The following is an 86,384-nucleotide window of genomic DNA, read 5'->3' on the forward strand; positions in this document are numbered from 1 at the left end:
CGGTTTCCCAGTGGTGTCCGCAGTCTTCACGGCATCCAGTGTCACCGGCATATCCAGCTCATTCCTGCCAAGCAGACCGCCTGGCGTGTCGAGCCGGATACACCGTTAATTCCACAGTCCCACACATCAGCGGCGACAATCTTCATGGCTGGCTTTCGGGTTGGAGTTGGCAGGACCTGTGGGAATCATGTGCCCGGCGGGGGTCAGCGCTGGGTGCTGCCCCTGGCGGCATCGAGCAGGGCAAGTTCATCGGGACGGGGCAGCCCTTCCCAGTCGCCGCGGGTGCTGACTGCGAAGGCGCCGGCAAGGATGCCGCGGTGCAGGCGTTCGGGAACTTCTGCACCGCCGAGCAGAGCCGAAAGGTAGCCGGCGGTGAATGCGTCGCCGGCCCCGACGGTGTCCAGGCAGGTCACGGCGAGGGCGGGCGCTTCGAGAAGGCCCTCGGCTGTATAGACGGCGGCGCCCGCGGCGCCCCGCTTTACCACCACTTCCCGGACTCCGGCCTCCAGCAACCCCCTAGCTGCACAAGCCTCTACGTCGGCAGTGGCTTCGTCGCTGGCGCCGGTATCGCCCGGACGCCCTGCCGCGCCGCTCCCCGCCTGGGGTGGGGCAATCAGGTCCAGTTCGTCGTCGGACGCCACAACGATGGTGGCGTGCCGCGCCAGGGGTCCCAGCACCGCCCGTGCCTGGTCCCGGGACCAGAGCTTGCTGCGGTAATTGACATCGAGGGAGACCACCATCCCTTCGCTGGCAGCTCGTCCCGCGGCGTACTCCACGGCGTCCCGCGCCTCGGCACTAAGTGCAGGCGTGATGCCGGTCAGGTGCAGGATCCGGGCGCCCTGGTCCAGCGCGGCGGCCACATGATGACGTGAAATGGTGGCCCCCGCCGAACCGGCACGGTAGTAGAAGGCCCTGCTGAGGTCGGCGGTGCGCTGTTCCAGGAACATCACCCCGGTGCTGCGCTCCGCATGGACGCCGTGGTGCAGCCGGACGCCCTCGCCCCGTAACTGCTTCACGATGAATTCGCCGTGCGGATCAGCGCCGACAGACCCGGCCCAGGCGGAAGTGTGGCCAAGGCGTGCGACGCCAATGGCAACGTTCGATTCCGCCCCGGCCACCTGCATGTTCAGCGTGCCGCCGTTGGCCAGGGGGCCTGTTGACCGGAGCGAAACCATGGATTCGCCGAAGGTCAGCAGGTCCACCGGAGCGGGGCGGTCCGGGGCGGATTCGGTACCAGCAGTCATGAGCCGGTACCGGTCCTGGCTGCGAATTCGGCGGCAAGGCCCAGGAAGCTGCGCGCGCGGTCCCGCATTTCCGTCAGGTCCCCACCTGACGCTGACGTGCCGAACAGGGGCCCGCCCAGTCCAACGGCGATGGCGCCGGCTTCCCAGTAACCGGTGGCTTCACTGAGCCCCACCCCTCCCACTGCGATGAACGGGATGTCCGGGAAGGGATCCCGCACGGCCTTCAGGTAGCCTGGCCCGCCGATGGACGCCGGGAACAGCTTGATGGCGGTGGCGCCGCGTTCCATCGCCTCATAGGCCTCGCTGGGCGTCAGCGCCCCGGCCAGGACCGGGATGCCGGCGGCAGCGGCCTCACTGATCGAGGGTGCCAGGGAGGGCGTAACGATGAACTGGCCGCCGGCTGCGGTGACACGTTCGACGTCGGCCTCGCTGAGTACGGTGCCGGCGCCCACCAGGCAGCCGGCCGGGGCAGCCGCGCGGACCTCACGGATGGCCTCCAGCGCGTTGGGCGTGGTGAGGGCAATCTCCACGTACTGGAAACCCTCCTCCATTGCCGCCAGCGCGGCCTTGGCGGCAGCACCGCCGTCGTTCCCGCGGACAATGCCGACAAGGCGGGCCTGCCGGATGCCGGCCAGCAGGCTGGCAGGGGTAACGGCTGGATTCTGGGATGTCATAGGGTTCACCATTCTGCGAAGGATCCGTCGGGGTGGCGCCACACCGGACCGCGCCAGGCGTGGCCGCGCTTGTCCGCTGCCCGGACCACGGCTTCATCGATTTCGATGCCCAACCCGGGTCCGGTGAGCCGTTCGATGTGGCCGTTCACGAACTTGAAGGGGGTCTTGTCCACCACGTAGTCGAGGACTTCGGCGCCCTGGTTGTAGTGGATGCCGATGCTTTGCTCCTGGATGAGGAAGTTGGGCGTGGCAAAACCGACCTGGAGGCAGGCGGCGAGCGCCAGAGGTCCAAGCGGGCAATGCGGTGCCAGCTGGACTTCGTAGACCTCGGCCAGGGCGGCGATCTTGCGGACCTCGGTGATGCCGCCGGCGTGCGAGAGGTCCGGCTGCGCCACGGCAATACCGGCCTGCAGGGCGGGCAGGAACTCCTGCCGGTTGTACAGCCGCTCCCCTGTGGACACCGGCGTGGTGGTGGAGGAGGTGAATTCCCGCAGCAGGTGGGTGTTCTCCGGGACCACCGGCTCTTCGAGGAAGAAGGGCCGGAAAGGCTCCAGCAGGGGTGCCACCCGTTTGGCGTTGGCCAGGCTGAAGCGGCCGTGGAAGTCCACGGCCACGTCCCGGTGGTCGCCCAGGACTTGGCGGGCCGCGGCAACACGGCGGATGACGCCGTCGATCTCCGCCACCGAGGCCACCGGGCTCATCCGGCCGCTGGCGTTCATTTTCACGGCCGTGAGGCCCACCTCCAGCTGGGCGCTGATCTGGTCGGCCACCTCATTCGGTTCGTCACCGCCCACCCAGCCGTACATCCGGATCCGGTCGCGGACGTGGCCGCCCAGGAGCTGGTGCACGGGGGTGTTGAAGTGCTTGCCGGCGATGTCCCAGAGGGCCTGGTCCAGGCCGGAAACGGCGCTGGCCAGGATGGGTCCGCCCCGATAGAAGGACCCCTTGGTCATCACCTGCCAGTGGTCTTCGATCCGGAGGGCGTCCCTGCCAATGAGCAGTTCCGAGAGTTGCTCGACGGCGGTGCGCACAGTTTCGCTGCGGCCCTCGCAGGTTGCCTCGCCCCACCCCACGATGCCGCTTTCGGTCTCCACCCGGACAAAGAGCCAGCGGGGCGGGACCAGGAATGTTTCGATCCGGCTGATGACGGTCACGCGGCGGTTCCTAACCCTTGGTTGCGCCGGCCGTCAGGCCGGAGACGATGTACTTCTGCGTGAAGAGCGCGATGATCATGATGGGGATGGTCACGACTGTCGCTGCGGCCATCAGCCCGCCCCAGTCGATGCTGGCGTAGGAGACGAAGTCGAAGATCGCCACCGGCAGCGTCTTGGTCTTGGCACCGGAGAGCACCAGCGCGAACATGAAGTTGTTCCACGAGAAGATGAAGGACAAGATGCCGGCGGTGGCGATGCCGGACACCGCCAGCGGAAGCGTGATCAGCCGGAACGCCCCGATCGGCGTAAGGCCGTCCACCTCTGCCGACTCCTCCAGCTCAAGCGGCAGCGAGTCGAAGTAGCTCATCATGATGTACACGATCAGCGGGAGGGCCACGAACATGTGGCTGAGGATCAGCACCTCGAACTTGCCCACCATACGCAGGTTGGAGAAGACGTAGTACCAGGGAACCAGGAGTGAGACGCCCGGGATGACGCGGGCCATCAGGACCACCAGCGCGGAGCGGTGCATGGTGAACCGGCTCATCGCGTAGGCAGCCGGGACGCCCAGGACGATCGACAGCGCAGTGGAGACGAAAGCCACCCAGAAGCTGTTGACCACAAAGACGAAGTAGTTATTGCGCTGCAGCACGTTGGCGTAGTTCTCGAAAGTGGGCGAGAAGATGAAGGCCTTGGCGGTGTCGTAGATGTCCACGTTGGTCTTCAGCGACGCCAGGAGCATCCAGAACAGCGGGGCCAGCAGGAACAGCACCACCAGGACCAGCGCCACCACGCGGAACACTTTGTAGGCGCGGGTGCCCAGGGGCTTGCGGCGGCGGCGGGGCCGGTTGTCCGCGGTGGTGGCGGCGGAGTCTGTCATGACGGTCATTTGCTTACCGCTTTCTTGCGCATGGTGAGCAGCCACATGGAACCGATGATGATCATGAAGAACAGGATCAGCACCGCCGAGGAGAGCCCGTACTGGTTGTAGTCGAAGCTCAGTCCGTAGGCGTAGACGTTCAGCGTTTCCACTTCGTGGAACGAGCCGCCGCCCTTGCCCTTGGTGGCGTAAAGGATGTCGAAGGTCTTCAGGGCATCGATGCCGCGCAGCAGGATGGCCACGATCACGGTGGGCATCATGAGGGGCAGGGTGATGTAGAAGAAGCGCTGGAAGGCGTTGGCACCGTCCACGCGGGCGGCCTCGTCCGGTTCGTCGGACAGCGAGGTCAGGCCGGCCAGCAGGATCAGGACCACCATGGGGGTCCACTGCCAGACGTCCATGAAGATGGTGGTGCCCAGGGCAGTGTCCTGGCCGGACAGCCACGGCTGGGGCGGGATGCCCACCATCCCCAGGAGCTGGTTTACGAAGCCGATGTTGGGGTCGAAGATCAGCCGCCACATCATGCCGACGGCCACAGGGGTTGCCACCAGCGGCAACAGGATGGCCACGCGGACCCACTTTTCACCCCGGAACGGCCGCCAGAGGAGCAACGCGACGCCCATGCCCAGCACCACTTCAAAGGCCAGGGCTACGCCGGTGAAGGCCAGGGTGCGGCCCACCGCGGGCCAGAAACGCTCGGTGTCGCTGAGGACCGTGAGGTAGTTCTGCAGCCCGATGAACTCGGTGGCGGCCCGGACGGAGCCTTGGGAGTCGGTAAGGCTGAGGTAAAGGGTCCAGGCAAGCGGAAAAATGATCAGCACACCGACGAAGATCATGGCCGGGGCCGCGAAGAGCCATTTGCGGTGCCGGTTGGCCCAGGCGGAGAAGTTCCCCCCGGCGCCTGCGGGGCCACCGGCCCGGCGTGTGCGGGCACTGCGGGGAGGGTTCAAAACAGACATGGTTCACCTAAGAGTTTGAGGGTGAAGTTGGTCCGCGCCGGGACGGCCATTGAGAGCCGTCCCGGCGCGATGGTGTGGGGCGCTTCTGCGCCCGGCGTCCTACTTCTTTTCGCTGTCCAGGAAGGTCTGGAAAGCAGTCTGGGCGTCGTTGGCCGCGGCTGCGGTGTCTGCGCCGGTAATGGTGGCGACGATCGGCGCACCCACGATTTCACGTGCCTTGCCTACCGTGACAACCTCCGGCCGGTCGTGGCCCACGCCGTTCTTGGCGCTGGCGGCGATCGCGTCAGCCAGGTCCTTGGGGTAGGTGGAGGTTCCGTCAGGGTTGGACCAGACGGACGTGCGGGGACCGGGGACGCCGGCCTTCTGGGCTGCCAGGGTGCGCTCCTTGCTGGTGGCCCACTGGATGAACTTCCAGGCGTTGTCCTGGTTGCTGGAGTTCTGGTTCACGCCCAGCGCCCAGGAGGGGATGTTGTAGGGCTTGGAACCGGCGGGGCCGGCGGGCAGCGCAGCGAAGCCAACTTTGTCCGCAACCTTGGACTTGGCGGGATCGGTGGCGTTCTTGTAGAGCGAATCGGCCTCGGTGTAGAAGGCGGCGCCGCCCTGGGTGAAGATGGCCATCGCCTCAGGCCAGCTCATGTCCGTGCTGACGTTGGCGGGACCGTAGTTCTTGATCAGGCCGCCGTAGTAGGCGTAGGCCTTCTTGGCTGCGTCGGTGTTGACGGAGGCCTTGCCGTTGGAGTCCATAAAGTCTCCGCCGAAGCTGTACAGGAAGCTGGAGAACTGGGTGACCGCGGCGGACTTGCCTGTGCGGGCCACGAAGCCGGCGGTGTCAGGGGAGGAAGCCTTGATGGCCTTGGCCGCCGCTTCCAGTTCCTCCATGGTCTTGGGGACTTGGAGCCCGGCAGCCTGGAGCAGGTCCTTGCGGTAGTACAGGACTTCGCGTTCGGTGATGATCGGAACGCCAACCACCTTGCCGTCAACGGTGGTGGCCTTGACGGGACCCTCCTGGTAGTCCTTCCAGTCCCAGCCCGAGTCCGAGGAGACGTTCTTGGTCAGGTCCGCCAGGTAGCCGTTCTTGGAGAACGCCTTGCCTTCCTGCAGCGGCCGGTACATCATCACGTCGATCTCGTCGCTGCCTGCGTTGAGCTTGACGTTGTACTGGTCCGAGAGCTGGTCCTCGCCGAGCTGCGTGAGCTCGACCTTGAGCCCGCTGGACTTCTCGAACTCCGGAATGGCGGCCTTGATGCCTTCAGTCCATACGTGGTTGGCCAAGGTGACCCGCACCGTGCCGGACTCCTTGGCCTGGTCGCTGCCACCTCCGCCACCGCTGCAGGCTGTCAGCCCCAGCGACATCGCTGCGGCAACTGCCGCGTACTTCACAATTGAACGTCGCTTCATTACGACTCCCTTTGCCTCCAGGGCCCGCAACTCCGCGGACCGTTTACAAACGCCTCGTTACGTCTGTTGTGTTCAGCGAGCATAAACAAATAAGGCAGACATATACAAGAGCTTGCTGTGTCCCCATATGATTTATTCATGACCATCCCAAAGGCGGCGTTGTCCCCGGACCTGCATTCATCGCTGGTCGAGAACCTGGGGCTCGCCATCGCGGAGGGAACACTGGCACCGAATTCCATCCTGCGGCTGGATGAGCTGGAGGCGCAGCACAAGGTGTCCCGCTCCGTGATTCGGGAGGCCACCCGCGTCCTGTCCTCCATGGGCATGCTTGAGTCCCGGCGGCGCTTGGGAACGGTGGTCCAGCCGGAGGCCAGCTGGAACCTTTACGACCCGCAGGTGATCCGGTGGCGGCTGGCGTCGGCCAAGCGGCTGGAACAGCTGCGGGCTTTGAATGAATTGCGCGGCGCCATCGAACCGCAGGCTGCCCGCTTGGCTGCCGAACGCGCGTCCCTGGATGAGGCAAGCGATCTTGTTTCCATGGCGGCGCGCCTGTGGGCTGCCGGACAGCGCGGGAACCAGGAGGAGTTTTTGCGCCTGGACATTGAGTTCCACGCTGCGGTCCTCAATGCCTCCGGCAATCTGATGTTTTCGCAGTTGCATAAACTCGTTGCTGAAGTGCTGGCGGGGCGCACCCAGCACGGCCTGATGCCCCATCTTCCGGACCATGAGGCGCTGCAGATGCATGTGGACGTAGCCAGCGCCATCCAACGCCGCGACGCAGGCGCAGCCCACGCGGCCATGAGCAGGATCGTGGAACAGTCCACGGAGGAAATGGGCGATATCTGGTCCAGCCACCACGCGAAGGGGGAACGTCCCCGGACGGAGTGAGCCGCTGTTCGGTGGTGGGCTGAAGTACGCGGGCCACCGCGCAGATGCCAGTGCTCAGTACTGGCCCTTGACCACAAAGTAGGAGCCGCGGATGGTGCCGGCGAGCTTGGATTTCTGGCGGGCAAACTTGAAGCTGGATGCCAGTTCCTCGGGGACCTCCATGCCGTCGGAGAGCTTGAACCCGACCGCCCGCTTTGAACCCTCCTCGATTCCGTACATGACGTTGATGGAAAGGCCGGATTCGTAGAAGACGTACGTCATCCGCAGGCCGTCCACCTCGAACCTGGAGACCTCAAGGGGCTTGGACCCGATCACCAGGTTCCGCTCTGTGGCCAGGATGTTGTTCACGTAGTCCACCAGTTCCGGTGCATCAGCTGCCGGAGTCACAGTGAAGTCGTGGCCATACTTGTTCTTGTAGTAGCGAGCCTCGTTCGCCCGCAGCCCGGCCAGCGCCTCCGCTACCGGTGACGATTCCAGTCCGACGGTCGATACGTCCTTGAAATCAACGGTGTTGGGCAATGGGTCCTCCTGGAAGTGATGTTTCGACTCATCCTCGCAGACCCAAGCCGTGGTCAACCGCCCTGCGAGCCCGTATGCCGGCCGGTGAGCTTGTCCAGGATCCGATCCACCATCCCCACGCCCGGCCCCACGGTCTTGTGGAACAACTCGGAATGCGGTGCACTCGGGTGCGGCCGGGTGGGTGCCAGCTTCTTCGCCTTCTCCACCTTTTCGCCAATCTCGATGAGTTTCTCGCGTGGAATGTGCTGGCGGAGCTTGGGAAACTGTTCGGTCTCCTCGTCGTTGGCGTGGTGGCTCAGCTGTGCCTCAAGCTCATGGACCAGCTCCATGAAGGACTGGCCAGACGGTTCCTCTTTTTCCAGCCGCTTCATCAGCTTGACGATCTCTGCGTGCTCCTTCTTGTCGTGCTCCACTTCGCCCTTGCCGTCGGGCACATGGTCTTCAACGGCCGGGTACACGTACATTTCCTCGGCGACGGCATGCCGCATCACCTCGGCAATCAAAGTGTCCGCGAGGTCCCTGCGCTCACTTTCACCGGGCGCGCCCTTGATCTGCCCGATCAAAGCAATCATGTCCTGGTGGTCGCTGGTCAGGATGTCCACGACGTCGACGTTGGTTCCTGCGGAATTGGTATCACTCATGAGCCGGCCCTCCTCCTGGATCGCTTCGCGTAAGCGACGCGAGACGGTCAAACTACCACGGGCCAGCAAAGCGATCCATGGCAAAAAGCCCTAAACAGGGCCCCATCTGGAAGTCAGGTAGGGCACCCAAGAGCACGGCTTCACTCAGCTGATGGTTCCCGGATCACCAGCACCGGGCAGTGGGCGTGGTGTATGGTCTGGTGGGACACGGAGCCGAGCAGCATTCCGGTAAACCCGCCGTGACCGCGGGAACCGAGGGCCACGAGGTCAGCGTCCCGGGAAGCGTCAATAAGCGCCGACGCCGGGTTGCCCTCCACGATCTTTCCCGTGACGGATACGCCCCGGTCCTTGACGCGTTCGAGCTCCGCTTCAAGGATGGCCTGGGCGTCCTTCTCGAAGATCTCATAGTCCCAGGCTGTTCCCATGGCATCACTGACGTAGGGGAAGCTCCACGCCGTCAACGCCTGGACCTCACCATTGCGCAGCCGCCCTTCCTCAATTGCCGCCTTGGACTGGTCGGAACCGTCCACCCCCACAATGATCCTGAAGCTTCCGTTACCGGGCACGACTCCCCTTTTCCTGTTGGACGGTTACCGGCGGGACTAACCCTGGTCCGTCGTCGCGCCCTGCGCCGGCACAGCCACCGTGGAATGCTCCGGCTTGGCGGCCTTGTGTGGATTTCCCGCTTCCCTGGCACAGTGGAGGCAACAGTAGATACCGGATTCGCTCTCAACCGGATGGCCCAGGATGCGGCAGCCGCAGTGCTCGCACGCGGGAGCCATCATGTGGATGGCGCATTCGAAGCTGTCAAACGTGCCGGACTGGTTTCCCATGCTGACGGTGAACATCCGGCCCTCGCTGCTGCCGCAGACATCACATGCGCCCATGGTCCATGCCTCCTGTTGTTAACCCCTGCTCCAGACACTCAGGTTGGCTGCTTGCCCATGTGCTTGCCTAGGGGCAAAGGTCCTTCGGACGCCGGCAGCGGCGCGGCAGAAGGAATTTCGCGGCGCACCCATCCTCCGGCCAGCACATGCCGAATTCCGGATGTAGTAGTTCAAGCAAAGCTAGGACGGGACTATGGAAGCCGTGGACCAGCGGGCCCTGACCGGTGCCGTTATCAAGGAGCACCGGCTGGACCTGGCACAGCTGTGGCTGGAATTCGTTGGACTGGGCGGGGATGCCTCCGAACAGCTCATCCGGGATTACTGTGCAGGCGAAGCCACCCTTTCGCCCAAGGAGCGCGACGCACTGGCGCAGGCAGTCAACGAGCACTGCGCTGCCGAGGGACTGCCGCTGCGGGCCCCCTTCAGCAACTCCGCACTGTTCCTTCCGCAGCCGGAGCAGCACGGTCCGGAACCGCGTAACCCTGGACGGCACGACCCGGAACGGAAAGACCCTTACTCGTCGAAGTAGGTGAAGGTACCGGCCGCCCCTGCCACCGACTCGACGACGGAGGCCGCAACTTCGCGGAGCTTCATGTTGCGGGTGTTGGATGCGTCCTTCAGCAGCTTGAAGGCGGCGGCCTGGCTGCACCTGTTCTGCGCCATAATGGCGCCCGTGGCCAGGTCGATCACTGTGCGGGTCTGCATGGCAGCGCTCATGCCGTCCCTGATCTCCTCCAGCTTCAGCATGCGCAGGGCGAGCTTCAGCCCCTTCGAGGCCTGCCGCACGAACGCTTCGGCTGCAAAAACTCCGTCGTTGTCGGCCGCGAGCGGCTGCGGGCAGTAAAACGTCACCACACCGCGCACATCCACGTCCAGGGCTGCCGGAACGCTCAGCACCGAAAGGAACCCGTGCCCCTGGACAGCCTTGGCGTATTCCGGCCAGCGCCGTTCGCGCCGCAGGTCGGCCACCAGGACAGTTTCGGCGGTCCGCATGGCCAGCAGGCCGGGGCCGTCCCCATGCCTGGACTCCAGCTGGGTGATCGGCGCCAGGCCGGGGTGGCTGCCTGCACTCGCGACGGGTTTCTTTGGCCGCAACACTGTTATGTCGCAGGAGCATTCGTGGCCTGAAGACCCAAGCCTGGAGGCCGCATAGGCCGCCAGGTCCTTGAGGAAAGCCTCAACCTCCGGGTTTTGCAGGAATGATTCCTGGAGGTGCAGGGCAACGTCTGCGAAGTCCTCGCCTTCAGGGACGCCGGCCTTGAGCACGGGTCATACCTCCCGAACAGTAGTTAAAAGCCACACCATGTGGGCGCCCACTGCCGAACGGTTATGCCAGCCTACCTGCGCCACGCCGTAATCTGTCACCATGACGTGCTTGTCCACCCCCTCCGGCTCGGTCCGCGGCAGCTCCGTGGAAAGTGAGGGGATCACCATCCAACGGTTCCTGGGCATGCCGTACGCGGAGCCACCGTCGGGTGCCAACCGCTTCCGGCCGCCGGTCCCGCTGGTGGGGTGGCAGGGAGTGCGGGACTGCACCGCTCCTGGCCCCGCCGCGCCCCAGAACCCCGAATCCCCCGCTCCCCCGGGGACCAAGCCACGCAGTTGGAGCGAAGACGGATGCCTCAACCTGAACATCTGGACGCGGGGGACGGATGGCCCGGCCAGGCCGGTGATGGTGTGGATCCATGGCGGCGCGTACCTTTTTGGCGCCAACAGTGATGCGATGTACGACGGCGGCAGGCTCGCCGCTGCATCGGGCGCTGTGCTGGTGTCCATCAATTACCGCCTGGGTGCCCTGGGCTTCCTGCACCTGGCGGAGCTGCTGGGTCCCGGCTACGAGGACTCCTCCAACCTTGCCCTGCTGGACCAGTTGGAGGCCCTCCGCTGGATCCGCACGAACATCCGCGCCTTCGGGGGCGACCCGTCCAACGTGACCGTTTTCGGGGAATCGGCAGGCGCTGCAGCCGTCGGCGCCCTGCTGGGCATGCCGGCATCGGAAGGACTCTTCCGCCGGGCCATCATGCAGAGCGGCACGGCGGAACGGTACCGCCAGCCGGAGGAATCGGCGCGCATCAGTTCCGCCTTCCTTGAACTGTGCGGCTTGGACCGGTCCTCAGCCACACAGCTGCTGGCCCTCCCGGTGGGGAGGCTGCTCGAGGCCCAGGCAGCCCTGGAACAGCGGGTTGCCGCCGAATCTTTTGCTGTCCCGCTGCCGTTCCAGCCCACAGTGGGCACTCCATCGCTGCCGGTGCCGCCGCTTGAAAGTGTCCGCAACGGCGTCAACCGCGGGGTTGACCTGCTGGTCGGAACAAACCTCAACGAGGGATCCTTTGCCGTGGAAACGCGTCCACCCGCTTCGGATGACCCGGGCTATCCGGACCGTGCCGCCGCGGTGCTGGCCGGAGCGGGAGTCCCGGCGGAAGAGGCGCCGGGCTACACGGAGGCGCTCACCAGGGTGCTGTCCCGCGAGCCGGCGGGAAAGGAACTGCTCGAGGCCGCCATCGCAGATTCCATGTACCGCCAGCCGAGCAACCGGCTGCTCGACGCGAGGCTGCCGGGCGCTGCCCGTCCGGCAGCCGGCGGCAAGACCTTTGCCTACCTGTTTACCTGGCGCAGCCCGGCAATGGGCGGGAAGCTCGGCGCCTGCCACGCCCTGGACATCCCCTTCGTCTTCCGGCACCTGGACATTCCCGAGGCCGCCTTCCTCACCCGCGGCAAGGCGCCGCAGCCCCTCAGCGATGCCATGAGCGGCGCCTGGGCGTCCTTTGCGCAGACGGGAACGCCGCGCATAGCCGGACTTGGCTGGCCGGAGTACGGGCAAGAGCGCAACACCATGGTGCTCGACGCCGAACCAGGCCTCGAAGCCGACCCGCGGCGGGAAATCAGGGAATTCTTCGAAGCGGTCAGTCCGCTGCCATCGCGTTGAGGGTGTCCCGGATCCCGCTGAGGGCCGGGTCCCGCAGGGAATTGAAGGCCGGCTTCAGGAGCGGCTGGATGATCTTGGCCGGGCCGTTGATGCTGAACTCGGCCGTATATGTCACCACCGAACCGGTGCCGTTGGGGCGAACGTCCACCGAGTCGAAGGCCGTGACGGTCTTGTTCTCGCCGCGCAGCTTGATGTGGTTGTCCGTCAGCTCGATGACCTCATAGACCAGGGTTTGGCGCTTCCCCCGGAACTCGGACTCGGCATGGTACTTGTGCCCCACAGCCACCGGCCCGGGGGTGAGCTTGTCCATGACAGGGGTGTTGGGGTCCCACTTGCTGGTGTTCTCGAACTCACTCATGAAGGCAAAGGCCTTCTCCGCGGACAGGTTGGTTTCCACACTTCCGGTGACTGTGATCATCGTCCCAGTCTAGGGTGCCGCATCTGGCCCAACCCCGTCCCACCTGCCCATTTGGGAATCCCAGCGCCCTCCCGCCCGTTAACTTACTGAGCGGTAAACAGCCGCAGCGCTTAACGAGGGATGGTATGACCGCAAAGTTTGTGTCAGTTGAGGACGACGCCGGGAAGGTCACCCGGTATGCCCGCCATGACAACGGCGGCGGGCTCATCGCTCCGGGAGCCAGGGTGGCGGACAGCGCCCGCGTCGGCCCCATGACGTACGTGGAACATGGCGCCCAGGTGGGTCCCGGCTGCCGTATTGGGCACGGCAGCTGGATCGATCGTGACGCCACCATCGGGGACCGGACGGTGATCGGCGACGGGGTGCGGATCGGCCGGGGCACGGTGATCGGCAACCGCGTGCACATTGGCAGCCATTCACGGATCGGCTCCAGCGTTCTGATTGAGCACGGTGTCCACCTGGACACCGACAGCACCGTGCCCGATGGCAGCGAGGTCCTCGCCGGCGCGCACTCCCGCCTGGCACCGGCAAAGCACCGGCAGCACCGCAAGCACAAGAGCGGGATGGCTGCCTGAGCCGGGCCGGTTTTCAGGGGCCTGAAGTGCGGCGGCAGGAACTCCGGTAGATCAGCAGGCAGTGCTTCCGCGCACCACCAGTTCCGCGGGATAGATGACCGGTTCCAGCTGCTCCCCCGGGTTCTCAACGGCGCGGATCAATAGTTGGCCTGCTTGCTTGGCAATCTCCATCATCGGATGGGCCACCGTGGTGAGCCCAAGGCCGTTTGCTGCCTCGATGTCGTGGTTGTCGAAGCCCACAACCGCTACATCCTCCGGCACCCGTCGCCCTGCGGCGCGAAGAGTGTCCACGACGCCAAGCGCCATAAGATCGGATGCAGCGAAAACACCATCCAGCTCCGGCGCCTGGGCGAAGAGGTTGCGCGCCGCCTCGGCGCCGCCCGCCGTCGTGAAATCCCCGTGGACAACGGGTGCTGCCTGCAGCCCCGCTTCCTTGAGCCCCTGCAGCCACCCTTCCAGACGGTCGACGGCGGCTGTCATGTCCGTAGGTCCAGCAACGGTTGCGAGGTGGATGCGCCCTTTGCCGGCCAGGTGCCGCGCCGCCAGCCGTCCGCCTTCGAAGTTGTCGAGGTCCACGAAGGGAAGGCCGGAACCGGTATTCCAGGGCCTGCCGATGAAAACCGTGGGCAGGCCGATGGTTCCCAGGGTCTCAACCCAGTCGTCCGCTCGGTGGTGGGACACCACGATGGCGCCGTCCACGTGCCCGCCGCGCAGGTACCGCAGGGTCCGTGCCGAGTCATCCCCTGCCCTGGACATCAGCAGCACCAACTGCATGTCCGTATCGCGGAGCGCATCATTGACTCCGGTGATCACGGCTGCGAAGTACGGGTCCATCATGACCCGGGCGTCCGGCTCCGGAATGACCAGCGCCACCGACGCCGTGCGCCGCGTGACCAGGCTCCTTGCAGCCTGGTTGGGCGTGTACCCCAAAGCCACGATTGCGGCTTCAACGGCGGCTTTGGCTTCCGGGCTCACCTTCAAGCCGCCGTTGATTGCACGGGAGGCAGTGGAGCGCGATACTCCGGCGGCAGTGGCCAGATCCTCCAGCGTTGGACTTTGCCGCCCCGCCTTGGCAAGGACGGGGCGACTGGTCTTTTCGTTCATTACACAGACAATAACGACACCCGGCTCCGAAGATAACCCATCCAGGTTTTCAGCTGTTACCTCGTTGGAAGCGGCAACTTCGGAGTACCACAATGCGCTGGCTTTCGGTGTGCGCTCCTGGGTCTGGTAGTCCACCCGGACCAGCCCAAAACGCTGGTGGTAGCCGAAGGACCATTCAAAGTTGTCCAGCAGGGACCATGCCAAATAGCCGCGTACGTCCACGCCATCGGTGATGGCCCCATGCACTGCCTGCAGGTGGGCGGCGAAGAATGCGAGCCGGTCCTGGTCGTCCACGTAACCCGCCGCATTCGGCACATCATCGTAGGCCGCCCCGTTCTCAGTGATGTAGACCGGAACTCGCGCCGGGCCGGTGTACTCCGCCTGCAGCCGGTTCAGCAGCCGGCGCAGCCCTTCCGGCTGGACCTCCCAGCCCATCCCCGTGACGGGAAGGCCGCGCGGCACCGAGCGTGCACCATCGGCGGCCACGAACGGCGAGGACGTGGGCCTGGCGGGCGCCGCCGGCTTCTGCCCTTCCTGCAGCACCGCCTCTTCAAGATCCTTGGTCACGGACTCCCCGTGGTAGTAATTCACGCCGAGCAGGTCCAAGGGAGCGGAGATGATGTCCAGGTCCCCCTCCCGCACCACGTCAGCGAGGCCAAGGTGGGCCACATCCGCCAAGAGATCCGCCGGGTACTCCGCCTTGAACAGCGGGTCAAGGAAGATCCGGTTGAACTGGCCATCGATCCGCCTGGCGCCGTCACGGTCACTGCCGCTGCCGGGATCCCGGGGATCTGCGACCGTCAGGTTCAGGGTGATGCCCAGGGAGGCGTCCGCATCCCTCCGGCGGAGCTCACGGGTTGCCAGCCCGTGGCCAAGCATCAGGTGGTGGGCCGCGGCAAGTGCGGCCCGGGGTTCCTGCCGTCCGGGAGCGTGGATGCCGGCCGCGTAGCCAAGGAATGCCGAGCACCACGGCTCGTTCAGCGTTGTCCAGAACCGGACCCGGTCCCCCAGCGCCTCGTGCATCACTGCGGCGTACTCGGCAAAGCGGTAGGCAGTGTCCCGGTTGGCCCAGCCGCCCTTGTCCTCGAGCGCCTGGGGCAGGTCCCAGTGGTAGAGGGTCAGCCAAGGGGTGATTCCTGCCGCGAGCAGTTCATCCACCAGGCGGGAGTAGAAGGCGATGCCTTCCGGGTTGGGGGTGACGCCGTCGGGCATGCATCGCGCCCATGAGGTGGAGAACCTGTAGGCCTTCATGTTCAGGTGCCGCATGAGCGCTACGTCCTGTTCGTAGCGCCGGTAGTGGTCACAGGCCACGTCGCCGTTGTGGCCGTCCGCCACGGCGCCGGGCACACGGGCGAAGGTGTCCCAGATCGAGTCCTTCCTGCCGCCGTCGTGGGCGGAGCCTTCGATCTGGTAGGCGGCCGTTGCCGCCCCCCAGAGGAAGCCTTGGGGAAACGGAAGTGCGGTGGAACTCATCCTTTTACTGCTCCTTGCATAATTCCTGATACGAGTTGCCGGCCTGCCGCGATGAACAGGAGCAAGAGTGGGACGGTAGCGAGGACCGCGCCGGCGAGAACCACTGAATAGTCAACGAAGTGGGCCGCCTGGAGCAGCTGCAGTGCCACCGGGAGGGTGGGGTTTGAGGGGTCGAGGACAATGAAGGGCCAGAAGAAGTTCGTCCAGGTGGCCACGAACGTAAACAGGGCAAGCATCGCCGCGGCGGGCCGCGCCGCGGGAAATCCGACGTGCCAGAAGGCCTGGATCATTGATGCGCCGTCCATGCGGACCGCCTCGATCAGCTCGTCCGGCAGGGCGTCGCGAAGGTACTGCGTCATCCAGAACACCCCGAAGGCCGTGACGAGGCCCGGAATGATGACGGCCCACAGCGAACCCGTCCAGCCGAGCTTGGACATCACGATGAACAGCGGGACAACGCCCAGCTGGGTGGGAACCGCCATGGTGGCGATCACGAAGACCAGCAGTGCCTTGTTGCCGCGGAAACGAAGCTTGGCGAAAGCGAATCCGGCAAGGGTGGAAAACACGACGACGGACGCTGCCGTGACAGCCGAGACGATCAGGCTGTTGCCCATCGCCTTCCAGAACGGGATGCTGTCAAAGACCTTCGCCGCGTTGGCCAGGAAGTTTCCACCGGGCAGCAGCGGGATGCCGCGGCTGAGGACGGTGTTGTCGTGGCTGCCCACCAGGAAGGACCAGTACAGCGGGAAGACCGAGGCAAGGAGGACTGCCCCCAGGAAACCGTAGGTGAGGAAGCCCGGCCGCCGGGCGCCGCCGAACCCGGCCCTGCCGTTCCCGCCCTTTCGGCGCCGGGCCGCCGCGCGGGCGGCACCCTTGCCGGCAGTCTGCTCGATCATGGGAATGGAGCTCACTTGCGCCCTCCCTGGCTGGCTATGCGCTTGGTGATGACGAAATTGAGCAGGGCAATCAGCACGATGATCAGAAAGAGCAGCCACGCCACGGCGGAGGCCCTGCCGAAGTTCCGCTGTCCCCAGCCGAGCTCCCAGATGTACATGGTGAGCGTCTGCCACTGCCGGTCCGCGCCGCCCAGGCCGGACTGGTCGAAGACCCTGGGCTCGTCGAAGATCTGGAGCCCGCCAATGGTGGAGGTGATCACGACGAAGATGACGGTGGGGCGAAGCATGGGCACGGTCACCGAGAAGAACTGCCGCAGCCGGCCGGCACCGTCGATCGTTGCCGCTTCGAACACATCGCGGGGGATCGCCTGCATGGCGGCCAGGAAAATCAGGGCGTTGTACCCCGTCCACCGGAAGTTGACCATCGTGGCAATGGCCGCATGGCTCGCCAGCGAGTCGGAGTGCCACCGGACCGGGTCAAGCCCTACTGCCTTCAGCATCTCGTTGATCAGCCCGAACTGGTCTGCAAAGAGGTTGTTGAAGATCAGCCCCACCGCCACCGGCGCGACGACGAACGGCACCAGGACCCCCCATCCGCCAGAACGTCCTGGCCCTCAGGTTCGCGTCCAGCACCGCCGCGATCACCAGTGCGAGGACAACCTGGGGAACCGAGGAAAGGACGAAGATGCTGAAGGTGTTGCCCACAGCGTTCCAGAAGAACGGCTGGGCTACGACGAAGGCGTAGTTGTCCAGCCCCGCGAACTTTCCCTGCCCGCCGATGAGGTTCCAGTTGTGGAGCGAAACCCATGCCGTGTATGCCAGCGGGAAGAGGCCCGTGACCGCAAACAGGAGGAAGAACGGGGAGATGTAGAGGTAGGGGGACAGCTTGACATCCCATTTGGAAACCCGCCGGGAGAGTGCGAGCCGCCGGACGTTCTTCCCGTCATTCCCGGCGTTGGGGCTGCGCCCGGCTGGGGGCGTTATGACCCGGTCGGTGACAGCCATGGTTAGAGCGACTTCACTGCGGTGACGAACTTCTCCCAGGAGGAAGCGGCGTCGTCCGTCTTGTCAACGTCCACACGGGTGAGGGCCTGCTGCATTGCATCGTTGATTGCGAAGAACTTGGTGCCCTTGAAGGGGGTCACTTCAACAGCCTTGGCGCGCTCCGCAAAGATCTCGCCTGTCGGTGCACCGTTGAAGAAGGCATTGGTCTGGCCCAGCAGTTCGCTGCTTTCAAGGGCCTGCTTCTGGCTGGGGAACGTGCCTTTCGCGGTAAACGCCTTGATCTGCTGCTCGGGGGCGGTCAGCCAGCCCGCCAGCTTCTTGGCCTCGGCCTGGTTCGCGCCCTGGGTGGGGACGGTCAGGTAGGACCCGCCCCAGTTTCCGCCGCCGCCCGGGAAGACGTTGGCGACATCCCAGCCGCTGACCCCCGCGGCGTTGCCTTCGATGACACCGAGCATCCAGCCCGGGCAGAGGGTGGTGGCGAAGGCGCTGGTCTGGAAACCGGCGGCCCAGTCGTCGCTCCACTGCTTGAGATGGGCGGACAGTCCGTCCTCGGTGGAAGCCTTCAGCACCTGGTTGTAGATGTCCTTGACCTTCTGGTTCCCGGTGGCGATGACGGCGCCGTCCTCCTCCTCATAGGCCTTCTCGAGCTGATTGCTCATGCCCTGGTAGATGGCACCGGCGGAATCGAACCATGCGGCCTTGGGGTTGGCGGCCTTGAACTTCAGGCCGGCATCGAAGTAGCTTTCCCAGGTGCCGCCGAGCATCTTGGCAACCTCACCGCGCTCCGTGGGCATCCCCGCTTTCTTCAACAACTCGGCGTTGTAGCAGACGGCCTCAGGGCCGGAATCGGTCCCGTAGCCCACGAGCTTGCCGTCGGCCGTGGTGGCGGCTTCGGTCTTCCAGTCCAGCCAGCGGCCCTCCACTGCGGGGTCGCTGAGGTCAGCAAACTGGTCTGGGTACTGAAGCAGTTCCGGAAGCCAGTCCACCTCGACGGCCTCGATGTCCGACAGTCCGGAACCTGCCGCCAGACGAGTGGTCAGGTTGTCGCGTGCCTCGTTGCTGGTAGCCGCCTTTTTGTGCTCGATGGTGACGTTCGGGTTCAGCTCCTCATATTCCTTAAAGTGCTTTTCGTAGCCAAATTCGTTGAAGGTACCCACCGTAAGAGTGACCGGCTTGGAACCGGTGGATCCGTCAACACCGCCCTTCTCTGAGGCGGATGTTCCGCAGGCTGACAGGGACAGTGCCAGGCACGCGGCAGCAGCCGAGAGCACTGAGAGTTTGCTGGGTTTTTTCACAGGGAAGACTCCTTTGTCAGAAAAAGGGTTCGCTCCGGACGCCCGGAAGACGCGGCGCACATTGCCCAGGACTGGGCAGAAGCAGGAACGAGGGGGAAGAGCTCTTGGTGGGAGCGCTCTCACCACATCGTGCTTTATCTCACATCCACTGTCAAGGGGTCGTGGGAGCGCTTCCAAAAACCTCTTGCCGAGGGGCGGGGGTGATGTTACGCTTCCCCGACGAGAGCGCTCCCACCCAGATCTTGCCTGCTCAAAGAGGGACCGCCGCCCCAGCCCAACAACGACAGGACCAGCAATGCCGCTAGCCCCACGCCCACATCCTCCTCGTTCCGCTGCCCGGTCCAGGGACCGCCACCGTTCCGGCCGCATCACTGGCGCCACTGCTCTCCTTATCGGGCTTGTCATCGCCAGTGGCGGTGCCGGAGCACAGGCTTCGCCGGGGGCTGTTCCCGAAACGTCACCGCAGCTGGTCCCGGCCGCACCACAAGCCCCATCGAAGGCAGGGCAACATCCGTTCGGCCCCAATGTCTACGTTTTCGACCCCAGCATGCCGGTGGCGCAGATCCAGTCCACGGTGGATTCCATTGCCGCGCAGCAGGTGGACGACGAAATGGGGACCAACCGGTACTCCCTGCTGTTCAAGCCGGGCACCTATGGCACCCCTGAGGAGCCGCTGATCGTGCAGGTGGGCTACTCCACGGAGGTAGCCGGCCTGGGTGCTGCCCCCACGGATGTCACCATCAACGGCCACGTGGACGTTTACAACCGCTGCCTGGCCGCCGATAACTGCATCGCACTGAACAACTTCTGGCGTTCGCTGTCCAACCTCACCATCAATGTCACCGGGCTTGAGGGCTGCCGCAGCTCTGCGAATTTCTGGGCCGCTTCGCAGGCTTCCCCGATGCGCCGGGTCAACATCACCGGCGGCAATCTCTCCCTGATGGACTACTGCACGGCAGGCCCGCAGTATGCCAGTGGCGGCTTCATAGCGGATTCCAAGGCGGGCGCAATCATCAACGGGTCACAGCAGCAGTACCTGGTCCGCGACAGCAGCATCGGAAGCTGGTCCAACGGGGTCTGGAACCAGGTGTTCTCAGGCGTGGCCGGGGCACCTGCGGATTCCTTCCCCACCCCGCCTTACACAACCTTGGCCAACACCCCCATCAGCCGGGAGAAGCCTTACCTCACGCTTGATTCGGAAGGCCAGTACAGCGTTTTCGTTCCTGCCGTCCGTCACGACTCTGCCGGGACCACATGGGAAAACGGTCCTACGGAGGGCCGCAGCATTCCCCTGGCCGACTTCTACATCGCCACCCCTGGCGATTCCGTCCAGGCCATCAATTCCCAACTGGCCCGTGGCAAGAACCTGCTCCTTACCCCCGGGGTTTACGACGTCGACCGCAGCATCGAGGTCAAACGGGCCAACACCGTTGTCCTCGGGCTGGGCATGACCACCCTGACGGCCGTGAACGGGGCAGTTCCCCTGACCGTGGCTGATGTCCCCGGAGTTGATATCGCTGCAGTGACCGTGGACGCCGGCGAGGTAAATTCCCCTGCCCTGATGCGCCTCGGCAAGGCTATCCCGGGCGAAGGGGGCGGACCGGCCAACTCTGGCATCCACAGCGATCCGGCCAACCCCACCACGCTCCATGATGTCTTCTTCCGCATCGGCGGCCCGCACGTGGGCAAGGCCTCGGTCAGCCTGGAAGTCAACAGCGACAATGTCCTCCTGGACCACATCTGGGCCTGGCGCGCGGACCACGGCAACGGTGTCGGCTGGACAACCAACACCGGCAGGAACGGCGTGATCGTCAACGGCAACAACGTCACTGCCACTGGCCTGTTCGTGGAGCACTACCAGCAGTACAACGTCATCTGGAACGGTGAAAACGGCAGAACCGTCTTCTTCCAGAACGAGCTGCCCTACGACGCCCCGAACCAGGCAGCATGGCAGCACGATGGCGTCCTGGGCTGGGCGGGCTATAAGGTGGCAGATTCCGTCAGGACCCACGAACTGTGGGGCGGCGGCAGCTACGTCTACAACAATGTGGACCCCACCATCCATGCCACCAGGGGCTTTGAAGCTCCGGTGACCCCGGGAGTGAAACTGCACAGCCTGCTGACGGTAAACCTCGGTGCCGGGACACTGGACCACGTGGTCAATGACACCGGAGCGCCGGTCTCGACGGACGCCGTCGGGGTCCCCAGCTACGTGGCAGATTTCGGCTAGGGAGGCTGGGTATCAGCCAGTAAGAGGCGGAGGGGCGCGGTGTTGGCCATCAGGGCCGGCACCGCGCCCCTATGTGTTGGTGGACTGCACGACTTTGTTCCGGGACCGCAACGAGACCAGTGACGCTCCGCCCCAGACGGCCAGCAGCAGCGCCACCAGCAGCAGGCCGGCGTCGCCCAGGTCGATCGATGAAAGCCATGCCGTCACCGGATCATGCAGGCCGAATGCGGCGTGAAAGAAGCCGGCCAAAGTGATTACGGCAATGAACAGGGCCGAGACGGCGGAGATGCCCGTCACCACAGCATTGAAGCCAAGCTTCCGCCGCGGGTCAGCCAGTGCCGAACGGTACATCCGCATCATCGCCATGCCGTTCACCGAATCACACAGCGTCATCGCGGCTGCGAAGGCGAGCGGGAGGGCGAGCAGGGCGAACGGGGGCACCCCGGCCAGGGACGCCGCCGTCGTCATCATCATCAGCCCGATGGTGGTGGCGGTATCGAAACCCAACCCAAAGAGGAAGCCGATCACGTAGATGTTCCGCGGCCGGCGCACCCTGGACAGCGGCCGCGAAAGCAGCCGCGCCACCAGTCCCTGCGGTTCCAGGTCCCGCGGATCGATGGCTACTCCGGTCCGGGAACGCCGGAAAGCAGCGGCCGAGCGGGTGAAAGCCGAGCCGTTGAACAGCCCCATGGCCAGCAGGAACAGCCCGGATACACCGCTGCCGATCAGCCCCAGCACCAGGTTACCGGCCGTACCGTCCGCCATCAGGCCGCCAACCAGGGATGCACCGGCGATCACCAGCACCCCGGCCAGGGTCACCACCGAACTATGGCCCAGGCTGAACGCGAAGCCCACGCTCACCGGATGCTGCCGCTGTGCCACGAACTTCCGGGTGGAGTTGTCGATGGCGGCAAGGTGATCCCAGTCGTAGCTGTGCTTTACGCCAGCCAGGTAGGCGGTGAGGACAAGTCCCCAGGAGAGCGCCCCGCCGCCCCCGGTCCGGGTTCCGGCAAGCAAAAGGACGACGGCGGCAGCGTGCAGCGCGGCCACGGCACCAAAGGTGAAGAGCGCCCGGGTCCGTAGCGGCAGCGAGTCCCGGTCCCGGTAGACAGCAGCGATGCCGGCCATCAATGCTTCCTCAGGTCCAGGGGCCCCTGGCCGAACCAGCGTTCCCGGAGGAGGTTGGCGCAGGCGCTGAGCAGCCGGTTGAGTTCTTCGGTGCTGTTCGACAGGCTGCGCAGCACCAGCCCGGTGGTTCCGCCGATGGTGCGGGTCAGCGAGAGGCCGGTCCGGGCGTCGAACGGCTGCGTCAACTGGTGCAGTTCGTCGGCGAGCGCCTGGTCCACCCGTGGATCCACCACCACCAGCGAGCCCAGGTGGCTGAAGCCCTCCATAAACCCCAGCCCGGCGACATCGCCCAGCGGCGGCCGGATCAGCAGGTTGTCCAGCGCCAGCAGTTCGGTACCGGTCCCAGTTTCGACCCGGATCTCATTCCGCAGCCGGACTTCCTCGTACCGGAAGACGGCACCGTCCGGCGACCAGCCCGGGGTCACCACCTCAGCCATGACAAGGCACGATGACGGCCGGAGGGTCACGGAGGTCCGTTGCCGGTAGCTGGCCTCCCGGTACGCGATGAGCTGGTCCGGCATCAGCTCCACCCGCGCCCCCTCCCCCAAACGCACAGCCAGCCGCTGCTCAGCAAAAGACCCGGGAGTCCGATAAACCTTGGTAGCGGACTGGGTAGTCAACAACAACGAAGCAGAGTCCCCCACCTCCACATCAAGAAGAAAGAGATCCGCCCCAAGATAAGCCCCGCCAGGATTCACGACGACGTAGCAGACCTGCCCAGAGTTATCGAGATAGTGCGGCCGCATAACCCGAAGCGCCCCTTGGTGAAACTGACGCGAGGCAACCGACCGCCGGCCCCGCAGACTGACGCCAAGCTCGAGCCGCCCCATCGGTGACTGTTCGTGGCTGGGTCCGGCGGCTTCGCCGGATTTGGGGCCGTGCCCGCTTCGCGGTGCCCGCCACGCCGCGGCCCCAAAATCCGGCCTCGCCGCCTCAGCGTGTACGTCACCTTCGTGCAGGTGGATTGACGCCATGTCTACTGCGCCAAATCAAGCATCAGTATGTCGTGGCGGATCCAGTCGATGACCTTGTCGAGCCCTTCGTCGGTTTTCAGGTTCGTGAAGCAGAACGGTTTGTTGCCGCGGAACTCCTGGGAATCGCGCTCCATGACGGCGAGGTCGGCTCCGACATGTGGTGCGAGGTCGGTCTTGTTGATGATGAAGAGGTCGGACTTGATCATGCCCTGGCCGGCTTTGCGGGGGATTTTTTCGCCCTGGGCCACGTCGATGATGTAGATGGAGAAGTCGACGAGTTCGGGGCTGAAGGTGGCGGAGAGGTTGTCGCCGCCGGATTCAACGAAGATGACCTGCAGGTCCGGGTGCCGGGCCTTGAGTTCCTCGATGGCGGCCGTGTTCATGGAGGTGTCTTCGCGGATGGCGGTGTGGGGGCAACCGCCGGTTTCCACGCCGATGATCCGGTCCAGGGGGAGGATGCCGTTGGCGGCGAGGATTTTGGCGTCCTCGATGGTGTAGATGTCGTTGGTGATGGCGGCCATGGAGATGCCGCCGCTCATGTGCCGGGTAAGCCGTTCCACGAGCTGGGTCTTGCCGGCGCCGACGGGTCCGCCGATGCCGATTTTGATGGGTTCAGTCATGGTGTTCCTCCTACTTTGAGCCAGTCAGCTCATGAACATCCGGGCACGCTGGCGTTCGTGCCGCATTTGTGAGATTTCCAGTCCGGGGCTGACGGCCCCAAAGTCGTCCGGCGTGAGGCGGGCGATCACTTCGATGGCGGCAGCGACGTCGTCGTGCGCTTTCCGCAGGACCCGCTGCCCGGCATTCTGGCCCAGGGGGATAGCACGGACGGCGTTCTGCGTCAGGGACGTGACGGTGGCGAAGAGGTAGGCGGCCAGCGCTTCCTCGAGCGGCACGCCCAGGGAGCGGACGACGACGGCGAACGCCAGCGGCTGGTGCCCCGCGGCCCGCCCAGTGGCCACCAGGTCCCGGTACAGTCCCAGCGCAGGTGAGGGAAACACCTCCCCGCCAATCTCGAGCAGCCGGGACCCCATCTTGAGGGAAGCCTCCCGAACCTGCCGAGGCAACAGGCAAGCAGAAAGAAGAGAATCCAGCTCCCCAAGTTCAGCCCCGTCATAAAACAGCCGAACAGCAAGCCCATCCGAATACGTCAGTTGCTGGCCGACGAAGGCATCGAGCCAGAGCCCGAAGGACCCCTCATCAAAAACGAGCTCCCGATCGATGTACGTCTCAAACCCAAAGGAGTGAGCAAAAGCCCCGGTAGGCAAGGCGGAATCAACCAGTTGCTGGAGGGCAAGCTGATACCCGCTCACGAAAGGCGCACCCAAGCCGAGGCAAGCAAGCGACGCCCGGGGATGGGGGCCGCGGCGTGGCGGGCACCGCGAAGCGGGCACGGCCCCCATCCCGGGGCGGCGCACCCACCCAAGGAATTGTTTGAAGCGCCTAGCGCTGAAGAGTTAGTGCGAGTGCTCAGCATGGCGGAAAGGTACAGGGAGGACGCGTTCCTGTCGGCTGTAGGGCACACCGGCGTGGATGAGGTAGTCCTCGACGGTGTGGTCGTAAGCGCACACCATGACTTCGGCCCCATACTCACTCTCCGCATCGAAGAACTGCGCCTGGAGGTGACGGTTGCCGAGGGAGTGTGCGGTGACGCCCATTTCGGTGATGGTGCGGGGCGCGATGACCAGGACGTCGGTGGGCAGGACGGACACCACGATCATGTTGGTTTCTTCGACGTGGAGGATGTCGCCGTCGCGGAGGTCGCCGGCGCCGGAGGGGAGGCGGATGCCGATTTCCTTGCCGTGGTCCGTGGTGGCGCGCTGTATGCGTTTGACCAGCTGGGCGCTGGGCAGGATGACCTTCTCGCGGTGCAGCCCGGCATAGGCGGCGAGGTCGGTTTCGGGCAAGTCATGGAGGTTGCCGAGGACTCGTTCGATGATCACGTGGTTTCTTTCAGGGGTGTGGAGTTCGCGGGACTAGAAGAGGAAGTACCGCTGCGCCATGGGGAGCACGTCGGACGGCTCGCAGGTGACGTCCTCGCCGTCGACAGTCACCTGGTAGGTTTCCGGGTCCACCTGGATGTCCGGGGTGGCGTCGTTGTATTTGAGGTCGGCCTTGGTGAGGTTCCGGATGCCGGAGACGGGCCGGATGACCTTTTCGAGGCCGAGCTCCTCGGGCACGCCGGCGGCGATCGCCGCCGTGGACAGGAAGGTGATGGAGGACTGCTGTACGGCTTTTCCGAAGGTGGCGAACATGGGCCGCATGGTGCGCGGCTGTGGGGTGGGGATGGAGGCGTTGGCGTCCCCCATCAGGGCGTAGGCGATTTGGCCGCCCTTGAGGACGAGCTCCGGTTTGACGCCGAAGAACGCCGGGTCCCAGAGCACCAGGTCAGCGAACTTGCCCACCTCCACGGAACCGACGGAGTCCGCGATGCCCTGGGCGATTGCCGAGTTGATGGTGTATTTGGCCACGTAGCGCTTGAGCCGGAAGTTGTCGCTGTCGGCACTGCCGTGCGTCCCGCCGTCGTGATCCTCCAACACCCCGCGCTGCTTCTTCATCTTGTCCGCCACCTGCCAGGTGCGGGTGATGACCTCACCCACCCGGCCCATGGCCTGTGAGTCGGAGGACGTGATGGAGAAGATGCCCAGGTCCTGCAGCACGTCCTCGGCGGCGATGGTCTCGGCCCGGATGCGGGAATCGGCGAAGGCCACATCCTCGGGAATGTCAGGGTTGAGGTGGTGGCAGACCATCAGCATGTCCAGGTGCTCTTCGATGGTGTTGCGCGTGTACGGCAGCGTGGGGTTGGTGGAGGCGGGCAGGACGTTGGGCATTCCCGCGATCTTGATGATGTCCGGGGCGTGCCCGCCGCCGGCACCTTCGGTATGGAAGGTGTGGATGACGCGGCCGTCGATGGCGCGGATGGTGTCCTCCACGAAGCCGCACTCGTTGAGGGTATCGGTGTGGATGGCCACCTGGACGTCGTACTCGTCAGCCACCTTCAGCGAGGTGTCGATCGATGAGGTGGTGGCGCCCCAGTCCTCGTGGACTTTCAGCCCGATGGCGCCGGCGCGGATCTGCTCGGCCAGGGGTTCGACGGCGGATGCGTGGCCTTTGCCGAACAGGCCGATGTTCATGGGGAACGCCTCGGCGGCCTGCAGCATCCGCTGGATGTGCCACTTGCCCGGCGTCACCGTGGTGGCCTTGGTGCCTTCGGCAGGGCCGGTGCCGCCACCGATCATGGTGGTCACGCCGCTGGCCAGGGCCGTGGGGATCTGGTCCGGGGAGATGAAGTGGATATGGGTGTCGATGCCGCCGGCGGTGAGGATTTTCCGTTCCCCGGCGATGATTTCGGTGCTGGCGCCGATGACGATGTCCACGCCGTCGGTGATCTGCGGGTTTCCGGCCTTGCCGATCCTGAAGACGTGGCCGTCCTTCAGTGCCACATCAGCCTTGTAAATGCCCGTGTAGTCCAGGACGACCGCGTTGGTAATCACGGTGTCCGGAACGTCCTCATCCCGGGTCGCCTGGCCGTTCTGGCCCATGCCGTCGCGGATCACCTTGCCGCCGCCGAACACCACTTCCTCGCCGTAGACGGTGAGGTCCTTCTCGATCTCGAGGAACAGCTCGGTGTCGGCCAGGCGGATTTTGTCCCCGGTGGTCGGTCCGTACAGGTCGGCGTACTGCCGGCGCGGAATCTCAAAGCTCACTTGCTGTCCCCTTCCGCGACCGGACCACCCTGGCGGATACCGCCGTCGAGCTTTCCGTTGACCGCGTTGCTGAGCCCGTAGACCTCGCGGCGGCCGGCCAGTTCGATGAGCCGGACCGTGCGTGAGTCTCCCGGCTCGAACCGGGCAGCCGTCCCCGCCGGGATGTCCAGGCGCCGGCCGTAGGCTGCCTCCCGGTCAAAGGCCAGGGCCGCATTGGCCTCGGCAAAATGGAAGTGGGAACCCACCTGCACGGGCCGGTCGCCGGTGTTGGTCACGGCAACCTCGATGGCCTCCCTGCCCGCATTCGCGGTCACGGGCTCTCGCCTGAGGACGTACTCGCCTGGAATCATTGCCGCACTCCTTACCGGATGGGGTTGTGGACGGTGACCAGTTTGGTGCCGTCGGGGAAGGTGGCCTCGATCTGGACGTCGTGGATCATCTCCGGCACGCCCTCCATCACGTCTTCGCGGCTGAGCAGCGTGGTGCCGTAGCTCATCAGGTCGGCAACGCTGCGGCCGTCGCGGGCGCCCTCAATCAGTTCGTAGCTGATGATGGCCACTGCTTCGGGGTAGTTGAGCCGGAGGCCGCGGGACTGCCTCCGGCGGGCGAGGTCGGCGGCCACCACGATCAGGAGCTTTTCCTGCTCACGCGGCATCAGATGCATGGGGTTCCCTTCGACGGCCTGGGGCGTGCTGCCAGCGTAAGCCCGGCAGGTTTCCACCAGGTTTCGGGAGTATCAGTACAGGCTGTTCGCCTGCCTACTTCGTTTCGCTGAGCCGGGCGAGGATCTCATCACTGGACTGGATGGGCTGGCGGTACGTGGCGGAAAGGATGCGGAGCATGTCGGCAGCGTCCTGGTCAGCCTCCGAGGCCATGGCATCCCTGGCGTAGGTAACCCGGATGTTGTGCGCGAAGGCGTCCGCGGCGGTCTGGGCGATGCAGTTGTGCGTGGAGACACCGGCGAGCACCACTTCCCCGGCGCCCCAGTTCCGCAACCGCGCCAGCAGGTTGGTGCCGATGAACGCACTGTCCCTCGTCTTGTTCAGCTGGGGCAGGTCCTCCTTGATGAGGCCCGGCACCGACTGGGCCTGCTCGCTGCCGCGGAAGATAAACCCCTGGTCGTCGTCAAGCATGCTGAGGGTCCACGTGGACTTGTCCCGCTCGTGTTCGGTGCCCACAAGGAGCGCACCATGTCCGGCCGCTTTGAACCCTTCCAGCAGCCGGTTGCATTCACTCACCACCCGCTCCTGCTGGGCTGCCAGTTCGGGTGTTTCGAAGAATGCGTTCTGCATGTCGATGACCAGGAGGGCAATCATGTGGGCACCTTTCCTCGTTGAGCCGGTTTTCCGGAAAGATACCCGTGCGCGGGGCACGTGAAACCCCCTTCTTTGAGGCGGCATGTGCCGTGCGGTTCAGTTAGGGAGCGGACTCCCGGACCTTCAGCTCGAACCCGGCCTCCACATGCACACCCTGTTCCGACGTCTCGCGGCCGGCGATCCGGTCCAGCAGCAGGTCGATGGAACGCTCGGCGATCTCGTCCATGCCCGGCGAGACGGTGGTCAGGGACGGGGACGCGAACCGGGCCTCGTCGATGTCGTCAAAGCCGGCCACCGCCACGTCCTGCGGCACCTTGACGCCGCGGATCAGCAGTTCGTGCATGGCACCGAGTGCCAGTACGTCATTCAGTCCAAAGACGGCGTCGAACTCCACACCGGACTCCAGGAGCCCGGCAACGGCGGCGGCACCGGTATCACGGCGCCACTCGGCGGGGGCGATCAGCGCGGCGTCGAACGGAACTCCCGCCTCCTCCAGCGCCTTCCGGTAGCCGTTCAGGCGCAGGCCCGAGGTCCCGGCAGACTCCCCGGTGTTGGCGCCGACCACGGCAATACGACGGCGGCCGCCACCCAGCAGGTGCCTGGTCAGCGCAGCCGCGGCTTCCTCGTTCTTCATGGTGACCAGGTCGAAGCGCGGGTCCATGATGTGCTCGCCGAGCATCACCAGCGGCTTCTTGCCTGCACGCTCGGCAATGGCATCTGCGTCCACCACCAGGGGCGTGAACAACAGCCCATCGGTGAGCTGGCGGAAGGTCCCCTGCAGGGCGCCCAGCTCAACCGACGGCTCGGCGTCGGACTGCTCCACCATCACCCGGTAGCCGTGGCGGGACGCGGCCTTCATCAGCTTGGACGCCAGCTCGGCGTAGTAGGGCGCGGAGAGGTCGGACAGGACCAGGCCCAGCATGGAGGTCTTGCCGGACCGGAGGCTGCGGGCGGTGAGGTTCGCCTCGTAGCCCAGTTCCGCGATGGCATCCTGCACGCGCTGCTTGGTGGCAGGCCGGATGAATTCGTAGTCGTTCAGGACGTTGGAAACGGTCTTGAGGGAAACACCTGCGGCCCTCGCAACGTCGTTCATGGTGACAGCCATTAACGCTCTTTTCCTGCCTTCGCCGCGGCCTTGGCCGCCTGCTTGCTGGCGCGGACCTTGGCCAGGGACTCCGGGTCCACAATGTCCGCTACGGAGAGGTAGGAGCCTTCCTCGCCGTAGTGGCCCGCTGCTTCCCGCCACCCCGGCGCCTCAAGGCCGCGTTGCTTGCCAAGCAGGGCCAAAAAGATCCTGGCCTTCTGCTCCCCGAAACCGGGCAGGGCCTTGAGCCGGCGCAGCACCTCGGCGCCGTCCGGCGATCCCTTGGTCCAGATGGCTGCGGCGTCGCCGTCCCACTCGCTCTGGACTGCCTCGGCGAGCGCCTGCACCCGCGCGGCCATGGAGCCGGGAAAGCGATGGACGGCGGGGCGCTCCTTGAACATCTCCACGAACGCAGCCGGATCATGTGCGGCAATGGCCCCGGGCTCCAGCGACCCGATGCGGGTCCGGATTTTCTCCGGCCCCGCGAAGGCGGATTCCATGGTGACCTGCTGGTCCAGCAACATGCCGGTCAGCAGGGCGAAGGCGTCCTCACTCAACAACTTGTCCGCGGCGGGATCCCCCGTGATGTGCAGTTCCATGCCGTCCATCCTCCCACCTGCGGCCCGCCGTCGTCATAAGGACGCCCCCGCCTTCCCAGCCGCCGTGTCAGGCGCCGACAGCCAACCGGATCATGGACCAGGACACGGCCGGAAGCTCGGCGGTGAGGCGGCCGCCGTCGACCTTTACTGTTCCGTTTTCGGAGGGCAGGACGGACGTGGAATCGTCGGCACTGGCCTGCCAGTAGGGATCCTTGTTGGCGTAGGTCACCGCCTCAACCACGCGGACGTTGCCCAGCGCGGCCACGGCAGCATCCAGGGTAAGCGCGGAGTCTGCCGAGCGGTTCACAGCGAACACCACCGCTTCGCCCTTGTCCGCGTCATACGTGGCGACGGCGGACAGCGCGGCGAAGTCTGCCGTCTTGCCGGCGCTGACAAGCGGGGATTCGACGGCGAGCTGCAGCACCGTGCCGGACGCGTGCCGGGAGGTCAGCGCGAAGGGGTGGAAGGTGGTCTGCTTCCAGGACCGCCCACCGGGCTCGGTCATGATGGGCGCGATGACGTTCACCAGCTGCGCCAGGCTGGCCGAGTGGACGCGGTCCGTGTTCCGGAGCAGCGTGACCAGCAGGTCCCCCACCACCACGGCGTCGGCCACCGTGTAGGTATCCTCCAGCAGCACGGGTGCCACCGGCCAGTCCTTGCCGGTGGGCACCTTGGATTCGTCCCGGCTCATGTGCCAGACATTCCACTCATCGAAGGAGATGTTCACCTGCTTGGTGGACTTCTTCACCGACTTCACGTGGTCGATGTGGCTCACGAGGTCCCGGATGAAGGCTTCCATCTTGTGCCCGGCAGCGAGGTGTTCCTGCAGGTCGCCGAAGTCCTCGAAGTACTGGTGCGCGGAGATCAGGTCCACCAGTTCATAGGTTTCGGACAGCACTACCCGCTCCCACTCACCGAACGTGGGCATGGTGGGCCCGGAGCTGCCACACGCAACCAGCTCCAGGTCCGGCTCCACCATGCGCATTGCCCGGGCGGTGTCCGCGGCGAGCCGGCCGTACTCCAGCGCGTTCTTGTGGCCGATTTGCCACGGGCCGTCCATTTCGTTGCCCAGGCACCACATCTTGATGCCGTAGCCGTCCGCCGCCCCGTTGGCGCGCCGCCGCTCCGAAAGGGCGGTGCCGCCGTCGATGTTGGTGTATTCCAGCAGGTCCAGCGCCTCCTGGATACCACGGGTTCCCAGGTTGACGGCCATCATCGGTTCCACTCCGGCCTTAGCGGACCACTTGGCAAACTCGTCCACACCCACGGTGTTGGGGTCGGTGGAGTGCCAGGCCAGATCCAACCGCACAGGGCGCTGGTCCACCGGACCCACGCCGTCCTCCCAGCGGTAGCCGGAGACAAAGTTGCCGCCCGGATAGCGGACGGTGGACACCCCCAACTCGCGGGTCAGCGCCAGGACGTCCTTGCGGAAGCCGTCCTCGTCGGCGTCCGGGTGGTCCGGCTCGAAGATTCCGGTGTACACGCACCGGCCAAGGTGCTCAACGAAGGCCCCGAAAGTACGACGGCGGACGGGCCCCACAACGAACGAGGGGTCAAGGGTGATTTTTGCTGCAGCAGGTTCTGGCTGGGTCACGAAGGTATCCTCGGTTTAGATATGTACAACGTTATAGAAATATTGTTGGGGGTGCCGCTCCGCCCGTCAAGGGGTGTACCAAACCCAATCCCGCAGGGCATTTCTGCGGTGCGGCAGGAGCGGAAGGCAGGGTAGCCTGCGGCAAGACCCCGAACCCGGCCCCGAACCCCGGGCTCCCAAGTACCACCTAACCGAAAAGACAGGTACCAGCTACGCATTCACGGGGGGCCGGAGGGCAATTAGGTTTCTTTACCAGAGACAAGACCCGTTCTGGTTCTCGGTACTTGGCTCACTAGGGGGTGTGAGACTGCCAATGCACGCACGACATGTAGGCCCAGGCTTCCCGGTCCACAGGACCCGGGTAATAGGCGGGGCCGGCGACGAGGAGTCCTTCGAGACCAAGGACTCTCCCCCAGCCGTCGCCGGCCCTTTCGCCCCTTCGGACCTCCAAAGGGGCCGGACACCGCTGTTGAAGGCCAGCCATGACCAGGTCGCGGCCACTAACCCGGGCCTCCTGCTGGACCTGGTCAACGGCGCACAGACCCTGTCCGATTCCCTGGATCTGCTGGTGGCAGCGTCCGCAGGGCACGTGGCCAGGACCACCAACCTGGACGTCGGCTGCGGACTGGTGCTGCGCCAGCCCAAGCGCAGCCCGGCCATCACCGGCACCTCGGGGGAAGTGGTCCGCCTGCTGGACTGGGAACGCGAGATGGCCGAGGGGCCGGTGACCGATGTAATGTCTGGCGGCCACCCGGTAGCGGTACTCCAAAGGAACGGCGACTTCCGGTGGAAGCAATATTCCACCCAGCTGCAGTCTGCCGGTTTCGGAAGCGCCCTTGCAGTGCGGCTGCGCCTTGACGCGGACGTTCCGGCTGACGACGGGATCCCCGGCAATACTGAGCTCGGTGAGTCCAGCGCCGCGCTCGCCTTCTTCGCTCAGGACGCAAAGGCCTTCCCGCTCCAGGCCATCGCGGAAGCACGCACCTTCGCCGCCCTGGCGACCAAAAGCCTGCAGATGGCCATTAACCTGCACGCCGCCCGTTCGCTGGCCACCGATCTCCGGTCAGCCCTGGACAGCCGCACCTCCATCAATGTGGCCTGCGGAGTGATCATGGCCCAGAACAGGTGCTCCTACCAGGAGGCGTTTTCCATTCTGGCCAAGGCATCCAGCCACCGGAACATCAAGGTGCGCAAGGTGGCCGAGGACATCCTTGAACGCTTGCCGGAAGGCACGCCGCACTCCCACTTCGGCCGCTAGCCACGCCCGCTGGCCACTCCTGCTGGCCACTCCTGCCTGCCTCTTCGGTTCACTCCCACCGGGATGGGTAGGAAACAATGAGGACCCGGGCGGCGAAAGGGCAGACCGATGGAAAGCATTCAGGCAGCCGTCCCGCGTACCCGCGGGAGCGCCCTGACTTGGCTGGCAGGACCGCTGGCCACCGTACTGGGACTGGCAGCTCATGTCGCGGGAGGAGGCTCGTCACCCGCCGTGGGCATCGTGGTGGCACTGGCAGCGCTGCTGGGCCTGGGCACCGTGCTCCTTGAACGGCTGGCGCCCCCGCAGCTTCCGGGCTGGGCTGTCCTGGCGGCATCCGCCGTCGCCCAGCAACTGCTGCACCTTGCCTTGGCAGCCTTCTCAACGGCCACCGCCGTCCCATTGCCGGGCCATGACCATGGCGCCGGCAGCACCGCGGACGTGCCGTCGTCGTTGGCCGTTGCTCCGGCCGCGCACTCACTCCACCTGATGCTGTACCTGCACGCGGGCGCTGCGCTGGCAGCCGCTGCCGTTGTTGTCCAGTGGGGCAGGATCTCCGCATGGGCCCGGGCGCGCATCAGGACGTAAGGGTGCCCCTGGCGATGCTCACGGTGGAGTGTGCGGGGTTGCCGTCCATGGGCTCGTCGGACACATCGACCACCGGGTATTGGGACAAGTCCAGGCCGGAGGGCACCTGGAACGTTCCCGACGTGGAGTTCATGACGCCAAGGCTGACCAGCTTGGAAAGGTCCGGGGCGATCAGCCACACCTCCTGGTAGCCCTTGGCTTCATCCTTGTTAAGGCTGATCTCGAGGCTGCGTGAACCATCGGCAGCTGCCACCACCTTGGCTGATCCGGCGGCGGAGTGCTGTGCCAACGGGGTCAGCTGGGCCTCGGCCAGCTCCCGGGGCTGCGCCGGCCGGTTAAGGGCCCAGACTGCGCCGGCAACCACCAGGACGGCAGCGGCCGCTGTCGCCAGCCACGCACCGGGTCGCTGCCACCAGGCGGCCTTCGCCCGGTCACGTTTTGTCCGGGCACCTTCCGTGCGGGCGGGCATGGGAACAACGTTCGACGGCGGCGCGGTCCCGGGTGCCGGCGTGGCGGCGGGCGGTGCCCCGCCTTCCTTTTGGGCTTCCGCAGCCAGCGGGTCCTCCCGGACGGACTCCCCCAGGCCAAGTTCCCGGTGGATTCCTGCCCAGACCTGGGGGCCGGGGACGGACAGGCGGCTGGTGTCCGGCGTCGTCTTCACCGCCTCCACCGTGCGGCGCAGGGCAGCGTAGTCGGCCGCGCATTGTGGGCAGGCCCGGAGGTGCTCGCGGCCTGCCGGGTCCTCCCAGTCGTCATACAGCGCCAGGAGGCTCAACTGTTCCGGATCAAGATGCGGCATGGTCTACCTCCAATCTGCTTCTGAGGTGCGTGAGGCTGCGGCGGATATGGCTCTTGACGGTACCAAGGGGCAGGTCCAGTTTCCGCGAAATCTGTTCGTGCGTCAGATCCTCGTAGAAGGCAAGCTTCATGATGGAACCCTGGGGCTCGCCGAGCCTCTCCAGTTCGCCGTCCAGGAGCAGCCGGTCCGCCAGGGTTTCCGCGGCCTCGGTTCCCGCCCCAGGGTCCGCAGCCAGTCCGGCCCCGGCAGCGGCGTGGGCCTTGCGTACTTCGCGGGCCGATGACTGCTGGGCATCTGCGATGGCGTTGCGCGTAATCCCCACGATCCACGCCGGGAGCCGGGCGACCTGCGGGTTGAAGGTGCTCCGCGAGCGCCACACCCGGATGAAGACTTCCTGGGTCACGTCGTCCGCCGCCGCCCGGTCCACCAGGGACCGGAGAGCCAGCGTATGCACCAGGGGCGCGAACTCGCGGTAGGCCGCCGCCAGCGCATGCTCATCGCCGGACAGGAAGGATGCGGTCAGTCCGTCGTCCCACCCGGGGGAGGCGCGGCCGGGGAGCGTCACAGGCGGCTCCCTCCCGGCTTCGGCGACGAGATACATGGCGGGCCACCGCTTATCCAGGAACTGTTTCATCCGGGGACTGCGGTAACAATGACATTGTCGCTGTAGTCCATCCGCGCGTCCAGCCATTTACCGCCGCAGGTGACCAGCTTGAGTTCATGCGGGCCGGAGCGGCGGAACAGGGAGGCGCCGTCGAACTTGTCCTTCGCCATCAGCTCCACGCCCACTACGCGGTACGTGACCGCCGGGGCGCCCTCCCGCCCCACGCTGATAACGGTTCCCGCCGCGAGCGACTTCAGCGCGGAAAACGGCGCCCGGTCCGACTTCGTGTCAATATGTCCGGCGATGACGGTCGCGCCTTCGGCGGCCCCGGGGGCGGGGCCGAACTTGTACCAGGCGGCACGGTCGAACACGTCTGGAATCTCCATCGCTCCCCCGGCTGACACTCCCCCGGGCACCACCGGCATGTCGATGGCCGTGCCGGCGACGGTGAGCGAGGTGGGTGGAGGCGCGGCAGCAGCGGCCGGTGGAGTGGCCGGCCGGACCGGAATGGCCTTTTCCAGCGCTGCGGCAGGGCCGGAAGGTGCCGCTTCAACGGCAGCCGGGGGCGGCAGCGGGGTGTTGGGCGCGGCCGGCGCACCGGTGACCGCCGCAACAGCCGGCGGTTGCCCGGAAGTGGCGGGATCACCGAAGGCGCACCCGGAAAGAACCAGCGCAGCAGCCACCAGCGCCGCTGCGCCGGCACCAAAGGGATGTCGATGGCGGTAGCCGCCTGCCGTCGTCGTACCTGCCTTCATGCCTGCCGCCTCCCTGGAACACCGTGCGTCGAACAATTGGAAGACCCGGCAGGGGCCCGTCCGCGGGTGCGCGGCCGGGCCCCTGCCTTCTACCGTCCTGCCAGAGGAGCGTCAGAGCTCCGCGCGCCGGGCGCGGACCGCCCGGCTGACGCCCACCGCCCCGGCCAGCAGGGCCAGGGCTGCCAGGCCGAATCCGGCAGTGGCAACCGTGGAGCCCGCACCGGCAGAATCAGCGGCACTATTGAGGGCGCCCGGCACCGAACCCGGAGCAGAGTGCAGGCCCTCGATGGTCTGCACGGCGAGCTTCAGGTTCTGGTCCGCCAGGCTGCCCCAGGCGTAAACGATGGTGTGCGTCCCTTCGGCCACCGCCACGTCCGCAGGGCCGATCACCGGGGTGGTAGTGCCGGCAGCGGCGACTGCGGCCGGGACGGTGCCGGGATCGAGGGTCAGGGTTTGCTCGTTCGGGTTGGCCAGGTTGGTGACGACGGCGGTACCGCCCGCCAGGACATCGACGGCGGGTGCAGCGGCGGCGTGCCGGACGGTCAGTTTGCCCTTGCCTGCCGGGATCTGGGAGACATCGTTGGTGAACAGGCTGGCGGTGGGCTTGCCGTCCGCGCCCAGGTGGGCCGCGGCGGTGTAGTTTCCGTTGGCGGCCAGGTTGACGCTGACCGGGCCAATGGCGGGCGCGGACGCGTCGGCGGCGTCGGCGGCCGTGATGGCGATCTGGTAGGAACCCGCCGGAAGCGCCAGTGGCCCGGCAAGGGTTCCCGGGGCGAAATCATCAAGCGTGCGCTCGCCGTTGACCCAGACGTCCACGGTCAGTCCGGGGACCCCGTGCAGGACGGAAAGCTGGGCGTCCCCCTCTGCTGCGTTCGCGGGACCGGCCAGAGCGATTGCGGCTGCAATGGCTGCCGCACCGGCACCTGCGGTGAAGATTGTGTTGCGCATGTCCATCTCCTTGAACGGCCCGGCTGCCGGGCGTTTTTTGCTGACACCCCTACTACCGGCGCAGTGCCGGATTTGGATGCACATTCATGGAGATTTTTTTGGGCGGAGCTCCTACGCGGAGGCCGGAGCGGCGGTGCTGGCGCGCAGGACCAGTTCGGGCGGCACCACGGTGGAGCTCACCGGGGCGCCGGACTCGATTTCCTGAAGCATGATGTCCATGCAGCGGCGGCCCAGCTCCTCGAAGTCCTGGCGGACGGTGGTCAGCGGGGGCGTGAAGTACCCCGCCTCCGGCTGGTCGTCGAAACCCACCACGGAGACGTCGTCGGGCACTTTGACGCCCGCCTCCGTGAAGGCGCGCAGCAGGCCCAGGGCCATCTGGTCGTTCCCCACGAAAATGGCCGTCGCAGTGCGCGCGGAAGCCAGCCCGCGGCCGATCGCATAGCCGCTGCCGGCGCTCCAGTCGCCTTCCACCAGCAGGGAATCGTCCAGCCCTGCTTCCCGAAGGGCGGCGCGCCAGCCCTCCGCACGCTCGGCACCGTCGGTCCAGTCCGGCGGGCCCGCGATGTGCCCGATCTGCCGGTGGCCTTCCTTGATGAGATGTTCGACGGCGAGCCGGGCGCCCGCGCGCTGGTCCACCATGGCGCCGCTCACCAAAGCACTGCCTGCCGAGCCCACGGCCACCACGGGCACGGGGAGGTTCATCTGTTCCAGTACGGCCAGGGTTTCCGAATGCGGCACCAGCACGGCGATTCCGTCCACGGCCTGGTCCATGAAGTGGCCAACAGCGTCGGAGATGGCGTCCCTACTGACTTCCCGCAGGGCGGCGATGCTGACAAAGTAGCCGGCATTGCGGGCGGCATTTTCGACGCCCACCAACGTGTTGGCCGGGCCATATTGGGAGAGCTCGCTGGCCAGCACTCCAATGGTCTGCGATCGCCGCGTGACCAGGCTCCGGGCAGCGGTGTTGCGCCGGTACCCCAGTTCCGCAATGGCCGCTTCCACCTTTTCCCGGGTCGCCTTGCTGACGTTGGGGTGGTTGTTCACCACGCGGGAGACGGTCTGGTGGGAGACCCCGGCGATCTTGGCCACATCTTCCAGGCGCGGCATCCGGCCCTTGCTGGTTTTTGCCATGTGCCTATTGTGCCTGTTGCGGCCGCTGCGGCTCCGTGTCTCGCGGGTGCAAATCGTGTCCAGCGCAGATTGTGGATGGGTGCTTGCGCTGCCCCTGCCCGATGGGAAGGATGGGGGTCATCCGCGTCTGCAAAGAAGGAGCCGGCCCAATGACCAAGTACCTGATCTCGTTTCCCAGTGGCGTCATGGACATTCCCGACGGCGGCCTGCAGCAGGTTGCCGACGCGGCCCATGCGGTGGTCCGGGAGGCAAAGGACGCGGGTGTCTGGGTGTTCGGCGGCGGCATCGACGAGAGCGTCCCGCCGGTCATGGTGGACGGCGGCGGAACCGTCACGGAGGGCACCTACCCCCAGACGGCGCAGATCGAGGGCGGCTACACGGTGCTGGAACTGCCCAGCTACGACGCTGCGCTGCACTGGGCCGCGAAGATCGCCGCCGCCTGCCGCTGCGCCCAGGAAGTGCGGGCGTTCCAGTACGATCCAGCCAGCTGAACGCTGAACCCGGCCGCCTGGACCTGGACTAACGGTGGAACTGCAGTATCCGTTCACCGGCTCCTGGCGGGTGCAGAACTCCCCCGCGGACCGGGTTCCCAGCCACGGGACGCCGTTGTTGGGCACCAGCTACGCCATCGACTTCACGCCGGTGGACGCGAACGGGCGGTCCGCGCGGTTCACCCTGGCGTCGTTGTTCCGGCCCGAGCCGCCGGAACACTTCGTGGGGTTTGGCAGGACTGTCACGGCGCCGGTGTCCGGCATGGTGCGCGCCGCGCACGACGGAGAGGCTGACCACGCCGCTTTCCGCGGGTTTCCGTCAATCGGCTATGCCGCAACCCAGGCAGGGCGGGTCCGGGAAGGATGGCTGGGCCTGGCCGGCAACCACGTGATTGTCGAAAGCGCGGGCTTGTTCGTCGCTCTGTGCCACCTCAGGCAAGGAAGCGTCAGGGTCCGGCCTGGGCAACGGGTTGAGTGCGGCGAAGTGGTGGGAGCGTGCGGCAACTCCGGGAACAGCACGGAACCGCACCTGCACGTGCAGGCCATGGACTCCCCGAACCCCCAACAGGCTTCGGCGGTTCCCGTCACCTTCCCCGGCGGACTGCCGCGGAACGGGACGGTGTTGTCACTGTGAACGCCGCCAGTGGAAAGGCTGTCCGCTTGACTCTGCGTGCCTGAAACAGGAGGGGGCCGCCTGAAACAGAAAGGCCCCCACGTCCTTGACTCGATCCGTGAGGGGCTTCCCTTTAGCTGCTCCGCACATTGGGGGGACGTGCGTTCTTGCTTCCCTAAAAGTAGTAGGGCAGATGCTGCTTTTCCAGTCGACACTCCGGCTGGGTGGATCGCCCCACGGGCGCAGCTTGCGTTGGTTGGCTCTTAAAACACCTGCAGGCCAGAACCAACATGGCTCTGACCTGCAAACGGTGGGCCCTGTGGGGCTCGAACCCACGACCCACGGATTAAAAGTCCGATGCTCTACCAACTGAGCTAAAGGCCCCTGCCGGCCGGTCAAACACGTTGTGTCCGCCCGTCCGGCCCAATCCATTTCTGGACGTTAATACTCTAACCCATGGTTCCCGCGTCTTTCGCACCCGGTCCGGGAGCCGCCGTCGTGCGCCCAAACCAACTGGTGAAGGCCCTTTTCCGCCGGAGCGGGACGAATGCAAACATGCTCGATTTCGGCTGCGGCACAGGAGTAGCGTGGGGGCATGAGCGAGCAAGCAGGAAACAGTCCGTACGGCGGCAGCAACCGGCACCACAAGCCCAAGCCTTTCGCGCCGATGGATTTCGAACCGTTCGCCGGCGGGGCTGATCCCGCCCGCGTGTCCGAGGCCGCCCACCTCGCCGCCCAGGCCCTGGTCCGCCACGGCCGCGACAGCGACGACCCCCAGATCACCGAACGCCTGGTAAAGCTCGCGGACGAGCAGGGCCTGGAGGCCATTGCCGAGATGTGGGCCGAAAGCCCCGCCCGCTCCCTTCCCGGCGCGCTCTGGCGCCTCTACGCCCTTCGCGCCGCCACCGTCCGGGACCCCGAGCGCATCTCCGTCTACTTCCGCGCCGGAAGGGACACCGCCCAGGTTTCCAATGTGGTGGCCGGCGCCGCGGAGCCGCCCGGTGCCGATGAAATGCGCAGCATGGCGGACGCCATCCTCTCCGGCGCCTTCGACGGCGATTTCGACGTCGCGCTGGAACGTTCCGCCGCGTTTTGCCGCGTGGTGGCGCTCGGGCAGGCCACCCTCGCCGACGGCGCCGAGCACGCCAACGAGGCACATGCCAGCAAGCTGACGCGGAACTCGCACCAGTTGGTGAAGACCGCCGAGGACCTGGAACACGCCGCCAACGCGTGGCGCCTGGGCGAGTTGGACTGAGTTCCCTTTTCCTCCGGCGGCCCGCATTTCAGGGACGAAGCGGGCGCCCGCTGTCAAGATTGACTTGGGACGGGTGAAGTAGAAGACTGAAACCGGTGCCGAGCCGCGAAACCCCCGGGCTTCAACAATTAGCCGCCTAGAGCGGCCTACCGCCGAGAGGCGTATCCGGTTCGGCACCATTTTTCTGCCCTCATCCAGGTGGCCAATTCAGAGGCTGCTGTTACGGGCCGGTAGAGTAGGCGACAGTTGCCCGCCGGCGTCAAGTCACACCGCAGCAACCCCGCCTTGATAAGTCCCCGGAGACCGGTAAATACGTGAAGCTGCGCCTTTTTCCCCAGGAGCCCGCAGGGCTGAAGCTGCTCTCGCAGATGGCACAACAGATCGTGCTGGCCAGTGCCACCCTGGCCGAGATCCTTGGCGTACCCGCGGATGAGCACGGCAAGCTCGTGGAGGATATGCACAACATCGAGGCCAAGTCCGCCGAACTGCACTTCGCCCTTTTGACCCACATGCGCAGCAGCTTCGTGAACCCCCTCCCCCGCGAAGACATGTACGCGTTGTCCCGGTACCTCAACGAGGCCATGGAGAAGATGGATGCCGCCGCGGAGTTGGTGGCCCTGTACAAGCTGGACCGCCTGCCCAAGCGCGCCGCCGACCAGTTGGAGATCATCAGCCGGCAGGCCGAGCTGACCGTTGACGCGATGCGCAGGCTCAATGACCTCGATGACCTCGAGGACTACTGGATCGAAATCCTGCGCCTCGCTAAACGGGCCGAGCGGACCCACCGTGTCTGGGTGGCGGACATGATTGCGGACATGAAGTGGGCCCAGTACTCCCGCAACCGGGACATCGCCAACCAGCTGGTGGAGGTCACCAAGGATATGCGGCGGGTGGCCACCCAGGTAGGCAGCATCATCGTCAAGGAATCCTGAGGTGGCGGCAGCCATCTTCGGCGCGGTGGTCCTCCTGGCCGCGGCATTCGCCTTCCTGAACGGCTTCCGCGACGCGTCCACCTCCGTCGCCCTGGCGGTGCGGAACCGTGCCCTTACCCCAAGCGTCGGCGTGCTCCTTGCCGCGTTCTTCAACTTTGTCGGCGCCCTCCTGAGCGCCCTGCTCGCCGTCGCCGCCAGCCAGACCTGGATCAACCTTCCCAGCGGCGCTGATGGCCTCACCATCCTGGTGGCCGGGCTGGCCAGTGCCTGTGCCTGGGGGCTGCTGATGTGGTGGCGCGGCATTCCGGCCTCCTCCACCCATGCGCTGGTGGGCGGGCTTGCCGGCGCTGGCCTGGCCAGTCTCGCGATCGGGGGCCCGGGAGTTGAGGGGGTGGACCAGTCACTGTTGTTCCAGGTGGTCCTGCCGCTGGTGCTGTCACCGCTGGTGGCCTACAGCGGCTCCTTCCTCCTGGTGTACCCGGCCACGTGGGTGGCCCGATACACGCAGCCCAACGTGGTGAACCAGCGCTTCCGCCGGGGCCAGGCAGTTGCCGCCGGCGCGGTCGCGTTTGGCCACGGCCTGCAGGACGGGCAGCGCGTCAGCGCCGTGCTGCTGCTGGCCCTCCTGGCGGCAGGCTATTCCGACGGCGGCATCCCCACCTGGGTGGCCGCGCTCTCCGCCGTCATGATGACGGCGGGGACACTTCTTGGCGGCTGGCGGATCTCGCAAACCATCGGCTACAAGATCACCAGGATTGATCCCCTCCGCGGCTCGGTGGCGCAGACCTTCAGCGCACTGATGCTCTTTGTGGGCGCCATCGGGCTGCACTGGCCGCTGTCCACCACCCATACCGTCACCGCCGGGGCCTTGGGCGCCGGGGAAAACCAGCACTTTTCGGTGACCAACCGGAAGCTGGTCATCCGGATCCTGTGGCTCTGGGCCCTTACTCCCCTGGCCACCTGCGCCCTGGCCTTCGTGCTGGCCCTGGCGCTCTCCCCCATCCCCGGATAGACAGGGTTACCCGCGGGTGCAGATCCCCTGTACAGGGAATCCGCCGTGACGTACATTCGAAAGTGCGCCCCCGGTCAATGTTGCCGGGGACCGGCGTCCGCGCCGTGTGCAGGGCTGCGGATGAGCGCCGCTGCAGCAACACGGCGGCTTGGATGCACCACGCGGAAATGAGCACGCGTCATGTCTTTCCCGTATTCCCGGCGCCCCCTGCCACAGCCCCGGCAGCCCCAGTGCGAGGCCTGTGGAACTGAGCACCAGCTGACCATCCACGCCATCACGGCCATCGGAGCCGCGGGCGGAGACCTTGTGACAGTCTCCTACACCTGCAACGACTGCAACCTGTTCCAGGAACACACCGCCTACGCCACCGACGTCGCGGCAGCGCTCAACCAGGTCCGGTGGATGGCGAAGGTGGTGATCTTTGGGGACGACTACATCCACTGCGGTTTTCCCATGGAGGAAGCCGAGTTCGAGGTTGAGCGGCTCTGCTACCGCAGCAGCAGGACCGGCCGCAGCCTCAACGCCGTGTCCCTGCCCACCCGGGTGCTGCGCTGCCAGTGCGGATTCCAGCTGGAAGTCCCGGAGTAGTGCCGGCGCCTTTCTACAGCTGGATGCCCGCGGCACCACCTGGCGCGGACTGAAGGACGGCGGCCAGCTCCTCCGCCGTCAGGTTTGCGGCTGAACAGAGCTCATCCTGCGTGATTCCGGCAGTAGAGGCTGCGCGGACTGCCTGCCGCAGGGACTCCTGGGCGTTGTCCAGTTCCCACTGCATGCTTTCAACGAGCGAACTGGTGCGCCAGACCACGGACAGGACGTCCTCCTCCTCGGCAGCCACCGCAAGGTGGGGTTCGAGTTCCGGTGCCAAGGGTCCGGCCGCGAGGGGCCCGGCCAAACCGGCGGCGGCGGCAAAACCCTCCGCCGGCAGGACGGGGTCGGGCAGCACGATTTCAGGCAACACGGGATTCGGCAGGACCGCATCCTGCACTGCTGCACCCGTGCCTACTGCGGGTACGGAAACCGTAAGCTGGGGGCCCAGAGGGCTGCTGGCCGTCTGCGTCATGGCAAAACTCCTTAAGCTGGCTTACTACTAGTTCCGTAAGTATCTAGATGAGCGTACTAAACGAACTCCCAGAGCGCCAACGGGAGCGGGCTTATCCAAAGCGGCCGGAAACGTAGTCCTCGGTGGCCTTCTGGACAGGGTTGCTGAAGATGGTGTGGGTGTCGCCGTACTCAATCAGCTTGCCCGGCTTACCGGTGCCCGCGATGTTGAAGAAAGCGGTCCGGTCCGAGACACGTGCAGCCTGCTGCATGTTGTGAGTCACGATCACCACGGTGTACTGGTCCTTGAGCTCATTGATGAGGTCCTCGATGGCCAGGGTGGAGATGGGGTCCAAGGCGGAGCAGGGCTCATCCATGAGGATCACCTGCGGCTCCACGGCGATGGCGCGGGCAATGCACAGGCGCTGCTGCTGCCCGCCGGAGAGACCGGAGCCGGGCTTCTCCAGCCGGTCCTTGACCTCGTTCCACAGGTTGGCGCCCTTGAGCGAGCGCTCCACCAGGACGTCGGCCTCACCCTTGGAGATCTTTTTGTTGTTCAGCTTGACGCCGGCCAGCACGTTGTCCCTGATGGACATGGTGGGGAACGGGTTGGGGCGCTGGAAGACCATGCCGATCTGCGACCGCACGGTCACGGGGTCCACGCCGGGGCCGTAGAGGTTGTCGCCGTCCAGCAGGACCTCGCCCTCGACGCGGGCGCCGGGGATGACTTCGTGCATGCGGTTCAGGGTGCGGAGGAAGGTGGACTTTCCGCAGCCGGAGGGGCCGATGAACGCGGTGACGGACTTGGCCTCGATGTTGATGCTGACGTCCTCCACGGCGAGGAAATCGCCGTAGTACACGTTCAGGTCCTTGACGTCGATGCGCTTAGACATGGTGTTCCTTCACTTACTGGGTATGGGTTGAAGTCTAGGTTCCGCGGGTGGGCGGAAGGCAGGCGGTCTGGTTACCGGCCTGTTTTGGGGGCGAAGATCCTGGCGATCAGGCGTGCCACGAGGTTCAGGACCATCACCAGGATGATCAGCACCAGCGCCGCACCCCATGCCCGCTGCGAGGACGGGTCCGGGTTGGAGGGCGAGGTGGGGTTGAGGATCTGGGTGTAGATGAAGGTGGGCAGCGAGGCCATCCAGCCGCCGAACACATTCGAGTTGATGCTGGTGGCGAAGCCGGCGGTGACCAGGATGGGCGCCGTCTCGCCGATGACCCGGGCAATGGCCAGGGTGACGCCGGACGCGATGCCGGAGATCGCCGTCGGGATAACCACCTTGAGGATGGTCCGCCACTTGCGCACACCCAGGGCGTACGCGGCCTCACGGAGTTCGTTGGGGACGATCTTGAGCATTTCCTCGCTGGAGCGGACCACCACGGGGATCATCAGCACGGAAAGCGCGACGGCGGCCACCGCACCGGTCTTGGTGCCCGGGCCCACCACCACGAAGAAGAACGCTGCGGCAAACAGGCCGGCCACGATGGAGGGGATGCCGGTCATGACATCCACGAAAAACGTGATGGCCTTGGCCACCCGGCCGTCCTGGCCGTACTCCACCAGGTAGATGGCGGTAAGCAGCCCCACGGGGACCGAGATGACGGTCGCTAGCAGGGTGATCTGCACGGTGCCCAGCAGCGCGTGGTAGATGCCGCCCATCACGGGGGCGCCGCTCTCCACCGACTTGTTGTCGAAGGCGCCCGTGACGCCGTTCATGGAGGTAGTGAGGAATCCGGGGTCGAGGAGTCCGGGGATGCCGTTGACCAGCACGGTCCAGATGACCGAAACCAGCGGCAGCAGCGCCACCAGGAACGAGCCCACCACAAGGCAGGTGGCCAGCTTGTCCTTTGCCTTGCGGGAGCCTTCCACGGCCGCACTCCAGGAGACCAGGCCCACAGCGAACAGGACCGCGGAGACCACTCCCCAGCCAAACGGGTTGAAGCCGATCAGGGCCATGATGGCAGCGCCGACAACCAGGGCCGCACCCAGCACGGCGTAGGGTGCGTACTTGGGCAGCTGGCCCTTGGTCAGTGCCGACCGCTTGCTGCGGACGGGGGTAAGCGTGGAGGTCATTTAGTTGGCTCCCGAAAATTCTTTGTGCCGGGTGATGACCCAGCGCGCGATCATGTTCACGGCCAGGGTGATGATGAACAGCACCAGGCCGGCGGCGATCAGGGTGCTGACTTTGATGCCGCTGGCTTCGGGGAAGTTCAGGGCGATCTCGGCAGCGATGGTCTGGTTTCCGGACTGGATCAGGCTGGCCGTCAGGGCGCCGGAAGAGAGCACCAGTGCTACGGCCATGGTCTCGCCCAACGCGCGGCCCAGGCCCAGCATGACGGCGCTGATGATGCCCGGACGGGCGAAGGGCAGCACGGCCATCTTGATCATTTCCCAGCGGGTGGCGCCGAGCGCCAGCGCGGCTTCTTCGTGCAGCTTGGGGGTCTGCAGGAAGATTTCGCGCGACAACGAGGTGATGATCGGCAGGACCATGACGGCCAGGACAATGCCGGCCGTGAGGATGGTCTTGCCGGTGGTGGAGGCCGGACCCTCGAAGATGGGCAGCCAGCCCATGTTCGCTGCGAGCCAGCCATAGGCAGGCGAAATCTCCTTGGCCAGGAAGGCCGCACCCCAGGCGCCGTAGACCACGGAAGGGATGGCGGCCAGCAGGTCCACCACATAGCCGAGCCCGGAGGCCAGGCGACGGGGTGCGAAGTGGGAGATGAACAGTGCCACGCCAATGGCGATGGGGGTGGCGATCACCAGCGCGATGACCGCGGCGATGAGCGTGCCGATTACGATCGGCCAGATGTAGGCGAAGAAGCCCTGGCCGCCCTGAATTTTGTCGGCGGGAGCGGTCAGCGCGGGAATTGCCTGGACTACCAGGAAGAGCGCGACGCCGAAGAGGACGGCGAGGATCAGGCAGCCGGCTGCCAGCGCGGCGCCGGAAAAGACTTTGTCCCCGGCGCGCCCGGCGCCCTGGGTACTGGTCAGGGGGGTGGCGGTCATTCGACGGCCCTTCGATTCGTTGCTGGATTGAGGAGGCGGGGTGCAAAGCCAAGTTCCCCGCACTGCCTTCCGGCAGGCGGGGAACCCGGTTTTGCAGCGTTGGCTAGGACTTGACCTTGATCGAGTCGACGGCCTTGGCAGCCTTTGCGGCGAGGTCCGAGGACAGCGGGGCGGACTTGGCCGACTCGGCTGCGGCCTTCTGGCCCTCTGCGGAAACTACGTAGTGCTCGAAGGCCTTGACCAGGTCAACGGTCTCCTGCTTTTCGTAGGCGGTGCACAGGACGTGGAAGGACACCAGGACGATCGGGTAGGCGCCGGCGATGGTGGTCTTGCGGTCCAGCTTGATGGAGAGGTCGTTGGCGGCGCGGCCTTCAACCGGCTTGCCTGCGTCCACGGCCTTCGCAGCGGCGTCAGCCGAGATCTTGGTGAAGGAATCGCCCACCTTGATCTGGGCCACGCCGAGCTTGCCGCTCACTGCGGAGTCGTCAGCGTAAGTCACGGCGCCGGGGGTGTCCGTGACGGTCTTGACCACGCCGGAAGTGCCCTTGGCATTTTCACCCTGAAGGCTGGCGGGCCAGACACCGGCGGCCTTGTCGGTCCAGACCTCGGGTGCCGCTGCGGCCAGGTAGTCGGTGAAGTTCTGGGTGGTGCCGGAGTCGTCGGAACGGTTCACCGGGGTGACCTTCAGGTCGGGCAGGGAGACGCCGGCGTTCAGGGCGGCGATGGCGGGATCGTTCCACTTGGCGATCTGGCCGCGGAAGATCTTGGCCACGGTGGTGGCGTCCAGCTTCAGGTCGGTGACGCCGGGAACGTTGAAGGCCACGGCGATCGGGGAGATGTAGACCGGGACGTTGATGGCGCCCTCGGGGCCGCAGATGGACTTGGAGGAGGCGTATTCGTCATCCTTCAGGTAGGCGTCAGAGCCGGCGAACTGGGCCGAGCCGTCCAGGATGGCCTTGCGGCCGGCGCCGGAGCCGTCCGGGGAGTACTGCACGCTGGCGCCGGAGTTGGCGGAAGCGAAGTTGGTCTTCCACGCGTCCATGGCAGCGCCCTGGGCGGAGGAACCAATGCCGGTCAGGGTGCCGGTGACCTTGGTGCCGCCGGCGGACTGGCTGCCGGCAGGAGCGGTGCCAGTGGCGTTGTCTGAACCGCAGGCGCTGAGCGCGAGTGCGCCGGCTGCGATAACAGCGATAGCCGCGTGGCGGCCGAAGCGGAGTGCCTTCACTAGATGTACCCCTTCCAGGGTTATTCAGGTGCGGGACAGGGACGGAGAACCCTGCTGCGCGATGCGTACGTTGTGTACCTTCAAGAAAGTTATGGGCCGCAGGTAACGGGATGGGCTGTCCAAAGTGAACGGAGGATTAACGACGGCGGGATATTGGCTGACAAATGCCGGGTCACCATTGCGCGGATCACAGGTGGGGCCGTAGTGGCGGCATGAAGTGCAGCACCGGACAGCAAATAGACTGAACGGCATGGCTCCAGCAGCAGGACTTTCAGCAGGCAAACGGTTCCTGCACGGCCGCATCCGCACCGGGTTGATCCGGAGCCGGAATTCGCTGGTTCCGGCAATCCAGATGACCGTCTGCGCCGTGGCGGCCTATGCCTTCGCCGAGTACGTCCTGGGGCACAGCGGGCCGCTGTTCGCAGCCACGTCGTCCCTCATCGCCCTTGGCTTCTCGCGTGAGCCACGGCTGCGGCGGGTCGTGGAGGTGGGCCTGGGCTGCACCATCGGGATTGCCGTGGGTGACCTGCTCCTGCACTGGCTGGGCAGCGGAATCTGGCAGGCCGCCGTCGTCCTTCTCTTCTCCATCCTCCTGGCCCGCTTCCTGGACAGCGGAACCATCTTCACCACCCAACTGGGGCTGCAGTCGCTGCTGGTGGTGCTGCTTCCGGCGCCGGCGGGCGGACCGTTCACACGCAGCATCGACGCCGTGGTGGGAGGCCTTTGCGCGCTGCTGGTGACCATCCTCATGCCCAAGGATCCGCGCCGGGAGCCGCGCCGCGATGTCCAGAAGCTGCTGCATGAGCTTGCCGAGGTGCTGCGCGAATGCGCCGACGCCCTGGTGAACAGCGATTCCACCCAGGCCTGGCACGCGCTGATCCGCGGCAGGAACTGCCAGCCGCTGGTCGACGCCATGCGGCAGTCGCTCCGTGCCTCCGGTGAGGTTGCCACCCTGGCGCCTGCCTACCGCCGGCACCGGGATGAGCTGGACCGGCTCAAGCAGTCGCTGGACTTTATCGACCTGGCGCTGCGCAACAGCCGCGTTTTCGCCAGGCGGCTCACCAGCGCCATCAACCATGCCGCACTCTCTGATGAGGCGACGGACAGCATCGCCGAAGTGCTGCAGGAGACCGCTGCCGCGATTGACGAGCTTTCGCTGGGCCTTGCGGAATCGCACGACGGCGTCCGGCGCGCCCACCTGCGCACGGCGCGGCGGGACCTGAGCGAGATTGCCCTGCGCCTGCATCCCAAGCTGCTGGAGGTGCAGCGGCTCGAGGGCGAGACGGTGGTCATGTTGTTCCGGCCGCTGATGGTGGACTTGCTGGAGGCCACCGGGATGGACGCCGACGAGGCCAGGGACGTGTTGCCCGCACTGTAGTGTCGGTGCCCGCCGCTAGGGTTGAACGCATGGCAACGAAGACTTCCCGGGCGTCAAAAGCGCCTGCATACAAATGCGCCGAATGCGGCTGGACTACGGCCAAGTGGGTGGGCCGCTGCGGTGAGTGCCAGGCCTGGGGCACCGTTGAGGAAACAGGCACTGCGGTGGCGCGGACCACGGCGGCCACAACAGTTGTGGAACCGGCCCGGAAAATCGCGGACGTGGATGCCACCACCGCTGCCTTCCTGCCCACCGGTGTGGACGAACTGGACCGGGTGCTGGGCGGCGGCCTGGTTCCGGGCGCCGTCATCCTGCTGGCCGGTGAGCCCGGCGTGGGTAAGTCAACGCTGCTGCTGGATGTTGCGGCCAAATTCGCACGGACCGCCCAGGACGTCCTATATGTCACCGGCGAAGAGTCGGCGGCACAGGTGAAGCTGCGCGCGGAGCGGATCGACGCCGTGGCCGAATCCCTGTACCTGTCTGCGGAGACCGACCTTGGCCAGGCGCTGGGGCAGGTGGAGAAGATCGAGCCGCGGCTTCTGATTGTGGATTCGGTGCAGACGCTCAGCAGCGCGGACGCGGATGGCAGCGCCGGTGGCGTGTCCCAGGTGCGGGAGGTGGCGGCTTCCATCATCGCGGCCGCGAAACGGCGCAACATGACCACTTTGCTGGTGGGGCACGTGACCAAGGACGGTTCCATCGCGGGGCCGCGGTTGCTGGAACACCTGGTGGACGTGGTCTGCCAGTTCGAGGGCGAGCGGCATTCACGGCTGCGGCTGCTCCGGGCGGTTAAGAACCGGTACGGGCCCACCGACGATGTTGGCTGCTTCGACCTGAACGAGAACGGAATTGAGGGCCTGACCGATCCCAGCGGACTGTTCGTCAGCCGCACCAAGGACCCGGTGTCAGGTACCTGCATCACTGTCACCATGGAGGGGCGGCGCCCCCTGTTGGCGGAGGTGCAGTCGCTGCTGGCCGAGAGCCCCAACTCGCAGCCCCGGCGCGCCACCAGCGGCCTGGACAGTTCCCGGGTGTCCATGCTCCTGGCCGTCCTGCAGCAGCGGGCAGGAACCCTGCTGCACAAGGACGATTCCTACGTAGCCACCGTTGGCGGGGTGAAGCTCAGCGAGCCCGCCACTGACCTTGCAGTTGCCCTTGCGGTGGCGTCTGCCAAAGCCCGCAAACCCCTGCCCATCCGGCTGATCGCCTTTGGCGAAGTGGGACTGGCCGGCGAGGTCCGGCCGGTACCGGGCATCAACCAGCGCATCCAGGAGGCACACCGGCTGGGATTCACCCATGCTGTGGTTCCGGCCAGCCACAACGGGCCGGGCCCGGTGCCGCCGGGGTTCTCCGTGCGTGAAGTGGAACACCTGACGGAGGCACTCAGCCTTTTGATTGGTTAGCAGTCCCGGTTGAAGATGCAGCCGCCGGCTCCCGCCCTGACCGGTGGCGATCCATCGCCGGATTCAGTGGGCGGTACGGTGGATGGGAGCCTTCTCGCAGACGGAGGTTTTTATTTCTGTGCTGGGGGGAAGCTTGGTAACCAAGGAATGGCAGGGCACTGCCGAAGGGGCTGCCCACGCGGGCAGGGCACCGGCGCAGCCGGTTGTGTCGGACCGTCTTGACGGACTGTTCGGAGGGCTGAGCGCGCGGAAGCGCGTGATTGCCAGCCAACTGCCGGTCAGCATGACCATTTTGCTTGTGGTGCTCGCCGCCGCAATTTTCAGCCCGGAAACGTTGGCCAACAACTTGTTCCTGGCGGCGCTGCTGTTCCACGTAGCAATCGCCGTTGCGTGCATTGCGACCCCGTGGGGGCGTCTTCCCATGGGGGCCTTCGCGGTGATCCCGCTCCTGGACTGTGTCGCCATCGGTTTCACCCGGGAGGCTGGCGGCCCGGCCTTCAGCGTCCTGAGCATGATGCTTGTGTTCCCTGTCATTTGGCTCTCGGCGCAGGTGCGGCCGTACATGCCGGTACTCGCCATCTCGGGGACCATCCTCGGTGTAGTGGTTCCCGCCGCCTTGCATGGGTCGCCGCCCGCAGGGGGGTCGATGATCCGCACCCTGATACTCCCCTTGGTCATGTCCGTCATTGCGGTTACGGCGCACGTAGTGGCAACCACCATCCGCCGCCAGCGCATGACTTTAATCGAAAACGAGCACGAAATGGCACGGACCCTCGACGAGAGCGTCCGCCGGCAATGTCTCCTCGACGCCGTACTCAAGGCCGTTGGGGTGGGTGTTTGGGTGGTGGATGCCAAGGGAAACACCGTCCTGGCCAACAGGGCCATGCGGTCGGACCCCGTCCTGGCAGACGTCATTGGGTCCACGGGTGGAAGCGGCGCTGCCGGCGGGCCGGGGCTGCTGATGTCCGCCGATCGCTCCACCCCTGTCATGCTCCACCAGCTTCCCGCAGCCCGCGCCGCCGCAGGGGAAGCGTTCACTGACGAGTTGTACTGGGCCGGTCCTGCCGACCGCCAGCGCGCCTACTCCGTAAGCTCGCAGTCTTTCCCTCCGTCCGGCGGGCAGGAGGGCGGTGCCGTCATCACTTTCGTGGACGTGACCAGCCTGATTAACGCGCTCGCGGCGAAAGACAACTTTGTTGCCACCGTCTCGCACGAACTCCGGACCCCGCTCACCTCAATCCTCGGCTACCTGGAACTGGTCCTGGACGAACCCGGGCACGAGGAGATCCAGGAAGAGCTCCTCGTGGTCCGCCGCAATGCAGGGCACCTGCTGAACCTGGTCAACGACCTGATCGCCGTGGCGTCGGAGCGGGTTGACCTGTCCTTGGAGGAGACGGACCTGGCCCGGCTGCTCGCCGTCGAGGTCGACGCTGCCTTGCCCAAGGCGGCCAGCAGCGGGCTGCAGCTGGCGCTCGATGCCGAGCAGCCGCTGCCCGGCAGGATGGATCCTAAGCGGATCGGCCAGGTGATCGAGAACCTGCTCTCGAACGCCATCAAGTACTCCCCGGATGGCGGTTTGATCACTGTCACAGGCCGCCGTAGGGACGCAGAGTTGGTCTGCACCATTTCGGACACCGGCTCGGGGATGACCGGGGAGGAGCAGGAACAGGCGTTCACCAAGTTCTTCCGTTCGGCGCGCTCACGCGAAACAGCCATCCCGGGCGCAGGCCTGGGACTGTCGGTCAGCAAGACGATTATCGAGGGCCATGGAGGATCAATCACCCTCGACAGTGAACCCGGCGTGGGCACCACCGTAACCTTCATCCTGCCGGCATCCTGAGCGGTTCCGGCTGGACATTGGCTGCGGCGCAGTTGTTTAGGGGGCAGCCGTCAGGAACCCTCGGTCAGCCAGCGGGAGACATCGCTGCGCAGCACCAGCAGCGGGCCGCCGGTGGCGCTTACGTTACCGTTGGCCACGTAGTACCCGCGGCCCGAGCCGGCTCCCCCGGCTGCCCGGTCCAGGGCGTCCACTAAGTGCCGCGGCAGGTGCCCCTGCGGGCCAAGGCTGCGCAGCTCATCCACTTCTTCCGGCGTCAGCCGGCCCAAAACTTCAGCTATGTTGGCCATCAGCGGTCCCTTCGAGGAGTGCCTGAAGGAATAACCTAGAGCAGCGCCGTGAACTGCACGTTAACGGTGGACGGCAATTTTGCACTTCGCCCGGGAAGTGCCCTGTTTGGAGGATCGATGCCCATTCGAAGCGCAGGCATACTGTTGTACCGGCAGGACCTGCCCACACCCGTCGGCACCGGCACCTCCGGCGGCCACCATGGGCTGCAGGTCTGGATCGCCCACATGGGCGGCCCCTTCTGGGCACGGAAGGACGCGCACGCGTGGTCCATTCCCAAGGGCGAGTACGTTGACGGTGAGGACCCACTCGCCGCCGCCCTGCGCGAGTTCGCCGAGGAGATGGGCACTGAAGCTCCTGGAGTTGAGTACAGGTCGCTTGGCGAATTCCGGCAATCCTCCGGAAAGCTCATCACTGTCTACACCGGGGAGGCGGCTTTCGACCCGGAGGCCATCAACAGCAACACGTTTCCGCTCGAGTGGCCCAAGGGCTCCGGCAGGATCCAGCACTACCCCGAAATCGACGACGCGCGCTGGTTCCCGGAGGAGGAGGCACGGCTCAAGCTTGTAAAGGGTCAGCTGCCCATCCTTGATGCCCTGGTGAAAGTCACCGCCGTGACGTGACGCAGCCGCCCGAACGCCGTCAGCTCTCCCCGCTCCAGGACCGCCGGAACGGTGCCGTTAATTTCCGGTCATCACCAAAGCCACACTGTGGCCGCCGAAACCGAAGGCGTTCACCAGCCCTGCCCGGCGATGGCCCGGCGGAAGCTGGTGGGCGCTTTCGGTGATGACGTGAAGGTCCACTTCCGGGTCCAGCGTCCCGACATTCAGGGTCCCCGGCAACTGGCCGGTGCGCAGGGCCTCAAGGACTACGACGGCTGCCAACGCACCGGCCCCACCCAGCAGGTGGCCGGTATGCCCCTTGGTGGAAGTGACGGGGACGCCAGGGCCGAAGACTGCGTTGATCGCCTGGCCTTCCAGCCGGTCACCCACAGGGGTGGACGTGGCGTGGGCGTGTACGAATCCAATGTCCGCCGGCTGCAGGCCTGCTGAGTCCAGCGCCTTTTGCATGACCCGGCGCTGCATTGCGGGATCCGCCGCCACGATGTCGTTTGCGTCGGAGGTTACCGCTCCGCCGGCTACGGTACCGAGCACGGCAGCGCCCCGCGCATGGGCATGCTCTTCACTTTCCAGCAACACCACCGCGGCACCTTCCGCCAGCACAAAGCCGTCCCGGCCGGCGTCGAACGGACGGGACGCGCGCTGCGGATCGTCCGCGCGCGTGGACAGTGCGCGGATCTGGGCAAAGCCACTGATCACCAGGTCATTGACCGAGGCGTCAACGCCACCGGCAATTACGACGTCGGCAGCACCTGAGCGGATCAGCTCGGCTGCCTGGACAATCGCCTCAGCTCCCGAGGCACAGGCGCTGACAGGAGTCCGGGCGCCACCGCGGGCACCGAGATCAATGGACACCCAGGCCGCGGGGCCATTGGCCATCAGCCGCGTGAGGGTGTGCGGCGAGACTTTGCGCGGGCCGGACGCCGCCAGCACCCGGTCCTGCTCGATGGTGGAACCCAGCCCACCGTAGGCGGAACCGATCACCACAGCGAACCGCTCAGGGTCCACCTCGGGGGCGCCCGCCTGCACCCATGCCTCGCGTGCCGCGATCAGGGCAAGCTGGCCGCAGCGGTCCATCCGCTTCATTTCGCGGGTGCTGAGGTGCTCCGAAAGATCCGCCGTGACCTGCCCGGCGATCTTGACCGGCAGCTGCTCAGCCCAGCCCTGCGAGAGTGCCGCTATTCCGGACCGCCCATCGAGCAGGGCCTCCCAGGTTTCCTTGACGGTGGAGCCGAGCGGGTTGATGGTTCCGGCCCCGGTCACCACGGCCCGCGGCTGTGCCGGGCCTGCCGGCAGGTTGACCACCTTACTTCGCCGGGTTGTGCGTGCCGATGGGCACGAGGGTGAGGTCCGGGTGGTTCTTCTCAATGCGCCGCAGCGCCCAGACGTCATTGAACAAGGCGAGGTATTCGCCGTCGGACCGCAAGAGCACCTCCGCGCCCGGTACGTTGGCCAGCGCAGGCATGGCGTCCGCCGTCGTAATTCTTGCCAGGGAGTACGGCAGGCGCTCCAGTCGCATGGGGGCGCTGAAGTCGTGTGCCATGCGGTCCTCCACCACTTCGAACTGCATGGGTCCGACGGCGGCAAGCACCGGTGCCTGGTCGCCGCGGAGGTCGGAGCGGAGCAGCTGGATGACGCCCTCGTGCTCCAGCTGCTCGATGCCGCGGCGGAACTGCTTGAACTTGCTGGGGTCCTTGGACCGGGCCACCTGGAAGTGTTCCGGGGCGAACAGCGGGATGGCCGGGTACTCCACCGCTTCGTCAAGGAACAGGCTGTCACCGACGCGCAGCGAGGACGCGTTGACCAGGCCCACCACATCCCCTGGGTAGGCCTCGTCGATGACTTCGCGTTCGCGGCCGAACACCTGCTGCGCGTACTTGGTGGCGAAGGACTTGCCCGTGCGGGTCTGGGTGACCACCATGCCGCGTTCGAAGATGCCCGAGCAGACGCGGATGAAGGCCACGTGGTCCCGGTGTGCCTTGTTCATGCCGGCCTGGACCTTGAACACGAAGCCGGAGAACGGGGATTCCACCGGGCGGGGGTTGCCGTCCACGTCCGGACGCGGCGACGCCGGCGGCGCGAAGTCCACCAGTGCGTCCAGCAATTCCTTGACGCCGAAGTTCAGTGCGGCGGAGCTGAAGAGGATGGGGGTCGCCTTGCCGGCATGGAAAGCCTCGACGTCGAATTCGAGGTTGGACTCGATCACCAGTCCCGCCTCGTCCACGGCGTCGGACCAGTTGCTGCCTTGGTCTTCCGCAGCTTCCTCAGGGCTGAAGTAGTCGGTGATGGCGATCTGGGCGCCTGCGTTGTTGCGCTGGAAACGGGCGAAGCGGTCGTTGCGCAGGTCCCAGACGCCGCGGAAGTCACCGGAGATGCCCACGGCCCAGGTCAGCGGCATGGGCTGCAGGCCGGTGCGTTCGGTGATCTCGTCCATCAGGGCAAGCGCGTCCAGGCCGGGGCGGTCCCATTTGTTGATGACGGTGATGATGGGCAGGTTGCGCTGCTTGCAGACCTCGAAGAGTTTCATGGTCTGGGTTTCCAGGCCCTTGGCGGCGTCCACCAGCATCACGGCGCAGTCCACGGCGGCCAGCACGCGGTAGGTGTCCTCGGAGAAGTCAGCGTGGCCGGGGGTGTCCAGCAGGTTGATCACGGTGTCGCGGTAGGAGAACTGCAGGGCGGCGGAGCTGATGGAGATGCCGCGGTCCTTTTCCATCTGCATCCAGTCGGAGACGGTTTCCCTGCGGTTGGCTTTGCCACTGGAGGCGCCCGCGGTACCGATCACTTTTGCGTGCAGGGCCAGCGCCTCGGTGAGGGTGGACTTGCCGGCGTCAGGGTGGGAAATGACGGCAAAGGTCCTGCGGCGGCCCGCCTCCTTGTGAATCTCGGAGATCCGGGCGGGGGTCAGGACATCTTGGGACACGGTGCTACTTTCGCTGCGGTTGTGGCTGCCCAGGGCCTGTCGGGCTACTGCTGTGCGACTCAAGGGCGGGGAATGTCATTGGCAAACGGCCAAAGTATAAGTTTATCGCAGGGCTGCAACTGGCACCGGCGGCGCTTAACGCAGGCGAAACCAGACGTTCAAAGCAGCGAAATGCCGGGACGTTAGCTTGGGCGCATGATGCATGGCGCCACTTTCACCGGCAACCTTTTCTTCGACCCGCTGGCCACAAACCTTGCCAACAATTGTGGTCCTGCCGCGACGCAGGATCCCGATCCGGGCATTCCCTCCGGCTCATCGCGGAAGCGGGGAGTCCAGACGGCGGAGGAACACAAGGCGCTGCGGGCTGCGTCCCTTTCGAGGGTCAGCAGGGACCTGGAGCGGATGCTCAGGGACCTGAAGCGCTGAGTCTGCACCGGAACGCACGCGCTGAGCGGGCGGCGGCAGCCGTAACGGCATGATGGGTTCATGCGCAGCATCGAGTTGGTCTTTGACGGCTCCACCGATTCCCTGATCAGGGCCGACTGGGCCCGGCTGCAGGCTGCGGACCTTCCCAGCCTTGCAGCGCACACCTCCCCCAGCAACAGCCCCCACATCACGCTTGCCGCCGGGGCGGACCTGCAGGCCGGCCCGGAAAGTCCGCACCAACAAGGCCTGTGGCAGGCGTTGCCCATGAACATCACGTTCTCCGGCGCCATTGTTTTTCCCGCAGGAGCGGGCAAGTATGTCCTGGCCAGGGCGGTCCTGCTGACCGACCCCCTGTTGGACCTGCACAGGCGACTCCACCAGGACCTGTTTGGCGCGCTGTCACTGACGCTGCCGGGGGCGTGGACGCCGCACGTCACCATCTCCCGCCGCATTCCCGGGCACCAACTCGGAGCGGCCATGGACCTGCTGGACCTGCGCCTTGAAGGCCAGTGCACGGGGGCCCGCATTTGGGACAGCGCCAGCAGAACCGTCACGCCCCTCATCGAATGCCCTTAGGGCGCCTGAGTCCAGCACTAAAACGCGAGGGCTCTGGTGCTGAAAATGCTGCCCTGATCCTTGCGAAGTCCTTGGCTATTCCTGCGCCGTTTTCACGTCGCCGGTGTCGTCGATTCCCATAGGCTGGTTGGACATAGACGAACACGACGCTCCGCAGAGATTGCGGTTCTCCCTCTGAAGGTCTCCACTAATGCCCTCCACCGCCAGCACGGCGGCCGCTGCCATGTTCGACGGCCCTAGCTCATCCGCCAACCGCCAAGCCGAAACCGATGGAAGGCGGCTCCATTCCTTGACGGGCCTGAGGTTCGTCGCAGCAGTGGCCGTGGCGCTAATGCACGGACTCGCCCTCTACAACCTGCCCATTGTCGACCTCGGTTTTGTCGGCGTAAGCTTCTTTTTTGTCCTCTCCGGCTTCGTACTGACCTGGGCTGGCGCCGCGGAAAAAGGCACTGGTGTCTTCCTGCGGAACCGTATCGCTAAATTGTTTCCACTAAGCGCAGCTACGTTGGCCATCGCAGCATTAGTACCCGTGGCCCAAAATTCGAGCGCGGTTTCCTTCCTGCAAAGCCTGACCTTGACTCAAGCCTGGTGGCCCTGGTCTGCTTCTTCCTTCAACCCTGTCGCTTGGTCGCTGTCGGCAGAAGCTTTCTTCTATCTCCTGCTGCCCCCGCTTGTCTCGGTAATGCGCCGTTTCAGCACAAAGGAACTTGTCGGTACGGTTATATTCCTCGGAGTCCTGCAACCTGTACTGGGCGTCGCCTGCCAATTAACGTTGGGAGCGCAGGTCAGCCATTTCATCACCTACAACTTGCCGCTGTACCGGCTACCCGAGTTCGTCATCGGCGTCGCCCTGGCGCTTCTACTGAAGGCTAGTTATGTACCGCCACACAGTACACAGTTGTCGGCAGCCGCTTTCACCACCGCTGGCGCCACGCTTACGTTCTTGGTGGACCTTTTGCATTCCATTCCCTGGTGGATCAGCCAGACGCTCATGCTGCCCGCGATCATCACCCTCATTTGGACGGCTGCCCGCCGCGAGCTCGCAGGCAACAGTGACTTTCTCAGCAACCCCGTCCTAGTAAGGCTCGGAGAACTGTCATTCGCTTTCTACATGGTCCACTATCTTGTGCTGGGTACGTTCGGCCTACTTGTCGGCCGGTGGGCCCAGGGGCTTCCCTGGTGGCTCGTGCCGCCTGCCCTGCTCTGCGCGGCAGCCGTAGCTTGGGTCGCAAACAGGTTTATCGAGAAACCCTGCGAACGGGCGGTACGGGACATATTCCGGTCTCGAGCGGGACAGCAGCACGGGTCACCAAAAAATGCCCTGCCCGCACCCGCCACCGAGCACGCTTTTCCGGCACTTTCGGAAACTCCCTAATGGGGCACTTTGGGGCTTGCCCGTGCGGAACTTGGGTTTCTTACCCCTATCATTGAGCTTGCGGGAATCACAGCACTTTTTGATCCTGCCGGCCAACTGCAGATGCCGGCATTCCTGCGGGCGGCGGTCCGCACCTTTGAAGGGAAATACCTATGGCGCGGAGCCCCGAAGAATCGCTGAGGGCCACTCTGGGCAGGGTTGCACCCGGAACTCCCCTTCGCGACGGCCTGGAAAGGATCCTCCGCGGACGCACCGGCGCCCTGATCGTCCTGGGATCTGACCGCACCATTGACTCCATCTGCTCCGGCGGGTTCGATATCGGCATCGAGTTCTCGCCCACCCGTCTGCGGGAACTGGCCAAAATGGACGGCGCCATCATCTGCGACAAGGACGCGGGCAACATCCTCCGCGCGGCGGTCCAGCTGGTCCCGGACTCCAGCATCGAGACCCAGGAGTCCGGTACCCGCCACCGCACCGCAGAACGGGTGGCCAAGCAGACGGGCGTTCCGGTCATCTCCGTCAGCCAGTCAATGCAAATCATCGCCCTCTACGTCAATGGACTGCGGCACGTCCTGGAGGGCTCGGAAAACGTCCTGGCCCGCGCCAACCAGGCCCTTGCCACCCTGGAGCGCTACCGCGCCCGCCTTGACCAGGTCACCAGTTCGCTCTCAGCCTTGGAAATCGAGGCCATGGTGACGGTGCGCGACGTGGCCGTCACCCTCCAGCGGCAGGAAATGGTCCGCCGCATTTCCGAGGAAATCTCGCAGTATGTCCTGGAACTGGGCGAGGACGGCCGCCTCCTCTCCCTCCAGCTCGATGAACTCACCGTGGGACGCGGTCCGGGCAGCGACGTGATCATCCGCGACTACGCCAGCCCCCATGCCTCCGCCGAAGACATCGAAAAAGCCGTCAATGAACTGGTCAACCTGGGCCCCACCGAACTGATCGACCTGGGCAAAATCTCGGCGATCGTCGGGTTCGCTGGCGGCGAGGCGAACCTGGATGCAGTGGTCCAGCCCCGCGGCTACCGGCTGCTGTCCGGCCTCAAGGCAGTCCCCAAGGCCGTTGCAGACCGCCTGGTGGACCACTTCGGGGGCCTGCAGTTCCTGATGGCGGCCACCATCGACGACCTCATGACGGTTGACGGCATCGGCGACCAGCGCGCCCGGACCGTACGCGAGGGCCTGAGCCGCATGGCAGAAGCCAGCCTCCTGGACCGCTTCCTCTAAGCCCCGGCCCAAAAGCATCATCCATTGCTGCCCACCTGTCGTTTTGAGCCCTGAAAACGACAGTTACCCAGCAATCGACGGGGATTGAGGAGCTCAGTTCAGCTGGAAGACGGCCTTCGGGCTGGCCCGTGAGCCCAGCTTCGCCGTGAAGATGTAGTACGCCCCGCCACCGCCAGGAGCAGCGGCCACCGCTTTGCAGCCCTCGGCGCTGCGGTTCCGGCTCCAGGGGAAGTTAGCGGTTTCGCTGGCACCGGGTGCAATGACCTTCACCAGGTCCTCGCTGGACGCCTGGCAGTCCTTGGAGGAAAAGATCCGGTCCGAGCCGCTGGTCACCAGGAATTCCATCTGCGACGTTCCGATGTTGACCTCACAGGGCACTTTGCCGCCGTTGGTCACCTTCAGGGTGAGCATCGGGTTTTCGCCGGGGCCGTAGGCGGGCTTGTCCGTGGAGGCAGTGACCGTGACCAGGTTCTGGTTGCAGGTGGCGGTTGCGGAAGCAGTGGGCGACGGCGTGGCCGGAGCAGTTGCCGAGGCGGAAGCAGAGGGTGTTGCTGAGGCAGCCGGGTTCGCCGAAGCAGGGTCGGTGGAAGAGGCCTGCCGGGAACCGCCCTTGAAGGCACCCGCCAAGGCGAACCCACTGACCACCAGTGCGATCACCAGCAGCAGGGCACCGCCAGCAAACAGCCGACGGCGGCGGTAGACAGCGGCGCTCGGTTTCCGGACGCTGCTGGAACCCGACGTGCCGCGTGCTGATGAATTGCCTTGCCTGCCCATCCTCCTAGGCTAGGGAAAGCCTCCGGATCTGCACCGCCACCACGCCGCCGCGGGCCCATTGCTCTGGTCACACCGGGTTTTCCACACTGCGCAACCCATCTACTACAGTGTTGGCATCGACACTCAAACCTCCCCCAAGACGGATGCCCCGGTCGCCTCCGCGGATCTGGAGCTGCTCCACAGGCGGGTCAACGACTGGTTCGCCGGCATTGCCCGCGACCTGCCGTGGCGTAAGCCTGAATGCTCCCCCTGGGGAGTGCTGGTCAGCGAAATCATGCTGCAACAGACCCCCGTGGTCCGGGTGCTGCCCGTCTGGCACGAGTGGCTCAAACGCTGGCCCACTCCCGCGGGCCTGGCAGGCGAACCGGCAGGCGAAGCCGTCCGTTCGTGGGGCCGGCTGGGCTACCCCCGGAGGGCCCTGAGGCTGCACGCCGCGGCCACCGCAATCGTGCAGGAGCACGGCGGCAAGGTCCCGGACACTTACGCTGAGCTGCTGGCCCTTCCCGGCGTGGGCAGCTACACCGCAGCAGCAGTGGCAGCATTTGCGTATGGCCGCCGCGAAACGGTGGTGGACACCAACATCCGCAGGGTGCACGCCCGGCTCATCTCCGGCACCGCCCTACCCGCCCCGGCCCTGACGGCGGCGGAGATGCGCCTTGCGGCGGCCCTGCTGCCGGAGGACGACGACACGTCCGTGCGCTGGAACGCCGCGGTCATGGAACTGGGTGCCCTGGTGTGCACGGCCCGCGCGCCCAAATGCATCGACTGTCCAGTGAGGGACTCCTGTGCCTGGCTCGACGCCGGCGAGCCCCCGCCGTCGTACGTTCCCAAGGGCCAGTCGTGGCACGGCACCGATCGCCAGGTCCGCGGCGCCGTGCTGGCCGTGCTCCGGCTGGCGGAAGCACCCGTACCGCCGGACATGTTCCACCGCGAACCGGCCGATCTTGGCTACGCGCCCGAGGGAATCGGCGTGCCCCTGGCCGCGCTGCACCGGCTCAACTCCGCCCCCGAACAACTGGACCGGGCGCTGGCAGGGCTGCTGGCGGACGGTCTGGCGGAGATGCACGACGGCGGCTTCCGGCTACCAGCCTGAGGCACCGGCGGCGCGGGCCGGGATGGCATACTTCTTGGTGACCGGAACCGGGGGAACCTTGAAAACCATCCTGTACATCGTGTGGGCGCTGTTTGTTGCTGCCACCATATTTTCACTGGTCTACGCGGCGCGCAGGACCAAGCGTCAGCAGCAACAGATGGCGGCGTGGCCCAAGGCGCAGGCAACCGTCACCGGCAGCGCCACCGGATGGACCATCGGCGCGGGCGGCTCAAGCCGGAACCTGCGCTACTACCCCACCTACCAGTTCATGGGTCCGCAGGGCACCCTCTTCATGGGCAAGTCGGAGATCTCGGCGGTGGAGCAGCCGGCGCCGGGCTCGCTGATCGAGGTTGCCTACAACCCGGCCAACCCCAATGAGTCGCTCCAGGTTTCCTCGGAACCGCGCACCGTGATGGGCTGCCTGATTGCGTTCTTCGCGGTCTTTGCCGTTGTTTCGTTCTGGTTTATCGGCGTCTTTCCGCTGGGTTAGCGGACCCTGGCCGGGCCCGAAAGGGGCCGGCTAGAACAGCGCGGGTTGGCTGAATGTATCGCCCTCGGCATCGCCGGCTTCCGCGCCGCCGCCAGTGGGTTCTGCCGTCCAGTTGAAGCCGAGCTCGGCGAGCAGTTCCTCCATGGAGATTTGGCCGTCCAGCACTTCGATTTCCTGGGAGTTGTCTGTAAGCGGCCGTTCCATGCCACCGAGCTTATTCGCAGGAACGGGCGGGGTGGTCAGGGCTCGCCGAAGCCAGCCTCCACCAGGCCGCCCACATACTCGACGGCCCGTTCCGCATCCGGTCCCCACGCTTCAACGTGCAGCACGCTGCCTTTGCCGGCGCCGAGGGTCATCAGCCCGGTCATGGACGCGCCGTCCACGCCGTTGATGGTGACTTCGGCGTCCAGGGAGGCCAGGCCCCCGGCCACTTTCGCGGCAGGCCGCGCATGCATGCCTGCCTGGTTGACCAGTTCGAAGTCGCCGGTGCTGTCAGGCGCGGCGCTGGTGACAGGCTCCAGCTCCTCCGGCGCGGAAGCCTGCTCCGCCTGATGCGTCCCGCCCCCTGCAGCTTCTGCCGCTTTCCGCACAGCCTGCACATCGGCTCCGCCCTGTGCCGCGACGGCTGCGGCCACCAGGCCTTCGACCAACGGTGCATCGGCGAGCAGGACGCCGGCTGGATTTTCCAGGAACTCGAGGGCAGATTCCGCGGTCATCACTGCTGATCCCAGGTCCGTGATGACCACCGTGCCGTTCGCCGCAACGCCATCCCCGCCGGCTTGTCCGCCTGCCTGGCCGCCATCCTGCCCGCCCGCCTGTTCCAGGGCGGCGAGGACCTTCTCCAGGCTGGTGCCGATCCTGCCGTCGTCGGTGCCGCCGGCGGGCAGGATGATCACGTCCGGTGCCATTTGGGCGGCAAGCTCCACTGCGCCGTCGGCAATTTTTTCGCTATGGGACACCACAACGATGCTGACGGTCACGCAGCCGCCCCAACGGCGGCGCGGAGGATCAGCGCGCTGGATACGGCGCCGGGGTCCCGGTGGCCGGCGCTGCGTTCGCCGAGGTAGCTGGCCCGGCCTTTCCTTGCGACCATCGGATCCGTTGCCACCGCCCCTGCTTCGGCAGCCTCGGCCGCCGCCACCAGGACGCCCAGGACATCGGCGCTTCCGCCGTCCGCTGCCGCGCGGGCAGCGTCGACAGCCGGGGTCCAGGCATCCACCATGGTCTTGTCCCCTGACTCGGCCTTCCCGCGCGCCACAATCCCGTCCCGCGCAGCCGCCAGGGCCCCGGCCAGGGCGGCTGCATCAACTTCAGCGGAATCGCCGAGTGCGGTGGCGGCGCGAAGGAAGGCAGTGCCGTAGAGCGGCCCTGCTGCGCCGCCCACCTTGGACATCAGCGTCATGGCGGTCATCTTCAGCGCCGCGCCAGGCGTCTCCGGTGTTGATTCGCCGAGCTTGGCCAGGACGGCCTGGAAGCCGCGGTCCATGTTCTCGCCGTGGTCCGAGTCTCCAATGGCCCGGTCCAGTTCGATGAGTTCAACGCGGTGCTCTGCCATGGCCTGCGCACACAGGGTCAGCCACTTCACGGCCCAGTTGATGTCCAGGACCACGGTCACACGCCCCAGCGCAGGGCGGGGGTGTGCACGGGTGCGTCCCAGAGTTCCGTCATCTCGTCATCGAGCCGGAGGACCGAAATGGAGCAGCCCTGCATTTCGAGGGCCGTAATGTAGTTGCCCACCAGCGAGCGGTCCACCGTGGCGCCGGCATCTCCGAGTACCTGCACTGCCCGCCGATACACGATGTACAGCTCGCTCAGTGGCGTGCCGCCCATGCCATTTACGAAAAGCAGCACCTTGTCCCCGGAGGTGATCTTCAGGTCGGCCAGGACGGGTTCCAGCAGGCGGTTGGTGATGTTGTCCGCGGTCTCCATGGGAATCCGGTGCCTGCCCGGCTCGCCGTGGATGCCGATGCCGATCTCGATCTCATCCTCGGCGAGGTCAAAGCTGGGTGTGCCGGCGTGCGGAACCGTGCAGGCGGACAGTGCCACCCCCATGGTCCTGACGTTGGCGTTGACCCGCTCGCCGATGGCGGCGACGGCGTCGAGGTCGTCACCGCGTTCGGCAGCTGCGCCCGCAATCTTCTCCACCAGCACGGTGCCGCCCACACCGCGGCGGCCTGCGGTGTACAGCGAATCCTCCACCGCCACGTCGTCATTGACCAGTACGGTGCGGACACTGACGCCTTCGGCCTCAGCCAGTTCGGCCGCCGTCTCGAAGTTCAGGACGTCGCCGGTGTAATTCTTGACGATATGCACGACGCCGGCACCGGAGTTCACAGCGAGGGTGGCCGGAAGGATCTGGTCCGGCGTAGGCGAGGTAAACACCGCCCCCGGCACCGCGGCGTCGAGCATTCCCTGCCCAACGTAACCGGCGTGCAGCGGCTCGTGCCCGCTGCCGCCGCCGGAAACCAGCCCCACCTTGCCGGCCACAGGCGCGTCCTTGCGCGTGATGTAGATGGGGTCTTCGCTGACCGTGACCAGTCCGGCGTGTGCCAGGCCAAAGCCCTGGACAGCTTCCTGGACAACGGATTTTGGATCGTTGATGAGTTTCTTCATGGCGTTGCTCCTGGCTGTGCTCCTGAAGGATGTGTGTCTGACCCTACTACCGGGATCGCGGGTGGCGGTAGGCTCCTCCACCCCACTTTTCCGCACTTATCCCACAGGTTTGCGACCCGGACGCAGCAAAGGGACAGCCCCCAATGACTGTCCCTCTCCTGAGGCCCCCCACATATCGGCCTCCAGTAGTTTATCCATCAATTCGAGTAAAACCAAGAGGGGTTTTCTGAATGCCGTCTGCGGACGCCTTTAGAGGGTGCGGATCATCCGGGTGTTGCCAAGGGTGTTGGGCTTGACGCGTGCCAGGTCCAGGAACTCCGCCACACCCTCGTCATGGGAGCGCAGCAGCTCCGAATAGACTTCCGGATCCACCGCCGACTGGTCCGCCATGACTTCGAATCCGTGACGCTTGAAGAAATCCACCTCGAAGGTGAGGCAGAAGACGCGGGATACCCCCAGGGCCCGGGCTTCTTGCAGCAGGCTCTCCACCAGGACATGCCCCACCCCTCTGCCGCGCCACTCCCCCGACGCTGCAAGGGTGCGGATTTCGGCGAGGTCCTCCCACATGACATGCAGGGCGCCGCAGCCAATCATTTCGCCGTCGCTGGACTCGGCGATGCGGAACTCCTGGAGGCTCTCGTAATAGGCCACCGTCTCCTTCGCCATCAGGATGCGCTCCTCGGCCAGGGGTGCCACCAACCTCTTGATGGCGGGGACGTCGCTGGTGCGTGCTGGGCGGATGTGGAAGGAGTCGGTCACACAGCCATCCTACGAGGCGAAGGAGGGTGGGACATTTACGTAGCTTGCGTCAAAGCGACGAAGGAGCAGCAAGCGGTAAATGTCCCACCCTCCGAGCCAGAGGCAGCAGGGGCTTAGAGCCCGAGTTCCGCAGGCAACTCGAGATCCTGGCCCAGGACGTTCTTTGCCAGGAACCACTCCACCACCTGGTACCAGACCTTGGCGTGTTGCGGCTGGAGGACCCAGTGGTTCTCGTCCGGGAAGTAGAGGAACCGGTGCGGAGTCTGTCCGTCCTGGTCCGCCGCCAGCTGGGACTTGGACAGCAGTTCATACCAGAGCCGCAGGCCTTCGCCGATGGGCACCCGGTAGTCCTTGTCACCGTGGATCACCAGCATGGGGGTGCTGATGTTCTCGGCATGGAGGTGCGGCGAGTTCTCCAGCGCCATTTCCTCGGTCATTTCCTTCAGCCAATACTGAGAGGCGTCGGTGGTGGGCCCGAACTGGTCCAGGGCCCAGAGGCTCGCATGGGTGACGACCGCCTTGAACCGGTCTGTGTTGCCCGCCACCCAGTTGGCCATGTAGCCGCCGAAGGAGCCACCCATCGCCGCGGTCCGGGCCTCGTCGATGTCGGGCCGCCCTACGGCGGCATCGGTCACTGCCATGAGGTCTGTGAAGGGCGCCTTCCCCCATGATCCCCAGCCGCGCTGGATGTACGACTGCCCGTAGCCGGTGGACAGCGCCGGATCCGGCAGCAGCACCGCGTACCCCTTCGCCGTCAGGAGCCACGGGTTCCAGCGCCAAGTCCACGCGTTCCACGATCCCAGCGGGCCGCCGTGGATCCACAGGAGCAGCGGTGCCGGTTGGTCCGCGGAAGCACCCTCCGGGAGGGCCAGGTAGGCGGGCACGCGCGAGCCGTCCGCGGCGGTTGCGGCGATGCGCTCCATCCGGCCAAGGTAGGACGGCCGCTCGGCAGGGGCAGGGAGGCGGGTGGTTTCCCCAGTGGCCAGGTCGATCCGTACGGCCTCGGCCGGGAACTCGTACGAGCTGCGCAGGGCATAGGCGCTGCGCCCCTCCGGCGAAATTACGACGTCGGAGTAGGCCGCAGCGTCCTGCGTCACCCGGGTGACGCCCACCTCAGCGGCAGCCGACGGAACGCTGACCCGAAAAACCGGCGACGCGCCGTCGTCGTCCGCTGTAACCAGGAGGCCGGAACCGTCCGGAAGCCACGCCGCAGGCTTGGGCCAGCGATCCCAATCGTGGGCCAGTGGCTGCAGTCCGCCGCCCTCCTCCGGCGCCTGGCCGGAGACGTCGAGCAGGTACATCTTGATTTCGGGGGCCCGGTGAGGGGTGGAATCACTCTCGCTGACCACCACGAGCGTGCGGCCATCGGGGCTGACGGGTCCCGGGAAGTAGCTCATGCCTTCCTGGTCCAGCAGCACTTTGAGGCTGCCGGACGCCACATCGACAGCCACCAGAATGGACCGGCTGTCCGCCTTCGCAAGAGGCTTGGTGTAGCCGCTGTAGATGGTCTTCCCATCGGGGCTGACCACGGTCTCCGCCTCCCTGAGCCGCGGGCCGGCGTCGGGCGTCAGGTTGCGCAGGACCAAGGGAGCGGTGGCATCAACCGTTGTGGGCGTGCCGGCTCCTTCTTTTTCCCCCGCTTCCACAGCGAAGATCCGCGGCTGACCGGGCCCCAGGTCCGCGTCCCAGTACCGGACCGGATACTCGCTGTGCAGGATGGCAGAGACCTTCTTGTCCTTGCGGGACTTGCGCCGTTCAGCGTCGTCCTCCTCGTCAGCGGAACCTGCCAGGACCTCGGCCGTCACGAACGCCGCATCGGCGCCCCTGGCCGTGATTACCCTGCTGACGCCGCCCGGCCGGCTGAGGACCACCCTTGCTTCGCCGCCGTCGGCCGGGAGCAGCCACAGCGCGCTCACCGGATCTTCGTCGGGGCTGTCCGGATCGGGACGGGCGGACGTGAAGTAGACGTCCCCATTGGCTGCGAACGCGGCACCGGCCTCGCCCTTGGCGCTGCGGGTGATGCGCCGGGCGTGCTTCTGCCCGGCCGGGTCCAGCTCCCACAGTGCGGTGGCGAATTCGGTGCCTTTACCGTTCAAGGTGCTCACAGTGGTGACCAGCCGCGTGCCGTCCGGGCTCAGTGCCAGGCCGCTTACCCGGGGGATGGACAGGTAATGGTCGAGGTCATGGAAAGGGGTCAGTGGTTGCTCGTCCGGGATCGCCGGATTCTGATTAGCCATGCTCCCGATTCAACACGTTTTGTGTCCGCCATCACAAACCCCCCGAAGCCGACACGCTGATGGGTTGGGTCCGGCGTGCTTGGGGCGCGCCGCCACCGGCGCCATTTGCCGCTTGCTGCTCGTTCCTCGCTTTGACGCAAGCTACACAAATGACCCCGGCACCTGCGCTTCGCCTAAAGCCCACCAATGCACGAGGTGGCGGACGACAGGGATTTATGTAGGCGCCGTCAAAGCGAGGAACGAGCAGGCGCCGGTAAATCTCTGCCGTCCGCCACCGTACTGAACCACTGAGGGGGTGGAGAGGGCAAAGCAAAAGCCCCGCCGCTCCTTTGTGGAGTGGCGGGGCTTTGGCTGTGGAACTTAGACGCTGGGTGCGATCTCCGGGATGCGCGGCTTGGCGTTGCCGGCGAAGGTGAACTTCGCGTCGTCGCCTTCGCCTTCGACATCCACCACGACGATGTCGCCGGTGTGGACCTCGCCGAAGAGGATCTTCTCGGAGAGCTGGTCCTCGATCTCGCGCTGGATGGTGCGGCGCAGCGGCCGGGCACCCATGGCGGGATCGTAGCCCCGGGTCGCGAGGAGCACCTTGGCGGCCTTGGTGAGCTCGATGCCCATGTCCTTGTCCTTGAGGCGCTTCTCCAGGCGGGTCACGAACAGGTCCACGATCTCGATGATCTCGTCCTGGGTGAGCTGCGGGAACACCACAACGTCGTCAACACGGTTCAGGAACTCGGGGCGGAAGTGCTGCTTGAGTTCCTCCGTGACGCGGGCACGCATGCGGTTGTAGCCGGTCTGCGTGTCGGTGCCGGACTGGAAGCCGGTGGCGACGCTCTTGGAGATGTCCCGGGTACCCAGGTTGGTGGTCATGATGATCACGGTGTTCTTGAAGTCCACCACGCGGCCCTGGGAGTCGGTCAGGCGACCGTCTTCCAGGATCTGCAGCAGCGAGTTGAAGAGGTCAGCGTGGGCCTTCTCAACTTCGTCGAACAGCACCACGGAGAACGGACGGCGGCGGACCTTCTCGGTCAGCTGGCCACCCTCTTCGTAGCCCACGTAGCCCGGAGGGGCACCGAAGAGCCGCGAAACGGTGTGCTTCTCGGAGTACTCGGACATGTCCAAGGTGATGAGGGCGTCCTCTTCACCGAAGAGGAACTCCGCAAGTGCCTTGGCGAGCTCGGTCTTGCCGACGCCGGTGGGGCCAGCGAAGATGAACGAGCCACCGGGGCGCTTGGGGTCCTTGAGCCCTGCACGGGTGCGGCGGATGGCCTGGGACAGTGCCTTGATGGCCTCGTCCTGGCCGACAACCCGCTTGTGCAGTTCGTCTTCCATCTTGAGCAGGCGCGAGGATTCTTCCTCGGTCAGCTTGAAGACGGGGATGCCGGTGGAGTTGGCCAGCACCTCGGCGATGAGATCCTCATCCACCTCGGAGATGTCGTCCATGCCGCCGGACTTCCAGTTGCGCTCCTTCTCCGCCCGCTCGGAGATCATCTTCTGCTCCTTGTCGCGGAGCGAAGCTGCACCTTCGAAGTCCTGGGCGTCGATGGCGGATTCCTTCTCCATCTTCAGCTTGGCGATGCGCTCGTCCATGGCCTTGAGCTCCGGCGGAGCGGTCATGCGGCGGATGCGCAGCCGGGCACCGGCTTCGTCGATCAGGTCGATCGCCTTGTCCGGGAGGAAGCGGTCCGAGATGTAGCGCTCGGCGAGGCTTGCAGCGGAGGCCAGGGCACCGTCGGTGATGGTGACGCGGTGGTGCGCCTCATACCGGTCGCGCAGGCCCTTGAGGATCTCGATGGCGTGCGCCACGGAGGGTTCCTTGACCTGGATCGGCTGGAAGCGGCGCTCCAGGGCGGCATCCTTCTCGATGTGCTTGCGGTACTCGTCCAGGGTGGTAGCACCGATGGTCTGCAGCTCGCCGCGGGCCAGCATGGGCTTCAGGATCGAGGCTGCGTCGATGGCACCTTCGGCGGCACCGGCACCCACCAGGGTGTGGATCTCGTCGATGAACAGGATGATGTCGCCACGGGTGCGGATCTCCTTGAGGACCTTCTTAAGGCGCTCTTCGAAGTCACCGCGGTAGCGGGAACCTGCCACAAGGGAACCGAGGTCCAGGGTGTACAGCTGCTTGTCGCGGATGGTCTCCGGGACGTCGCCGCGCACAATGGCCTGGGCAAGGCCTTCGACGACGGCGGTCTTGCCGACGCCGGGCTCGCCGATGAGGACAGGGTTGTTCTTGGTGCGGCGGGAAAGGACCTGCATGACGCGTTCCATTTCCTGCTCGCGGCCGATGACCGGGTCCAGCTTGTTCTCGCGCGCAGCCTGGGTCAGGTTGCGGCCGAACTGGTCCAGGACCACGGAACCGGCAGGGGCGCCTTCGGGCTGTCCGCCGCCGACGCCTGCGCCGGTGGTTTCCTTGCCCTGGTAACCGGAGAGGAGCTGGATGACCTGCTGGCGGACCCGGTTCAGGTCGGCGCCAAGCTTGACCAGGACCTGGGCGGCAACGCCTTCACCCTCCCGGATCAGGCCGAGCAGGATGTGCTCGGTGCCGATGTAGTTGTGGCCCAGCTGCAGGGCTTCGCGCAGCGAGAGCTCCAGCACCTTCTTGGCACGCGGGGTGAAGGGGATGTGGCCGGAGGGAGCCTGCTGGCCCTGCCCGATGATCTCCTGCACCTGCTCGCGAACGCCGTCGAGCGAAATGCTCAAGGACTCAAGAGCTTTGGCGGCAACACCCTCACCCTCATGGATCAGACCCAAGAGGATGTGTTCGGTACCGATGTAATTGTGGTTCAGCATGCGTGCCTCTTCTTGGGCAAGCACAACTACGCGACGGGCACGGTCCGTAAATCGCTCAAACATTTCGCCACACTCCTAGCTACGACGTACTTTGATGCTACGTGGCCCGCCCGGCGATGTGGAGCGTGTTCGCCACAGGGGAAACCGCAGTGTTTACGGAATATCCGCCACGTCCTCCGGCGCGGACTTCCTGCCTTGGTCTCCGGGCAATGGGAAAGACCGCCAAAATGCCCTTGTCCGTGGCCCTGCGGTGGCCCATCCTTGGCCTTACTGGCGGGCAGGGAGCGGCATCCGTAGGAACGTGCCAGCCGGGAAAATGGCGGGAGGCGGGGAATATGTCGAAGGTGGACCTGGAACGCGTGAAGCGGCCGGCCCGTGTTGCGCTTATTGCCGGAGCAGTGTGGCTGGTGGGCATCAGCCCGGTGCCGGGGGTATACCTCGAGCCTGACGCCGCCCAACGGCTCGACATGCTCCGAAAGGGGCGGCGGTGGTGGGTGGCGGGACAACACGTCGCTGCGGCAGGAACCGCCGCCATGCCCGCGGCGTTCGCCCGACTGGCCCTTGCCCTCCCGGAGGGGCGGAGCCGGTCACTCGCCGGCACGGCCGCCGTCGCGCTTGCTGCAGGCGCCCCGTTGTTCGTGTCCGAACTCGCGATGCGCGCAACGGACCTGGAGCGTTTCGCGGCCCGCCGCTTCCCGGCTTGGCCATTCCTTACCTACGCATGGCTGCACGTGCTCGCGCTTGGATCCCTGTCCGGAGCCCTGGCGGGCCTGCACCGGGAGAAAGAAGCGGCAGCCCTGGCCCTGGCCACCGTCGGTTGCGGAGCAGCGCTGGCGAAAACCGGCGATATTCCGCCCTTCGTGTTCTACCTTGCCGAACAGTTCGCTGCCGGCAGCCTCTTGCGGAGGTAATCGCACGGCCATCAAACTGCTGCAGCCCTGCAGGGATAATTGCTCCTCCGCCGCGGAATTCGTGGTGCACCAAAAAGCCCTGCCGCCCAATATGGGAAGCAGGGCTCTTTAGTCGAGCTATCGCCGTCCTACGAATTTGCCTTTTGGTAGGCTTCCTGGATTTCGGCCTGAATTCGGCCGCGGCTGTTAACCGTGTAGCCGTTATCCCGTGCCCATTGGCGGATTTGTGCTGAATCGTGGCTGCGGCCCGCGGTGGACGCCTTGGTGGCCCGCTGACTGCGGCCTCCGGACGCCTTGCGCGCAGCGTTGATGAACCTCTCCAATGAAGACCGAAGCTCAGCGGCATTGGCTGCCGACAGGTCAATCTCGTAGCTGACCCCGTCGAGGCCAAACTTAACATTTTCGTCTGCGGATCCCCCATCCAGATCATCAACAAGGATGATGTTTACTTTCTGTGCCATTAAGGTCTTCCTCTTGCTGGAAAGTCGGTTTTCAGAAAAGCAGGATGTTTCCCAAAAAAAGTATGACTCTTATCTTGGCAACGCGTCAAAGCGCCTAATGGTTCCTTGGGGATAAAGCCTGGGAATAGGGGGCTTTTACCTATTTGGCTTCGGGGCCCTGCTGCTCGGAGGGTGCCGGAAGGGAATCGGCTTCGGCCTGGGCGCGGGCTTCCGCCTGCCGCTCGGCCTTGTCAGCGTTAAAGATTGCCTTCATGGCGAACCAGAACAGCAGGCCCACCACCAGGGAGGGAAGAAGTACTGCTACGTATTCCATGGTCAGTGCCCTTCGGGCTTGAGCAGGGGGAACAGGATGGTTTCGCGGATACCGGCCCCGGTGAAGAGCATCACCAGCCGGTCGATGCCCAAGCCGATACCGCCCATGGGGGGAGCACCGTATTCGAGGGCGCGCAGGAAGTCTTCGTCAAGCTGCATGGCTTCGACGTCGCCGGCGGCCGCGTGCATGGACTGCTCCGTGAGCCGCTCGCGCTGGATGACGGGGTCGATCAGCTCGGAGAAGGCGGTGCCGCGCTCCATGCCGCCGATGATCAGGTCCCAGGCCTCGATCAGCCGGCCGTCCTCGCGGTGCGGGCGGGCCAGCGGCTGGGCGGAGGGCGGGTAGTCGTAGACGAAGGTGGGGTTCAGCAAGGTGGGCTCCACGATTTCACCGAAGAGTTCCACCACCAGCTTCTCGGCGTCCCACTTGGGGTCCACCTTGACCTCGTGCTTGGCTGCAAGCTCCCGAAGCACCTCAACCGGGGTGTCCGGGGTGATTTCCTGCCCAACGGCGTCGGAAAGTCCGGGGTAGACAGGCAGCCAGGCCCAGTCGCCGTCGAGGTTGATCTCCCCCGCCTCGGTCTGCAGGACGCGGCCGGCACCCACGGCGTCGGCGGCGTCAAGGATGATCTCCTTGATCCGCTGCGCCATGACGAACTGGTCGGCCCAGGCCTCGTAGCACTCGAGGGTGGTGAACTCGGGGCTGTGGGTGGAGTCAACGCCCTCGTTGCGGAATACGCGGCCCATGTCATAGACGCGGTCGATGCCGCCCACCACTGCACGCTTGAGGTACAGCTCGGTGGCGATGCGGAGGGTCATCTTCTGGTCGAAGGCGTTCATGTGGGTCTCGAACGGCCGCGCCAGTGCCCCGCCATGGACCAGCTGCAGGATGGGCGTTTCCACCTCCACGTAGCGGTGGCGGAACAGCGTTTCGCGGATGGAGCGCGTAATGGCGGCACGCGTGTAGACCATTTCACGGGCCTCGTCGCGGACCATCAGGTCGACGTAGCGCTGGCGGACGCGGGTTTCCTCGTTGAGTTCCGCGTGGAGCACGGGCAGGGGGCGCAGGGCTTTGGAGGCCATTGACCAGGACTCCGCCATGATGGACAGTTCGCCGCGGCGGGAGGAGATGACCTCACCCTTAATGAACACGTGGTCGCCGAGGTCAACCAGGGCCTTCCAGTCGGCGAGCGCTTCCTCGCCGATGTTGGCCAGGCTCAGCATCGCCTGCAGGCGGGTTCCCTTGCCGTCGGTGCCGCCTTCCTGCAAGGTGGCAAAGCAGAGCTTGCCGGTGTTGCGGACGAAGACTACGCGGCCCGTGACGCCCACGATGTCACCGGTCGTGTCGTCCGCCTCGAGGTGGGCGTACTTTTCCCGGATCTCGGCAAGCGAGTGCGTGCGTTCCACTCCCACGGGGTACGCCTCCGTGCCGCGCTCAAGAAGTTTGGCGCGCTTTTCCATGCGGATCCGCATCTGCTCGCTGGCATCGACGGGCTCTGGGGCATTCTTGGGCGCGGGGGTGTTTTGGGAAGTCACAATTATCAAGTTTACCGGGCATTGGCCACCCCGGTTCCCAGCTGCCGCGCAGGCTTGCTGCCTAGGATGGGCTGGTGAAAGAACGGGTCCTTCCAACGCACGACGGCGGCAAGCTGGCTTTGTACAGCTACGGCGCCGAGGACGCGCCGGGCGAAAAGCGTGTGCTGCTGATTGGCGGCGCATTCCTCACGGCCCTGATCTACCGCCCATTCTCGATTGCGCTGGCGAAGGGCCTGGGCGACGGCTGGGCGGTTGACGTCTATGACCGCCGCGGCCGGGGCAACTCGTCCGAACAGCCGCCTGGCTACAGCATGGCCACCGAGATCGAGGATGTCCGGACCGTCCTCGCCGCCACCGGCGCACGGAACATCCTGGGCCATAGCCTGGGCGGATCGGTGGCGCTGAACGCGGTCCAGGAGTTCACGGGCACCCCGTTGGTCCCGGACAAGCTGGCCGTGTACGACGCTGCCGTGAACATTGACGGCAGCATCGACACCCGGTGGCTGGACGGGTTCGAGGCCGCCGTCAACAATGGCAGGGTGGGACTCGCCCTGGCCCACATGAAGAAGGCCACCAGCCCGGGCTCAGCGATGGCCAGGATCCCGGAGCCGGTCCTGGCCGGCCTGATGGCGGTCCTGTCCCGGACCAAGGTGAACACAATCTTCCGCCAGGTGATGCCCAGCGGCGTGGGTGAGCTGCGCGCGGCCTACGACGAGAAGGATCACGCCCGGGACTTCAGCGTGCTGCCGCCGGGCACCCACTTCATGGCCGGCGGGAAGAGTCCCAGTTATTACAGGGAGACTGCCGAACGGCTCCACGCGGGCGTACCGGGCAGCACCTACCAGCTCTCCCCCAAGTGCTTCCACGGGTCTGTCCCTGCAGCGGTCAAGGAACTGGTGGAGGCCATCGCAGCGTATTTCAAGGACGAACGTCCGGACGGGGAGGCCCGCCCGGACGATGATTCCCGCCCGGACCAGGCCGGCGTTATCCCCGTTCCCCGCGGCTGAACCCCGCAAGGGCAGCTTCCCCCAGGTTCCGCCACACCGTACGCGGCTTCGGTTCCACGCTCCGGTCCGCCAACCAATCGCCCCAGGCAGTGATGTCCTCCCCGCCCGCAGCGGCGACGGCATCACAGGCGAACCCGACGGCGGCGGACCCACCCGACAGCTGCACGGACCCCAGCAGCATCGGCTCGGGAAGGCCCGCCAGGAATGTCCCCAAAGCTGCCGGGGACACCAGCCACCGCTCCCCCACCAACTCGGCGCCGTCGTCGGACCGGTAGACGCCGGGTTTGGCCGGCACGGTGTCCAGCGCCACCATCCGGTAGCGCGCCGCCGTCCGGACCGGGCCGTCCCAGAACGCCCCGAGCTCCTCCAGTTGCGGCGCGAGTGGCTGGCCCTTGCGGTGGGCCCCGACCACAACCAGCGGCACGGCCTGGGCACCTGCGGCCAACGGCCAGGGAGCGGACGACGACGGCCTGCCGCCTTCCGGGCCGGCCCCGCCTACGGCGCCGGGAACCGTAGCTCCCTTAGCAAAGAGCGCAGGCGGCGCGGGAGTGGTTTCGATCCGGCGCGCGATGTCGGCAGCCACGGCGTCATCGAAAGTGCGGCCCACTACCGTGAGTCCAAACTGGGCGCCGTCCACCTCCCCGGCGGGAACGGCCACTGCGCACAGATCGAACAGGTTGCAGAAATTGGTGTAGGTGCCCATCAGCGAGTTCACGCCCACGGGGTCGGCAGCTACTTCTGCCAGCGTGGGGTGGAACGGCGCAGTGGGAACCAGCAACGCGTCGAAGCCTTCCAGCCGGGCCATGGCCCTGGCCTTGAGTTCCTCCAGCCGCCCGGTATCAGCGACGTACCGGTGGGCAGGCACTTCGCCGGCCGCGCGGACGATGCCCCGAACTGTCGGATCGATTCCCACTTGGCCGTCCGTGCCGCCGTCGTGGTTCTCCAGGAAGCTGCCCACCGCGGCGTACCGTTCGGCCACCAGACCACCGTCGTACAGCAGCCGGGCAGCCTGGAGGAAGTCGTCGAATTCGACCGGTTCGGCGGCCACCCCAGAGGATCGCAGCCGGTCAACCTGCCGGTCAAACTCCGCGGCCCATTCCGGCGGCAGCGCAGGCAGCGCCGCGGGGTATGCAACCCGCGGCCGGGACGGCGCGGCGAGCCGGATGTCCGCCGGCCAGGCCCGTGAATTGCCGGCCATGATGCCCATGGCCAGTTCGGCGGTGGACAGGTGCCGGGCAAAGATGGTGACGGCGTCCCAGGACCGGCAGGCCGGCACCACCCCGGCTGTGGAGACCACGTTGAGGGTGGCCTTGATCCCGACGATGCCCTGCAGCCCGGCCGGGACCCGGCCCGATCCCGCCGTGTCCGTGCCGATGGCGATGTCCGCCAGTCCCAGCGCCACCGCAACAGCGGAACCCGAGCTGGAGCCGCCGGAAATGTAGCCGGGGCGGCGGGAATCCCGGACAGCACCGTAGGGACTCCGCGTGCCCACCAGCCCGGTGGCGAACTGGTCCAGGTTGGTGGCACCCAGGACCAGGGCACCGGCTGCGCGGAGCCGGGCCACGGCTTCGGCGTCCTTCTCCGGCGTGTAGGCGAAGCCCGGGCAGGCGGCCGTGGTGGGGATGCCGGCCACGTCAACGTTGTTCTTGACGGCGAGCAGGAGTCCAGCCAGGGGGAGGTCCGCGCCGCCGGCTACAGCCGCATCGATTCCGGCTGCTTCGGCCAGGAGGTCCTCGGCGGCGCGCAGCGTGATCCAGATTTCTGGCCGGTCCGCCGTTTCAATCGCCGCGAGTGCTGCCTTGACGCGGCGGGTGGCGCTGCCGGTGGTTGTGGTGCTCATACTGCCGCCTCCTCCAGGTCCTGTGCCCCGAGGTCCAGGACTTCATCAACGGGTACCAGGTCACTGCCGCCCAGGACCACCACCGCCTCGCCGGACACCACCTGAGATCCGGCGGCCGGGAGGACGCGGAGCACGATTCCGTCAGAGGGTGCTTCCAGGACCGTTTCCATCTTCATGGCCTCCAGCGACACCAGCGGCTGGCCCTTGACCACGCGGTCGCCTTCCGCCACGTCCACCTTCCAGACGCTGGCGGCAAAGGGGGCGGAGACGAGTGCGCCGCCCTCGGGCACCTCCACGTCGTCGGCCACAGGGGAAACGACGGCGGCGAGCGCCTCCGCCCGGTCGAACTCGCCGGCGTCGGCCCAGGCCTGCCGTTCCACTGCGAAAGCGGCGCCCTGCTTTTCCCGGAACGCGTCGATGGACGCACGGTTTTCGGACAGGAATGCCTCGTGGTCGGCGAGGGAGAAGGTGCCGTCCTCGATCTCCACGCCACGGCCGCGCCCGGCGGCCATGTCGGCCCTTAGGTCCAGCAGTTCCTCCGGGCTGACGGGGTACCAGGAGATCCGGTCGAAGAAGCGCAGCAGCCAGGGCGATCCCGGCTCGAACGGGGCCGAGTCCGCGTAGCGGGACCAGACCTGCGTGGTACGGCCCACGAACTGGTAGCCGCCGGGGCCTTCCATGCCGTAGATGCACATGTAGGCTCCGCCGATTCCCACGGCGTTTTCCGGCGTCCAGGTGCGGGCCGGGTTGTATTTGGTGGTGACCAGGCGGTGCCGCGGATCCAGCGGGGTGGCCACTGGGGCTCCCAGGTAGACGTCGCCCAGGCCCAGCACCAGGTACTCGGCGTTGAAGACTGTGTCGAAGACGTCGTTGACGGAGTCCAGGCCGTTGATCCGGCGGATGAACTCGATGTTCCACGGGCACCAGGGGGCGTCGTCGCGGACGCCTGCCATGTAGCGCTCGATGGCCTCCCGGGTGGCGGGATCATCCCAGGACAGCGGGAGCCGGACGGTGCGGCTGGGAACCACCAGTTCGGAACTGGCGGGCAGCGCGGCCTCGATTTCCTGGACCAGGTCCAGCAGCGGCCGCGTGGTGGACAGGACGGACGGGTCCACCTTGATCTGCAGTGACCGGATGCCCGGGGTGAGGTCCACGATGCCGGGGACGCGGAGCGCCTCGATCTGCTGGTGCAGGGCGTGCACGCGTGCGCGCAGGCCAAGGTCCAGCACCATCTCGCCGTATTCGACCAGCAGGTTGTCATCGCCGGAGCGGCGGTAGGTAACGCCGGGACGGCCGGAACCTTCGGAAACCCGGCCCAGCACGCCGGCGTCGCCATCGCCCCGGAACGAACGTGCGGGGGCGGCCATGGACGGATCCGACGTCCAGTCCGCGTCGCCCGGGAGCACCAGCTGGCGTCCGGGTCCCAGGTCCTTGGCCGACGGCGCCTGGCTGGCTTTGATGGGCACGAACCGGACCTTGTCCCCCGGGCGGAGCTGGCCCAGCTTCCAACGCTCGGCGGTGACCACGGTGGCCGGGCAGACGAAGCCGCCGAGGCTGGGGCCGTCCGGGCCGAGCAGGATGGGCGTGTCGCCGGTGAAGTCCAGGGCGCCCACGGAGTAGGCGGTGTCGTGGATGTTGGACGGGTGCAGGCCTGCCTCGCCGCCGTCGGTCCGGGCCCAGCGGGGTTTGGGTCCGATGAGCCGGACTCCGGTGCGGGCGGAATTGAAGTGGACCTCGTATTCCGCGGCGTAGAGCTCTTCGATGTCTTCCCTCCGGAAGAACTCGGGGGCGCCGTGCGGACCCTCAGCAACGGCCAGTTCCCAGGTGGCGGTGAGCGCGGGGCGGCTGTCGAGCGGCACTGCAGCGGCGGGAATTTGTTCGACGCCGGATTTCACCGTGCGGAGCACGTCACCGGCGCGAAGGACGCGTCCGGCGTGGCCGCCGAACTGCCCCAGGGTGAAGGTGGAGGAGCTGCCCAGGTACTGCGGAATGTCCAGGCCGCCCTGGAACAGGATGTAGCCGCGCAGGCCCGTTCCGGCGGCCGTGCCGGCGTCGAGGGTTCCTCCGGCGGGGACCGTGACGGGCGTCCAGGCGGGCACCTCCGTTCCGTCTACTGTCACCACCACTTCCGCGCCGGTGACGCACACGGTGGTCTGATGCGTGAAGGTCAGGCTGGGACCGGTCATGGTGAACTCCAGGCCGGGAGCGCCTTCCTGGTTGCCGAGGGCGGTGTTGCCAAGCCGGAAGGAGAGATCGTCCATAGGGCCGCTCGGCGGGACACCGATCTGCCACAGCCCGGTGCGGCCGGGCCAGTCCTGCACGCTGGTCTGCAGGCCGGGGCGGCCCACGGTGATGCGCGGTTCAGGATCCCCCACGTTGTCCAGGGTGCTGGTGGAGTGCAGGACGCTGCGGACCACGTCCATCCCGCTCACGGCCCGAAGCATGCCAAGGTTGGTCTCGATGCCGTCGATGCGGGTGTTGTCCAGGGCGGACGCGAGCCGGTCAAAGGCGTCCGCACGGCTTTCGCCGGCGGTGATGATCTTGCCCAGGAGGGGGTCGTAGTTGGTGGCAACCTCGGTGCCGGTTTCCACCCAGGCGTCCACGCGGGCTTCATCCGCTGCAGGGAATACGGCGTTGGTGACGGTTCCCGCGCTGGGCTGGAAACCGCGGGCCGGGTCTTCGGCGTAGAGGCGGGCTTCCACAGCGTGGCCGGAAACCGGCAGTGCGTCCGGAACGTTTTCCAGCACTGATTGTGCTTCGCTCCCGCCCTGCGCCAGGCAGAGCATCCATTCCACCAGGTCCACGCCGGTGACGGCTTCGGTGACGGGGTGTTCCACCTGGAGCCGGGCGTTGACTTCCAGGAAGGAGGCTTCCTTGCGGGCGGCGTCGTAGACGAACTCGACCGTGCCGGCGGAGCGGTAGTTCAGCGAGGCGCAGAGAGCCCGGGAACTGCGGTGCAGTTCTTCCCGCAGCTCCGCCGGGAGGTCCGGAGCCGGGGCTTCCTCAAGGACTTTCTGGTGGCGGCGCTGCAGCGAGCAGTCCCGGTCGCCGAGGCTGACCACCCGGCCTTCGCCGTCACCAAAGACCTGGACCTCCACGTGCCGGGCGTTCTCGACGTACCGTTCGGCGAAAACGCCCGCGGTGCCGAAGCTTGCGCTGGCCAGCCGGGCAACGCGGGGGAAGCTTTCGGCCAGCTCGGCCTCGGAACGGCAGACGGTCATGCCGATGCCGCCGCCACCTCCGGTGGCCTTAAGCATCAGCGGGAAGCCGATCTCCTTGCTGGCCGCCACGGCGGCGTCCACGTCCGCAAGCAGCCCGGACCCGGCGATCATCGGCACCCCGGCCGCCCGGGCGGCGTCGCGCGCTGTGTGCTTGGTGCCGAAGATGCGCAGCTGCTCCGGGGTGGGACCCACGAACACGAGCCCGGCCGCTTCCACGGCCTCGGCGAAGGCTGCATCCTCTGACAGGAAGCCGTAGCCGGGGTGGATGGCGCCCGCGCCGGTTGCCCTGGCCGCGGCCAGGAGCGCGTCCACCCGGAGGTAGGACTCCTTGGCAGGGGCTGGTCCCAGCAGCACGGCTTCGTCGGCGAGCCGGACGTGCTTGGCGCCGCGGTCCGCCTCCGAGAACACGGCAACGGTCCGCAGGCCCAGCTTCCTGGCTGACTCGATGATGCGGCAGGCGATCTCGCCGCGGTTTGCGACCAGCAGGGTATGGAATGTGGTCATCGTGCTGCCTTCGGCCGGGTGACGATCATGCGGACGGGGGTGGGGTTGAAGCCGTTGCAGGGGTTGTTGATCTGCGGGCAGTTGGAGACGAGCACCAGGGTGTCCACCTCCGCGCGGAGTGCCACGCGCTTGCCCGGGGCGGACAGGCCGTCCACAATGCCCAGGGCGCCGTCCGGATCCACCGGGACGTTCATGAACCAGTTGATGTTGGACACCAGGTCCCGTTTGCCCAGGCCCCAGCGGGAGCCCTCGATCAGGAAGTTCTCCACGCAGGCGTGCTGTTCGCGGGTGTGCTGTCCGTAGCGGAGCGTGTTGGATTCCTGCGAGCAGGCGCCGCCGACGGTGTCGTGCACGCCCACTTCGTCTGCCACCACGGTCATGAGGGGTGCGCCGGTGTCGGCCCGGAGGACTGAGCCGGTGGTGAGGACGATCGACTGCTGGGCGGCGATGGTTGCCGGAGCGGAGTAACGCACAGTGGTGTCGGCTGCTGAGTACAGCAGGCAGTCCACCGCCTGGTTGCCTTCCAGGTCCACGATGGTCAGGACGTCGCCGGCTGCCACTACCGCTGACCAGGGGCCGCGGGCCTCGACGAATTCGTCCAGGATCACGGTGCCTGCGGCGAGCGCGGTTTCGGCGGCGTCCGGGATGGGCTTGGTGTCAGTGGCGGTGTTCATCGGGCATTCCTTGCGGTGAGGTCGTGTTCGGTGTTGCGGAGGGCCTGCCGGTGTTCGGGCGCCAGCGGGCCGGTGAGCGAGCCGGCTTCCAGCTCCTCGAGGTCCTGCGGTGCGTGCCAGGCAAGGATGTCGATGGCGGTCCCGGCGAAGTCCGGGCGGGGGTCCAGCGGGTGGGCGGTGTTGGCCAGCACCAGCACAGCGTCCATCTGGAGCAGGAGTTCGACGGCGGCACCCGGCCCGGCACTTCCGGTGAAGGTGATGCTGCCGGCGGGGTCCACGGTGATGCCCTTGAAGAAGGAGAGCGACGGCGCCACATCCCTGGTGCCGAGGCCGTTCTTGAGTGCGCCCAGGGTGAGCAGTTCGCGCGCTGCCGGGGAGGAGCTGTGGGCGGCTCCGGCGCCGTACTTGGCTGTGTTTCCTGCCAGCGTGGTGGCGCCGGTGAGGGTGTCGTGGCGCGATGAGGAGTCCGCGACGATGGTGGCCATCAGACGGCCGGCGTCGGACAGCAGCGGGTGGCCCGTGCCGGGGTAGGCCTGCCAGGGAACCTTGACGGTGTCCGCGATGTTCAGCCGTTCGTGCAGGCTGCCCGCGCGGTACAGAAGGGCGTGCACACACGCGTCGCCGGCAGTGTCGGTGAGGCGGATCCGGGTGCCGCGGGCCAGGACCATGGTGGTGTAGCGGCCAAAGGCGAGGGATTCGGCCCAGGTGGGGATCACGCCGTCGGGCATTCCGGCCAAAAGGCGGGCCGGGGCAGACGCTGCCGGCACGTGGCGCATGCTCTCGGCTGTCTTGCCGTGCTGCTCGCGGGCGTGGGCGCGGGCGCCGGCCGTCGTGGCCGTGCCGGTTACTGGTGTTTCGAGGGTCTGTGTCATGTCAGTCCTGTAGTTGCTGGAATTTTCGGAAGATCTGCGGGTGTCAGGCTTTGGCGGCCAGGTTCCGCTGCCGGACCCAAACGCCCAGGAGCAGGACGGCCGTGACCATCAGTGGTGCGGACCAGAGGAGGAGCCCGTTTTCGCCGGAGGGGTCGTAGACCTCGGGCCGGGGCCAGGCGAGGTTGACCACCATGACGCCGCCGTAAAGGACTGCCAGGATGTTGACCGGAAGGCCCCACCGGCCCAGGGAGAACAGGCCCGCCGGCATGGTCTGTCCCACCCGGTCCCAGTCGCCGCGCAGGCGGTTGACCAACTGCGGGACGGTGACCAGGAGGTAGGCCAGGTAGACCATCACGATGCAGACGCTGCAGAGCGTGGTGAACAGGGCCGCGTTGCCCACGTTGATGGCCAGCACGGCAACTGCCAGGGCGCCGATCACAATGGAGGGCCACATGGGCGTGCCGCGGGTGGGGTGGACGGAGGAGAGAAGGGCCGACGCCGGGAGCTTGCCGTCGCGGGCCATGGAGAAGACCAGCCGGGACCCGGCGGTCTGGATGGCCAGGGTGCAGACGAAGATGGCGATGGCCACGTCCACCAGCAGGACCTTGCCCCAGAAGGTGCCCAGGACCGCGGTGAGGACGTAGGGAAGGCCTTCGGTGGCCAGGCGGCCGTCATCGAGGCTGGGTGCGGCCATCAGGGCGGTGATGATCATCAGGGCGCCGCCGATGCCGGAGATGAGCAGGGCGGAGAGGATGGTCCGCGGAGCGGTGCGGCGCGGGACCTTGGTTTCTTCGGACAGTTCGCCGGCGGAGTTGAAGCCCACCATGACGTAGGCGGCCATCAGCCCGGAGACCAGGAAGGCTCCCACGGCGCCGAGGTCTGATCCCTGCAGCACGGTGGTGTCCGCCACGACGTCCGGTCCGCGCTGGGCGGCGCTGACCAGGGCCAGGATCACGGCCACGACACCCACGATCTCGCAGGTGACGCCCACCGAGTTCACGTGCGCCATGAGCTTCACGCCCAGGGAGTTGATGATGGTGGTGGCCACCAGGAGTACGGCGCCCAGGACCACAGCGTTGCTGGCGCCAGTCACCGTGTTGAGCGCCGGGTCGCCGCCCACTACCTGGAAGCCGTCCCAGAGCTGGGGAAGGACCACCTGCAGGGCGATGGCGGCGGCAGCGGCGGTGACCACCTGCGCGATGGCCATGAACCAGCCCGCGAACCAGCCGACGCCCTCTCCCCCGACGCGGCGTGCCCACTGGTACACGGCGCCGGAGAGGGGGTAGCGGGCGGCAAGCTCGGCGAAGTTCAGCGCCACGAGCAGTTGGCCCACCAAGACAACAGGCCAGGTCCAGAAGAACGCGGGCCCGGCGAAGGAGTAACCGAACGCGAAGAGCTGGAAGATGGTGGTGAGGATCGAAACGAAAGAGAAGCCAGCGGCAAAGGAAGCGTAGCGGCCGAGCTTTCGGTGGAGGGTGGGCTGGTAGCCAAGGGACGTCAGGTCTGCATCGTCCTGGTGGACGGTGGGGAGAACGGTTGAGGTCATCGGGAATCTCCGGGCTGGAAAGGGATTGGGGGGCAAAGCCTCCCGGCACTGCAGCGCTCGGCCGAAGGCTGCTGATTACCGGTCAATTGATAGTTTTCCAGCGGGATGTCCCCAAACAGTTTCACCTCTGTAAAAGGCGGATAGACATCTTGTTTCGCGCAGATTTCCGTCCCCTCACCATTCCTGCCGGCCGTTTTCGTGCTGCCCCCTGGTCCATCCGCCAGTGCAACAATGGGGCCGTGACTTCAGCCGGACCGGGACGCCCCCGCCACCAGCAGCCCTCGCGGCCAGGGGCTACCGCCCGCGACGAGATCCTCGACGCCGCGGCGGAGCTTTTTACCACGCAGGGCTTCGCCAGCACCTCCACCCGGTCCATCGCGGACGCCGTGGGAATCCGGCAGTCATCCCTCTACCATCACTTCAAAACCAAGGACGACATCCTCGAGGACCTCCTGGAGGGGACGGTGTCAGGGGGCCTGAAGTTCGCGCGCGCAGTTGCCGCGTTGCCCGCCGACCGTCCTGAGACGGAAAGCCCGGCTGGAAGCCGGCTTCACGCCGTCGCGCTTTACGACGGCACCCAGCTGTGCAGCGCCCGGTGGAATCTTGGCGTCCTATACCACCTGCCCGAGGTGCGCACCACGCGCTTCGCCCGGTTCCTCAGCCACCGCCAGGAGCTCCGGCGGCTGTACGGGGAGCTGGGCGGCGGGCTGTCAGCAACCGTGATCGGCCCGGACGGCGGCGACTTCACGTTCCGCCTGGTCGAATCCCTGATCTATTTGCGGGCTGATGGTGCCGTGACGGCGGAGTCTGCAATGCAGGCGGCGGATGCGGGATTGATCCTCTGCGGTCTCGGGGACCAACTGCCGGCCATCCGCGCGGCGAGCCAGGCCCTCATTCAGCAGCTGGCCTGAGCCGGAGACGCCCGCGTCCGTGATGCCCCCACCCGGCTTGCTCGGCTAGGCTCGGAGCATGACGCGAGAGAACATCAGGACCCCCGACGGCGGCACTGTGGAGCTCTTCTCCACGGGCGCGGAACTGGCTTCGGCCGGTTCCGGTGTGGTGGTGGTGCCGCCCTCCATGGTGACGGCCGCTGACTACACCAGGTTCGCCCAAAAACTGAGCGCGGCCCTGGGCCGGCCCGTGCACACGTTCAACCGTCGAGGCCGCGGCTCGTCGTCGCCTCAGCCTGAGGACTACACGCTGGACGTGGACATCCGGGACCTCGACACCGTCATGAAGCACACCTCCAGCACGGACGTCTTTGGGCACAGCTTCGGCGGGGCCGTTGCCCTGCATGCCGCGCGGACCCTCCCCGTGGAACGGCTCGCAGTCTACGACCCCGCGGTGTCGGTGAACGGCAGCGTCAGCGCGGACTGGATTGCTGAGTATGAGCGGGCCATTGCCGCCGGTGACGATGACCGCGCCCTCGCCGTGATCCAGCGCGGCCTGGAAGCCGGCGGATCCTTCTCATCGCGCATGCCGCTGTCCATGCTGACCCTGGCCAACAAGCTGACCGCCGGCACCACGGAAGGCAAGCAGCAGCGCGAACTCATGCGCACCGGCGTCCGTGAGATCAAGGCCATCATCGCCGCGGACATGCCTGCCGAGCCGTTCCTGGACCTGCCGCTGGAGACGCTGATCGTGGTGGGCGAAAAGAGCCCGGCCTACTTCGGCATCGCCTGCGGCCAGATCCACGACGTACTGTCCGGCTCCAGCTACACCATCCTGCCCGGCTTCGGCCACGACGGCGCCATCAAGGCCCCGGACAAGCTCATCAAGGAACTGAGCGACTTCTACGCCGGCTGACCCATGTAGCTCGCAGTAGTTGTCGTTTTGGACGCTCAAAACGACAACTACTGCAAGTCAGTTGGGCCGGTGCCAGGGTTAGTGCCCTGCGCCGTGGCCCGGACCGGCACCTTCGGTCTTGCGCATCATGGCGGAAAGCACGACGGCGGCAAAGGCTATGACGGTTGCCGTCATGAACGCGGCGCTCATCCCGGCGACGAGTCCGGACGCCGCACTCACCACCGCGAAGATCGACACCAGCAAGGCCGTGCCGGCGGCACCGGCCACCTGCTGCGTGGTGCTCATGATCGCAGACCCGTGGGAGTAGAGGTGCGGCGGCAGCGGGTTCAGTCCCGTGGTGAAAGCGGGGGTGAACAGCAGTGCCAGGCCAAAACTCAGCCCCACGTGCAGGGTGACGATCCACCAAACGGCCGTGCCGGCGTCGAGCATTGAAAACTGCCAGAGGGTGACGACCATCAGGATGGATCCGGTGACCGTGAGGGGCAGCGGACCCACCTTGTCGAACGCACGGCCGATGACCGGGCCCAGCAGGCCCATGGCCAGGCCGCCGGGAAGCAGGACAAGGCCGGTTTCGAGCGAGCCCAGGCCGCGGACCTGCTGGAGGTAGAGCGGCAGCAGGATGACGCCGCCGAAGAGGGCCATCATGGCCACCACCATCAGCAGGACCGAGACGGTGAACATGCGGAAGTTGAAGGCGCGAAGGTCCAGCAGCGGCGCGGCGGCCTTCTGCAGCCGGACCTGGCGCAGCACGAATACCGTGAGCGCAGCGACTCCGATGACCAGGGCCGCGATGGCACCGGCGCCCGGACCAGCCTGGCCGCCATGGCCGCCGCCGATTTGGCTGAGCCCGTACACAAGGCCACCAAAGGCCGGGACGGTGAGGATGACGGACAGCGCGTCGAGCCGCCCCTTTTCGGTCTCGCCCACGTTGGTGAGGTACTTGGCACCAATGGCCAGCGCGGCGAGGGCTACGGGCAGGACGAAGACGAACATGAAGCGCCAGGTGAAGTGCTCCAGGATCAGGCCGGAGACGGTGGGACCCATGGCCGGTGCCACCGAAATGGCGATGCTCACGTTGCCCATGACGGCGCCGCGCTTGGCCAGTGGGACCAGGGTGAGGATGGTGGTCATCAGCAGGGGCAGCATGATGGCGGTGCCGCCCGCCTGGACGATACGGGCCAGTAGCAGGACCTCGAACCCGGGGGCCACCGCGGCAAGCGCTGTTCCGCTGGCGAACAAGCCCATGGCCAGCAGGAAGACGGCCCGCGTGGAGAGCCGCTGGAGGATGAAGCCGGTAGTGGGGATGACCACGGCCATAGTGAGCATGAAGCCGGTGGAGAGCCACTGGACGGTGGGCGCATCCACGCGCAGGTCCACCATGAGCCGTTGCAGGGCGACGTTCATGATGGTCTCGTTAAGGATCACCACGAACGTCGCCACCAGCAGCGTGCTGATGATAGTCACCGATTCCCGGGACATCTTCTCCGGCGCAGCGGGCTGGGCTCCTTGGCGGACTCCACCGCGGAAATCGTCGCGGTTTCCGGCTCTTCAGAATTGAGAGTGTAGTTTCGGTCTGAATCCGCCGGATTCCAGCAGTGATCGGGCGGTGTAGTTGGTGAGGTTCCGGAAGCCGAGAGCGGATCCGCGGAGGTGTTCGAGCCG

General features: G+C 66.2%; 84 protein-coding genes, 1 tRNA gene and 2 pseudogenes. 27 read left to right on the forward strand and 60 right to left on the reverse strand.

What is annotated here, in order from left to right:
* Window positions 1-203: 203 nt before the first annotated feature.
* From ACETK3_RS16385 to ACETK3_RS16410, 6 genes are all read right to left on the reverse strand, one after another.
* Window positions 204-1,244, reverse strand: a complete 1,041-nt coding sequence (locus ACETK3_RS16385; protein WP_373993180.1) for a sugar kinase — start codon at window positions 1,242-1,244, stop codon at window positions 204-206.
* Window positions 1,241-1,918 (reverse strand): bifunctional 4-hydroxy-2-oxoglutarate aldolase/2-dehydro-3-deoxy-phosphogluconate aldolase, encoded by a 678-nt coding sequence (locus tag ACETK3_RS16390; RefSeq protein ID WP_236800708.1) that lies wholly within the window; start codon window positions 1,916-1,918, stop codon window positions 1,241-1,243. The genes ACETK3_RS16385 and ACETK3_RS16390 overlap by 4 nt, the downstream gene beginning before the upstream one ends.
* 5 nt (window positions 1,919-1,923) lie before the next feature.
* Window positions 1,924-3,072: a galactonate dehydratase gene (gene dgoD / locus ACETK3_RS16395; protein WP_142131464.1), complete on the reverse strand. Its 1,149-nt coding sequence runs from the start codon at window positions 3,070-3,072 to the stop codon at window positions 1,924-1,926.
* 10 nt (window positions 3,073-3,082) lie between these two features.
* Window positions 3,083-3,961: a carbohydrate ABC transporter permease gene (locus ACETK3_RS16400; RefSeq protein WP_142131466.1), complete on the reverse strand. Its 879-nt coding sequence runs from the start codon at window positions 3,959-3,961 to the stop codon at window positions 3,083-3,085.
* Window positions 3,958-4,911 (reverse strand): carbohydrate ABC transporter permease, encoded by a 954-nt coding sequence (locus ACETK3_RS16405; protein ID WP_237429643.1) that lies wholly within the window; start codon window positions 4,909-4,911, stop codon window positions 3,958-3,960. The genes ACETK3_RS16400 and ACETK3_RS16405 overlap by 4 nt, the downstream gene beginning before the upstream one ends.
* Window positions 4,912-5,010: 99 nt before the next feature.
* Window positions 5,011-6,309 (reverse strand): ABC transporter substrate-binding protein, encoded by a 1,299-nt coding sequence (locus tag ACETK3_RS16410; RefSeq protein ID WP_306969584.1) that lies wholly within the window; start codon window positions 6,307-6,309, stop codon window positions 5,011-5,013.
* Between the two features lie 138 nt (window positions 6,310-6,447).
* Here ACETK3_RS16410 and ACETK3_RS16415 point away from each other — a divergent pair, with 138 nt between their 5' ends.
* Window positions 6,448-7,197 carry a FadR/GntR family transcriptional regulator gene (locus ACETK3_RS16415; RefSeq protein WP_236800700.1) on the forward strand — a complete coding sequence of 250 codons (750 nt, stop codon included), beginning with the start codon at window positions 6,448-6,450 and terminating at the stop codon, window positions 7,195-7,197.
* A 54-nt stretch (window positions 7,198-7,251) separates the two neighbouring features.
* On the opposite strand, the gene ACETK3_RS16420 is transcribed toward ACETK3_RS16415, so the two are convergent.
* From ACETK3_RS16420 to ACETK3_RS16435, 4 genes are all read right to left on the reverse strand, one after another.
* Window positions 7,252-7,716, reverse strand: coding sequence for a phage tail protein (locus ACETK3_RS16420; protein WP_236800698.1), 465 nt, complete (start codon window positions 7,714-7,716; stop codon window positions 7,252-7,254).
* Window positions 7,717-7,769: 53 nt separating this feature from the next.
* A complete protein-coding gene (locus ACETK3_RS16425; protein ID WP_373993181.1) occupies window positions 7,770-8,357 on the reverse strand; it encodes a hemerythrin domain-containing protein in 588 nt (195 codons plus the stop codon).
* Window positions 8,358-8,497: 140 nt separating this feature from the next.
* The gene (locus ACETK3_RS16430) at window positions 8,498-8,923 is read right to left on the reverse strand and encodes a universal stress protein (RefSeq protein ID WP_373993182.1); all 426 of its coding nucleotides are present in this window, start codon (window positions 8,921-8,923) and stop codon (window positions 8,498-8,500) included.
* Between the two features lie 36 nt (window positions 8,924-8,959).
* Entirely contained in the window at window positions 8,960-9,244 is a 285-nt protein-coding gene (locus tag ACETK3_RS16435; protein WP_236800692.1) for a hypothetical protein, read from the reverse strand.
* Between the two features lie 193 nt (window positions 9,245-9,437).
* On the opposite strand from ACETK3_RS16435, the gene ACETK3_RS16440 reads away from it, so the two are divergent.
* The gene (locus ACETK3_RS16440; protein ID WP_237429638.1) at window positions 9,438-9,773 is read left to right on the forward strand and encodes a hypothetical protein; all 336 of its coding nucleotides are present in this window, start codon (window positions 9,438-9,440) and stop codon (window positions 9,771-9,773) included.
* Here the strand turns inward: ACETK3_RS16440 and ACETK3_RS16445 are convergent.
* Window positions 9,758-10,510 carry a GAF and ANTAR domain-containing protein gene (locus tag ACETK3_RS16445; protein WP_373993183.1) on the reverse strand — a complete coding sequence of 251 codons (753 nt, stop codon included), beginning with the start codon at window positions 10,508-10,510 and terminating at the stop codon, window positions 9,758-9,760. The two genes, ACETK3_RS16440 and ACETK3_RS16445, sit on opposite strands and share 16 nt — an antisense overlap.
* A gap of 100 nt (window positions 10,511-10,610) precedes the next feature.
* Between ACETK3_RS16445 and ACETK3_RS16450 the strand changes: the two genes are divergently transcribed.
* Window positions 10,611-12,170, forward strand: a complete 1,560-nt coding sequence (locus ACETK3_RS16450) for a carboxylesterase/lipase family protein (RefSeq protein ID WP_373993184.1) — start codon at window positions 10,611-10,613, stop codon at window positions 12,168-12,170.
* Here ACETK3_RS16450 and ACETK3_RS16455 read toward each other — a convergent pair.
* The gene (locus ACETK3_RS16455; RefSeq protein ID WP_373993185.1) at window positions 12,148-12,588 is read right to left on the reverse strand and encodes an SRPBCC family protein; all 441 of its coding nucleotides are present in this window, start codon (window positions 12,586-12,588) and stop codon (window positions 12,148-12,150) included. The two genes, ACETK3_RS16450 and ACETK3_RS16455, sit on opposite strands and share 23 nt — an antisense overlap.
* Window positions 12,589-12,713: 125 nt before the next feature.
* Between ACETK3_RS16455 and ACETK3_RS16460 the strand changes: the two genes are divergently transcribed.
* Entirely contained in the window at window positions 12,714-13,163 is a 450-nt protein-coding gene (locus tag ACETK3_RS16460) for a transferase (protein WP_236800676.1), read from the forward strand.
* A 51-nt stretch (window positions 13,164-13,214) separates the two neighbouring features.
* Here the strand turns inward: ACETK3_RS16460 and ACETK3_RS16465 are convergent, their stop codons facing one another.
* The 5 genes and pseudogenes from ACETK3_RS16465 to ACETK3_RS16485 form a co-directional block, all read right to left on the reverse strand.
* On the reverse strand, window positions 13,215-14,267 hold the full coding sequence (locus ACETK3_RS16465) for a LacI family DNA-binding transcriptional regulator (RefSeq protein ID WP_373993218.1): 1,053 nt from the start codon (window positions 14,265-14,267) through the stop codon (window positions 13,215-13,217).
* Window positions 14,268-14,276: 9 nt separating this feature from the next.
* Window positions 14,277-15,740 (reverse strand): annotated as a pseudogene (locus tag ACETK3_RS16470) (glycoside hydrolase family 1 protein); the annotation flags it as partial.
* Window positions 15,737-16,651 (reverse strand): carbohydrate ABC transporter permease, encoded by a 915-nt coding sequence (locus tag ACETK3_RS16475; protein ID WP_373993186.1) that lies wholly within the window; start codon window positions 16,649-16,651, stop codon window positions 15,737-15,739. The gene ACETK3_RS16475 and the pseudogene ACETK3_RS16470, both read right to left, overlap by 4 nt.
* Window positions 16,648-17,641, reverse strand: a pseudogene (locus ACETK3_RS16480) (carbohydrate ABC transporter permease). Before ACETK3_RS16480 ends, ACETK3_RS16475 begins: the two are co-directional and overlap by 4 nt.
* Before the next feature lie 2 nt (window positions 17,642-17,643).
* Window positions 17,644-18,936, reverse strand: coding sequence for an ABC transporter substrate-binding protein (locus ACETK3_RS16485; protein WP_373993187.1), 1,293 nt, complete (start codon window positions 18,934-18,936; stop codon window positions 17,644-17,646).
* 295 nt (window positions 18,937-19,231) lie between these two features.
* On the opposite strand from ACETK3_RS16485, the gene ACETK3_RS16490 reads away from it, so the two are divergent.
* The gene (locus tag ACETK3_RS16490; RefSeq protein WP_373993188.1) at window positions 19,232-21,166 is read left to right on the forward strand and encodes an adenylyl cyclase; all 1,935 of its coding nucleotides are present in this window, start codon (window positions 19,232-19,234) and stop codon (window positions 21,164-21,166) included.
* Window positions 21,167-21,235: 69 nt separating this feature from the next.
* Here ACETK3_RS16490 and ACETK3_RS16495 read toward each other — a convergent pair whose 3' ends face one another.
* From ACETK3_RS16495 to ACETK3_RS16550, 12 genes are all read right to left on the reverse strand, one after another.
* Window positions 21,236-22,294 (reverse strand): HoxN/HupN/NixA family nickel/cobalt transporter, encoded by a 1,059-nt coding sequence (locus ACETK3_RS16495; RefSeq protein ID WP_373993189.1) that lies wholly within the window; start codon window positions 22,292-22,294, stop codon window positions 21,236-21,238.
* Complete coding sequence (locus ACETK3_RS16500) at window positions 22,294-23,124, reverse strand: urease accessory protein UreD (protein ID WP_373993219.1); 831 nt, start codon at window positions 23,122-23,124, stop codon at window positions 22,294-22,296. Before ACETK3_RS16500 ends, ACETK3_RS16495 begins: the two co-directional genes overlap by 1 nt.
* Before the next feature lie 146 nt (window positions 23,125-23,270).
* Complete coding sequence (gene ureG / locus ACETK3_RS16505) at window positions 23,271-23,888, reverse strand: urease accessory protein UreG (RefSeq protein ID WP_373993190.1); 618 nt, start codon at window positions 23,886-23,888, stop codon at window positions 23,271-23,273.
* Between the two features lie 24 nt (window positions 23,889-23,912).
* Window positions 23,913-24,581, reverse strand: a complete 669-nt coding sequence (locus ACETK3_RS16510; protein WP_237429627.1) for an urease accessory protein UreF — start codon at window positions 24,579-24,581, stop codon at window positions 23,913-23,915.
* Window positions 24,582-24,725: 144 nt separating this feature from the next.
* A complete protein-coding gene (gene ureE, locus ACETK3_RS16515) occupies window positions 24,726-25,211 on the reverse strand; it encodes an urease accessory protein UreE (RefSeq protein WP_237429626.1) in 486 nt (161 codons plus the stop codon).
* A 33-nt stretch (window positions 25,212-25,244) separates the two neighbouring features.
* The gene (ureC, locus tag ACETK3_RS16520) at window positions 25,245-26,975 is read right to left on the reverse strand and encodes an urease subunit alpha (RefSeq protein WP_373993191.1); all 1,731 of its coding nucleotides are present in this window, start codon (window positions 26,973-26,975) and stop codon (window positions 25,245-25,247) included.
* Complete coding sequence (locus ACETK3_RS16525; protein WP_237429624.1) at window positions 26,972-27,325, reverse strand: urease subunit beta; 354 nt, start codon at window positions 27,323-27,325, stop codon at window positions 26,972-26,974. Before ACETK3_RS16525 ends, ureC begins: the two co-directional genes overlap by 4 nt.
* 11 nt (window positions 27,326-27,336) lie before the next feature.
* On the reverse strand, window positions 27,337-27,639 hold the full coding sequence (locus tag ACETK3_RS16530; protein WP_236800658.1) for an urease subunit gamma: 303 nt from the start codon (window positions 27,637-27,639) through the stop codon (window positions 27,337-27,339).
* Between the two features lie 94 nt (window positions 27,640-27,733).
* Window positions 27,734-28,291, reverse strand: coding sequence for a cysteine hydrolase family protein (locus tag ACETK3_RS16535; RefSeq protein ID WP_237429623.1), 558 nt, complete (start codon window positions 28,289-28,291; stop codon window positions 27,734-27,736).
* Window positions 28,292-28,391: 100 nt separating this feature from the next.
* Complete coding sequence (locus ACETK3_RS16540) at window positions 28,392-29,396, reverse strand: LacI family DNA-binding transcriptional regulator (protein ID WP_237429622.1); 1,005 nt, start codon at window positions 29,394-29,396, stop codon at window positions 28,392-28,394.
* Window positions 29,396-29,983, reverse strand: a complete 588-nt coding sequence (locus ACETK3_RS16545) for an HhH-GPD-type base excision DNA repair protein (protein WP_236800654.1) — start codon at window positions 29,981-29,983, stop codon at window positions 29,396-29,398. Before ACETK3_RS16545 ends, ACETK3_RS16540 begins: the two co-directional genes overlap by 1 nt.
* 58 nt (window positions 29,984-30,041) lie before the next feature.
* Window positions 30,042-31,568, reverse strand: coding sequence for an alpha-N-arabinofuranosidase (locus ACETK3_RS16550; protein ID WP_237429621.1), 1,527 nt, complete (start codon window positions 31,566-31,568; stop codon window positions 30,042-30,044).
* A 313-nt stretch (window positions 31,569-31,881) separates the two neighbouring features.
* On the opposite strand from ACETK3_RS16550, the gene ACETK3_RS16555 reads away from it, so the two are divergent.
* The gene (locus tag ACETK3_RS16555; protein ID WP_237429620.1) at window positions 31,882-32,826 is read left to right on the forward strand and encodes an ANTAR domain-containing response regulator; all 945 of its coding nucleotides are present in this window, start codon (window positions 31,882-31,884) and stop codon (window positions 32,824-32,826) included.
* A 108-nt stretch (window positions 32,827-32,934) separates the two neighbouring features.
* Window positions 32,935-33,411, forward strand: coding sequence for a hypothetical protein (locus ACETK3_RS16560; protein ID WP_237429619.1), 477 nt, complete (start codon window positions 32,935-32,937; stop codon window positions 33,409-33,411).
* Here the strand turns inward: ACETK3_RS16560 and ACETK3_RS16565 are convergent.
* From ACETK3_RS16565 to ACETK3_RS16585, 5 genes are all read right to left on the reverse strand, one after another.
* On the reverse strand, window positions 33,401-34,210 hold the full coding sequence (locus ACETK3_RS16565) for an anti-sigma factor (RefSeq protein ID WP_237429618.1): 810 nt from the start codon (window positions 34,208-34,210) through the stop codon (window positions 33,401-33,403). The two genes, ACETK3_RS16560 and ACETK3_RS16565, sit on opposite strands and share 11 nt — an antisense overlap.
* Entirely contained in the window at window positions 34,197-34,811 is a 615-nt protein-coding gene (locus ACETK3_RS16570; RefSeq protein WP_373462174.1) for an RNA polymerase sigma factor, read from the reverse strand. The genes ACETK3_RS16565 and ACETK3_RS16570 overlap by 14 nt, the downstream gene beginning before the upstream one ends.
* Before the next feature lie 29 nt (window positions 34,812-34,840).
* Window positions 34,841-35,569 carry a class F sortase gene (locus tag ACETK3_RS16575; RefSeq protein ID WP_236821078.1) on the reverse strand — a complete coding sequence of 243 codons (729 nt, stop codon included), beginning with the start codon at window positions 35,567-35,569 and terminating at the stop codon, window positions 34,841-34,843.
* Window positions 35,570-35,680: 111 nt separating this feature from the next.
* Window positions 35,681-36,517, reverse strand: a complete 837-nt coding sequence (locus ACETK3_RS16580; protein ID WP_373993192.1) for a DUF4397 domain-containing protein — start codon at window positions 36,515-36,517, stop codon at window positions 35,681-35,683.
* A 111-nt stretch (window positions 36,518-36,628) separates the two neighbouring features.
* Window positions 36,629-37,648, reverse strand: coding sequence for a LacI family DNA-binding transcriptional regulator (locus tag ACETK3_RS16585; protein ID WP_236800643.1), 1,020 nt, complete (start codon window positions 37,646-37,648; stop codon window positions 36,629-36,631).
* A gap of 149 nt (window positions 37,649-37,797) precedes the next feature.
* Between ACETK3_RS16585 and ACETK3_RS16590 the strand changes: the two genes are divergently transcribed.
* On the forward strand, window positions 37,798-38,139 hold the full coding sequence (locus ACETK3_RS16590) for a YciI family protein (protein ID WP_236800641.1): 342 nt from the start codon (window positions 37,798-37,800) through the stop codon (window positions 38,137-38,139).
* A gap of 34 nt (window positions 38,140-38,173) precedes the next feature.
* Complete coding sequence (locus ACETK3_RS16595; protein WP_373993193.1) at window positions 38,174-38,773, forward strand: M23 family metallopeptidase; 600 nt, start codon at window positions 38,174-38,176, stop codon at window positions 38,771-38,773.
* Window positions 38,774-39,063: 290 nt separating this feature from the next.
* On the opposite strand, the gene ACETK3_RS16600 is transcribed toward ACETK3_RS16595, so the two are convergent.
* Window positions 39,064-39,136 (reverse strand) — tRNA-Lys (locus ACETK3_RS16600).
* 211 nt (window positions 39,137-39,347) lie between these two features.
* On the opposite strand from ACETK3_RS16600, the gene ACETK3_RS16605 reads away from it, so the two are divergent.
* From ACETK3_RS16605 to ACETK3_RS16620, 4 genes are all read left to right on the forward strand, one after another.
* Complete coding sequence (locus ACETK3_RS16605; RefSeq protein WP_236800640.1) at window positions 39,348-40,007, forward strand: hypothetical protein; 660 nt, start codon at window positions 39,348-39,350, stop codon at window positions 40,005-40,007.
* Window positions 40,008-40,321: 314 nt separating this feature from the next.
* The gene (locus ACETK3_RS16610) at window positions 40,322-40,939 is read left to right on the forward strand and encodes a DUF47 domain-containing protein (protein ID WP_236800639.1); all 618 of its coding nucleotides are present in this window, start codon (window positions 40,322-40,324) and stop codon (window positions 40,937-40,939) included.
* 1 nt (window position 40,940) lies between these two features.
* Complete coding sequence (locus tag ACETK3_RS16615; protein WP_373993194.1) at window positions 40,941-41,951, forward strand: anion permease; 1,011 nt, start codon at window positions 40,941-40,943, stop codon at window positions 41,949-41,951.
* Window positions 41,952-42,131: 180 nt separating this feature from the next.
* The gene (locus tag ACETK3_RS16620; protein WP_236800637.1) at window positions 42,132-42,539 is read left to right on the forward strand and encodes a hypothetical protein; all 408 of its coding nucleotides are present in this window, start codon (window positions 42,132-42,134) and stop codon (window positions 42,537-42,539) included.
* A 13-nt stretch (window positions 42,540-42,552) separates the two neighbouring features.
* On the opposite strand, the gene ACETK3_RS16625 is transcribed toward ACETK3_RS16620, so the two are convergent.
* The 5 genes from ACETK3_RS16625 to pstS form a co-directional block, all read right to left on the reverse strand.
* Complete coding sequence (locus ACETK3_RS16625) at window positions 42,553-43,011, reverse strand: hypothetical protein (protein WP_373993195.1); 459 nt, start codon at window positions 43,009-43,011, stop codon at window positions 42,553-42,555.
* 91 nt (window positions 43,012-43,102) lie between these two features.
* On the reverse strand, window positions 43,103-43,882 hold the full coding sequence (gene pstB / locus ACETK3_RS16630) for a phosphate ABC transporter ATP-binding protein PstB (protein ID WP_018770927.1): 780 nt from the start codon (window positions 43,880-43,882) through the stop codon (window positions 43,103-43,105).
* A gap of 71 nt (window positions 43,883-43,953) precedes the next feature.
* Window positions 43,954-45,066, reverse strand: coding sequence for a phosphate ABC transporter permease PstA (gene pstA / locus ACETK3_RS16635; protein ID WP_373993196.1), 1,113 nt, complete (start codon window positions 45,064-45,066; stop codon window positions 43,954-43,956).
* Complete coding sequence (gene pstC / locus ACETK3_RS16640; RefSeq protein ID WP_373993197.1) at window positions 45,067-45,999, reverse strand: phosphate ABC transporter permease subunit PstC; 933 nt, start codon at window positions 45,997-45,999, stop codon at window positions 45,067-45,069.
* Window positions 46,000-46,102: 103 nt separating this feature from the next.
* Complete coding sequence (gene pstS / locus ACETK3_RS16645) at window positions 46,103-47,224, reverse strand: phosphate ABC transporter substrate-binding protein PstS (RefSeq protein ID WP_373993198.1); 1,122 nt, start codon at window positions 47,222-47,224, stop codon at window positions 46,103-46,105.
* A 250-nt stretch (window positions 47,225-47,474) separates the two neighbouring features.
* Between pstS and ACETK3_RS16650 the strand changes: the two genes are divergently transcribed.
* The 3 genes from ACETK3_RS16650 (at window position 47,475) to ACETK3_RS16660 (ending at window position 51,845) form a co-directional block, all read left to right on the forward strand.
* Window positions 47,475-48,602 (forward strand): aromatic acid exporter family protein, encoded by a 1,128-nt coding sequence (locus ACETK3_RS16650; RefSeq protein ID WP_236800632.1) that lies wholly within the window; start codon window positions 47,475-47,477, stop codon window positions 48,600-48,602.
* A gap of 29 nt (window positions 48,603-48,631) precedes the next feature.
* Window positions 48,632-50,005, forward strand: coding sequence for a DNA repair protein RadA (gene radA / locus ACETK3_RS16655; RefSeq protein ID WP_373993199.1), 1,374 nt, complete (start codon window positions 48,632-48,634; stop codon window positions 50,003-50,005).
* A gap of 283 nt (window positions 50,006-50,288) precedes the next feature.
* Window positions 50,289-51,845 carry a sensor histidine kinase gene (locus tag ACETK3_RS16660; protein WP_373993200.1) on the forward strand — a complete coding sequence of 519 codons (1,557 nt, stop codon included), beginning with the start codon at window positions 50,289-50,291 and terminating at the stop codon, window positions 51,843-51,845.
* A 50-nt stretch (window positions 51,846-51,895) separates the two neighbouring features.
* On the opposite strand, the gene ACETK3_RS16665 is transcribed toward ACETK3_RS16660, so the two are convergent.
* The gene (locus ACETK3_RS16665; protein WP_236800629.1) at window positions 51,896-52,132 is read right to left on the reverse strand and encodes a hypothetical protein; all 237 of its coding nucleotides are present in this window, start codon (window positions 52,130-52,132) and stop codon (window positions 51,896-51,898) included.
* 117 nt (window positions 52,133-52,249) lie between these two features.
* On the opposite strand from ACETK3_RS16665, the gene ACETK3_RS16670 reads away from it, so the two are divergent.
* Window positions 52,250-52,753, forward strand: a complete 504-nt coding sequence (locus tag ACETK3_RS16670; protein WP_236821063.1) for an NUDIX domain-containing protein — start codon at window positions 52,250-52,252, stop codon at window positions 52,751-52,753.
* A gap of 57 nt (window positions 52,754-52,810) precedes the next feature.
* On the opposite strand, the gene ACETK3_RS16675 is transcribed toward ACETK3_RS16670, so the two are convergent.
* Both ACETK3_RS16675 and ACETK3_RS16680 read right to left on the reverse strand, forming a co-directional pair.
* Window positions 52,811-54,046, reverse strand: coding sequence for a beta-ketoacyl synthase (locus tag ACETK3_RS16675; protein WP_373993220.1), 1,236 nt, complete (start codon window positions 54,044-54,046; stop codon window positions 52,811-52,813).
* A 10-nt stretch (window positions 54,047-54,056) separates the two neighbouring features.
* Window positions 54,057-55,670 (reverse strand): peptide chain release factor 3, encoded by a 1,614-nt coding sequence (locus ACETK3_RS16680; protein WP_237429608.1) that lies wholly within the window; start codon window positions 55,668-55,670, stop codon window positions 54,057-54,059.
* A gap of 195 nt (window positions 55,671-55,865) precedes the next feature.
* On the opposite strand from ACETK3_RS16680, the gene ACETK3_RS16685 reads away from it, so the two are divergent.
* The 4 genes from ACETK3_RS16685 (at window position 55,866) to disA (ending at window position 59,276) form a co-directional block, all read left to right on the forward strand.
* Window positions 55,866-56,096, forward strand: a complete 231-nt coding sequence (locus ACETK3_RS16685) for a hypothetical protein (RefSeq protein ID WP_237429607.1) — start codon at window positions 55,866-55,868, stop codon at window positions 56,094-56,096.
* Between the two features lie 60 nt (window positions 56,097-56,156).
* Window positions 56,157-56,672 (forward strand): 2'-5' RNA ligase family protein, encoded by a 516-nt coding sequence (locus ACETK3_RS16690; protein ID WP_373993201.1) that lies wholly within the window; start codon window positions 56,157-56,159, stop codon window positions 56,670-56,672.
* Between the two features lie 190 nt (window positions 56,673-56,862).
* The gene (locus ACETK3_RS16695) at window positions 56,863-58,047 is read left to right on the forward strand and encodes an acyltransferase family protein (protein ID WP_373993202.1); all 1,185 of its coding nucleotides are present in this window, start codon (window positions 56,863-56,865) and stop codon (window positions 58,045-58,047) included.
* 152 nt (window positions 58,048-58,199) lie between these two features.
* Window positions 58,200-59,276 carry a DNA integrity scanning diadenylate cyclase DisA gene (disA, locus tag ACETK3_RS16700; RefSeq protein WP_236800623.1) on the forward strand — a complete coding sequence of 359 codons (1,077 nt, stop codon included), beginning with the start codon at window positions 58,200-58,202 and terminating at the stop codon, window positions 59,274-59,276.
* A gap of 93 nt (window positions 59,277-59,369) precedes the next feature.
* On the opposite strand, the gene ACETK3_RS16705 is transcribed toward disA, so the two are convergent.
* Complete coding sequence (locus tag ACETK3_RS16705; RefSeq protein WP_373993203.1) at window positions 59,370-60,050, reverse strand: hypothetical protein; 681 nt, start codon at window positions 60,048-60,050, stop codon at window positions 59,370-59,372.
* Between the two features lie 256 nt (window positions 60,051-60,306).
* On the opposite strand from ACETK3_RS16705, the gene ACETK3_RS16710 reads away from it, so the two are divergent.
* Both ACETK3_RS16710 and ACETK3_RS16715 read left to right on the forward strand, forming a co-directional pair.
* A complete protein-coding gene (locus ACETK3_RS16710) occupies window positions 60,307-61,143 on the forward strand; it encodes an A/G-specific adenine glycosylase (RefSeq protein WP_373993221.1) in 837 nt (278 codons plus the stop codon).
* Between the two features lie 58 nt (window positions 61,144-61,201).
* Window positions 61,202-61,633: a DUF3592 domain-containing protein gene (locus ACETK3_RS16715; protein WP_373993204.1), complete on the forward strand. Its 432-nt coding sequence runs from the start codon at window positions 61,202-61,204 to the stop codon at window positions 61,631-61,633.
* A 30-nt stretch (window positions 61,634-61,663) separates the two neighbouring features.
* On the opposite strand, the gene ACETK3_RS16720 is transcribed toward ACETK3_RS16715, so the two are convergent.
* From ACETK3_RS16720 to ACETK3_RS16750, 7 genes are all read right to left on the reverse strand, one after another.
* Window positions 61,664-61,837, reverse strand: a complete 174-nt coding sequence (locus ACETK3_RS16720) for a hypothetical protein (protein ID WP_373993205.1) — start codon at window positions 61,835-61,837, stop codon at window positions 61,664-61,666.
* 35 nt (window positions 61,838-61,872) lie between these two features.
* Window positions 61,873-62,613, reverse strand: a complete 741-nt coding sequence (gene dhaM, locus ACETK3_RS16725; protein ID WP_373993206.1) for a dihydroxyacetone kinase phosphoryl donor subunit DhaM — start codon at window positions 62,611-62,613, stop codon at window positions 61,873-61,875.
* Window positions 62,610-63,242: a dihydroxyacetone kinase subunit DhaL gene (gene dhaL, locus ACETK3_RS16730; protein WP_373993222.1), complete on the reverse strand. Its 633-nt coding sequence runs from the start codon at window positions 63,240-63,242 to the stop codon at window positions 62,610-62,612. Before dhaL ends, dhaM begins: the two co-directional genes overlap by 4 nt.
* A 2-nt stretch (window positions 63,243-63,244) precedes the next feature.
* The gene (gene dhaK, locus ACETK3_RS16735; protein ID WP_373993207.1) at window positions 63,245-64,246 is read right to left on the reverse strand and encodes a dihydroxyacetone kinase subunit DhaK; all 1,002 of its coding nucleotides are present in this window, start codon (window positions 64,244-64,246) and stop codon (window positions 63,245-63,247) included.
* 249 nt (window positions 64,247-64,495) lie between these two features.
* Window positions 64,496-65,005 carry an amino-acid N-acetyltransferase gene (locus ACETK3_RS16740; protein WP_236800615.1) on the reverse strand — a complete coding sequence of 170 codons (510 nt, stop codon included), beginning with the start codon at window positions 65,003-65,005 and terminating at the stop codon, window positions 64,496-64,498.
* Between the two features lie 113 nt (window positions 65,006-65,118).
* Window positions 65,119-67,242, reverse strand: a complete 2,124-nt coding sequence (locus ACETK3_RS16745) for a prolyl oligopeptidase family serine peptidase (RefSeq protein ID WP_373993208.1) — start codon at window positions 67,240-67,242, stop codon at window positions 65,119-65,121.
* A 360-nt stretch (window positions 67,243-67,602) separates the two neighbouring features.
* Window positions 67,603-70,095: an ATP-dependent Clp protease ATP-binding subunit gene (locus ACETK3_RS16750; RefSeq protein WP_373993209.1), complete on the reverse strand. Its 2,493-nt coding sequence runs from the start codon at window positions 70,093-70,095 to the stop codon at window positions 67,603-67,605.
* A 272-nt stretch (window positions 70,096-70,367) separates the two neighbouring features.
* Here ACETK3_RS16750 and ACETK3_RS16755 point away from each other — a divergent pair, with 272 nt between their 5' ends.
* A complete protein-coding gene (locus ACETK3_RS16755) occupies window positions 70,368-70,943 on the forward strand; it encodes a hypothetical protein (RefSeq protein WP_373993210.1) in 576 nt (191 codons plus the stop codon).
* A 128-nt stretch (window positions 70,944-71,071) separates the two neighbouring features.
* On the opposite strand, the gene ACETK3_RS16760 is transcribed toward ACETK3_RS16755, so the two are convergent.
* From ACETK3_RS16760 to lysS, 3 genes are all read right to left on the reverse strand, one after another.
* Entirely contained in the window at window positions 71,072-71,404 is a 333-nt protein-coding gene (locus ACETK3_RS16760) for an Lsr2 family protein (RefSeq protein WP_236821057.1), read from the reverse strand.
* Window positions 71,405-71,543: 139 nt separating this feature from the next.
* Window positions 71,544-71,717 (reverse strand): hypothetical protein, encoded by a 174-nt coding sequence (locus ACETK3_RS16765; RefSeq protein WP_237429597.1) that lies wholly within the window; start codon window positions 71,715-71,717, stop codon window positions 71,544-71,546.
* A gap of 2 nt (window positions 71,718-71,719) precedes the next feature.
* Window positions 71,720-73,252, reverse strand: a complete 1,533-nt coding sequence (gene lysS / locus ACETK3_RS16770; protein ID WP_373993211.1) for a lysine--tRNA ligase — start codon at window positions 73,250-73,252, stop codon at window positions 71,720-71,722.
* A 74-nt stretch (window positions 73,253-73,326) separates the two neighbouring features.
* Between lysS and ACETK3_RS16775 the strand changes: the two genes are divergently transcribed.
* A complete protein-coding gene (locus ACETK3_RS16775) occupies window positions 73,327-74,259 on the forward strand; it encodes an alpha/beta fold hydrolase (RefSeq protein ID WP_373993212.1) in 933 nt (310 codons plus the stop codon).
* Here the strand turns inward: ACETK3_RS16775 and atzF are convergent.
* Genes atzF through ACETK3_RS16800 form a run of 5 tightly spaced genes read right to left on the reverse strand, consistent with a single transcriptional unit; the run spans window position 74,237 to window position 82,916 of the window.
* Entirely contained in the window at window positions 74,237-76,099 is a 1,863-nt protein-coding gene (atzF, locus tag ACETK3_RS16780) for an allophanate hydrolase (RefSeq protein WP_373993213.1), read from the reverse strand. The two genes, ACETK3_RS16775 and atzF, sit on opposite strands and share 23 nt — an antisense overlap.
* Window positions 76,096-79,824, reverse strand: a complete 3,729-nt coding sequence (gene uca / locus ACETK3_RS16785; protein ID WP_373993214.1) for an urea carboxylase — start codon at window positions 79,822-79,824, stop codon at window positions 76,096-76,098. Before uca ends, atzF begins: the two co-directional genes overlap by 4 nt.
* Window positions 79,821-80,498: an urea amidolyase associated protein UAAP2 gene (locus ACETK3_RS16790; RefSeq protein ID WP_236800597.1), complete on the reverse strand. Its 678-nt coding sequence runs from the start codon at window positions 80,496-80,498 to the stop codon at window positions 79,821-79,823. The genes uca and ACETK3_RS16790 overlap by 4 nt, the downstream gene beginning before the upstream one ends.
* Window positions 80,495-81,370: an urea amidolyase associated protein UAAP1 gene (locus tag ACETK3_RS16795; RefSeq protein WP_236800596.1), complete on the reverse strand. Its 876-nt coding sequence runs from the start codon at window positions 81,368-81,370 to the stop codon at window positions 80,495-80,497. Before ACETK3_RS16795 ends, ACETK3_RS16790 begins: the two co-directional genes overlap by 4 nt.
* 43 nt (window positions 81,371-81,413) lie before the next feature.
* Window positions 81,414-82,916, reverse strand: coding sequence for an amino acid permease (locus ACETK3_RS16800; RefSeq protein ID WP_373993215.1), 1,503 nt, complete (start codon window positions 82,914-82,916; stop codon window positions 81,414-81,416).
* Window positions 82,917-83,155: 239 nt separating this feature from the next.
* Here ACETK3_RS16800 and ACETK3_RS16805 point away from each other — a divergent pair, with 239 nt between their 5' ends.
* The gene (locus ACETK3_RS16805; RefSeq protein ID WP_373993216.1) at window positions 83,156-83,827 is read left to right on the forward strand and encodes a TetR/AcrR family transcriptional regulator; all 672 of its coding nucleotides are present in this window, start codon (window positions 83,156-83,158) and stop codon (window positions 83,825-83,827) included.
* A gap of 58 nt (window positions 83,828-83,885) precedes the next feature.
* Window positions 83,886-84,722 carry an alpha/beta fold hydrolase gene (locus tag ACETK3_RS16810; protein ID WP_237429589.1) on the forward strand — a complete coding sequence of 279 codons (837 nt, stop codon included), beginning with the start codon at window positions 83,886-83,888 and terminating at the stop codon, window positions 84,720-84,722.
* A 78-nt stretch (window positions 84,723-84,800) separates the two neighbouring features.
* Here ACETK3_RS16810 and ACETK3_RS16815 read toward each other — a convergent pair whose 3' ends face one another.
* Window positions 84,801-86,201, reverse strand: coding sequence for a DHA2 family efflux MFS transporter permease subunit (locus ACETK3_RS16815; RefSeq protein ID WP_373993217.1), 1,401 nt, complete (start codon window positions 86,199-86,201; stop codon window positions 84,801-84,803).
* Window positions 86,202-86,384 lie beyond the last annotated feature (183 nt).

The sequence above is a fragment of the Arthrobacter sp. E44 genome, from assembly GCF_041877125.1.
Taxonomy (GTDB): domain Bacteria; phylum Actinomycetota; class Actinomycetes; order Actinomycetales; family Micrococcaceae; genus Arthrobacter.

What these genes read in the sequence shown, in the direction of transcription:
- ACETK3_RS16465 (WP_373993218.1), bottom strand. Translation starts at nt 14,267, where the DNA reads ATGAACGAAAAGACCAGTCGCCCCGTCCTTGCCAAGGCGGGGCGGCAA.
- ACETK3_RS16450 (WP_373993184.1), top strand. Translation starts at nt 10,611, where the DNA reads ATGACGTGCTTGTCCACCCCCTCCGGCTCGGTCCGCGGCAGCTCCGTG.
- ACETK3_RS16545 (WP_236800654.1), bottom strand. Translation starts at nt 29,983, where the DNA reads ATGGACGGCATGGAACTGCACATCACGGGGGATCCCGCCGCGGACAAG.
- ACETK3_RS16575 (WP_236821078.1), bottom strand. Translation starts at nt 35,569, where the DNA reads ATGAAGGCAGGTACGACGACGGCAGGCGGCTACCGCCATCGACATCCC.
- pstB (WP_018770927.1), bottom strand. Translation starts at nt 43,882, where the DNA reads ATGTCTAAGCGCATCGACGTCAAGGACCTGAACGTGTACTACGGCGAT.
- ACETK3_RS16695 (WP_373993202.1), top strand. Translation starts at nt 56,863, where the DNA reads ATGCCCTCCACCGCCAGCACGGCGGCCGCTGCCATGTTCGACGGCCCT.
- ACETK3_RS16460 (WP_236800676.1), top strand. Translation starts at nt 12,714, where the DNA reads ATGACCGCAAAGTTTGTGTCAGTTGAGGACGACGCCGGGAAGGTCACC.
- ACETK3_RS16650 (WP_236800632.1), top strand. Translation starts at nt 47,475, where the DNA reads ATGGCTCCAGCAGCAGGACTTTCAGCAGGCAAACGGTTCCTGCACGGC.
- pstC (WP_373993197.1), bottom strand. Translation starts at nt 45,999, where the DNA reads ATGACCGCCACCCCCCTGACCAGTACCCAGGGCGCCGGGCGCGCCGGG.
- ACETK3_RS16535 (WP_237429623.1), bottom strand. Translation starts at nt 28,291, where the DNA reads ATGATTGCCCTCCTGGTCATCGACATGCAGAACGCATTCTTCGAAACA.
- ACETK3_RS16560 (WP_237429619.1), top strand. Translation starts at nt 32,935, where the DNA reads ATGGAAAGCATTCAGGCAGCCGTCCCGCGTACCCGCGGGAGCGCCCTG.
- ACETK3_RS16720 (WP_373993205.1), bottom strand. Translation starts at nt 61,837, where the DNA reads ATGGAACGGCCGCTTACAGACAACTCCCAGGAAATCGAAGTGCTGGAC.
- ACETK3_RS16620 (WP_236800637.1), top strand. Translation starts at nt 42,132, where the DNA reads ATGTCTTTCCCGTATTCCCGGCGCCCCCTGCCACAGCCCCGGCAGCCC.
- ACETK3_RS16750 (WP_373993209.1), bottom strand. Translation starts at nt 70,095, where the DNA reads ATGTTTGAGCGATTTACGGACCGTGCCCGTCGCGTAGTTGTGCTTGCC.
- ACETK3_RS16795 (WP_236800596.1), bottom strand. Translation starts at nt 81,370, where the DNA reads ATGACACAGACCCTCGAAACACCAGTAACCGGCACGGCCACGACGGCC.
- ACETK3_RS16815 (WP_373993217.1), bottom strand. Translation starts at nt 86,201, where the DNA reads ATGTCCCGGGAATCGGTGACTATCATCAGCACGCTGCTGGTGGCGACG.
- ACETK3_RS16790 (WP_236800597.1), bottom strand. Translation starts at nt 80,498, where the DNA reads ATGAACACCGCCACTGACACCAAGCCCATCCCGGACGCCGCCGAAACC.
- ACETK3_RS16810 (WP_237429589.1), top strand. Translation starts at nt 83,886, where the DNA reads ATGACGCGAGAGAACATCAGGACCCCCGACGGCGGCACTGTGGAGCTC.
- ACETK3_RS16580 (WP_373993192.1), bottom strand. Translation starts at nt 36,517, where the DNA reads ATGCGCAACACAATCTTCACCGCAGGTGCCGGTGCGGCAGCCATTGCA.
- ACETK3_RS16530 (WP_236800658.1), bottom strand. Translation starts at nt 27,639, where the DNA reads ATGCATCTGATGCCGCGTGAGCAGGAAAAGCTCCTGATCGTGGTGGCC.
- ACETK3_RS16590 (WP_236800641.1), top strand. Translation starts at nt 37,798, where the DNA reads ATGACCAAGTACCTGATCTCGTTTCCCAGTGGCGTCATGGACATTCCC.
- radA (WP_373993199.1), top strand. Translation starts at nt 48,632, where the DNA reads ATGGCAACGAAGACTTCCCGGGCGTCAAAAGCGCCTGCATACAAATGC.
- uca (WP_373993214.1), bottom strand. Translation starts at nt 79,824, where the DNA reads ATGACCACATTCCATACCCTGCTGGTCGCAAACCGCGGCGAGATCGCC.
- ACETK3_RS16400 (WP_142131466.1), bottom strand. Translation starts at nt 3,961, where the DNA reads ATGACCGTCATGACAGACTCCGCCGCCACCACCGCGGACAACCGGCCC.
- ACETK3_RS16570 (WP_373462174.1), bottom strand. Translation starts at nt 34,811, where the DNA reads ATGTATCTCGTCGCCGAAGCCGGGAGGGAGCCGCCTGTGACGCTCCCC.
- ACETK3_RS16455 (WP_373993185.1), bottom strand. Translation starts at nt 12,588, where the DNA reads ATGATCACAGTCACCGGAAGTGTGGAAACCAACCTGTCCGCGGAGAAG.
- ACETK3_RS16425 (WP_373993181.1), bottom strand. Translation starts at nt 8,357, where the DNA reads ATGAGTGATACCAATTCCGCAGGAACCAACGTCGACGTCGTGGACATC.
- ACETK3_RS16755 (WP_373993210.1), top strand. Translation starts at nt 70,368, where the DNA reads ATGTCGAAGGTGGACCTGGAACGCGTGAAGCGGCCGGCCCGTGTTGCG.
- ACETK3_RS16500 (WP_373993219.1), bottom strand. Translation starts at nt 23,124, where the DNA reads ATGGGGCGGCTCGAGCTTGGCGTCAGTCTGCGGGGCCGGCGGTCGGTT.
- ACETK3_RS16765 (WP_237429597.1), bottom strand. Translation starts at nt 71,717, where the DNA reads ATGGAATACGTAGCAGTACTTCTTCCCTCCCTGGTGGTGGGCCTGCTG.
- ACETK3_RS16435 (WP_236800692.1), bottom strand. Translation starts at nt 9,244, where the DNA reads ATGGGCGCATGTGATGTCTGCGGCAGCAGCGAGGGCCGGATGTTCACC.
- ACETK3_RS16605 (WP_236800640.1), top strand. Translation starts at nt 39,348, where the DNA reads ATGAGCGAGCAAGCAGGAAACAGTCCGTACGGCGGCAGCAACCGGCAC.
- ACETK3_RS16625 (WP_373993195.1), bottom strand. Translation starts at nt 43,011, where the DNA reads ATGACGCAGACGGCCAGCAGCCCTCTGGGCCCCCAGCTTACGGTTTCC.
- ACETK3_RS16800 (WP_373993215.1), bottom strand. Translation starts at nt 82,916, where the DNA reads ATGACCTCAACCGTTCTCCCCACCGTCCACCAGGACGATGCAGACCTG.
- ACETK3_RS16385 (WP_373993180.1), bottom strand. Translation starts at nt 1,244, where the DNA reads ATGACTGCTGGTACCGAATCCGCCCCGGACCGCCCCGCTCCGGTGGAC.
- ACETK3_RS16670 (WP_236821063.1), top strand. Translation starts at nt 52,250, where the DNA reads ATGCCCATTCGAAGCGCAGGCATACTGTTGTACCGGCAGGACCTGCCC.
- ACETK3_RS16390 (WP_236800708.1), bottom strand. Translation starts at nt 1,918, where the DNA reads ATGACATCCCAGAATCCAGCCGTTACCCCTGCCAGCCTGCTGGCCGGC.
- atzF (WP_373993213.1), bottom strand. Translation starts at nt 76,099, where the DNA reads ATGAGCACCACAACCACCGGCAGCGCCACCCGCCGCGTCAAGGCAGCA.
- ACETK3_RS16685 (WP_237429607.1), top strand. Translation starts at nt 55,866, where the DNA reads ATGATGCATGGCGCCACTTTCACCGGCAACCTTTTCTTCGACCCGCTG.
- ACETK3_RS16540 (WP_237429622.1), bottom strand. Translation starts at nt 29,396, where the DNA reads ATGGCTGTCACCATGAACGACGTTGCGAGGGCCGCAGGTGTTTCCCTC.
- ACETK3_RS16660 (WP_373993200.1), top strand. Translation starts at nt 50,289, where the DNA reads ATGACCATTTTGCTTGTGGTGCTCGCCGCCGCAATTTTCAGCCCGGAA.
- ACETK3_RS16415 (WP_236800700.1), top strand. Translation starts at nt 6,448, where the DNA reads ATGACCATCCCAAAGGCGGCGTTGTCCCCGGACCTGCATTCATCGCTG.
- ACETK3_RS16490 (WP_373993188.1), top strand. Translation starts at nt 19,232, where the DNA reads ATGCCGCTAGCCCCACGCCCACATCCTCCTCGTTCCGCTGCCCGGTCC.
- ACETK3_RS16690 (WP_373993201.1), top strand. Translation starts at nt 56,157, where the DNA reads ATGCGCAGCATCGAGTTGGTCTTTGACGGCTCCACCGATTCCCTGATC.
- ACETK3_RS16585 (WP_236800643.1), bottom strand. Translation starts at nt 37,648, where the DNA reads ATGGCAAAAACCAGCAAGGGCCGGATGCCGCGCCTGGAAGATGTGGCC.
- dhaK (WP_373993207.1), bottom strand. Translation starts at nt 64,246, where the DNA reads ATGAAGAAACTCATCAACGATCCAAAATCCGTTGTCCAGGAAGCTGTC.
- ACETK3_RS16705 (WP_373993203.1), bottom strand. Translation starts at nt 60,050, where the DNA reads ATGGGCAGGCAAGGCAATTCATCAGCACGCGGCACGTCGGGTTCCAGC.
- ACETK3_RS16555 (WP_237429620.1), top strand. Translation starts at nt 31,882, where the DNA reads ATGCACGCACGACATGTAGGCCCAGGCTTCCCGGTCCACAGGACCCGG.
- ACETK3_RS16665 (WP_236800629.1), bottom strand. Translation starts at nt 52,132, where the DNA reads ATGGCCAACATAGCTGAAGTTTTGGGCCGGCTGACGCCGGAAGAAGTG.
- ACETK3_RS16440 (WP_237429638.1), top strand. Translation starts at nt 9,438, where the DNA reads ATGGAAGCCGTGGACCAGCGGGCCCTGACCGGTGCCGTTATCAAGGAG.
- pstA (WP_373993196.1), bottom strand. Translation starts at nt 45,066, where the DNA reads ATGACCTCCACGCTTACCCCCGTCCGCAGCAAGCGGTCGGCACTGACC.
- ACETK3_RS16405 (WP_237429643.1), bottom strand. Translation starts at nt 4,911, where the DNA reads ATGTCTGTTTTGAACCCTCCCCGCAGTGCCCGCACACGCCGGGCCGGT.
- ACETK3_RS16495 (WP_373993189.1), bottom strand. Translation starts at nt 22,294, where the DNA reads ATGGCCGGCATCGCTGCTGTCTACCGGGACCGGGACTCGCTGCCGCTA.
- ACETK3_RS16745 (WP_373993208.1), bottom strand. Translation starts at nt 67,242, where the DNA reads ATGGCTAATCAGAATCCGGCGATCCCGGACGAGCAACCACTGACCCCT.
- ACETK3_RS16410 (WP_306969584.1), bottom strand. Translation starts at nt 6,309, where the DNA reads ATGAAGCGACGTTCAATTGTGAAGTACGCGGCAGTTGCCGCAGCGATG.
- ACETK3_RS16760 (WP_236821057.1), bottom strand. Translation starts at nt 71,404, where the DNA reads ATGGCACAGAAAGTAAACATCATCCTTGTTGATGATCTGGATGGGGGA.
- disA (WP_236800623.1), top strand. Translation starts at nt 58,200, where the DNA reads ATGGCGCGGAGCCCCGAAGAATCGCTGAGGGCCACTCTGGGCAGGGTT.
- ACETK3_RS16565 (WP_237429618.1), bottom strand. Translation starts at nt 34,210, where the DNA reads ATGCCGCATCTTGATCCGGAACAGTTGAGCCTCCTGGCGCTGTATGAC.
- ureG (WP_373993190.1), bottom strand. Translation starts at nt 23,888, where the DNA reads ATGACTGAACCCATCAAAATCGGCATCGGCGGACCCGTCGGCGCCGGC.
- ACETK3_RS16525 (WP_237429624.1), bottom strand. Translation starts at nt 27,325, where the DNA reads ATGATTCCAGGCGAGTACGTCCTCAGGCGAGAGCCCGTGACCGCGAAT.